Origin of the sequence: Cupriavidus oxalaticus (genome assembly GCF_038900635.1) — a bacterium.
GTDB classification, from domain to species: domain Bacteria; phylum Pseudomonadota; class Gammaproteobacteria; order Burkholderiales; family Burkholderiaceae; genus Cupriavidus; species Cupriavidus oxalaticus_B.
In genome coordinates, this window is the sequence record NZ_JAYMRX010000020.1 from 1 (window position 1) to 115,343 (window position 115,343).

Genomic DNA, 115,343 nt, shown 5'->3' on the forward strand with positions numbered 1-115,343 from the left:
ACACGCGCTTGCGCGTGCGGCGATTGCTCAGGTCCAGGCCAAGGTCAGTTTGTTTCATGCGCCCATTGTCGCTGGAAACATTCTTCATGCGTACCCGAAGTCGCATGAGTTTTGAACACCATCCTTAAGGGAATTCCCTCTACATATACCTCAGGCATTCAAGGAGTTGTTGTGCTAGCTCGGCTGCCAGACTTCGCGTTGCCGCCCCCGGTTTCGCAATACTCTTGGTGCGCCCAGGTGGCTGCTCCTGTCGCGGCAATGTATTCACAACACATGGTGCTTTCTCAAACAACTCTGGATCTGGATTGGGCTTCGATCCGTCCCCTCAATGGCTCGAAGCAGGACGCCTTCGAGGAACTTTGCACCCAGCTCGCCCGCGCATCCTGTCCACCAGGATCTCGGTTCATCCGCAAGGGACGACCTGACTCCGGCGTGGAAGCGCATGTCGTACATCTGGACGGCACGGAGTGGGCATGGCAATCGAAGTACTTCGATACCATGAAGAGCTCCCAATGGGTACAACTGGACGAGTCCGTCAAGACTGCGCTGGCCGGGCACCCGAATCTGACGCGCTTCATCGTCTGCGTGCCGCTGGATCTTCCGGATGGGCGAACCGGGCGTTCGAAATCCGCGCGACAGCACTGGAATGAGCGCGTTGCGAAGTGGTGTGGATGGGCCGCGCGCGCCGGCATGTCCGTCGAGTTCATTTGGCGGGGCAGCCATGAGATGCTGACGGAGCTTGCCACGCCACAGCACGATGGCCTAGTCCATTTTTTCTTCAGCACACGGTATCTTGATGATGCCTGGTTCCAAGCCCGACTGTCGGAAGCGCACGAAGCAGCCGGACCGCGGTACACGCCAGAGCTGAACGTCAAGCTGACTGTCAATGACTACTTCGACGCGCTTGGTCGCACGCACGAGTTCTACAACGGTGTCCGAGCCAAGGCGCGACGCATCAGGGACCGGATGCGAAGCCATGCGTTCAGCTTGACCAACGATTCAGACTCGGCCTTGATTAGCAAGCTCGAGGCGGCGGAGTTGACATGCAATCGCGTGCTCGATGAATTCAAAGTCTTATCGGAGGACCCGGTGCGCCCAGATCCAATGGGCAGCCTGCGAGATTCGCTGCGCGAAGCGCTGCGAAGCACCGGCGATCTGCTGTCGGAATATCGGCGTCAACGTGAGGCTGCGAAGGCTGCGCTGGAGAATGACTGCGCCAAGGCCGCGATGCGTCAGAATTATGACTATGATTCATACGCGCTTCGCGAGCTGTATTCAGACTTGAGTGACTCACTTTCGCATGTCAACCAGTTCCGGGCCGCCACGTCCAGCAACCTTGTCATCCTCACCGGTGATGCGGGCAGCGGGAAGACGCACCTGCTGTGCGACCTTGCCAAGCAAAGGCTTGACAAAGGCCGACCGACGGTCGTTCTCATGGGTCAGCGCTTCCTGGAAACCAGCGACCCTTGGATCCAGGCTTTGCATCAACTGGATCTTACCGGTTGGAACGCCAGAGACCTCGTCAAGGCGCTCGAAGTCGTTGCGCAGCGCGCCAACAGCAGGGTCCTCTTCGTCATCGACGCGATCAACGAAGGGGCTGGGCGGCAGCTCTGGCCTGCCCACTTGTTACCCTTCTTAGAGCGACTCAAGGCCTCGTCTTGGATCAGCACGATCATCTCGGTGCGCAGCTCCTACGCCGAGGATCTTCTGCCAGAGAGTGGCACTGCAGGCGCCGTCAGGCTGGAGCACCGTGGTTTTGAGAACGTCGAGTTTGACGCCACTCGTGCGTTTTTTGAGCACTTTGGTATCGACCTGCCTTCGACGCCGCTGTTGGCACCTGAGTTCAGCAACCCGCTGTATCTCAAGACTTTATGCCTAGGTCTGCAGGCGTCCGGGCAAAGCCGGTTACCGCGAGGTTTCCACGGCGTAGTCAAGGCATTCGGCAATTACGTCGCGGGTATCAACAAGAAGGCTGCCAGAGACCTCGACTATGCCGCCCGCATCAATCCCGTTGCTGCCGCACTGAAGGATCTTGCCAAGCGCATGGTGCAAAGTCACCGAGCATGGCTGAGCTATGCCGACGCCGAGACCATCGTCAACGCGCACCTGCCGGGCCGCGACTATTCCCGCTCGCTGATAGCTAAGCTGTTCGGCGAGGGACTGTTGATCGAAGAGAGGGTGTGGTCGGACGCTGAAAATGGATTCATGACGGTCGTCCAGATCGCCTACGAGCGACTGTCCGACTATCTTTGCGTAGAGAGTCTCCTCGACCTCCATCTAAATGCAGCCGATCCGGCGACGACATTCAAGCCTGGAGGCCCGCTGGATCTCGAAGCGCTTCGCACGACATGGTCGCGCCCCGGCTTCCATGAAGCGCTCCACATCCTGGTCGCAGAGCGTACCGGCCAAGAACTGGTAGCCCTGATGCCGGCGCTCGCCGAAGAGCATTTCACGCCGAGCATCTTCTTGAACAGCATTGTGTGGCGAGATCCTGCGGCCGTCACGCCCCAGGCTGTGACTTACCTGCGCAGTCTGAAGGCGTCGCACATCGAAGACGTCATCGACACGCTCGTGACGCTGGCGACCATTCCTGAGCACCCGTTGAACGCCAACTTCACGGACGGTCTGCTTCGCGAGAGCAGCATGGCTGAGCGAGACGCATGGTGGACCATCGGGCTGCACGGCCTCTGGGCGCGACAAAGCGCAGTCGATCGCCTTTTCCAGTGGGCGAACCGCTTGTGGCCACACACCGAGATCACAGACGAGTCCGCCAAGCTCGCGGCATACATCATCGCCTGGCTGCTGCCATCGTCGAACCGTTTCCTTCGTGATCACGCCACCAAAGCGCTCGTCCGAGTTCTTACCTGGCGACCGACTGTCATCGAACAATTGATTGAGCGTTTCTGCGATGCGGACGATGCCTACGTCGCGGAGCGCACGCTGGCAGCCGCATATGGCGCGACGATGAGGACCATGGACACGGCGGGGGTCAGCGCCGTTGCAGATCGGACGCATGCCAAGGTGTTTGCAGCCGGCCCACCTCGGCCGCACCTGCTGCTGCGCGAGTACGCGCAGGGCATCATCAAGAGAGCCGCGCACCTGCGAAAGGAGCCGAGTTCCGCCTTGTGGCCCAAGATCGAACCGCCCTACGCGAGCGATTGGCCAAAGATCCCAACCGAGAGCGAAATCGACGCTATTGCTCCCACATGGACCGCCGATACATCGAAGACCTTCTCTTGGGGTCATCATCGCATCCGCAGCTCCGTCATGGACGACGACTTCGGCCGCTATGTGATCGGCACCAACTCGTGGTCAACCAACTGGCTGTCGCTCCGCCTAGATGAACCTCAGTGGATGTCGCTCGACCTGCAAGTTGAACGCGCGGTGTCGACTCTCACCGAGGGCGAACGCGAAGGGTGGGAGCTCTTCCGGGCGGCTGCACGGTCCGTCAGCTTGGAGCGCCTCAGCCGTCGCATGGAGAAGCGCCAAGCGATCCCTGAACAGCCTGACGACAAGGCCGCTCGGTCACCCAGCAAGGCCGAGCAGATTCTGAGTATGGTTCGGAGCCTTCTGCTCGATATGTTGGGCAAGAAGAAAGGTACCGTCTTTTCACCCCTCATGGATGCGATCTCCAATGATTCCTCGATGCGGCTTCCACCTAAGTTCGATCTGAAGCTGGTGCAACGCTACGTCGTGGGACGGGTCTTCGAGTTGGGCTGGACCTCGGAACGCTTCGGACAGTTTGATCAGAACATAGAGGGCCGCGGTCGCGACGCGGCCAAACCTGAGCGCATCGGCAAGAAATACCAGTGGATCGCGTATCACGAGATGCTTGCCTTCATGGCCGATCACTACCAGTACACCGCGGAGCCGACGTCGAAAGAGATTGGGGGCGCCTACCAGGGCAGTTGGCAGGATGACGTACGCGACATCGATCCGTCGAACGTCATGCAGGCTCCAATTCATGACGAAGACGACTTGGTCTCGCCCTCCGCCTTCTGGGCTCCCACCGGTATGCGCGATTGGCATGCTGGCGTCGCGGCCAAATCCTGGGCCCAAATCACAGACGACATTCCTCGGCCCGAGGTTTTGCTTTTCAGCCGCGACGAACCCTCACACAGCGAGTGGGTCAACCTGCACACGGACATCAAGTGGATCATGCCGAGGACAGCCTATGAGGACTCCTTCGGAGATGGTCGGCGCGAAGTCTGGATGCACGCCGACGGCGCTCTGGTGAAGCATGAGGACGTCAGCAAGCTCATGAGAAAGGAAATGGCTCGCGAGATTGCTCGCCGTGGTGTTCATGGCGGCGGCCTACACGAGATCTTCCTCGGTGAAATCGGCTGGTCAGAAGCTTCGAAGTTCTTTAATAATCCGTACTATTCACACCTAGGATGGGCAGGTGATGCCGACCCGGAGGAGATCACTGCTATTGCCGTATCACAGGGCTATGCACGTGAGCGAGGTGGATTCGACTGTTCTGTGACGTCGGAAACGATCTCCCTGCGCGTGCCCACCGAAAGACTGCTGGAGCTTCTGAATGCCGAGTGGAGCGGAGTCTCAGCAACCTATATCAATAAGGCGGGCACCGTCGTGGCATTTGATCCTGCCGCCAACGTGCCTACCCCATCCGCATTCTTGGTAAGAAGGGAGGACTTGCAAAACGTGCTCCAGACACATGACTTAGCCGTCTGCTGGGCAATTCAGGGCGAGAAGACTGATGCTGAAGGATCTCCGGACTATCACCTCAATGCGAGCAGGTCATTTTATGGCCTCTTCATCTGGGACGGCGTAAGGATGATAGGTCGATACTCGTTCAATGAAATTGAGTCGTTCGACGAGGATTTTTAAGACCTCCAACTAGACACCTCGAGGGGGCGATCACTGGATCACCAGTAGTACGTCAACTTGAAGCTCAGTCGACAAATGTGAGCATCGGGGATATCATGGTGGCTCGACCAACAAGTGTTGGTTCACCATCTATGTGGGGCGCGACCCGGGCGGAAGCTTGGCTTTTCAATTCCAATCGGCTCAAGCCCCCGTTTCTTCGAGGCCCTGCGTTTTGCGGGGCTTTTTTTCTTTGTGCGGCGGATTCGTCGAGCATTGGTTAGTCAATTGACTAGCCGTGTTCTGCGCCAACTTGCTCTTGGCCGCCGCCTCCATTGCCGATGCGTGATTGGCGTCATGTTGTCGGCGTCACCCCCAAGGCTCGCGCTTGTGTGGTACCTCGGCTTTGGTCCCTTTCGGGCCGTGGTCTTTCCACACTCCGTATCCGCGTGCACTCCATGGCGTATCGCTGGTCGATTTACTCAAGGCACTGGAGACCCAATTCAAGGCTGACGTGGGTCCGCAACGTGTAGCGGCCATCATCTTCGAGCCGGTGTAGGGCGAGAGCGGTCTCAACGTGGCGCAGGCAGCGTTTATCGAGGCGCTACGCAAGGTCTGCGACCGGCATGGGATTCTGCTGATCGCTGACGAGTCGAAGACTGGATTTTGCTGCACTGACAACCTGTTCGCGATTGAGCACTAACGGGTTGCCGTCATTACTTTTGTTGCTTCTGCGAGAGCCCCTTTTTCAAACTGCCATATCGGGTATCCATCTACCTTCGGCCCCCTAACCGCTCGGAGGCGTCCCTCGGCAATCAGCTTGTACAGGCACTTCTTAGAGAGCCCCAATATCTGCCTAGCTTCGAGCAGTGTGACCAACCTTGCCTCGCGTGCAACCGCCGCGTTGACACTGTCCCTGAGAACGGCCCCCATTTTTCGCCCCTTTGCCGTGGAGAAAAACCGGCCGACGAGCTGCCCCGTCTCAACTAGCTCTTTCACTCGTGCGGTTCGCGTGCGCAAAACCCTGGCAGCCTCCTTGATAGAAATCCATTCGTGCGACTCCCGCGATGCTGCCGAAAACCTCCGGTTGCGTTTAGCCAGTTGGCCAGACCAGTGATCTCCGATGTAATCCTCGAATCCCTCACGCAGGAACGCAAACGACGGTTCTGGAAAACTCTTGTACAGGGTATGGTAAAAGCGCCCAAAGTACGCTGAAAGTTTGTTGCCGCAAGTTGCGCTGTCACTCCGAGCACCAAGCTCATCTAGCAGGAAGCGAAAACCGCTCGGCCAATTAAAAAGTGCAACGGCGGCTGCCTCAACCATGGACACAGCGTAGTCAAGGTGCATGACGCCAGAAATCTTCTGTGCCTTAGCTTTTTTCCGAATGGCATAAGCTCCCATGAACCAGGTGAGGCGAAGCAGCTGTTCGACCTTAAGCGCTCTCAGTCGCGGTGCTAATGCTTGCGTGGTCTTCGAACCGGGATACAAAGTGGAGGCTAATAGCTGCACGTAGGCGACTGCATTCTCGGTGCACGGCAACGCGGCTGCGGTTTCAAGTAGAGCCCCGCATGAACACCTTCCGAGCGGTGCGCCCGTCCATCGTATGCTTTGCCCACATTCGGGACAGTCATCGCGTAACCAAACCGCGTGTTCGTGACAAGCAACCCCAAATGTCAATCCCCAAATTGCGCGGTGATATCGTTCCTCTTGCAGGCAGATCGGACAATAGCGCTGAAAGCGCATGTTCCAGTATCTTGAACCCACATTGCCACTATCGTGCGTACTTATTGGACCGAGACCAAATATCGGCCCGCGCAACGTTGATAGCGTAGCATTGTCGTGTCCCGTGAGAACGCTCAATGACACACCCTGGCCGACTCTTTCATCGCCAGCGCTCGCGAGATGTACACACCATCGAGGATGATCGAACCCATTCAGTGAGCTCAAGCGAAGGACATAGCCTTGCCTCGACTCATAGGCCAGCGGCAATGGCCGAATCAATAGTCGCATATCTTTGCCTCCGACCAATACAATCGCTAACGCTTCGCAATAGGTCAGCGCTCGTCCATCCAGCTCGAGGTCGGCAGCACTTCCTCGTCAGCACTGACCACCGAGAGGCTGCCGACTTGGTACAGCTTGTCTCATGGAATAGCTGGTTGGGTTCATCGCTATGCTAGCGCACCACGATCGAGGCGAGCTTTGGTTCCGTTGGCCACCTCCGCCGGCGCTCCGGCTCCGCCAGCACTTCCTCCAATTTTTGCTTCACTTTAGTTGTAAATAGAGTCGTATGCTTACCCGCCGTTGTAGGTGGGGAATTGTGTCCAGCGTTTCGGGCGACCGCTGCGCCTCCGATAATCATTGGCAGCGATCTTATGTTGCTCGCAGAACTGTAGATAAGCTGATTTCACGCACCCATCCCCCATTACCTCTCTGAAATGACGGGGCAGCCGGTGTAGCGGAATGATCGTCAGTATAAGTTCGTTCTTGCTAATCAAAGCAGATTCATAATTCTCCGCTTGGGTGGTTTTCAAACACCGACGCAACTCAGCATGGAGGGCCGCCGGCCAGTCTATCAATACCTGTGACATGGTCAGGACTGTTGCCATGTCAATGCAATGACTAGAGGTAGATCGCGGCACCTCCATTTTTTCTTGGTCGCACCACCACAGAACGTAGCTTCTCGCCTGTTGAAATACCGCGATGGAATCAGCAATCAGCCTCCCCCTTGTGAAGCACGAAAACCTTACAGCGGCCTCCTCGGCGAACGGAAGTTCGCTTCTGAGTTCACCTTCCAGTGCTTTCGTAAAGAGCAATACAGCTTCAGGCGGTTCGGAATTACTCTGAATGCTGCGCGTAAGGTCATTTCCGCATCGGCATCGGAGCAAATTTTTGCGACGCCAGCTGAGCGCGCAGCCACATTTCTGACATGTATCGATCAACCAACGCCGGTGCCTTACACAGACGCAAATCAAACGAAGGTCCCAGACAGCTGGCGTCGCATCTCGCCCTCGCAAGCACTCCACGCATATCGCAGATCGCTGTTTCCGAAAGAGTGCTACCGGCACGTATGCATCCATGAACAGCAGGGTGTTCGCCATTTGAGTCGCTATCGGCCTACACGTCAGAGTGGACAGGTGCTCGGGGTCAATTCCGACCGATTCCGCGAGTAACTGAACCTTATGGTCAGGGATGGACAGCCCCGCCTCACTCAGCATCGATGAAATCCAGCGCAACGAGGTCAGACCGTTCAGCTCCCCCACCCGATGGATGTAGCCGAATAGGCTTTCACCCTTGTCCGGCCGGGGCCGGACTAGGAGCTTCGCTGGACGCGGTTCCTCAGTTGTAGCCACTGAACGGTTCACCAGTTCTGTTAAGTGTTCTGGGTACGAAGGCACTATCAAACGGATTGTTCTCCCGATCAACCTGACACCATATCGCGCTCTCGAAGGCTCGCCTTAGCACATCAATATCTATGCAGTTACGCCCCTCTTCCAGCGCAACTGATAGCGCATTACTGGTCAGCTTCATAAGATAGTCAATGAGCCCATTGGTCGCATAGAACATAAGAGGGACGACCGCTGGCTCGATGAAAGCGGATCGTCGACTGAACGGTGTTTGCGAATGAAGCGTATTAAGGAATTCCGCGAACTTGATCGCTTCCCGCCTTGTACTGATGGAGAATGCTGGCAGATTAGCTTGAGGAAGGAACCGACGGCGCAACTGTTCGTTCACCTCAAGAATCCGCTTGCAGCGAGGCAAACCGAGTAGCACGAACGGAACCCGCGTAGCGTTGATCAACTGCTTGAGCCAGTCGGCGACCTTATATTCAATCTTGCTGCCCGAGTTGTCGACGAACTGCTGGAACTCGTCCAGAATCGCGAGTTCAACGCGACACTCCCTGAACAATGTGATTATGCGTGCCGTCTTGCTCTCCGCGGACCCCTTATCCGCATAGGGATCGCCGAAGGTCATTAGTATTCTCTCGGCGACATTCTTTATTGTTGGCGCCGAAGGGAGTTCTAGCTCCAAGACACGTAGGACCGTGCGATCCTCAAGTTCCTCTTGCGGATATCGGCTCGCATATGTCTTACGCAGCGTTGATTTTCCAGCACCCGATACACCGGTAATGAGAAGGCAATCCGGCTCTTCGATCAGATGACGGCCATACAGGTGACACCTTTCAATCGCTTGTATGGCTGCCGAAAATGCTGGGTACCGGATGAGCTTCCGCCTAAACTCAAACACTGCTACATCGGCCGGTCGAAGTGACCGGGTACCACTATGGAACATATCATCACCCAATTGTCCCGGAGGTATCACGGAGGAATGCTTTGGTCGGTCGTTGCTCGCTTCTGCGATCATGGTTGCCTCCTCAGCCTTCCCTGCCTGCAACGTTGCGGGATACCACTTCGTAGCTTGACAAGCTTTGCTCGGCCAGCCACGACAGAACGTCATCGGAAATACTTGTCTCTCCGGAATGGGTCTGTTTATCCGCATCCGAGATTTCCGGCGATGCTTCAGCGTGCCGCCGTAGCGCCTCCTTGGCCGCAGCGTGGTGGCTTTTCTTACGAGACTCTGTTGGCTTACGAGTCAGCAGTAGGCCCTCGGTATATTCCCGCAGCTCGAGCTTCGCAGCGAGCATGCCGTCGTGTAGAGGCAATGCCGCATAGTTTTTCCGCGCTTTTCGAGTAATGAAGGTATTTTGCTCAATCGTGAGACCATTGGCGAGGGCCGGCCTCGTACAGCTCGCGACAACATATTCCTTGCGCTTTGGATCCAAAACATGCACAGTCCCCAGATCATCCGGGTTATATCTGACCGTGACTTCTAGCGCCACTTTGTCCCCTCGAATGCATTGAAGTGCGTCCGATGTGTACCGCAGATTATTCAATTTAACTCCATTCGAATCCAACCGTCGCCTCTCGACTTGTCCCAGATATACTTTTAGGCGCTGCGGATCAGGCGCCAGTTCAGGAGCATCCGTTTCCACACCCTCTTGCCATCGTTGTAAAGGGGCACCGTCGATACCTCTGTGGTATGTCGCACCGTACACCTCCACGATCCACTTGTGGAGGACAAGTTGAAGTTCGCTTAGGGTAAGAACAGCTTTGGCAACTGAGTCGTAGCCAAGCCGCTTTTCGTACTTTGAGTATGTCGTGCCTGGAACGAGGTGGAGGAAGTTGTAGTTGAGTGTTTTTAGGAAGCGCTCAATGACTCCCTTTAAATGAGGAGTGCGTGGCTGACAGTAGAGGAGATGTGTCCCAATATCTGCGCACGCGGCCTCTAAATCATTCGCGTGAAATTCAAGGCCGTTGTCGCATACGATTAGCTCGATCAATCCAAAGCAAGGCCAATCTGCCTTAATTTCAGGGTACTTCGCACGCATGTACGTTTTAGGGAGCATAGCGTGACGCAGACAGCGAAGTACCGATTCGACGCTGGGCTTCCGAAAGCTCACATAGAAGCCAACCACCATGCGAGAATAGTGGTCAATCATTACGGTGATCCATGGTCTCCCGAGAACAAGTCTGGTGGCTTCGTCAATAACAAGGACGTCCAAAGGAGTATTATCAACTTCGACACGCTGCAGCGGCCGCGCGCATTCCGGTCCGCTACCAAACATGCTGAGCTGCTGTGCTGCAATGCGCTCGCCATAGCGACGCTTTAGCACGTGATATCTTTCGTATTGATCAAGAAACTTGTTAATCAGTCGCATCGATACACCCCGCAACGCATCTTCAGGCGGCCTGGCCAGATTTGCCCTCTTGATTCTTCCATTTATCCAATCTCGCAGTGCCACCTTTGTCTCGCGCTGCTCATTTAAATAGACCTTCTCGATACCCTCGCTGATTAGTTCGCGAAGTGCTTCGGGGTACTCCGAGCGTGGCCGTTGTCCGCGAAGCTCCCATTTGTCTATTAGGGCCCGAATGTCCAAATGGCCAAACACCCATCGCCGGCGCCAGGCATAGAAGCTTGCAATCGCTGGCGGCCTCTTTCCTGGCTCGATCTCTTCAGCACACATGCGAATCGATTCACGCAGAGCCTTTCGACCAAGTCCGATCCGTCCGTCTGGGCAGATCGCCGTAAGGTACTTCCACTTGCGAATGGCCTTGATTCGTATCGGATCGGAAAAGTCCGCCAGACTGCGTTCGATAGAAACCGGACTGGAACGCCCGTCGCCATCCGCTGGAAAGTGCTGGAGAGCTGTGACCTTTAGACGGGAGTGCTCGTACAAGATCAGGAGTTCCTGACTCGAGTACTCGTGCAGTGCACCGTCAGTGGCAGCGCGTAGTTGCAAACGGTCACCGATGATTTCGACGATGCGATGGTAGACATCATCGATCGCGAGAATGGACCCTTGCTTAAATAAAGAGCGCGTCATCATCGGCCTCCGCAAATGCTCGAACAACAGTTTGAGCAGTTAATGGCTGGTGAAGGTCGCAGACGAGATCGCGACGGGCCAATGCCTCTACGACCTTCTCAGGGCCCCCGAGTATTTGTGCCGCATCAGCGAAGCTGGCTGCGCATCGACCTTGCCACCTCAGGCCGCGTGGGTCGTGATGCTCGGATTCGATAGGGCGCATGCGCAGGAGGTACTGAACCAACTGAGATCGATTGGAATGGCAGATCTGCTCTTCAGTGAGTGCGACAAAGCGAGTGCCAGCACTTTCAAAGTGACTGGCGATTGCAGCAAATCGCTCTGTGTTCTCCGGCGTGCTGAGCCGTTCCGCCGGCTTGACCTCAACGATCCATTCTCGACCGTCTTGCCAAAGGAACTTGAAGTCAGGCGTATAGCGCCGCCGGTGTCCATTGCACAAGTAGGAAATCGACACCGGCTGCTCGTCGAAGGCCGCGATATTGCGAGCGAACTCCGCGAGGTAGAGGCAGTGCATCTCGAGGAGACTCTCGCACCGCACCATTCGGCGCATCTTGCGCGAGGCGAATTTCCCCCTGAATCCACGCCCCGACGGTCGCACAGGGTTACGAGTGCTGTGATATGGAAGTTGGGAGGGGAAAAGATGCCTCCCCGGGATATGCGGTGTAGGCGAGCTTTGGTCTGCCATAACAGGTCCCTAATCGCTTTCTTCGAGGCGACCAGCGGCCGGCGGCACCCATGCGAGGGCATCGCCAAAAAACTCCGGCTTTTTGGGCGTAAGAACTCCCACCCTTGGGTTGTTATCCCCAAAGCGAAGCCGTAGCTAACCGATGATCGATAAATGGACGGCCTTGACCGACCGACAGCGAGGAGGGATACTTCAAGCGCCAACCAGAAGTATTGGCCTCCAAGCGAGGTCAGCGACGGGGCAAGCCGCCAAGGTTTGTCCCGTTTTTACATTTCGGCATCCTCCTTTGACCTACGTCGGCGCAAACGTGCCGGACCGTACGTAGGCTCATCCGCAAGAAGTTCATCAATCCTTACCAATTCACGTAAGGCTCGGATTTGAGCCGGATACAGGCGGTCAATCTTCGCCCAAAGCTCATGGCATAGCAGGTATGTCTCGGTTGGCACATCCGCCGGTAGGACAAATCGCCGCCTCGATTTTTCCACGGCAAGCCGCATGTCCAAGTTGTCTCGCTCATTGAGGGACAGGCTTGTGCCGAGCTTTCCCAGAAACTCATCACTAGGCGGCTTGGTGCCCAATTCGATGGCGGACACGTAGGCCTGCTCGTATCCCAGCAGCTTGGCTAGCTCATGCTGGCGCATCCCACTACGCAAACGTAAGTCACGGATAAAAGTAGTGAATGGACTACTCATGAGGTCGCATCCGGAGAAGGCACTTAGTACAACATACAGACGGTACTCCGCAGCTATTGAACTACATGTCAGGCCGTATGCCAAGTACAATTATTTTCGTAAGTCATTGATTTTTAAGCATTAACACCAAATTAACAGTTTAAGGAAGGACGGACTGGTGAAGTTTCACACCCCTCGAGCCTGCTCAACCAGCGAGACGCCAAGCGCATCGGCGGGCGTATATGGAGAACGGAATATGACTCGCGATGAGCTAATCGCCACCGCAAGGAGTGCTGACGGAACGATGACCAGAGGCCCACGCAGCCCGTGGAAAATGCGCTACTTCATCGATACCGAATTCACTGACTTCAAGAACAGTCAGCTCATCAGCGTGGCGATTGTGGGTGAGGATGGGCGCGAGTTCTACGGCGAGCGCTCGGACTTTGAGCGGCCAGTGTGCAATGACTTTGTGCGCGACGTCGTATTGCCCCAACTCGGCCAGTTTCCAGGCCGGTCATTGCCGTTCACACAGTTGCGCCGCGAGCTACTGGCGTGGCTGTTGGCGGTGCCACTCAAGCCCAAGCCTGTGCTCTGCTATGACTCCGATTGTGATTACGAGCTGCTCACCCACTTGCTCGGGGGACCATTGCCACGCGGATGGAGGCATGAGAACGTGTTTTTGAAGATCGATGCCGAACGCCTCGCGCAGTACATCGCTGTGCACGGCGGCGAGCATCACGCGCTGCACGATGCGCGCGCGAACGCCTTCGCTTTCATGTGAGGTCCCACAAGGCAGGACGCACGTTGTGCGTCCCGTCAAAATGCTGACGACTACAGGGAAACACCATGCCCGGTGGCTGTGGCCAGAACGGCAAGGCTCACGTTTCGTGAGGTCAACGAACCCTGATGCCAGGTGCCTTCCGCCCCCAAAAACCTCCTGTCGCTTTTCCCCAATTTCGTCGTTTGGCGCTCCCACTATCCGGCCCAACATTAAAAATGGCACATAAGTCTCACACGAAATATTATTGAGGCAATTTCTTGCTACACGAAAGAGTCAGGTGATACGATCCACACACGCGAAATCAAGTGGGGAGCCTGCTTTACGGTCGACGTACGCGAACATCCCGTTGCGGAGCTGCTTTTAAAGCATGTTCCCCGTGACCTCATCCTTGGCGTTGAAGATGCGCTGGTCGCCGGTGCGAAGCGAGGCTTTGCCGCGACGGAGCGGATCCGGGACGGGCATCGATCGACGGCATTGGGCCAAATGAGGCATATCCACATGAACGAGGCTTTTAGCGATGCCCTTGAAGCGGCCGGCGCAAGCCCAACGCCGATTCAGGGAAACACCGTGGTTGTCGGCAAAGCTGGCATCTTCACTTTAGGCCGTTTCAACATCTCCGCTGGCATTTGGCACAACGGCCGCTGCAGTCGAGCCCGTCGAGCGATGGCGTATGGCAATCGTGCGATTGAACCCTTGGTTCAACCGGGGCTTTTCGAGACACGGGCCCTCTTTGCTGCTTCTAACGAGATTTCCACTGACACTGCTTTTTTTGTGGCTTGCTTCAGCGGGAGCCTCAAGCATCAACCTGATGCCCCGCTGTCAGTCGACATTGCGGTGCCCGAACCCCATATGAATGGCTGGCTATTTAGAGAGCCGCTAGCGCTATTTGCCCAGAGGTACGAAGTCGTGACTCAGCAACTGGATGCTGCTGTTCCAGTGCTCAAGAGCGATGTTTTGCAGCGCCGAGAAGGAACATGAGTAGGGGTGTTACAGAATTTGAGTCGGCACGTTTGCGGCAAGCACTTGCCGCCCGCCGACTTACGCAGGCCCAACTCGCTGGGCTGGTTGGGGTTTCCCCCGCGACAATCAGTAAGTGGCGTTCAGGGTCTCAAGCGCCAGAGGCAGATGCGCTCGAAAGGCTGGCCCAGGTGATGAACGTCACGGCCGAGTGGTTCACCAGGAAGCGACTGCCCAAGAGCACAATGCCGCTGTACAGGAGCAATGCATCGGCGCACGTCGCTGCGCGAGAGATGCTGGGTGCACGGTTAGAGTGGGCTGAGGACGTTGCCTTTGCAATGACTTCCTACGTCGACTTCCCTGCTCTCCGATTGCCCACTTTCGACTTTGTCGACCTGGAAGCAATTGCTGATAGCGATATCGAGGATGCCGCAACGCGATGTCGGCATCTTTGGGGACTTGGGACAGCCGTCATCCCGGACCTCGCACTCGCAGTGGAAAGCGCAGGCATCGTGCTTGTTAGAGAGGAGACGGGGGTGGCGCAGATAGAGGGATTGTCCGCGTGGAGTGCCACGCTTGAGCGCCCTTTCGTTCTGCTCTCTGCAGATAAGGCGAATGCATTCAGAAGCAGGTTCGACCTAGCCCACGAGTTAGGACATCTTATTCTGCATCGGCACATTTGTCGCGCAGAGGAAAAGGAACGCCACACTTTGCTGGAGCGCCAAGCACACCGATTTGCGGGGGCATTCCTCTTACCTGCGGAAAGCATAGCCATGGATGTTCGCACTCCTGTCACTTTGGACAGCCTCTTACTGCTCAAGCAGAGGTGGGGTGTGTCAGTTGCAGCGATCATCATGCGACTGGTCGCGATTGGCGTGCTCTCGGAAGATGACAAACAGCTCTTGTTCAAGCGGCGCTCGGCACGCTGGGGGGTTAAGGCTGAGCCCGGCGATGAGCTTTGGAAGCCGGAGCAGCCTCGACTGCTACGTCGAACTGTCGAGCTGCTTATCTCTTCAAAATTGGTACCACGTGAATTTTTGCCCAAGCATTTCGGTTTGGGGCAGCGCGATGTCGAAATGCTCTGCGCCCTACCAGATGGATATTTTTCCCATAGCGGCGAAGTTATCCAACTGGCTCAGTTGCGAAGCGGAAAACCTACTGTTGGCACTCAGGCTGGGTCTGGAACTGTTCTGCCCTTCTCGCGTAACCTTCGGTGAACAGAAATTGGTGTGCGTCAGAGAGAAGAAATCTCTCGCAGTGGACGCATAACGGATAGCAAACGAACAAACCGCCGAACAGATGAACCATTGGCTTGATGAAATCGGTAGCGTTGTCGCATCTTCAGTCTGCCGCGATGTCGCACGCGAGTACTGGGGGCCGTCATGGAGAATGGCTGCGTCCCGACATATCGAGAGCCTGGGGGTGGCCGTGGGCACCCATCCTGGACTGCTGCGACACAGAAACGAAGATCGACACGGACTTGTGCAAGTGACAAGTCTGAATGGTGAACGGCTAACCGCTGCGATTCTTTGTGATGGAGTTGGTGGTTCCGAGATGGGGGACGCGGCCGCTTCCATTGCAATTGCGACAATCATTGGTGTCCTAGTGACATGCAGCCGAGGCATGCCAATGAAAGCCTTGTTGAGTGCGGCAATCCGTGCCTCAGATGACTCAGTTCGGTCTTTGCTGCATGGACGCGGGACCACAACTTTGAGCATCATCCTAGGATCTGCTCAGGGGCAAATCGTTGGCGCAAACGTTGGCGACAGTCGAATTTTTTCGTGGCGGTCTGGTGAGTTGACTCAACTGAGCATTGACGACACGCTCGAGAATGAGTTGAGACAATTGCCTGCGGGTGACATGTCGGCCCTGCGAGCGCGAGGCCTGATGGGAAGTCTTTCGCAAGCCATCGGCGAAGCCGGGAGGACGGCAAACGATCTGAAAATCAATTTCATCGACGGAGACCGATTTTCGAAAGGAGCTATCCTTGCTTCGGACGGCGCTTGGAAAGAGGCTCCTGACGGCTTCAAAGCCGTCTTGTCGCACGCAGAACTAGCATCCGACGCGATGCGGCGAGTCATCGCTTTGGCTACCTGGGCTGGCGGCACAGACAACATTTCACTCATCGCCATTGACGACGTGCGGAAGCTGATACGGTCAGTGGACTGGAACGATCCAGTGGAATCCCGACGAGGACGCGCGACCGTCTGGCATGGCGACACAAAACTCGTTCTTATGGAATCCAGCGAGCGAGCTATGTCGGGTGGCCCATTGCACAACGAGGGGCAAGCAAAGCCCGTGGACACGCATGAGGCACCAAAGCGCCCGTCAAAGCCGCGCAAGAACCAGCAGGCGCGAAAGAAGCCGCCGCAGCCCAAGGAAGAGGACTCGCGACAGCTCGCTTTCGATGTGAAGGCGGATGAGCGGCAAGGTAAGGAACAACACCAAGCAGCAATAAAGCCAAAGGTCGAAATTTCCACCGACCGGGATGACTGACAAACAATAATAATCGGGTCTTTATGCTTCCAGATAGATACAAGCCACTGACGGCCACGCTGATCCCAGGTGGCTTCGGAGCAGTTCAACCTGTCCACGACACATATCTCGAACGCACTGTGTTGTTTAAGTCAATGCATGACGCGGACAACAATGCGCAACTCGCTAATGAGGTCCGTGCGCTTTCGCGGGCTCGATCCCGCCACGTTGTCGAGATCTACGATGTCATTACAGATCGCGCAGGGGTCGTTCAGGGAATTATCATCGAGCTACTGGAAGGACGTGACTACGCCCAGTTCTGGCAGGAGGCGCCAGGCGATATCAATAGCTACCTCAAGGCGCTTTACCAAATTGCCCTCGCCCTATCTGACCTGCATGCGGCTGGCATTGTCCATCGCGACCTCAAGCTGGAGAATCTGAAGGACTCCGCGTCGGGCATCTTGAAGCTGTTTGACTTTGGCATCTCAACAACCGGCCCTGACTACCGGACGGTCACGAATCGAGGCACGATGGTTTATGCGGCTCCGGAGCTATACGTGGCAGGAACAGCGATCAATTCGCCGATGGATATTTATGCGTTCGGGATATGTGCTTGGGCTCTAGCTTCGTCGGCCCTGCCACCGGTACTGTTGGAGATGCCGCCTCAACAGTCAGGTGCCGCCCCGTCGATCAAATCAGCACTGCCTGATCTGCCAGAAGATGTTGCTGCATTCCTTGATACCTGCCTGGCCACTGACCCTTTGCGGCGACCGAGCGCTGCGGCCCTTTGCAGGTTGCTGGGGGCGCATCTGGTTCGATGGCAACACCGGGGAATTTTCGTGGTGGATAAGGAAATGGTCTACGAACTTTCTGACGCACAGCGAAATGCTCGAATCAAGATCGGCAATCTGGGCGTCCTCAAGGTCAGTTACGACGGACTGGTATTTCGAATAGACGAAGTGGTACCCCATGTTTTCGTCAACAACGCGCCTGCACTCGTGGGTGCAACTCTCCCAGACTCCTGCGTACTAACTTTTGGGATCGAGCGTGGCAGGCAGTGGGTTACTTTCTCGTCTTCGCATCCGGAAGTTATGCTATGAGTGGTCATCGGTTCCCCCCCGGCGTTGTGTTAGCAGAGCGCTATGAAGTGAAAAACTTCCTTGCCGCTGGCGGCATGCAAGAAGTCTACGTTTGCTTCGATCGAACTCTAGAACGAGAAGTAGTCGTAAAGACGCCGAAAGCCGGTATTAAGGATCGTAGGTTCCGCCGCGGTGCCGAAATGGGGGCACGTGTCCATCACCACAACGTCGCCGCCACATTTGACTACTATGAAGATGCGGATCTGACGTTTCTGGTCGAAGAGTACATTGTCGGTGTAGATCTCGGCCGCCGTCTAGAAACTGAGTTTGTCTTCATGGACCCGTCTCTGGCGGCACACGTTATTCACCATATCGCAAAGGCTTTACATGAGGCGCATAGCGTTGGCATCTGTCATCGTGATCTGAAGCCCAGTAACGTGATGACCTCCGCAGATGCAAGTATCAACGTCATCAAATTGACCGACTTTGGTATCGCAAAACTAGCCGAATCCGAGATCGCCGCTGAACTCGAACTGTTCGAGCAAGACCAGAGTACGTTGACCACGTCGAATACCCTGCTTGGCGCCGTTCCTTACATGGCGCCTGAATGCTGGGAAGACTGGAAGAATGCCGGACAGCCCATGGACATCTGGGCGCTTGGATGCGTAGCCTATCATCTCCTCCACGGTACGCCCCCTTTCGGCTCGGGACGCCAAGCATTCATGAACATTGCAAAGCTTCTGTCCGGCGGCCCACTACAGCTTGCTCGTCCGACCTGGTTTGGCACGCACAAGAACACGGAAGCGCTGGAGAACGGACTCTGGGGGATTATTGAGGCCTGCATCCAAGTCAACCCGGCCGCAAGACCGAAAGCGGAAGACGTGATGCGAATGTGCCAACAACTATGTTACGCCACAGCCATTCGCAAGATCGGAACCATCACCGAATATCCTGGCACATATTCCAACGGAAACCGTGGCGACTTTGGCAGGATTACCGACGATGTTGCTCGTCGACGCTGGTTTTTCCATCTTACCGAATTTTTTGGGCAAGACAGCCCCGAACAAGGCCAGCGCGTTAGTTTCAGTGTCTATCCAGGTGTACCTCACGACCGATCAGCCCCCGTATTGGGACTTCGCCGCTGACGCCTGCAATGCGCAATGGGATTAGCTCCTCCTGACTAACACTGTCTTCGCCAGCATTCCCGTCGCGCTGGGCAAGTAGCGTGAAACTGGAAAAATTCGGGGGTGAAATCTCGAAGAAGGAGCATTTTGGCATCACGATAGCAACTTCATGGATTGGTTCGCCGAGTATTTTCGTCCCTGGATATTTGGAAACGCCCACACTCATTACGGTGATATAGGGCCAAGATTTTTTGCCATAGACCTCGTTGGCAGCAGGAAGGGGGGCGTCGTCTATTGCCCCCCTGCTGCTCATAGCTCCGTCTCCGCCTTGTAGCTCGTTGCTCGTCGGCTGTGGAGATGGCCGAGCTGAATGCCGAGCCGGCGGCAAAACCGTCACCCGTACTCGTCAGCATTATTCAGAGGTTCTTTGCAAGCAACGCAGGAATCAGCGGCGCAGCAATTTCATATCCACGCAGTTGCTTCAGCCATCGCGCGGGGATACCGCCCAGCCCAAAGCGGATTCCTGCCAGTCCGCCGGCGACGCATGCAGTCGTGTCGGTGTCATTTCCGAACAGGACGGCCGTCCTGACGACGTCCTCGAACGTCGACTCTTCGAGCGCGCGCCGTGCCGACCAGATCGTGTCGAGCACATAGCCCGTGCCGCGCGGTGCGTCATGCTTTGGAAAACTTCGTAGGACGTGCAGCTCGCGGAGATATTCGCTGCCTTCGTGCGAATCGGGCCATGCCTTGTAGACCTCTTCGAGACGGCCATCTGCCGTTGCCCACGGCTCCGCAAGACCTTGCAGGTAGCCTGTAGCAACGAGGCAATAGAAGGCGCACGCAATCCGCGAGCGCGCGTGGCCATGCGTGGGGAGCGACTGCAGGTGGGCCTCGCGCACCAGTGCCGGGTCGGTTCCTCTATGCAGGAGGGCCAAGGGTAAACAACGCATCAGGCTGCCGTTGCCGTTGTCCATTACCTCGGACCCGCCTGACTCGCGCGGCGACACGCCGTCGCGCAGGTTGTCCAGCGCATCTGCCGTCTGGATACCGACATCGAAGACCTTCCCATCGACGGCCATATAGCCGCGGTCCAGCCAGCGCAGCAGCCGGTCTGCGAAATCGACCAATGAGAATCGTCCCTGCTCGAGCAGGGTGACCAGCAGACACAAGGCCTGCGCGCCGTCGTCAGACCAGGTTCCTACTGGCACCCCGGTGTGGGCGCGCGGAAATCCGGCCGGCGGCTGCATTTCGATTGCCTTGCGCGCTGGCAACTGCTGCACCGAGTGAAACTCATACGGTACGCCAAGCGCATCGCCCACCAGCAAGCCCACCAGGCCACCCAGCTTAGCGTGGCCGGGGTGCTGCTGCGCCAACCCCAGAAATCCATCATGGCTCATTCGGTACCCTCCTCGACTGTTCTACTGGGGAACATCCGCCTCACGGGCGACTGCTGCCCTGTCTTTCACACGCATGGCACAGACGCGCCCGCAGGCTTCGCAGCACTGTCGGCGCACAGGTCATCCTCTCACTGTTCCCAAGGCAGGCTGACATCCTCACGACCGAAATGGCCGTAGGCCGCGGTCGGATAGTAGATAGGGCGCAGTAGGTCCAGGGTTTCGATGATGCCCTGCGGCCGCAGGTCGAACTCGCGTGCAAGCTCCACGGCGATGTCGCGCCGTGGCTCGGCCTCAGTCCCGTACGTTTCAACTAGGAAGCTGACAGGATCCGCCTCGCCGATCGCGTAGGCGAGCTGCACCAGGGCACGCCGCGCCCAGCCGCGCGCCACCACCTGTCTGGCCAGGTAACGCGCCATGTAAGCCGCCGAGCGGTCCACCTTGGAAGGATCCTTGCCGGAGAACGCACCACCGCCGTGGGGCGCCGCGCCGCCATAGGTGTCGACGATGATCTTGCGGCCGGTCAGTCCGGCATCCCCCTTTGGGCCGCCCGTGACAAAGCGCCCGGTCGGGTTGATCAGACAGCGCAGTCCCTTGGCGCGCAAGTGCACCGGGATCACCGGCTCGATAACGTGCTCCAGCACGGCGACGCGCAGCGCCTCCAGCTCGATGCCGGCTTCATGCTGCGTCGAGAGGACCACGGCCTCGATCTGCGTGGGCCTGCCGTCGACGTAGCGGAAGCTGACTTGTGATTTCGCGTCCGGCGAAAGCCAAGGCAAGGTGCCCTGCTGCCGCAGCTCGGCCTGCCGTCGCACGAGCCGATGCGCGTAGACGATTGGCGCCGGCATCAGCTCTGGCGTCTCATCAGTGGCATACCCGAACATCAGCCCTTGGTCCCCCGCGCCCAGGATGCCGTCGGCACGATCGACCCCCTGGTGGATGTCCTGCGACTGGCCATTGAAGCGGATCTGGACTTCACAGCGCTGCGGGTCGATGCCCGTTGCAGCATCGCGGTAGCCGGTCTCGCGCAGCACAGCACGCACCAGCGCGTCGGCAGACTCGCGCACCGCCTCGAAGTCATCGCTACGCTGGGTCTTGAACTCGCCGGCGACAATCACGCACTGGTCCGCCAGAAGCGTCTCGCAAGCAACACGTGCATGGGGATCGCGCGCAAGGAAGGCATCGAGGATGCGATCGGAAATGCGGTCGGCCAATTTGTCCGGATGGCCTGCGGAAACCGATTCCGAGGAAAACAGCCCGTTGCGAATCGACATGAATCTCTCCTGTTTAGCCTCGTTTGACCAAATGTCGGGGGCGGCAAGCTGGAACAAATCCCCCCGGTCCATTCCCCCATGCGGGACGGCGGACCAGCCGTCTTTCAATCAGAGTTCGTCCGGAACTATCGCAATAGAAGTAGTTTTGGCGTGGCATCCGCTCCGGACCAGACAATAGCGTTCTGGCCGAGTTGCGTGCCGAGTGCCTTAGCGTCGTCCAAGGCGAGGCCAAGCACGAGAAAGCTCTCCTCGCCCGGCCATCCGTTCGCGGGATGCTGGCCAATACCGCCGATGAAGCGGAGGCCGCGTTGCTGAAGGGACTCCGCCAATGCCTCCTGCAGCTCAAGATTGCGGGGCGGCTCCAGCTGCTGGCTGAACGGATTACACGCTGTGAGAAAGGCGCTGCAGGCCACCCCAGCCGTCTCGTGCAGCGCGGCCAGCAATGCGTTGGCCTCGCCCACCTGCAAAGTTGTCGGCGCGCGGCCATGCACGTGGTAGTGCGTCTCCAGGTAAGCCTGGATGACATCGAAAGGAATCTCTGAATCAGAAAACACAAAACCCTCCGTTCAAGGAGGGTCGACGCGTTACCCGCTTGGTTGCCCCTAAAGGAGCCACATCCGCTTTCGCGATCCACCTTGCCCGGGGAGGCAGGTTGGCATGGGCGTCGACCCATTTCCAAATGTAGAGAAGATTAAAGCACGAGCTTCCACAATCTGTCAACCGATCTGCAATTGCAATTACAGGAGAATGGTCGGCAATTCCGGTTGTGGTGGAAGACGAAGTGGTCGGTTCTTTGAGCTATCCTTGACCGAGGTGAACGAGTCGCCACAGATAACTTCGTACTCAAGCGCGCCAGTGGTTTCTACACGGTGAGCAAGGATCCAGTTGCCGGTCCGTTTCGTGATACTGCATCAATACCTTTGCATTCAGACCTCCACGGTGCGGCGACGTTTAGCTCAGCAGAAGTAGACTGCTGCGGACAGGAATTGCGTCAATGGGTTGTACGGGCGCAGGCCGAGATCTTCATCCGGAGTGGATGATGCGCAGAGAGCGCCGAGGTGGCACCGCTGAGTGAGTTCGCTGCAGTCGGCGGACCTCGGCGTGGCGTCATTGAGTTCGACATCGCATTGCGCACTAATGGCGGACATCGATATCCGCCCATGATCGCGAACCACGATCGCCTTTTAGCGGCTGATGTCTGCCCACCGACCGTCCGGGCTAACACGGGCACGACCAAGTGCTACTAGAGTATCCAGCAGCGTAGGAAGGCGTTCGCGCCATCGACCACGTCCACTGAAGTGCGCAGCAATTTCGTCTCGATCGAGCCCAGCACCTGCTTGAGCCAAAACCTCCGCAACCGTCTTGATTTGCTCCGTGAGCCCGTTGGGCCAAGGGCGGGGAGTCGGAGCTTTGGTCTTGGACGGAAGCGTAGATTCTGCTTCTTCATCCAAGTCAGCCTCGTCATCAACCTCGATTGCAATCTGTGCAGCCACGTTGGCTTGTTGGAATTCTGGGCGCAGCCATCGCACCGTCCCTGCAGCTTCCTCGGACGCACGCTTTGCATTCAGGGTGGCGAGTCGCTCCAATAAGACCGCAGTATCGGGAGGCAATGGCAAATCAGACCAACCGTAGGCTTGCATCACAGCAATATCCAGTTCGTCATGTAAGCTCTTGAGCAGGCTGACAAGCCCATGCTCATTGACAGTCTTGTCTTTGGCAGTCAATGCTTCGCCGCTACGCAACTTCTCTAATACGTTGTAGATCGCTGTTAATTTCAGTTGCGCATGAGCAGCCTGCTGTCGCTTGCGATGGGCATCAATTTGTTCAGCGAGGCGACAAATGCGCTCCGCTAGCTGCGGCGTAAGACCTGTATCGGTATCAGGAAACGGGAACGGATCAAAACACCGGGATTTACTGTAGACGGGTCTGTCCTCCAGCGTGCCACCCGTCGCAAGAGCCCACTCGGCGTGCAACGTGCTTGATAACACACCCAAATGCAGTGCGCTGTCGCTTGCTATGGCTACCAATTTGTGGTCAGGCAATATTGCCGCCTCAAGAAAAACAAAGAGGCGGTGCTTCGCCGTTTCAACAGTAGCGATATAACGCGGTAGCCTCATCAACGCTGCACGCAGACCTTGGCGAGGTTCGCCGAAGATCCACCATTGGTCACGGAGGCGCGGGCGCCGATTTACGTCGCGCTCCGGCTTCACCCGCTCAAGAACCCATTGATAGACGCTTGGAAACTGCGCGCGAACCTCTTCCTCGGTTAAACCGTAGAGATCAATCAGCCAGTAACCTCGAGGGCGGTCCGTAAGGTCCTTTCCGCTACGAAACGGCCTAATGCGTTGGCTAAGAGCGGAAATCTCTCCCAGACCTAAAGTGCGCGCCATGGATTCACTTTTCAAGATGAAGCCTTTACCAGCCCTCATCATGCCCATAGAACTTAATCCGGAATTAGCACGCAGCTTTGCAGTGCTCGTGAGATTGGCGCCAATTTTCAGGTCCGGGTGTATTACTCCGAGTTGGGTATCAAACTGGACTTCGACTTCGCCGTTCTCCGCCTCGCACTCCTCAGTGACTGTCAACAGCCTCCCCGGACCGTTTCCTTGCACTCCCGCAGACATGGAGATGCGTACTGCCGCGCCGTCGGCACTGTCTACCCAGGGATGATCTGGCACCGCAAAGGCCAGGCTCAGTGGCGGGTTAGCGGACTGGTTCGCCTCAATCACCCGTCGATTAAATATCATTGTCAGGCTGTTGGTCGTGATGAGGCCAAAGCGCTCCGCCTTGCCAGTACGCACAGTCTCGGCAGCTTGCTGCCACCAGTACATTACGAAATCTGCGCTCTCTGGCACATCCGGCCATGCCGCACGCAAAGCATCGACGTAACCATCCCCCAACGCCGTCCTCATACGCTTGTTACCGATAAAAGGAGGGTTACCCACAATGAAGTCGGCATCTGGCCAGGAAGCCTTGCCCGGGGAAACGTAGCACCACTGCTCCACCTGCGCGGTTTCGTCAGGGACTGGCTGGCCGGTAATTGGGTGTAGCTTAGTAGTCACGCCGTCCCACCGTGTCATTGCTCGCCCATTCGCATCGACCACTGGCTCTTGCCGCTCGTAGGTCAAGACGGCATCACGGTGTTCAATATTTCCGTAATCATGCACCACCGGCTCTGCCACGCTTGCATTGCCATTGGTACGGATGTGCCACTGCAAGAAGCCAATCCAGAGCACCAGCTCTGCAAGAGTTGCAGCTCGCTCATTCAGTTCAATGCCGCGCAGCTGCCGCAAGGTCACCGTTTCACGCCCAAGATCGAGCGCGCTTTGCGTATCACCGAGCGCGGTGAGCTGGTTTAGCACTTCGCCTTCAAGACGCTTCAAGTGCTCCAGCGTAACGTAAAGAAAGTTCGCGCTGCCACAAGCGGGGTCCAGCACCCGCAGCGTGCATAAGCGGTGTAGGAAATCCTTCACCTGTTGCTGGGATTCACGCCACTTAGAACGCACGGCGGCATTATGACGGTCCAGTGCAGCAAAGTCCTTCTTAGTCTTGACTTCGGGAGGGTGGGCCTCCAGCTCCGTAGCTTCGCGTGCCAGCATCAGGGCTGCGGCCTGTGCATTTGCCCATTCGGCTCGTAAGGGTTCAATCACTGTCGGCATTACTAACCGCTCTACGTAAGCTCGTGGGGTATAGTGTGCTCCAAGTGCATGCCGCTCGGTCGGGTCGAGTGCGCGCTCCAGCAGCGTGCCGAAGATGGCTGGCTCAACTTCGCGCCAGTTGGCCCGCGCAGCCTGAATAAGTAGGTCGATTTGCTCGGTCGTCAATAGCAAACTGTATCCGTCTGCCTCGGCGCCTTTAAACAGTTTTCCGTTGAACCTAAGAACTGGCTTGACCAGGGCTGCAGAGAAGCCTCCTCGGTCCATATCGGCCCAAAGGACACGCAAAATTTGCTGCAACGTCAGCGGGTCTTCGCGGTGCTGCCGCAGTAGCGCGTGAAAGGAACGATTTGGCAGTAGTTCCACATCTTCAGCAAACATGCTGAACAGACAGCGTGATAGGTAGGCCGCGACATCGTGCGAGGCATACCCTGCTCCTTCCAGCGAACGCGCTAGAGTTGCAAGCTGCTGTGAGACCTCGCGTGTCACTTTAGCGCTAATGCGAGCCGGATTAAGGGCATCCGGATCAGTCCAAATCAAGCGCAGACACTCCAGTATCTTGGGCTTCGTCAAGTCAGCCAGGGAAATGCGATGACTGCGAGGATCTGGAAATGGTATATAAGTCCCCCCCGTACGACTGAACTCAGCATACACCTCTATTACGGTGCCCACGTCGACCACCAGCACGAAGGGTGGCCGACCATCTTCGGCCGGCAAAGCTCTTGCATAGGCCTCCGCCTGACTCCGGGCACGCAGCAGGCCGTCATCAAAGCCCTTTGTGTTTGTGCCCGCCTTCAGCTTTTTCGCCTCAAGGACGAAGTGTCCCCTCCGGTAGCAGTCAATGCGACCGGCACTTCTTGACCCATCGCCGTGCAGGAAGGTGACCGGACGCTCAAACATGTAGTCCTGTGTGGGCGTCGGGTGCGGCTTGGGCACGTCTAGCAATTCGCACAGTTCAATGACAAATGACTGCGCAGTGGCGATTTCGCTCGCGGCCACCCCTTGCCAACGTTGGATGAATGCCTGCAGCTTTGTTGTATTTTCCATGGGCCAAGATGATATCGGACGCCGAACCCAGACCCAATATTTGGCTGAGGGCAGCTGTGTCAGCTAGGATACAGCTCCGCGGCAACGATCTTGACCCCAACTTGAGTGGTACGCGACGTGAAGGAGTTCAGGCGCCGATAGCAACGATATTGTCGGCGCGGCAAATAGTGCTGAATCGACTGAGCGCCCCCATTTGTCGAACAGCGCCTCAGTTTGCAGGAATGACTCCAAAGCCTGCTGTAGTGCGTCCGGAAGTGGATCAGTAGAGGCGGCCGTCGCGAAACGGGAGTATGCCTCCCAGGGCCAAGAATAGTCTTCTTGGTACAACGCGACGCCACAGGCGCGCCTAGTGACGAGCATAGATTGGGAATCTAAGCCAACCGTTCGCCTCGTTATCAACAACCTGAGAGGCCGTAACGACGTCTCACGAGACAACGCAAACCAAAGATCCTACCAAATCAAGCGAGTTTCATAGATTTCACGGAAGATCGTGAAAACACGTAAATGGCGTTACCTGCACAAATGGAGTACTGCACCGATAGTGCCGCACTCCAGTCCAGCTATTTCCGGATTTCCAGTCCAGCAAACTGGTCTGTAGTCCAGCTAATTCCGGTTTCCTACAACAACCCACACCGATCAAACATCAATATTCCGCGCCACCAACGCATTACTCTCAATAAAGTTCCGCCGCGGCTCCACTTCATCCCCCATCAGCGTAGTAAAGATCTGGTCAGCAGCAATAGCATCCTCAATCTGCACCTTCAGCAGACGACGCTGGGTCACGTCTAGGGTGGTCTCAAACAACTGCTCAGGATTCATCTCCCCCAGCCCCTTATACCGCTGACGAGAAACCCCACGCTCCGCTTCCGAAAGCAGCCACTGCATCGCCCCATGGAAGTCATTGACAGTCTGATCCCTCAGCTTGTCCCCTTCCCCGCGCTGCACCTTGGTCCCCTCCGGCGTCAGCCCCTGGAACGTCTTGGCCGCATTGGACAGGGCCGCATAATCCGCCCCGTGGACAAAGTCCGCATCCAGATGCGACAGCCGCACATTGCCATGATGACGCCGCGCAATCATCAACCGATGCTTGTCAGTCTTCTCATCAAACTGCGCATACACATCAGCCGTGCCATCGTCGTTGACGGCAGCGCCAATCAACGTCTTGGCATGCATCTCCGCCAGCTTGGACTTCAGCGCCACCGCTGAAGCCTCCGCCGCCGCAGCGCTATCCAGGTCCAGCGTCACGCCGTCCGCAATGGCACGCAGGGCGTCGGTATCCACAACGCGCGACAAGCGGCCAATCACGCCCTCGGTCAGCTGATATTGCCGCGCCAGCTCGGTCAGCGCATCCCCACTGATCTCCGACCCATCCGGCCGCACCAGCGACGCCTTCTCCATCGCCAGCTTCAACAGATAAGCATTGAGCTCGACATCATCCTTGATATACCGCTCTTCCTTGCCGTGCTTGATCTTGTACAGCGGCGGCTGCGCGATATACACATAACCGCGCTCGATGATGTCAGGCATCTGCCGGTAGAAGAACGTCAGCAGCAGCGTGCGGATGTGGGAGCCGTCCACGTCCGCGTCGGTCATGATGATGATGCGGTGGTAGCGCAGCTTTTCCAGGTTGTAGTCGTCCTTGCCGATGCCGGTGCCCAGCGCGGTGATCAGCGTCAGCACTTCCTGGCTGGACAGCATCTTGTCGAAGCGGGCGCGCTCTACATTCAGGATCTTGCCCTTGAGCGGCAGGATGGCCTGGAACTTACGGTCGCGGCCCTGCTTGGCGGAGCCGCCTGCGGAGTCACCCTCCACCAGGAAGAGTTCGGACAGGGCGGGGTCTTTTTCCTGGCAGTCGGCCAGTTTGCCGGGCAGGCCCATGCCGTCCATCAGGCCCTTGCGCCGGGTCATTTCGCGGGCCTTGCGGGCGGCTTCGCGGGCGCGGGCGGCGTCTACGATCTTGCCGCAGATGATCTTGGCGTCGCCCGGGGTTTCCAGCAGGAAGTCGTTCAGGGCCTTACCGACGAGTTCTTCCACCGGCAGGCGCACTTCGGACGAGACCAGCTTGTCCTTGGTCTGCGAGCTGAACTTGGGCTCGGGCACCTTGACGGAGAGCACGCACGACAGGCCTTCGCGCATGTCGTCGCCGGTGGTTTCCACCTTGGCTTTCTTGGCGACTTCGTTTTCTTCGATGTACTTGTTGATGACCCGGGTCATCGCGGCGCGCAGGCCGGTCAGGTGGGTGCCGCCATCCCGCTGCGGGATGTTGTTGGTGAAGCAGAGCACCTGCTCGTTGTAGCCGTCGTTCCACTGCATGGCCACTTCCACGGCGATACCGTCTTTTTCGGTATTGGCGTAGAAGATGGTGGGGTGCAGCACGCTCTTGGAGCGGTTGATGTATTCAACAAAGCCCTTCACGCCACCGGAGAAGGCAAAGTCTTCTTCCTTGCCGGTGCGCTGGTCGACCAGCTTGATATGGACGCCGTTGTTCAGGAACGAGAGCTCGCGAATGCGCTTGGAGAGGATCTCGTAGTGGAACTCGACGTTGGTGAAGATTTCTTCGTCGGCCAGGAAGTGGACTTCGGTGCCGCGCTTGTCGGTGGCGCCGATGACCTTCATCGGGGAGACTTCAACGGGCTGGCCGTCGGGGCCGGGCACGGTCTCGACGATGCGGTTCTGCACATCGCCCTTGGCGAATTCGATCAGGTGGACCTGGCCGTCGCGGCGCACGGTCAGGCGCAGCCACTTGGAGAGCGCGTTCACGCAGGACACGCCCACGCCGTGCAGGCCGCCGGAGACCTTGTAGCTGTTCTGGTTGAACTTGCCGCCGGCGTGCAGCTCGGTCATGGCGATTTCCGCCGCGCTGCGCTTGGGTTCGTGCTTGTCGTCGAACTTGACCAGGGGCGGGATGCCGCGGCCGTTGTCGACGATGGAGATCGAGTTGTCGCTGTGGATGGTGACCTGGATCTCAGTGCAGTAGCCGGCCAGCGCTTCATCGATGGAGTTGTCCAGCACCTCGAACACGAGGTGGTGCAGGCCGGTGCCGTCCGACGTGTCGCCGATATACATGCCCGGGCGCTTGCGTACCGCCTCCAGGCCTTCCAGGATCTGGATCGAGGAGGCTCCGTAGGTGTTTTCCTGTTGCGGTTTCTGCTGTTCGGTCATGTCTTTCCTACTTGCGGCGAATGCGGAATTGGGGCCTGGCCGGCATGATTTTCACGCTGGCGGCGGGCCTCGCAGGGTCCGCATGGCGGGTTACTAAAAACGGCAAAAGGGGCGGATCGTCATTTCGATCCTGCCCCCGCTGCGGGATGGTCATCCCCAGGACGTCCCGGCCGGGCCGGGTGTCAAAGCGTGCCGTTTGCTGCTCCGGTATCTCGTGGTCTGCGTGTCCTGTTACCGGATCATCAGATGCGCATCGGCATGACGACGTACTTGAAGTTGTCGTCTTCCGGCACGGTAATCAGCGCACTCGAATTCGAGTCGCCGAGGCTGACCTGCACTTGCTCGGTCTTGAGGTTGGCAAGGACGTCGAGCAGGTAGGTCACGTTGAAGCCGATATCGAGCGCGTCGCCCGAGTAATCGAGTTCGAGCTCTTCTTGCGCCTCTTCCTGGTCGGCGTTGGTGGAGCTGATCTTGAGCATGTGCGTGTCGAGGATGCAGCGCACGCCCTTGAATTTGTCGGTGGTCAGGATCGCGGTGCGTTGCAGCGCCTGCTGCAGGCGCACGCGGTCGATCGCGAAGGCGTTCTTGTAGCCCTTGGGGATCACGCGCTGGAAGTCGGGGAACTTGCCTTCCACCAGCTTGGAGATCAGTTCGATATTGGCGAACGTGAACTTGACCTGGTTGGCGGCCAGCTGCACCGTCACCGGATCGTCGTTGTCTTCCAGCAGGCGCTGCAGTTCCAGGATGGTCTTGCGCGGGATGATGACTTCCTGGCGCGAGCCGACACCAGCGGCTTCGTTCTCCAGCTCGACGCCGCAGTAGGCCAGGCGGTGGCCGTCGGTGGCGACTGCCATGACCTTCTTGCCTTCTACCACCAGCAGCATGCCGTTCAGGTAGTAGCGGATGTCCTGCTGCGCCATGGCGAAGTGGACCATCGCCAGCAGGTGCTTGAAGGTCTTCTGCGGCAGCGTGACGCTGGCGTTGAATTCGCTGGCTTCGGCAACGGTCGGGAATTCTTCGGCGGCGAGCGTCTGCAGGGCAAAGCGGCTCTTGCCGGATTGCACGGTCATGCGCTTGTCGTTGAGCGACAGGGCCACGTCGCCGTCAGGCATGGCACGCAGGATGTCGAGCAGCTTGCGCGCGGCCACGGTGGTGGCGACGCTGTCGTTGCCGACGCCGCATTCCGCATGCGTGGTGATCTGGATTTCGATGTCGGTCGACAGGAAGGACACGTTCGACCCGGACTTGCGAATCAGCAGGTTGGCCAGGATCGGGAGGGTGTGGCGGCGCTCCACGATGCCGCTCACGATTTGCAGCGGACGCAGCAGGTTGTCTCGCGAGGTTTTGACCAATTGCATTGAATTTATCCTTCGTCGTTTGTAGTCGGCGACCGCAGAACGCAAACAACTCCAAATTCACTTAGGAATCAAGGAGTTAATGTGCCATTGTACCAAGGATAAGCCGCTGCGGTGAAGCGGGGCGGGACCGGCCGGCGGGCCAGCTGTGCACAAAAAGCCACGCTGGCACTGAACGCGCCTGCCATCCCGGCCCGACTCACCGCAAAGCCTTATCGGTGGCCACTTTCCGGACTTTTGCTCCGGCGATGCTGACGTTAATTCCCCAGGCGCCACGGGTTGTCCGTGGCGCGCACCCTACAGTATGCCAGCCCCAGGGGGCCGGCCCTTCAAAACTGACTTCCAGCCAGGACTGCGCGCATCAACCCTTGAGCGTCTGCTCCAGCACGTGCAGCTCGTGGTTGAGCTGCGCATCCTTGCTGCGTTCGTCGGCGATCTTGCGCACGGCGTGCAGCACGGTGGTGTGGTCGCGGCCGCCGAACAGCTCGCCGATCTCGGGCAGGCTCTTCTGCGTCAGCTCCTTGGCCAGGTACATCGCGATCTGGCGCGGACGGGCAATATTGGCAGGCCGCTTTTTCGAGTACATGTCAGCGACCTTGATGTTGTAGAAATCCGCGCAGGTCTTCTGGATGTTCTCCACCGAGATCTGCCGGTTCTGCACCGTCAGCAGGTCCTTCAGCGCTTCGCGCGTCACCTCGATGGTGATGTCCTTGCCGTGGAAGTTGCTGAACGCCAGGATCTTGCGCAGCGCGCCTTCCAGCTCGCGCACGTTGGAGCGCAGGTGCTTGGCGACAAAGAAGGCGACTTCTTCCGGAACGTTCACGTTCTCGGCGGCGGCCTTCTTCATCAGGATCGCCACGCGCATTTCCAGCTCGGGCGGCTCGATCGCCACGGTCAGGCCGGAGTCGAAGCGCGAGATCAGGCGGTCGTCGATGCCGGTGATTTCCTTGGGGTAGGTATCGCTGGTGATGATCACCTGCGCCCGGTTGGCGATCAGGGCCTCGAAGGCGTAGAAGAACTCTTCCTGCGTGCGGTTCTTGCCGGAGAAGAACTGGATATCGTCGATCAGCAGCAGGTCGAGCGAGTGGTAGTAGCGCTTGAACTCGTCGAACGCCTTGCGTTGGTACGCCTTCACCACGTCGGACACGTACTGCTCGGCGTGGATGTAGCGGATGCGCGCGCGCGGGTTCTCCATCAGCATGTGGTTGCCGATGGAATGGATCAGGTGGGTCTTGCCCAGGCCCACGCCGCCGTACAGGTACAGCGGGTTGTAGGACTTGCCGGGGTTGTTGGCGACCTGGATGGCGGCGGCGCGCGCCAGCTGGTTGGCCTTGCCGGTGACGAAGTTGTCGAAGGTCAGGATCGGGTTCAGGCGCGAGCGCTCGTGGACCGTGTCGCTGGGCTGGTGGCCGGGCATGCCGTTGGCGCCGCCCATCGCTTGCTGCGACGGGTGCGGCTGGTGTGGCTGCTGCGGCTGAACGCGGTAGGAGCGGGCGCTGGCTTCGGCGGGGTCCATGTGGAGCACGTCGATATCGCCCATGTCGCTGGCGTGCTGGTTGCCATGGGCACCCATCTGGCCCATCTGGCCACTGTGCTGCTGGCCCATGCCGGGCATCGGCGCACGCGCGCCGGCCGGGATTGGTGCCGCGGACGGATTGCCGTACGGCGGCTGGCCCATGCCGTAGGGAGCGGCGGCGGGATAGTCGCCATAGCCAGGCTGGCCGGAATGGCCGGATTGGCCGGATTGGCCGGCCATGGGGTAGGGCGCCTGCGCGCCCATCTGCTGGCCGCCCGGGTAGCCGCCCATCCCCGTACCCGGGGCTGCGTGGCCGTCCATGCCCGGCATGCCCATGGCGCCGCCCTGCGCATGCGCGCCCGGCCCGATGGCCGGTTGCGGCGCCTGCATATAGGCGGCGGCACGGCCGGAGGCCGCGGGATCGAGCACGAACTGGACGCTGACCTGCGCTTCCCAGTACTCGCAGGCCAGTGCGGTGATGCGCCCCGAAAACTGGCTCTTGACCCAGTCGAGCTTGAAACGGTTGGGCGCAGCAATCCGCAGCGCATGCGTTTCTTCATCGAACGCAACGGGCGCCAGCGGCTTGATCCACGTTTTGAACTGTTGCGGCGTCAGCTCGCGCTCGAGTTGCGCGGCTGCCGCCTGCCAGAAATCTTGCATTGTTTGTTGTTTAGTAGTGGCACCCGGGGATCGCGGCCCGGGCACGTCACAAGCGGCGTTTACGTTGCGTCGACCGGGTCTTGCTAGCCGAACTGGTAATCACTACCAGTTGGCGTACCCCCGCGACATGCCGTGCGCCAGCCAGCGAGCGACCGACTCGCCGCACTGTGCGCGTTTGACTCATGCGTTTTTCGCGGAGGGGGACCCGGGTTGCGCCTGCGCCACGCAGCCCGTGATGTGTTTGGACCGGGATTGTACCCCCGCCCCGGAGTTATCCACAAAGGATAAGTCTGTGGACAACTTGTGCAAATTCAGTGGATTGCTGTGCACAACCCGTGCTGCAGTGCGGGGTAGCGGGTCGTGGAAACCCGCGAAAATTCTGGGAAAACATAGACTTCGGCCTGAGTTGTCTTATATGTTGGCGGCGCGGCACGCACATAAATTTGTGCACTGGCCACTGTGGACAATGACGCACTGACAAGCTCTTCGGTATGTGGCATATGTGCCGGTGCACAACACCGTTTACCTTGACACGGTCGCTAAAACTGGATTAAATGCCGGGTTCTGCGATGCGGCAGGGGATCACGTATGCGCATCGCCGGGTCTGGCCTGTTCGTGCCGTCCGCGCCCACAGGCCCACGCCTGCACCGCGCCGCCGGCCGGCAGCAAGACAGAACCAGAATCGTCGGCAACACCGCGGCAGTTCCTTGCCAGCGGCAGCCCCATGCGAACCATACGCGGCGGCCACGGCACCCCGGCACCGGCCGGAGCCGGGCACGCCCAGATCAACCAGAGAGTGCAACATGAAACGTACCTACCAACCTTCCGTTACCCGCCGCAAGCGTACCCACGGTTTCCGCGTGCGCATGAAGACCCGTGGCGGCCGTGCCGTCATCAACGCTCGCCGCGCCAAGGGCCGCAAGCGCCTGGCCATCTGAGGCCCGGGCAACTGGCCTGACGGCGCCACCGGCGCCGTCGATGCCTCTTGCCTCGGGTCCAGGACGGCCTGCGCAGTTTGCGCCGGGTTGCCGCCGGGTCCAGCTAGTCAGTCAGCAGTATCTCTCGCCAGCCTTGCCCAGCGTGTCAGCCCATGCCTTCCCCAAAGCCGCGAGGCTAACAAAGACGGATGAGTTTTCATCCGTTTTTGCTTTGCGGCCCCGGCGGCGCAGCACGCATTTCGTGCTGTACGTGCGCGCCAACGGCCAGGCCGAAGCCCGGCTGGGCGTGGTCGTGGGCAAGAAGTTCGCGCCGCGTGCCGCCGAGCGCAACCTGGTGAAGCGGATGGCGCGCGAGCTGTTCCGCCAGCGCCGCGAGCAGTTGTCGGGGCGTGATGTGCTGTTGCGCCTGCAGGCAAAATTCCCGCGGGCGGAATTTGCCACGCGCACGGCGGTCCGACAGGCGTGCGCGGCGGAAATCGCCAGCCTGCTGGAGGTGGCGGCCAGGCCGCTGCCGCCGCCGCCCGCTGCCAACCCTGCACCGCCCGCCCCGCCGCCGGCTTCTGCCCCGCAGAGCCAGCCACCGGGCCTTCCGGCCTGACGGTCTCACCATGAAGCGAATCCTGCTAGCCCTGCTGCGTATCTACAAGATCGCCCTGAGTCCTTACCTGGGCTCGCAGTGCCGCTTCCTGCCGACCTGTTCCGACTACGCCCGCGACGCGCTCGTCCATCACGGCGCCGCGCGCGGCAGCTGGATGGCCGCCTGCCGGCTGTGCCGTTGCCATCCTTTCGCACAAGGCGGGTATGATCCCGTGCCGGGCACGGAAACCGACACGGCCAGGGCGGACTCCGCCTCGGGCCGTTCCGTCCATGCCGCGGCGGGCCATGCGCCTGCCGCAATCCGTCTGCCCAGACCCTGATTTCTCCGACCACAGCCAGACATGGATATCAAACGCACCATCCTCTGGGTCATCTTCTCGATGTCCCTCGTGCTGCTCTACGACAACTGGCAACGCTCCCAAGGCCATGCGTCGATGTTCTTCCCGAGCGCGACGCAGCAGCAGGGCGCTTCGGCGCCGGCCGCCAGCGGCGCGGCCGCGCAGGGCGACGTGCCCAAGGCCAACGTCCAGCCGGGCGCAGCCGCCCCGGCCGCCGGCGCTGCGCCGCAGGCCGCCGCCCAGCCCGCCGGCGAGAAGATCGTGGTGACCACCGACACGGTGCGCGCCGAGATCGACACCGCCGGCGGCATCGTGTCGCGCCTGGAGCTGCTCAAGGAGCTCGAGAAGGACGGCAAGCCGGTGGTGCTGTTCGAGCGTGACAACGTGCGCACCTACATGGCGCGCTCGGGCCTGATCGGCGGCGACCTGCCCAACCACACCACGGTGTTCACCGCCGCGCCGGGCCCGCGCAGCCTGGATGGCGCCGAGCAGCTGCAGGTGGTGCTGACCGGCGAGAAGAATGGCGTGAAGCTGGTGAAGACCTACACCTTCCGCAAGGGCAGCTACGTGGTCGACTCCAAGTTCGACGTGACCAACGCGGGTACCGCGCCGGTTTCGCCGACGCTGTACCTGGAACTGGCGCGTGACGGCAGCAAGGTGGAGCAGTCGCAGTTCTACAGCACCTTCACCGGCCCGGCGATCTACACCGACGCCGACAAGTACCACAAGATCAGCTTCGAAGACATCGCCAAGGGCAAGACCAGCGTGCCGGCCGCGGCCAACAATGGCTGGGTGGCGATGGTGCAGCACTACTTTGCCTCGGCCTGGATTCCGCAGACCGGCAAGGAGCACAGCTTCTACGTCCAGCAGATCGATCCGAACCTGTACCGCGTGGGCATCCAGCAGCCGCTGGGCGAAGTGGCCCCGGGCGCCACGGTGAGCACCGATGCGCGCCTGTTCGCCGGTCCGCAGGAAGAGCACATGCTCGAGAAGATCGCTCCGGGCCTGGAGCTGGTGAAGGACTACGGCTGGCTGACCATCCTGGCCAAGCCGCTGTTCTGGCTGCTGGAGAAGCTGCACGGCTTCCTGGGCAACTGGGGCTGGTCGATCATCGCGCTGACGGTGCTGATCAAGCTGGTGTTCTTCCCGCTGTCGGCGGCGAGCTACAAGTCCATGGGCAAGATGAAGGACCTGCAGCCGCGCATGACCGCGATCCGCGAGCGTTACAAGAACGACCCGCAGAAGATGAACCAGGAGATGATGGGCCTGTATCGCACCGAGAAGGTCAACCCGCTCGGCGGCTGCCTGCCGATCGTGATCCAGATCCCGGTGTTCATCGCGCTGTACTGGGTGCTGCTGTCGTCGGTTGAGATGCGCGGCGCGCCGTGGCTGGGCTGGATCCATGACCTGTCGGTGCCGGATCCGTTCTACATCCTGCCGATCGTGATGGCTGTGTCGATGTTCGTGCAGACCAAGCTGAACCCGACGCCGCCGGATCCGGTGCAGGCCAAGGTCATGACGATCATGCCGCTGGTGTTCTCGGTGATGTTCTTCTTCTTCCCGGCCGGCCTGGTGCTGTACTGGGTGGTGAACAACATTCTGTCGATTGCGCAGCAGTGGCAGATTAATCGGATGCTGGGCAAGGGCAAGGCGGCGGTTGTGGCCAAGAGCTGATTGGCTGATCGCAGCAAACCGATGCAGTAACCATGAAGCCCGGCAGTGATGCCGGGCTTTTTGTTTGTTGTGTGACTGGAGGCCGAGGGCTTTTGCTGTGCTGGCGGTTTGCTCCCCTCTCCCGCCTGGCGGGAGAGGGGCCGGGGGTGAGGGCGGGCGTTTGCCAAGCATGGCGCGTTCGACTTCGTGGAGGCTCCGGCCCTCACCCCCACCCCTCTCCCGCGCGCGGGAGAGGGGAGCCATGTTCGTGCGGTGTTGGCTGCGGCAGGCGTTATGCAGGCGTATGCTACTGGCCTGCGCCTCACTGCCTGGAGAATCCCATGAGCTGGTCCGCCCGCCAATACGTTGCCTTCGAAGACGAACGCACCCGCCCGGTCCGCGACCTCGTTGCCGCCATCCCCAACGAGATCGTGCGCAACGCGGTGGATATCGGCTGCGGGCCGGGCAACTCCACCGAGGTGCTGCTGGGCCGCTACAACGGCGCGTCGATCACCGGCCTGGACAGTTCCGACGACATGGTCGACGCCGCGCGCAAGCGCCTGCCTGATGTGCAATTCCGCGTGGCCGACATCGGCGCCTGGGACGATCCCGGCCCGTACGACGTGATCCTGGCCAACGCCGTGCTGCAATGGCTGCCCGACCATGCCAGCCTGTTTCCCAAACTCGTTTCCAAACTCTCCGAAGGCGGCACGCTGGCCGTGCAGATGCCTGACAACCTGGAAGAGCCCGCGCACCGGCTGATGCGGCAGGTGGCGGCGGAAAGCCCGTGGGCAGAGAAGCTGGCAAGCGCCAGCAAGGCGCGCGCCGAGCGCTCACCTGCGCAGTGGTACTACGAACTGCTGCGCCCGCTGTGCCAGCGCGTGGATGTCTGGCTGACCACCTACCACCATCCGCTGACCGGCGGCGCGGCGGCGGTGGTGGAGTGGTTCAAGGGCAGCGGACTGCGGCCGTTCCTGCAGCCGCTGGACGAGGCCGGGCGCCTGGCGTACCTGGCGCGCTATGAAAGCGAGATCGCGAAGGCCTACCCCGCGTTGCCCGACAAGTCGGTGCTGCTGCCGTTCCCGCGGCTGTTTATCGTGGCAACGCGCTGAACGCCAACTTCCGGATCTGCCGGATCAGGCCGGCTTGTGGCACACCGCCTCGATGTTGTGCCCGTCCGGGTCCAGCACGAAGGCGCCGTAGTAATCCGGGTGGTAATGCGCCCGGAGCCCCGGCGCGCCATTGTCCCGTCCGCCCGCCTCGATCGCGGCGCGGTAGAACTTGTCCACAAGCTCGCGGCTGCCCACGCGGAACGCCACGTGGACCGGCGGCCGGTTTGGCTCACCCCGGTGGATCCAGAAATCCGGCTTGCCCGGTGGCCCGAAGCCTGCCACGTCAGTACTGCCGGTGACGCTGGCCGGAAATTCCTTGACGAGGCCGTAGCCGATGGCGCCCAACGCGCTCAGGTAGAACGCGCGGCTCTTAATGTAATCGCTGACGCTGACGCCGGTATGGTCGATCATGCTTGCTCCTTTGCAGGGGTTGGCTCAGGCCAGGTCCAGCACGCTCATGGTGGCGTTGAAGCGGCTCACCAGTACCGTTTCGCCGTGCACGTCCGCGAACACATCCGCCTCGACCACGATGATCGAGCGGCCGGACTTGAGCACGTCGGCACGGCAGCGCAGCCGTTCGCTGCGCACGGCCCTGAGCAGGTTGATCTTGAATTCCGCGGTGACCACGTGCTGGCCCGTTTCGAGGATGGTGGTAGCCGCCGCGCCCGCGGTATGGTCGGCCATGGTGGCCTGCACGCCCGCATGGACGATACCGCCGTGCTGCAGGTGACGCGGCGTGATGGCCAGCGTCGACTCGCACCAGCCTGGCCCGCAGTCCGCCAGCGTGATGCCAACGTCATTGACGAACGCGGCCTGGCGGAAGCCGGCGTCGATGGTGTCGCGCAGCAGCAGGCGCTCCTGTTCGGTGGTCATGGCGGATCCTCTTACGGTCACTGCATCACCAGGCGGTGTGCGCATTCCAGCGCGACGGCGGGCCGCTGTCAACCGCGGCAGCGCCTGATGCGACGCACCGAGGCATTCGCGCGTGCCGTCGCCTACACTGGTGGCATCTGCGTCCCGCACCGGCGCGCCTGACCGCATGAAGACCGCCATGACTGACGCCCAGCCGCCCAAGCTGCGCCGCAAGACGCAGCCGGTCGTTGCTTTTGCCGCGCTGACACAAGCAAGTCTGGCGCGGATCGACACGTCCCTGCAGGATTTGCTGCACCGCGACGAAGCCGAGGACCTGCACCAGCTGCGCGTGGCGGTGCGCCATGCGCGCGCGGTGCTGTGGGCGCTCGGGCCAGCGCTGCCACTGCTGGAACGCGACCGCTGGAAGCGCGAACTGCGCACACTGGCGCGAGCGACCAGCGAGGTGCGCGACTGGGACGTTTTCCTGGCCGAGACCGTGGCCCCGGCGCGCAAGAAGGAACCCGAGGACCCGGTGCTGGCCGCCGTGGCCGACACGGCCGCCAGACAACGCAACACGGCTCGCGCGGCCATGCTGGCGGCACTGGTCAGCTATCGCGACGGACAGTTGCCGGTCGTGCAGCGCGATCTCGCCCACCTGGGCCACCTTGCGGAAAAGGTCGCCGCCCAAGGCAAAGCCGGACGGTGCGACCGCCTGGGCCCGTTCGCGCGCCAGCGCGTGCGCCGCGGCCGCAAGCGGCTGCGCGCGCTGATGCAGGCCGCCCGAGGCGGCGACCCGCGCGCGGTGCATGACCAACGCATCGCAGGCAAGCGGCTGCGCTACACGATCGAGGCGCTGGCACCAGTGTTGCCGTCGCGCTATACCAGGCGGCTGCAGCGCAAGCTGGTCAGGCAACAGACTCGGCTGGGGGACTTTGTCGACGCCATGGTCGCGCGTCGGCTGATGCGCGAGTGCCTGGGCGTGCCGGAGCTGCCCGACGACGTGCCGCCGCCACCGCCCGGCGCGAGCTGACGCCCCGCCTGGCATGGCGGCCGACTTACCGCGCTGTGCGGCGTTCCTGCAAGTGCAACCCACGCCACGCCAACAGCAATCGATCTGCGACAATACCGCCATGACTGCTCCCCAGGTTCCCATTGCCGCCATCGCCACCGCGCCCGGACGCGGCGGCATCGGCGTGGTGCGCGTGTCGGGCCCCGATGTCGGCCCCGTCATGCGCGCCGTCTGCGGCCAGGCACTGAAGCCGCGCCATGCCACCTACCTGCCATTCCTCGACGGCCACGGCAAGGTCATCGACCACGGCCTCGCGCTGTACTTTCCTGCGCCCAATTCGTACACCGGCGAAGAGGTGCTGGAGCTGCAGGGCCACGGCGGCCCGGTGGTGATGCAGATGCTGCTGACGCGCTGCCTGCAGGCCGGCGACGGCATCGGCCTGCGCCTGGCCGAGCCGGGCGAATTCACGCGCCGCGCCTTCCTCAACGACAAGCTCGACCTGGCGCAGGCCGAGGCGGTGGCCGACCTGATCGAAGCCAGCACCGAAGCCGCGGCACGCTCCGCGGCGCGCTCGATGGAAGGCGAGTTCTCCAATGCGATCCGCACGCTGGTGGACAAGGTGATCCACCTGCGCATGCTGGTCGAGGCCACGCTGGATTTCCCCGAGGAAGAGATCGATTTCCTGGAGCAGTCCGACGCGCGCGGCCAGCTTGCGGCGATCCGCAATGAACTCGGCGGCGTGCTGGCGCAGGCGCGGCAGGGCGCGCTGCTGCGAGAGGGCCTGTCGGTAGTGCTGGCGGGCCAGCCCAACGTAGGCAAGTCTTCGCTGCTCAACGCCCTGGCCGGCGCCGAACTCGCCATCGTCACGCCGATCGCCGGCACCACGCGCGACCGCGTGCGCGAGACCATCCAGATCGACGGCATCCCGCTGCATATCATCGACACCGCCGGCCTGCGCGAGAACGCCACCGATGAAGTCGAGCGCATCGGCATCGAGCGCACCTGGGACGCGATCCGCCGCGCCGACGTCGTGCTGCACCTGGTCGACGCCACCGACTACCTGCGCCACGGCCTGTCCGAGATCGACGACGCCATCGACGACCAGCTCAGCGGGCATCTGCCACCGGGCTCGCCGATCGTGCGTGTGGTCAACAAGATCGACAAGGCGCCGGCCGTGGGCGACACGATGTTCGGCGGCAACCGCCCGCACGTGGTCGCCGCGAACGGGCCCAACCCGACCGAGATCTGGATCTCGGCGCGCACCGGTGCCGGCATCGAACTACTGCGGCGCGAGCTGCTGCGGCTGGTGGGCTGGCAATCCGGCAATGAAGGCACCTTCCTCGCGCGTGAGCGGCATCTGACGGCACTGCGGCAGGCGCAGTCGCACCTGGATGTGGCCGCCGAGCAGAGCGAGTGCCAGGCGCAGGCGCTTGACCTCTTTGCGGAAGAGTTGCGGCTGGCGCAGGAGCACCTGAACAGCATTACCGGCGAGTTCACCAGTGATGATTTGCTGGGGACGATTTTTACGCGGTTTTGTATTGGGAAGTGAGGCGGTCGCAACCGGAACGCGCCACCTTCTTCCCCCATGCGCCTCACCCTCATCACCTTCGGCACCCAGGGCGACTGCCGCCCCATCGTAGCCCTCGGCCTTGGCCTGCGCGACGCCGGGCATGACGTGCTGATGCTCGGCGAACGCTCCGCGGCGACGCTGGCCGCCGAGCATGGCCTGCCTTTCGCGCCGATGGCCGGGGATATCCAGCAAACCCTGCAGCCCGGCGGTGCCTTGCACAAGCTGATGATCGAGGGTGGCAACGTGGCCGAGGCCACGCGCGCGTTCGGGCGTATTGCGGAGGACAACGCCGAGGCGTGGATGGCGCAGCTGGCGGAGGCGGCGCGCGATGCGGATGGCATTGTGTTTTCGGGACTGACGGCTTATGTGGCGCTGTCCGTGGGCGAGCAGCTGGGCAAGCCTGTGATCGGCGCGGGCATGTTCCCGATCTCGCCGACGCGGGATTTCCCTTCGGCCTTGCTGCCGCCGTTCCGCATGCCAGGCTGGGCCAATCGGGCCAGTCATGCGGTGATCAACTTCGTGCTGTGGCGGATGTTCCGCAATGCCACCAACGCGGCGCGCGCGAAGCTGTTCGGCGTGGCGCCGCGCCGGGCGATGTGGCGCGATTTCCCTTCGCTGTACGCGATCTCGCCGCACCTGGTGCCGCGCCCGCGCGACTGGCATGCGGACTGGCTGGTCACTGGCGCGTGGGGCATGCCGGCGCAGCCGGACTGGCAGCCGGGCGCAGCGCTGCGCGAATTCCTGGCGGCCGGCGCGCCGCCGCTGTATATCGGCTTTGGCAGCATGGCGGGCTTTGACCGGCAGAAGGTGGTCAATGCCATGGTGCGGGCCGTCGATGGCCGGCGCGCGCTGTTCTATCCGGGCTGGTCCGGCATCGATGTATCCGCGCTGCCGGCCAGTTTCCATGTGATCGGCGCCACGCCGCATGACTGGCTGCTGCCGCGCGTGGCCGCGGCGATCCACCATGGCGGCGCCGGCACCACGCATGCGGTGGCGGCGGCCGGTGTGCCGTCGATCGTGCTGCCGTTCGCGGGCGACCAGTTCTTCTGGGCGGGACGCCTGGCGGCGCTGGGCGTGGCGCCGGCGTACGTGCCGGGGCACAAGATCGATGCGGCGCGGCTGGCGTCGATGATCGCGTTCACCGAGCACGCGGAGACGCGCGACAAGGCCGCCGCGCTGGGTCGCGCCGTTGCGGCGGAGCGCGGGGTGGAACACGCGGTGGCCGCAATCGCGCGCTTCTGCGCCCGGGGTAGCGCATAATCGCGCTTTCGCCTTTTTGCATGCCGCCAGGCAGCACCGCCAGATGTTGAACCGTACCCAGCAGATCCTCATTGCCATCGTCGCCGTGGCTGTCCTTGGCATGTTGTGGCTTGCCGGCAATGAGCGGCATGAGGATGCCGCCGCACCCGCGGAATCCGCGGCACCGGCGCAGGCCAGCGCGCCCCTTGCCGCGGCCAGCGACGTGCGCGGTGTGCCGCGCGACGGCACGCTGGACCCGATCAGCATCGACCCGCAGCGCCCCGCCGACCGCCTGCCGCAATACCAGGCCAGCGCGATCCTGGACGACTACCGCAACGATCCCAAGGCCGCCGATGCGCGTTACCTGGATCGCTACGTGATCGTCGAAGGCGTCGCCAGCGGCGTGCGCCGCGAGGGCGAGCAAGTGTTTGTCGATATCCGCACCAACGATCCCGCCGCCAATGTGCGCGCCTTGCTGCTGCAGCGGCAGATCTGCGGCCCGGCGGGACGGGTCTGCGAAGTGGAGGCCCGCGCGACCATGGTGCGGCGCGGCCAGAAGGTGGCGGTGGAATGCAATGGCGCCGGGCTGGCCGATGGCGCGCCGCTGCTGCGCGACTGCCTGCTGCGCGGTGGCGCCAACTGAGCGCAAGCCTGAACCGGAGAACCTGCGATGCAATCCGTGCTGTCCGTGCTTGCGCTCATCATCCTGGCGGCGACCGCCGCCGGCCTGGCTTCGCCGCGCTGGCTCAGCGAGACCCTGCTGGGCGGCAGGCCCGTGACGCGGCTGCAGGTCGCGGTGGTAGGCCTGTGCCTGGCTGCGTTCTGCCTGATCCTGGTGGGTCGGCTGGCGCAGGGCGGGGCGGGCGGCTGACGCGCCACGCCGGCGCAGCAGCGCCGGTTTTGCGCCTCTATTCCGGGAATCGGCTGGCGCCGGCAGCGCCTACAGTGTGAAGGCACGCTGCCCGCATAGCGCGCTCGCGGCGGTGCCTCAAGCATCCAGGATTCCCATGAACAAAGCCCTGCTGGCCGCCAGCGTCGGCCTGCTGCTGTGCGGCTGCTCGACCTACCAGGCCGTGACCCCGGTCGACCACCTCGACCGTTCCGATCCCAATACCGCGTTCCAGGTGCCTGCCGGCGGCGGCCCGCGCGGCGACTACGGCGCCAACGGCATGCTGCTGTGCGTGGTGGTGAACCCCGTGAGCGGCAACAACTATGTCGAGGCCTTCCGTGCCTCGCTGGAGCAGCGCAATTTCGAGGTAAAGATGTTGCAGGCCGAGGCGGCGGCGCCGCTGGCGTGCCCGATGGTGGCGTATTACACCGCGCGCAGCGCCTGGTTCTGGACGTCATACCTGGACAGCGTGGACATCACCGTCTTCCGCCAGGGCGACCGCGTCGGCAAGGCGATCTACAGCGCCAACCGCAGCGCCGGCGGACTCAACCTGAGCAACTTTGTGGATCCGGCGTCCAAGTTGAACGAGCTGGTCGAGCAGCTGTTCCCGGGCATGCTGCCGGCGCCGGCGGCCGGCACGCCGCAGGCACCGGCGACGGGAGCCTGATCAGGCAAGAGACCTGACCCTTCCACCGCACTCGGCAAACCCGGCTCAGCGCTCCAGCCGGCCCAGCCGCACCACGGTCACGCCGGGGCGAAGCTGGCGCAGCGAAGGCATCACCAGCACGCAGTCGGGATACGGCGTCACCACCGGCTCGCCATCGCGCCAGCCGATCACCGAGCCTGCCTCGGCAAAGGTCTCCAGGCCGGTATAGGGGCCGGCGAAGCGGAAATCCATGCTGGCGGCAACCACCGGCTCGGTCACGCGTACCACCCGCTGCGCGGCGGGCAGCGGCTGCAGCCAGCCGGCGGGCAGGTCGGCGGCGTCGACCACGCCGGCGTGCAGCAGGAAGCGCGCGGTGCTGTCCTGCGCCACCGTCACGGCAGCGGGCTCCCAATGCTGGCCGCACTCGATCAGCAGCGCGTTGCGCGGGCTGGCGGGATCGCCGAAGCCGTCGTAGTCGCGCATGCGGCGGCCTTCGGGGTGGCCTTCGTCGACGATCACGTCGGCCGGCGCGCCCAGCGCGCGCGACAGAGCGATGCCCTTGTCGAGCGGGCCCGAGACGATCAGCGGGCGGCTTTTCTCATGCATCGAATGCAGGTCGAGCAGCAGGTCGACGGTGTCGATCACCGGGCGCATGGCGCGCGCGCGGCGCAGTTCGGAGGAATCGCGGCTGGTGTCGTCCAGCGTGGCGGCGGTCCATACGCGGTTGAAGTCCTGATCGACGAAGCGCGAGGCGTCGGGCCTGGTCGGGTCGAAGCTGTGGTAGGCGTCGACGTTGGCGAAGGCCAGCGTCAGGCGGCCGCGCCGCGGGCGCAGGTTGTGGTCGAGCAGCGCCTTGACGGCGATGGCGCCGCAGACCTCGTTGCCGTGGGTGAGGGCGTTGACCATCACGTGCGGGCCGGGCTGGCCGCTGTCGAAGGTGTACAGGTAGGGGATGCCGGTGTTGCCGGTGGCGTACGGGCGGATGTCGGGGAAGGCGACGTCGACGGGGTAGGCGTCGAGGTGGGTGGGGTGGGTCATGGGAATCGGTGCTATCAGGAGGTGCCCGGCAGGTCGGTGGCTGGCGGGTCGGGATTTATTTTGAGGGGGGTAGTGGTACTGGCAGGCGCCGGCCCTCACCCCCGGCCCCTCTCCCGCGAGCGGGAGAGGGGAGCAAACCGGTGGCTGGAGAACAGGCGCCAGTCATTACGCATGCTGGCTGTGGTCTCCCCTCTCCCGCCTGCGGGAGAGGGGCGGGGGTGAGGGCCGGCGCTGGCAGAAACGACCACGCCCGCGCTACCCCTCACTCACGAATCCCGGCCGCCTGCACGATCGTCCGGTAACGCCCCGTCTCGCGCTTGATAAAGCTGCCGAACTGGGAAGGATTACCAGGCGTCACTTCCACACCGGCCTCGGCCAGCTTCTTCTTCACGTCCGGCATCGCCAGCACGGCCTGCATCTCGGTGTTGAGCCGCTCGACCACCGGCTTGGACAGGTTGGCCGGCCCCATCAGGCCAAACCATACGCCCATGTCGACCCCCTTCAGCGCCGGCGTCTCGGCCAGCGCCGGCACGTTCGGCGCCACCGCGGCGCGCCTGGCGCCGGTCACGCCATAGGCCTGCACGCGGCCCGCCTGGATATGCGGCAGCGCCGACGACAGCACCATCACCGCCAGGTCGATCTGGCCGCCGAGCAGGTCGGTGGCCATGGCCGAGGCGCCCTTGTACGGCACGTGGGTGATATTGACGTTGCCCTGCTGCTTGATCAGCTCGCCGGCCAGGTTCAGCGGCGTGCCAACGCCCGACGACGCATACGACAGCTTGCCCGGCTGCGCCCTGGCCAGCGCGATCAGCTCGGCGGCGTTCTTGGCCGGCAGGCCCGGCTTGCCGACCAGCACCATCGGCTGGGTGCCGACGAAGGTCACCGGCGCCAGATCCTTCTCGCCGTCGTAGCGCACCGCGGCGTTGGTCAGGCGCGCGATCGACACCTCGCTGCCCGAGCCCATCAGCAACGTGTAGCCGTCGGCCTCGGCCTTGACCACCTTGGACGCGCCGATGGTGCCGCCGGCGCCGCCCAGGTTCTCGATGACCACGCTCTGGCCGAGGCGCTTGCCCAGCTCCGGCGCGATGGTGCGGGCGACGAGGTCGACGCTGCCGCCGGCGGTATAGCCCACCACCAGCGTGATCGGCTTGGCGGGCCAGGTGCTGGCAAAGGCGCCGCCGGTGGCAGTGGCAAGGCAGAGTGCGGCAGCGGCCGCGCGCAGGATGGTTTTCATGGTCTTGGCTCTGGGGTCCCGGAATAGATGTTGTGACCCGATGTTAGTGAGCGCGGGGCGGGCCGGGATGCGGCTTTGGCAAGGGGGGTTGCCGATTCGGCAATGGTGGCGCAAGGGCCGCAACTAGCGCGGCGCCGCCACCGCGGCGCGCCAGAACGCCTCGGCCAGCGGCCGCATCGGCGCGCGCGGGCGGTACAGGCGGATATCGAGGGCAAGGTCGCCGCCTTCGTCGGTCCCCGCGGCGGTGGCGACGATCGCCCGCACCAGCCGCCCCGCGTGCAGGTCGTCGGCAATCAGCCGCGCGGGCAGCCACGCCAGGCCCATGCGCTGGCGCACCATTTCGTGCACCGACTCGGCAAAGTCGCTGACCGCGATCACGTCCAGCCGCGGCGCCAGCTTGCGGCGCGCGATCTCCTGGTTGACCATGCGCCCCAGCGTCAGGGTCTCGGCATAGGCGATCATCGGCACCGGCTTTTCCTTCGCTGCCTTGCCGGTGCGCAGCCGGTGCAGCGGCGCGCCGTGCGCGTCGGCTGCGCTGACGCAGACCAGCCGCTCCACGCCGGCCAGGTGGAACTGGTAGCGCGCGTCGTCCAGCATCACCGGCAGGTCGGGCGGGCTGTAGCACAGCAGGAAATCGGCATCGCCCTCGGCGAACATCGCCAGCGCGTCGTGCATGGGGAAGGTCGACAGCCGCGTGCGGAAGCCCGCCGCGGCCGGGTCGCCGCGCAGCGTCTCGCGCAGGCCGGACAGCCACGCCGGCACCATCGAGCGCGCCAGCGTCTTGCCGGTGGCGATGGTCACGGTGCTGGCGTCGGCCCGATGCGCGGCGCGCAGTGCCAGCCGCGTTTCCTCCAGCGTGCGCAGCGCGCCCTGCGCGGCTTCCAGGAACAGGCGGCCCTCGGCGGTGAGGCGCACCGGGAACACGCTGCGGTCGATCAGCGGGGCGCCCGCCCACACTTCCACGGCCTGCATGCGCCGGCCGAACGCGGGCGGGGTCACGTTGCGCAGCTCGGCGGCGCGCGCCAGGCTGCCGGCCTGCGCCAGGCAGACGAAGTCTTCGAGCCAGCGGATATGCATGGAAGCGGGCGGTGGGGTTGGTCTGCCCTCATTATCGGCAAAACAAGGATGGGTTTTGCTACGCCTGCGCCACGCGCCGGCGCCAGCCGTGCGGCGTCTCGCCGGTCCAGCGTTTGAATGCATGCGTGAACGCGCTCTGCTCGGAATACCCCAGCCGCATCGCGCACTGCGCCAGGCTGACCGCGGGATCGGCCAGGTATTGCTCGGCCAGCGCACGCCGCAAGTTATCCACAAGCTGTGAATAACTGATGCCCTGCGCCTGCAGGCGTCGCTGCAATGTGCGCACCGGCAGCCGCAGGTGCGCGGCCACGTCGGCGATGGGCAGCTCGCCGTCCTGCAGGCGGGCGCTGATGTAGGCACGCGCCTGCGCCAGTTCGTCGGCGCCGGCGGGGACGCGAAGCTGCAGTTGCGAGTCGGCGATGCGCGTCATCTGCGCCTGCATGTCGGCATCGGCCTGCAGCGAAGGCAGGGCCAGCAGCGCCGGGGCGATGTGCATGGCATGGCGGCCGGTGCCGAAGGCGACCGGGCAGCCGAACACCTCGGCATGCAGGCTGGTGTCGGCTGGAGCGGGGTGCGGGAATTCAACCTGCGTGGCGATGTAGCGGTCACCGATCAGCCAGCGCGCGAACACCGTCCACGTAGCCATGTGCAGCTCATGCGCGTGGCGCGACAGCGGTCCGTGCTGCGCGGCCCAGGTCATGCACGCCGTGCCCGGCGCCTCGACCAGGCGGGTGCGGCCGATATCGTAGGCCAGCACCTCATAGCGTATGCCCTGCAGGATGGCGTCGCGCACGGTCGGCGTGGTCAGCACCACATAACCCATCTCGCCATAGTGGCGCGGCACGAAGGCGGCCCCGGCGCGCAGCCCGACATGCGGATCGCCGGTGGCGTCGCCTAGCCAGTCGAGCAGCGCGAGGTAGGCGGCACCCGGGATGCGCGTGGCGATCGGCGCACCGCTGGCGCCGAGGATGTCGGCCGCCACGCCGACGGCGCGCAGCTGGTCGGCGGCGGCAATGCCCTGGCGTTCGCCGTGGTCGAGCACGGCGCGCAGGTAAGCGAGCGACACGGTGCCAGATACCGTGGCACCGCCGGCGGGCGGGATGGCGCGTGGCATCAAATCACCTGTCATACGAAATCAAGACGGGGCACCGATCTTTATCCAAACTACAGGTAGCGTCAATGCGGGCAGATCCCGCCCTGAAACCCGCCCTGACAACAACACCGACGCACAGGAGACCACATGCCCCCGCATTCCCAACCTGCGCCGCAACGGGGCGCGGATGCCGGCGCCGAGGCGCTGCACGCGCTGTCGCGCCGCGGCTTCCTCAAGGTCGGACTCGGCTTCTCGGCCGCGCTCGCGTGTACCGCGCTGGTGCCGTCGCTGGCCGGCTGCAGCGCCGCCGATGCCGCGCCTCAGGCCGGCATGGCCTGGCTGCGGCCCGACGACGTGGCCATGTTCCGCGCGCTGCTGCCGGCCGTCGTCACCGATCTTGCCGAGGCGCCGCCGCCGCGGCGCGAGGCCCTGGTGCAGGAGACGCTGCGCAATATCGACACCAGCTGCGCCGCGATGAACGCCGGCGCGCAGGCCGAGCTGCGCAAGCTGTTCGGCCTGCTCGCCAGCACGCCGCTGCGCTGGGCGCTGGCCGGCATCCGCCAGCCGTGGGACGCCACCACGCCGGCGCAGGTCCAGGCCTTCCTGGAACGCTGGCGCGCCAGCCGGCTGGCCACGCTCAATGCCGGCGCGGTGGTGCTGGTCAAGCTCGCCAGCGTGAGCTACTACGTGCTGCCTGCCGCCTGGGCGGGCAGCGGTTATCCCGGCCCCAATGCGCCGGTCTACAAGGCGCTGCACGCCTGAAACCCGACATGGCCATCGACAATCTCTACGACGCCGGCATCGCCGCCGGCTGGAAGGTGCTGGATGCCGCCACCTTCACCACCTCCCGCACGCTCGACGCGGACGTTGTCATCGTCGGCAGCGGCGCGGGCGGCGGCATCAGCGCCGAAACGCTGAGCCGCGCCGGACTGCGCGTGGTGCTGCTGGAAGAAGGCGCGCTGCGCACCTCCGACAGCTTCCGCGACATGGACGAGAACCGCGCCTACCGCGAGCTCTACCAGGAGGCCGCGGCGCGCACCACGGCCGATGGCGCCATCGCCATCCTGCAGGGCCGCGCCGTCGGCGGCAGCACCACGGTGAACTGGTCGTCCAGCTTCCGTACGCCGCCGCAGACGCTGGCGCACTGGGCCGAGCACCACGCCGTCAGCGGCCACGGCGAAGCCGACATGGCGCCGTGGTTCGCGCAGGTCGAAGCGCGCCTGGGCATCGCGCCCTGGGCCATGGCGCCCAACCCCAACAACGACGTGCTGCGCCGCGGCTGCGAAAAGCTGGGCTGGGAGTGGCACGTCATCCCGCGCAACGTGAAGGGCTGCTGGAACTCCGGCTATTGCGGCTTCGGCTGCCCGGTCAATGCCAAGCAGTCGATGCTGGTATCGACCATCCCGGCGGCGCTGGCGGCCGGCGCGACGCTGGTGCACCGGGTGCGGGTACGCACGCTCGAACACGACGGGCAGCGCGTGCAATCGGTCATCGGCGAAGCGCTCGGTGCCGATGGCCGCACGCCCACCGGCGTGGGCGTGACCGTGCGCGCGCGCCACGTGGTCGTCGCCGGCGGCGCCATCAACACACCGGGGCTGCTGCTGCGCTCGCGCGTGCCGGACCCGCATGGACGGCTGGGCGTGCGCACATTCATCCATCCGGTGAATATCAGTATCGCCGTCATGCCGGAGCAAATCGATCCTTATTATGGCGCGCCGCAATCGGTAGCCTCCGACCACTTCCAGTGGGCCAACGGCGCCACCGGCCCGATGGGCTACAAGCTGGAGGTACCACCGCTGTTCCCCGGCATCAGCGCCGGCGTGCTCAACGGCATGGGCGACGCGCTGCGGCGCGATATCGCGCAGCTGCCCAACACCAACGCCATGCTGGCGCTGCTGCGCGACGGTTTCGTGCCGCAGAGCGAGGGCGGGCGCGTGCGGCTGGCCGCCGACGGCAGCCCGCTGCTCGACTACGAGATGAGCGACTACGCCTGGGACGGCGTGCGCCGCGCATGGCTGAGCATGGCGCAGGCGCAGTTCGCCGCGGGCGCGGTCAAGGTGCGGCCGGCCCACCTGGATGCCACCGACTACCGCAGCTGGCCCGAAGCGCGCGACGCGATCGCGAGGCTGCCGCTCAAGCCGTTCCGCACGGCGCTGTTCACCGCGCACCTGATGGGCGGCTGCGGCATGAGCGACGACCCCCGCCGCGGCGTGGTGGACAGTCATGGGCGCCACCACCAGCTGGCCAACCTGTCGGTGTTCGACGGCTCGGTCTTCCCCACCAGCGTAGGCGCCAATCCGCAGTTGTCAGTGTTCGCGCTGACGGCACAGAATGCAGAGACGCTGGCCCGACGCATCACGGCATGATGGGGTCGGCGCAGCTGCAGTGCGATAGCCCACACAGGCGCCGGATTTAGAATAGCCATTCCAATTCAGCGCTTGTGAAACGCTCGGAGCCGTGGATAGGCTTCATACAGCTGTTTCAAGCATCCGTATGCCGCCAGAGCTGGGAGCGGAACAGCGAAGATATTTGAAAGGGGTTTACGGCAGCACCGGAGAGAGACGCCCCCATGAAGACCGGCAGAAGCTCGGCAGGAGACACCAAGGCCCGGATTCTCGACGCCACGGAGAAATTGTTCATCGAGGTCGGCTACGAAGCCACCTCGCTCAGGCAAGTCACTTCACGTGCCATCGTCAACCTGGCGGCCGTGAACTATCACTTCCGCAGTAAAGACATCATGATGCACGCCGTGCTGAGCCGGCGGCTCGATCCGCTCAACGCGCGGCGCCTGGCGCTGCTCGATGCGTGCGAAGCGAGCTGGCCCGGCGCAGGCATCCGCTGCGAGCACGTAATGGGCGCGCTGTTCGTGCCCGCGCTGCAGATGGCGCGCGAACCCGCGGTGGGCGGCCCATCGTTCCTGCGGCTGCTCGGACGCGTGTATTCGGACACCTCGCCCTTTATCCGGCAGTATTTGCTGGAGCACTACGCACCGGTGTACGGGCGCTTCTTCGATGCCTTTGCGCGCGCCCTTCCCGCATTGCCGCGGAATGAGCTTGGCACGCGCCTGCAGTTCGCGCTGAAGGCACTGTCGGGCGTGCTGGCCGGCGAGGAGCTGTGCAACCTGCTGCCCGCGTTTACGCAAGGCAGGCCGATGAGCGACGCGCAGGTGCTGGCCAACCTGACGGCAATGGTCGAGGCAGTGCTGAACGTGGCGACCCCCGATGCGCAGTCGCAATCGGCCTTCCAGTCGGTGTTTGACCTCGCGGCATCGCAGCAGGCTTTACCGCCTGCCAGCGCGCAAGAGCATGACGCCGCGCTGGCGGCAACGGTGCCGGACACGGCCGCCGCAACCTCCACAACGAGCACCACAACGAGCGCCGCAGTCACCGCGGCGACCATCGGCAAGGCCCGCGAGAGCGCACGCACCGTGCGCAATGCGGGCACCAGGCCCGCCGCCGCTGCCACCGTGGCCGTGCGCGAGCGCGAGCATGCCGTGAGTTTCCCCAGCAACCCGCTGGATGACTGGATGCGAATGCGCAGCCGGACATAGCGGCCGCGGGACGCTGAAGAAGAATTTGGTTCTGAGTGCAAAAAAAACCAGTGGCTGGTGCCACTGGTTCTGTCGTTTCCTTCCCCGCTTGTTTGCTCCCTCTCCCGATTGCGCGAGAGGGGAGCAAACCGGCATTAAGCGTTACTGCGCCACCGGTTGCTGCCCCGCCGGCGCCGGCTGCTGCGCCACCGCGCTGTCCTCCTTCAACCCGCCACCCAGCGCGCGATACAGGTCGATTGCGTTGTTCAGGCGCAGCTGCCGCGCCTGGATCAGCGCCTGCTCCGCGGTGAACAGCTGGCGCTGCGCATCGAGTTCGTCCAGGTAGCTGGCCACGCCGCTGCGGAAGCGCAGGCGCGACAGCTCGTAGCGCGCGGCTTCGGCATCGCGCACCTGTTCCTGGCCGGTGACCTGGTCTTCCAGCGTGCCGCGTGCCACCAGCGCATCCGCCACTTCCGCGAAGGCCGTCTGGATGGTCTTCTCGTAGTTGGCGATCTGGATGTTCTTGCGCACGTTGGCCAGATCCAGGTTCGACATGTTGCGGCCATAGTCGAAGATCGGCAGCGTCAGCTGCGGCGCGAACGACCATGCGCGCGTGCCGGCATCGAACAGCCCGGAGAACGTCGGGCTGATGGTGCCCACGCTGGTGGTCAGCGAGATGCGCGGAAAGAACGCCGCGCGCGCCGCGCCGATATTGGCGTTGGCCGACAGCAGCTGCTGCTCGGCCTGGCGGATATCGGGACGCTGCTCCAGCAGCTCCGACGGCAGGCCCGCCGGGATATCGCTGATGATGCGCTCGTCCGACAGCCGCATCGGCTCGGGCAGGTTCTCGATGGTGCCGATGGGCTTGCCCACCAGCACTTCGAGCGCGTTCTGCGCCTGCGCGCGCTGTCGTGCCAGCTGCGCCGCGGAGACGCGTGCCTGCGCCACCAGCGACTCGTTGTCGCGCAGGTCCAGCGCCGAAGTGGCGCCCGCTTCGAAGCGTCGCTTGGCCAGCCCGTAGGTGCTTTCACGCGCCTGCAGCGTGTTGCGTGCCAGCTCGTACTGCTCGGCAAAGGAGCGCTCGGCCAGGTAGGCCTTGGCGACTTCCGACACCAGCGAGATATACGCCGAGCGGTGCGCTTCTTCGGTGGAGAAGTACTGCGCCAGCGCGGCATTGGACAGGCTGCGCACGCGCCCGAAGAAATCGAGCTCGTACGAAGAGATGCCCAGGCCGACCCGGTAGACCTCGGTCACCCCCGGCTGGCCCAGCACGGTGGCCGCCTCGGCCGGAGTGGTGCGGGCCCGGGTGTAGCCGCCTTCCACATTGATCGTGGGCAGCAGGTCGGCGCGCTGCACCTGGTAGGTGGCGCGCGCTTCCTCGATGCGCAGCGCGGCCTGGCGCAGGTCGCGGTTGTTGTCCAGCGAGGTGGCGATCAGCGCCTGCAGGCGCGGGTCGCGGAAGAACTCGCGCCAGCCGATGTCGGTCGCGCGGCGGGCCTCGCCGCTCTTCACCTCGGCCGTGGCATAGCCTTCCGGTGCCACCGGGAAGCTGCCGGCCACCGGCGGGGCGGGGCGCTCATATTTGGGCGCCAGCGTGCAGCCGCTCAGAACGCCGGCCACCAGCAGCAGTGTGGTCAGGGTCTTGGTCATGTCAGATTTCCTCTTGCGGGTCATGCCACTTCTTGTCCAGCATGCGCTGGCGCTCGCTGCCCTTGAAGCGCTTGCGCACCACGACGAAGAAGACCGGCACCAGGAAGATCGCCAGCACCGTGGCCGTGATCATCCCGCCCATCACGCCGGTACCGATGGCGCGCTGGCTGCCCGAGCCCGCGCCGGTGGCAATCGCCAGCGGCAGCACGCCCAGGATGAACGCCATCGACGTCATCAGGATCGGTCGGAAACGCAGGTGCACCGCTTCCAGCGTGGCTTCGATCAGGCCCTTGCCTTGCGCCTGCAGGTCCTTGGCGAATTCCACGATCAGGATGGCGTTTTTCGCCGACAGGCCGATCGTGGCGATCAGGCCCACCTTGAAGTACACATCGTTGGGCATGCCGCGCAGCGTCACGCCGAGCAGCGCGCCGAGCACGCCCAGCGGCACCACCAGCAGCACCGAGAACGGGATCGACCAGCTTTCATACAACGCGGCCAGGCACAGGAACACGATGATCAGCGACAGCGTGTACAGGATCGGTTCCTGCGAGCCGGCCAGGCGTTCTTCATACGACTGGCCCGACCACTCGAAGCCGAAGCCCGGCGGCAGCTTGGCGAAGTTCTCTTCCATGGCGCGCATGGCTTCACCGGTACTGCGTCCCGGCGCGGCCTGGCCCGCGATCTTCACCGCCGGCATGCCGTTGTAGCGCTCCAGGCGCGGCGAACCCATGATCCACCTGGAAGTCGCGAACGCCGCGAACGCGACCATGTCGCCGTTGCTGTTCTTCACGCGCAGCTTGGTCAGGTCGTCCGGCAGGCGGCGGTCGGCACCGTCGGCCTGCACGATCACCTTGCGCACCCGGCCTTCATAGATGAAGTCGTTGACGTAGCTGGAGCCGAACGCGATCGACAGCGTCGAGTTGATCTCGGCCACCGACACGCCCAGCGCACGCGCCTTCTCGCGGTCGATGTCGATCTGCAGCTGCGGCGCGTCTTCCTGGCCTTCGGGGCGCACGCCCATCAGCACCGGGTTCTGCGCGGCCATGCCGAGCATCATGTTGCGCGCTTCCATCAGCTTGGCGTGGCCCTGGCCGGTGCGATCCTGCAGGCGGAAGTCGAAGCCCGAGGAGTTGCCCAGCTCGGAAATCGCCGGCGGATTGAGCGGGAAGATGATCGCGTCCTTGATGAACGACAGCGCGCCGAAGGCACGGCCGACCAGCGCCTGCGCGGTTTCGCCGTCGCCGGTGCGCTCCTTCCAGTCCTTCAGCCGCACGAACGCAATACCGCCGTTCTGGCCGCGGCCGAAGAAGGAGAAGCCCGCCACCGTGATCATCTGGTCCACTACCTTGCTTTCCTTCTGCAGGTAGTAGTCCTCGATCTGCTTGAGCACGCCGATGGTACGGTCCTGCGTGGCGCCGTTGGGCAGCTGCACCACCGTGATCATGTAGCCCTGGTCTTCATCGGGCAGGAACGACGACGGCAGGCGCTTGAACAGCACCACCACGCCCGCGATGATCAGCGCGTAGATGATCAGGTAGCGGCCGGTGCGCTTGAGGATGCGCGCGACCACGCCCTGGTAGCCGGTCGACGCCGTGGCGAAGGTGCGGTTGAACCAGCCGAAGAAGCCCTTCTTCTCATGGTGATGGCCAGCTTCCACCGGCTTGAGCAGCGTCGCGCACAGCGCCGGGGTCAGCGTCAGCGCCAGCAGCGCCGAGAATGCCATCGAGGCGATCAGCGACAGCGAGAACTGGCGGTAGATGTTGCCCACCGAGCCGGAGAAGAACGCCATCGGGATGAACACCGCGGTCAGCACCAGCGTGATGCCGACGATGGCGCCGGTGATCTGGCCCATGGCCTTGCGTGTCGCTTCACGTGGCGAGAGTCCTTCCTCGCTCATGATCCGTTCGACGTTTTCCACCACCACGATGGCATCGTCCACCAGGATACCGATCGCCAGCACCATGCCGAACATGGTCAGCACGTTGATGGAGAAGCCGAACGCCAGCAGCGCGCCGAACGTGCCTAGCAGCGCGATCGGCACCACCAGCGTCGGGATGATGGTGGCGCGGAAGTTCTGCAGGAACAGGTACATCACCAGGAACACCAGCACCACGGCTTCCAGCAGCGTCTTGATCACTTCCTCGATCGAGATCTTGACGAAGGCCGAGGTGTCGTAAGGCACCGTGTACTGGTAGTCCGCCGGGAAGGTCTTCGACAGCTCTTCCATCTTGGCGCGCACCGCGGTGGCGGTGGCCAGCGCGTTGCCGGTCGGGGCCAGCTTGATGGCGATGGCCGCCGACGGCTTGCCGTTGGTGCGGGCCAGCGTCGAGTAGTCGGCGCCGCCCAGCTCCACGCGGCCCACGTCCTTGATGCGCACCGACGAACCGTCGGGGTTGGTGCGCAGCAGGATGTTAGCGAACTGCTCGGGCGTGGTCAGCCGGCTTTCGGTGGTAACGGTGGCGTTCAGCTCGGTGCCCTTGGGCGAGGGCGTGCCGCCCAGTTCGCCCACGGCGACCTGCACGTTCTGCTCGCTTACCGCGGCGGTCACGTCCAGCGGCGTCAGGTTGTAGCCGGTCAGCTTGGACGGGTCCAGCCAGATGCGCATGGCGTACTCGGTGCCGAACAGGTCGGCCTGGCCCACGCCCGGTACGCGGCGGATCGAATCGATCACCTGCGCCGAGACATAGTTGCCGAGCTGGATCGCGCTGGCCGTGCCGGACTTGGACGACACGGTCAGGAACATCATGTAGTTGTTCCCGGCCTTGTCCACGCGCACGCCCTGCTGGCGCACTTCCGCCGGCAGGCGCGCTTCCACGCGCTTGAGGCGGTTCTGCACTTCGACCGAGTTCAGGTCGACGTTGGAACCCGGCGCGAACGCGATGGTGATCGTCGCCAGGCCGGTCGATTCGCTGGTCGAGTTGTAGTAGAGCAGGTTGGGGGCGCCGTTAAGCTCCTGCTCGATCACCGAAGTGACGGAATCCTCCAGCGTCTTGGCCGACGCACCCGGATAGGTGGCGGTGACCGAGATCGTAGGCGGGGCGATGTTCGGGTATTGCGCGATCGGCAACTGCATGATCGACAATATCCCGCCCAGCACGATGATCAGCGCGAGCACCCACGCGAACACCGGCCGGTCGATAAAAAACTTGGCCATAAGACTGGCTCCCTCTTTGTCTAGCCCTGTGTGCCACGGCGGCTGGCTTCAGCTGCCGCGGCGCGGCGGTGTTCAGCCTTTCTTGCCCTCGGCCTTCGCTTCCTGCCTGGCCTCGGCCTTGGGGGCCGAGGCGGGGGCGGCGGAAGCCGAAGCCGAAGCCGGCGTGGCGGCCGGTGCCGAGGCATCCGCCTGCACGAACGGCACCGGCTTGGCCGGCGCGCCGACCTTGACCTTCTGCAGGCCCTCGACGATCACCTTCTCGCCGCCCTTCAGGCCTTCGGTCACAACCCAGCGGTCGCCGATGGCCTGCGGCGCCTTGACCGGCACCGAGGCGACATTGCCGTCGTTGCCGACCACCAGCACAGTGGCGCCCTGCGCGCCGCGGATCAGCGCCCGCTGCGGCACGGTCAGCGCGTTCTCGTCCACGCCCTGCTCGATCTTCACGCGCACGAAGGTGCCCGACAGCAGCTCGCGCTTCGGGTTGGGAAACTGCGCGCGCAGCGTGATCGCGCCGGTGGTCGGATCGACCGTCATGTCCGAGAACAGCAGCTTGCCGGTGTGCTCGTACTCGCGCCCGTCTTCCACATACAGGTGCACGTTGGCGCCGCCGTTGACGCCCTTGACCATGCCCGACTCGATGGCGCGGCGCAGGCGGGTGACTTCCGAAGCCGGCTGGGTGAAGGTGACCCACATCGGGTCGATCTGCTCCACCAGCGCCAGCTTGGTCGCCTCGCCCTTGCCCACCAGCGCGCCCTCGGTCACCAGCGCGCGGCCGGCGCGGCCGCTGATCGGCGCGGTCACGGTGGTGTAGCCCAGGTTGATCTGGGCGGTGCGCACGGCGGCCTTGGCCGATGCCACGTCGGCATTGGCCTGGCCGGCGGCGGCCACGGCGTCGTCATATTCCTGCTTGCTGACCGCGTTGACGGCCACCAGCGGCTTGTAGCGCTCGGACTTCAGGCGCGCCGACACGGCGTTGGCCTCGGCACGCTGCAGCGCGGCCTGGGCCGACGACAGCTCGGCCTGGTAGGGAGCCGGGTCGATGCGGAACATCACCTGGCCGGCCTTCACTTCGCCGCCCTCGGTGTAATTGCGCGACAGCACGATGCCTTCTACGCGAGCGCGCACTTCGGCCGTGCGCACGCCTTCCAGGCGGCCCGGCAGTTCATTGACGACGGCGACCGGCGACGGCGTCACGGTAACCACGCCGACTTCGGGCGGCGGCGGGGCGCCGCCCTCGGCCTTCTTGTCGCCGCAGGCAGTGAGCGCCAGCGCCGAGAGCGCGGCGGCTGCAAAGGTGGCAACGCAACTGATACGTTGGGACTTCCTCATCGATAACCCCATGATGGCAATTTGAGATCTGCCGCATCGCCCCGACTTGCCTTCTCAGGAAAGCGGAAAAGACGCAGCCCGCCGCAATGTTTGCGGCGGATAAAAGCGTGATGCTAGCCACAAATCGCGTCGACGCGGTGACGAATGCGACGAACGGTGGCTTTTATATGACGACTGGATTGTTGACCGGCAGGCCTGCGCAAGGAGTCGCCCAAGGTGCTGGCTATGTCACAGGGGGCGGCTGGCCGAAAGCCGAACGAGCGCGTATTATATATACATTCAAGCATGTATGTTAAGTCGATTCATCAGCAGGGGCTTTCGGGCGCACATCGCGTCGGGCGGATCCGGTGAGAACCATCGAATCCCAGCGAAAAGCCGGCAAACCTGATCCGGTATCCGGCGCAAACCGCCGACTCGGGTTAGGATGCGCGCCGTCCTGTCGGACCCAGGGCTTGCGACAACATCGCCATGTGACGACAACGACCCGCCGCGCGGCTTGCGTGGCAGCGGGGAGATTCAACACGCCGGACCGTGGCCATGGGCCGCCGGCATATGAGACAGAAATGGTCAGACGCACCAAGGAAGAGGCGCTCGAAACGCGCCACCGGATTCTCGACGCGGCCGAAACCGTGTTCCACGCCCGCGGCGTGGCACGGCCGTCGCTAGCCGACATCGCCGAGGCGGCGGGGGTCACCCGTGGCGCGATCTACTGGCACTTCAAGAACAAGAGCGATGTGTTCGCCGCCATGTGCGACCGCGTGCATCTGCCGGTGGAAGCGCTGTGCGATCCGGAGCGCATCGCGCGCCAGGAAGACCCGCTTGGCGGCGTGCGCGACATCTGCGCCTATGTCATGCGCCAGACCGTGGTGAACCCGCGCCTGCGCCGCGTCTTCGAGATCATCTTCCACAAGTGCGAGATGGTGCAGGACAACGGCGCCATCTTCGAGCGCCAGCGCCAGTCGCACAAGGAAGGCCTGGTCAAGATCCGCGAGCACCTGCGCCTGGCGCGCGAGCGCGGCCAGCTGCCGGAGGACCTGGACCTGGACCTGGCCGTCAACGCCTTCCACGCCTGCATCGGCGGCGTGCTGGCGCACTGGCTGTTCTCGCCGGAGGACTTCGACCTCGACGCCAATGCCGAGCGCATGGCGGACGCCTTCATCGATACCCTGAGATTGTCCCCCGCGCTGCGGCTCGGCTATGTGCCGCGCCCGATGGCGCAGCTCGACGACGAACTGTCGACGCTGTGCGAGCAGGCCTGCATGAAGGCCGAGAAGGCCACGGGCCTGGACACCAGCGACCTGGTGCCCTGATCCCCCGACTCCCTGATACCGGTCCGGGCGCTAGCCGCGCACCGCTTCGTGCCAGCGCGCCAGGAAGGCGCGCTTGCGCAGCGTGTCCTGCGCGGCCAGCAGGCCCGGCCCCACGCTGATCGGCTTGAGCGCGTAGCCCAGGCGCTCCGACAGCGCCGCGGCGGTATGCACGCTGTCGGTATCGGTGCGAATGGTATAGAGCTGCGTGGTCGACTTGGCCAGCAGCGCCTGGCCCTCGCGCGACAGCAGGAAGTCCAGCCACAGCCGCGCCGCATTGGGCCGCGGCGCGCGCCTGGCGATAAACGCTACCCGCGACATCACCAGCGTGTAGTCGCGCGGCGCGATCACGTCGATTGCGGCGCCGCGCTCCATCAGCGACAGCGCGTAGGAACCCAGCAGGTTGTACCCCATCACCAGCTCGCCGCTGGCGATGCGCTCCACCATCTCGGCAGTCGACGACGACAACTGCACCCGGGCACGTCCCAGCGCCTGCGCCAGGTACCAGAATTCATTGCCCATGCGTGCATCCTGCTGCGCCAGCAGGTAGCCAACGCCGGAGCGCTCCACGTCATACGTCACCACCTTGCCGCGCCAGCGCGGCGCATTTTCCTGCAGCAGCCGCGCCAGCCCGGTGCGGCTGCGCGGCGCGCGCATGCCGGCGAAGTGGTAGCGGTTGTAGACGATCACCGCCGGCTCGAAGGTGGTGCCCCAGGCTTCGTCGCGCCACACCGCCCAGGCGGGCAGGCCGGAGCGTTCGGGGGACGCGTAGCGCTGCGCGTTGCCGTCGTTGACCAGCTTGATCTGCAGGTCCATGGCGGTGCTCCACAGCACATCGGCATAGCGCGCGCCCGGCGCCGGGCGGCCGCTGCCGAGCGCGGCGGTTTCCGCCAGGAAGCGCCGGTTCAGGTCGACCGTGTTCAGGTCCTCGTAGCGCACCCGGATGCCGGGATAGCGCGTCTCGAACGCCGTGATCAGCGGCTGCGCCACCTCCAGGTCGGTCGAGGCGTAGACCACCACCTCGCCTTCGCGCTGCGCGCGGGCGATGGTGGCGTCATAGCCCGACGGGTAGCCCGGCGGCGGCGCCGGCAGCATGGACTGGGCCTGCAGCGGCAAGGACGGCGACGCCGCGGCCAGCAGCGAGGCACCAACCAGCCGGCGGCGCCGCGGAGATGCGGGTGAGGCAGGCGGTGCGGGTGATGCGTGATTGACGGGCGACCCATGCGCCGCGGGCGGCATGGAAGCGGACTGCTGGGGCGGACGCTTGGGCACGGTGGTCGGAAACTGGAGGGCGGCCCTGCAGCGGGCGCGCCGGGACAGGCGGGGCGGGGTTATTATAGGCGCCCGCGGCAGGCGCGCCATAGCGCCGGGGCCGCCTGGCACAGAACCGGCAGAGGAGGAGAACCGGCATGCGCATCCTGCTGGTGGAGGATGAAGTCGAACTGGCACGCTGGGTCGCCCGCGCACTGGAGCAGGGCGGCTTCGTGATCGAGCACGTCGCCGACGGCCTGCAGGCCGAGACACGGCTGCAGGCGGAGGAATACGACGCGGTCGTGCTCGACCTGCGCCTGCCCGGCAAGGATGGGCTGGCCGTGCTCAAGTCGATGCGCGGGCGCGACGACCGCACTCCGGTGTTGATCCTGACCGCGCAGGACACGCTCGACGAACGCGTGCGCGGCCTGAACCTAGGCGCCGACGACTACCTGGCCAAGCCCTTCGCCATTGCCGAGCTGGAAGCGCGGCTGCTGGCGCTGATCCGCCGCAGCCGCGGCCGCGCGCACCCGCGCCTGCAGTGCGGCACGCTGGTGTTCGACGGCGAGACCCGCAGCTTTACGCTCGATGGCCAGCCGCTGGCGCTGACGCCGCGCGAATCGACGCTGCTGGGCGCGCTGCTGGCGCGCAGCGGCCAGCCGCTGACCAAGGCGCAGCTGCTCGACAAGGTGTTCTCGCTCGACGCCGATGTCTCCCCGGACGCGATCGAAGTGCTGGTCTACCGGCTGCGCAAGAAGCTGGCCGGGCACGGCGTCACCATCGTCACGCTGCGCGGCTTCGGCTACCTGCTGGAGCCAGAGGCCAGGCGCTGACATGCGCTGGAAGGAAACGGGCATGCGCTGGCGCATGGGGCCGCGCCATCCCGTGCTGCTGTGGCGCCGCGGCAGCCTGCGCCGCCAGCTGCTGTTGCTGCTGGTGCCGGCGCTGGCGGCGATGATGGCGATCGACACGTGGCTCACCTACGGCACGCTGCGCGACGCCGCCAACCGGGCCTACGACCGTTCGCTGTACGGCTCGATCCGCACCATCGACAACGCCATCGGCATGGCCGGCGAGAGCGTCCAGCTCACGCTGCCCGACGCCGCCATGGAGATGTTCGAGAGCGCGGCGCAAACCCATGTGTACTACCGCGTGTCGCTGGAACGCGCCGGCAAGGTGGAAACCATTACCGGCTACGACGACCTGCCGCTGCCCGCCGGCGACCTCGTCAACAACCAGCCGCGCTTCTACGATACCGAGTACCTGGGCGACGCGGTGCGCATCGGCGTCATGGCGCGCCCCGTGTACCGGCCCGACGCGCGCATGCGCGTGATCATCCAGGTCGCCGAGACCGCCGAGCCGCGCAGCGCGCTGATCGCCACGGTGTGGCGCAGCGCGCTGGCGCGCGACCTGCTGCTGATCCTGCTGAGCGCGGCGATCCTGGTGGGCGGGGTCACTTACGTGCTGCGCCCGCTCAGGCGCGTGCGCGACGATGTCGAGGCGCGCTCGCCCGACGACCTCGCGCCGCTGGCCTTCGAGCGCGTGCCGTCCGAGGTGCGGCCGCTGGTCGATGCGGTCAACCTGCACGTGTCGCGCTCGGCGGCGATGGCGCAGTCGCAGGCGCAGTTCATCGCCGATGCCGCGCACCAGCTGCGCACGCCGCTGGCGATCCTGAAGACGCAGGCCGAATACGCCCAACGCCAGCTGCGCGATCCCGATCCGGAAGCCGCGCGCCGCGCCGCGGGCGAGGCGGTGAGCGGCATCGTCACGCAGCTGGAGCAGGCCGCGCGCCTGACCAACCAGTTGCTGGCCCTGGCGCGGGTACGCCAGCACCATGGCGAAAACGCGCAGCCGGGCGAGGCCAGCGATACCATCGACATCATCGACGCCGTCGCCGTGGCCGAGCAGGTGGCGCTCGATTACCTGCCGCTGGCGCGCGGCAAGCAGCAGGACTTCGGCTGGGAGCCGGTGCCAGGGCTGAAGCTGCCGGTGCGCGCCGATCCCGCGCTGCTGCGCGAGGCGCTGGCCAACCTGGTGCACAACGCGATCCAGTACTCGCCGCGCGGCAGCCGGATCACCCTGTCGGCACGCCGGGATGACGAAACGGCCTGCCTGATCGTGGAAGACGACGGGCCGGGCATCCCGGCCGAAGAGCGCGAAAAGGTCTTTGCGCGCTTCTATCGCCGCGTGGGCAATGCCGAGCCCGGCTCGGGGCTCGGGCTGGCGATCTCGCGCGAGATGGCGTCGCGCTTCGGCGGCACGGTGGAGCTGGGAGAAGGGCTGCAGGGCACCGGCGTGCGGGCGGTGCTGAAGCTGCCTGTCGGCGAATAACTCGGCCACGAATGCATCGCGACCGACTGTGGTCTCCCTCTCCCGCTTGCGGGAGAGGGGAGCAAACCGGCGGCAATCAGCTAACTGAACAGTTCCTCCGCCACCGTCGGATGCAGCTGCACCGTGGTCTGCAATTGCGACTCGCGCACGCCCAGGCGCAGCGCCACCGCCAGCGCCTGCACGATCTCCGGCGCGGCGTTGTCCATCAGGTGCACCCCCAGCACGCGGCCGCTGCGCGCGTTCAGCACCAGCTTGAACACGCTCTGGTACGGCGTGCCGCCGAAGCGGTTTTCCAGCGAGACAAAGCGCTTGACCACGGTGCGGATGCGCTCCGGCTTGCCGGCATCGGCAATTGCCTGCGCCTCGGTCATGCCGACCGCGCCGATGGCGGGTTCGCTGAATACCGCGGTGGGCACGAAATCGAAGTCCACACGCTCCCCGCGCCGGCCATACAGCCGGTCCGCGAGCCAGCGGCCCTGCGCGGTCGCCACCGGCGTCAGGTGCAAGCCGTCGGTGGCATCGCCGATCGCGTAGAGCTTGCGCACGCTGCTGCGGTACTGCTTGTCGACATGGATGCCGCCCTTGCCGCCAAACGCCACGCCGAGTTCTTCCAGCCCCAGCCCCTGCACATTGGAGATGCGCCCGATCGCCGCCAGCGCGGCCTGCGCACGCACCGCTTCGGTCTGGCCGGGGCGGTCGGTGGGGCGGTAGCAGACTTCCACCGCGCCGTTGGCCTGGCTGAGCAAATGCACTTGCGCATTCAGGTGCACGCGCACGCCACGCTCGGTCAGCGCAGCGGTCAGCGCAGCGCCCATCTCATGGTCGAAATGGGTCAGCAGCCGGTCGCCGGCGACGATCAGGTCGACCTTGACGCCATAGCGCGACAGGATCGATGCCTGCTCCACGCCGATATAGCCGCCGCCGATCACCGCGACCGAGGCGGGCACAGTCTGCCAGGTAAAGACATCGTCGGAGCTGGCCGCCAGCTCGCCGCCGGGCACATCCAGCGTGCGCGGGCGCGCGCCAGTGGCGATCAGGATGCGGCGCGCATGGATGGTCTCGTCGCCAATGCGGACTTCATCGGGCGCGGTGACGCGCGCGTCGCCACGCAGGATCTCCACGCCGGATTCATGCAGGCGCTGGGTGTAGCCGGCGTTCAGCCGCGCCACCTCGGCGTTGACGCGCACGATCGCGTCGCGCCAGTCTTCACGGCCGCCGGTGTGCGACAGGCAGCCCGACAGGATCGCCGCCCACGAGGCGCCATACGACAGCATCTTCTTGGGCACGCAGCCGCGGTTGACGCAGGTGCCGCCGATGGCATCGCGCTCGACCAGGATCACGCGGGCCCCGTGCGCCGCCGCGCGCCGCGCGCAGGCCACGCCGCCGGAGCCGCCGCCGATCACCACCAGGTCGGCTTCGCGCGCCTTGCCGTTGCGGCGCTTGCCTGCGCCCTGGCCGCGGGCGCGCGGGACGCGCTCCACGGGCGGCGCCGCGCTGACCTGGCGGGCACGCCGCGGTTCGTTGGTCCCCTGCGTTGCGGTGGGGGTTGTCTTGCGCTCGGTCATCCATGCCTCCTGTCGCGGCACGCGGGCCGCATCGACAATCGATCAGGCCGGTGCCAGGCCGCGAAGCTAGGCGGCCGGCCGCAGTTCGGTATTCAGGATCGACGGCCACTCGCGCAGGAAGGTTTCCCCGTCGCGGCGGCCGAGTTCGTAGGCGTGCGTCATGGCATCGGGCCGGGTGTAATCCCAGCTCGAGATCGGCACGCGCTCCGAGGGCTGCAGGTACAGGCGGCGCTGGCCGCCTTCTTCGAGAACGAAACGGCGCGGGCGCGGATAGAGCCGCGTCACCAGCACCAGCACATTGCCCGGCGCGGCATCGAGCGCATCGACCGGGACATTATCCACAAGCCCACCGTCCAGCACCGGCCGGCCCTGGCGGCGCAGCACCGGCGTGAAAGGCGGCGTCGACGCCGATTGCAGCAGCAGGTCGGCCAGCTGCTCGGGCGAGGCGCAGTCCTGCGCGCGCACGAACTCGGGCCGGAAGCCCAGCTTGCGCCCCAGCCGCGGGTGCAGCGTCTTGAGCACATGCTTGTCGATGTTGTAGGCCAGCAGGCCCGCGGCCACCGCCAGGCGCGGGCCACTCCAGCGCGGGATATGCGCCACGCCGACGCGGATCTCGGGCGCCTGCTGCAGGTGCGACAGGCGGCCGTCGGCAAAGATCGTCAGCAGCGCGGTGCGGTAGATGCCGTAGTGGGGGAACACGCGCTCGTTGCGCAGCAGGTTGCCCCAGTAGGCATTGCGGCGGTTGTTGGACAGCACCTCGCGGTAGTAGTCCATGGTCTGGTGCGAGTCGTGCGCATAGACCATGCACGCCGTGGCCGCGCCGGCGGAAATGGCCGCGATCACGCGCGGCCGCAGCTGCAGTTCGGGCGCGACCGTGTCCCACCAGCCCGCCTGCCACCAGCAGCGGTTGCCGCCGCCGGCAAAGACGACCTGGTCGAAGGGATTGGCGGGATTGGCGCCCGAGCCGGCCGGCATCAGAGCAGCGCGTAGGTGGTGGTAGCCTGCACCGCCAGCTTGCCGTCGGTACCGGTCAGCTCGATCTCGCCGAACACCACGGTCTTGCCCAGGCGCAGCACGTTGGCGCGCACCAGCACGTCGCCGTCGATCACGGGGCGCATGAAGTTGGTGGTGAGCGAGACCGTGGTCATCGGGCGGAAGCCGCCGAGCGCACTCGCGACGGCGACGATCATGGCGGTGTCGGCCGCCGACATCAGCACCTGACCGCAGACCACGCCACCCGCGTGGCGAAATGATTCGTTGAACGGCAGGCGCAGCGTTACGCCGTTTGCATCGACGGCTTCGGCCCGCAGGCCAAGCTGGCGCACCCAGGGCGCCAGCACGCGTTCCAGCATGGCGTCGATGTCGGCAAGGGCAAGTTGCGGTGATGCTTCAGACATGGCGATCCTCGTTCTTGTATCCATGTTCCATGGCCGCGCCCATAGCTGGTCCATAGCCGGCCCGTGGCGGACCGCTACGCTGTCTCCCCCGGCGCGACGCGATGCTTCAGGCAATGATACAGGGGGCCGGTGGCAAGCACCACGAAGGCCATCCGGATCACATGGAAGGCCGTCACCAGCGGCACGCCCAGCTCAAGCACCTTGGCGGTGATGCACATCTCGGCAATGCCGCCGGGCGTGGTGGCCAGGATCATCGTGGCCGGGTGCGCGCCCGACAGCGCCGCCAGCGCCCAGCCGAACAGCGCCGACACCACCAGCGCCAGCACCGTGTACAGCGCCACGCCCGACAGGAAGCGCGGCGCGGTGTGCAGGAACTCGCGCGAGAAGCGCACGCCCAGCGACACCCCGATCAGCAGCTGGCCGGCGCGGCTCATCCACGTCGGGATCGCCGACAGCTCGATGCCCGATGCCGTCAGCACCGCGGCCGCCAGCAGCGTGCCGATCACGAACGGGTTGGGCATGTTCAGGCGCCTGACCAGCAGCGCCACGCCCAGCGTGACCGCCACCAGCGCCAGCAGGCCCGGCGTGCTGACCACGCGCGGGCCAGGGATGTACGTGTCGAGCCCATGGATGCCGCCGTACTGGAAGATCGCCGGCACCGTCACCACCACCATCAGCACGCGCAGCGAATGCGCCGCCGCGACCTGGTCGATGCGGGCGCCATTGCGCTCGGCCAGGTTGGCCATCTCGGAAGCGCCGCCGATGGCTGTGGAAAAGTAGGCGGTCTTGAACGCGACGCCGGTGGTCCGGCGCAGCATCAGCGCGCCGCCCGCGCCCATCGCCAGCGCGAACAGCGAGCCGGCGACGATGTACGGCAGGAACTCCACCAGCCGCGCCACCACGTCCGGCGTGAAATACAGCCCGAGCGATGCGCCGATCACCCACTGCCCGGCATTGCGCGCCTGCGACGGCGCGCGCAGGTCGGCGCCCCACATGCGCGCCGAGGCGACAGCCAGCAGCGGACCGATCATCCACGGCAGCGGGGTATGCAGGACGGTGCAGAGCAGGGCGGCGGCCAGCCCGAGTGCCAGCGTAGGCACCGCGGACAGCCAGCGGTTGGCGGCAAGACTCATTGGTCAGCGGCCTGGCGCTTAAGGGGCGCCGGCGCTTGTTGTTTTGAGGGGTGGAAATGCAAGGGGCCCGCACGCCATGGCGCCGGGCCCCGGAGACTACCGAATGCTATCGCGCATCACGCCGCGTTGTCAGCCTGCGCATGCGCCGAGCCGCGCGCGGCATGCCAGCGCAGCAGGCGCGGGATCACCACCACCGCCACGGTCATCGCCAGGATGGTGGCCGAGATCGGCTGCCTGACGAACAGGCTCCAGTCGCCCTGGCCGATCGACAGCGCATTGCGCAGCTGCTTCTCCGCCATCGGCCCCAGGATCATGCCGACGATCACCGGCGCGGTCGGGAAGTCGAAGCGGCGCATCACCATGCCGAGCAGGCCGACCACGAACAGCAGCAGCAGGTCGAACCACGACTGGCGGATGCCATACGCACCCAGTCCCGCGAAGATCAGGATGCCGCCGTACAGCAGCGGCGTCGGCACGCGCAGCATGCGCACCCACAGGCCGATCGCCGGCAGGTTCAGCACCAGCAGCATGACGTTGCCGATATACAGCGACGCCAGCAGGCCCCACACCAGGTCGCCCGAGGTCTGGAACAGCATCGGGCCCGGCTGCAGGTTGTAGTTCTGGAACGCGGCCAGCAGGATCGCGGTGGTATTGGAGGTGGGAATGCCAAGCGTCAGCAGCGGGGCCAGCGTCGCGGTCACGGCCGAGTTGTTGGCCGCCTCCGGGCCCGCCACGCCTTCGATCGCACCGACCTTGCCGAATTCTTCCTTGTGGTCCGACAGCTTCTTCTCGGTCGCATACGACAGGAAGGTCGGGATCTCGGCGCCGCCCGCGGGGATCAGGCCGAACGGGAAGCCGATGAACGTGCCGCGGATCCACGCCGGCAACGAACGCTTCCAGTCCGACTTGTTCATATGGACCGAGCTGAGCTTGTTGAAGGTGCCGTCCGGCTGCGGGAAGAACGCGTTGAACAGCGCCTCGCCCACGGCGAACAGGCCGACCGCAACCACCACGATGTCGATGCCGTCATACAGCTCCTGCACGTTCATCGAGTAGCGCGTCTGGCCCGACAGCGAATCCATGCCGATCAGGCCGATGCCCAGGCCCAGGAACAGCGCCGTCATGCCGCGCAGCAGCGACGAGCCCAGCACCGCCGAGACCGTGGTGAAGGCCAGCAGCATGATCATGAAGTACTCGCCGGGACCGAACTGCAGCGCCACGTCGGCCGCCACCGGCGCGAACAGCGACAGCATCACGGTGGCGATGGTGCCGGCCACGAACGAGCCGATCGCCGCGGTTGCCAGCGCCGGGCCGGCGCGGCCGTTCTTGGCCATCAGGTTGCCTTCCATGGCCGTGACCATGGTGGAAGACTCGCCCGGCGTGTTCATCAGGATCGACGTGGTCGAGCCGCCGTACATCGCGCCGTAGTAGATGCCGGCGAACATGATCAGCGCAGCGGTGGGTTCGACCTTGGCGGTCAGCGGCAGCAGCATCGCCACCGTCAGGGCGGGGCCGATGCCCGGCAGCACACCGATGGCGGTGCCGAGGAAGCAGCCTACCAGCGCCCACATCAGGTTGATCGGTGTGATCGCGACGGCAAAGCCGTGCATCAGCATGTTCAGGGTTTCCATTCGAAGACTCCTTGCTGGACGGGCGGGCTCAGAAGCCGGCGATGGGGAGCAGCGGCAGGTTGATGCCGAGCAGGAATTCAAACAGCGCCCACATCGGCACCGTGATGCACAGGCCCACGATCACGTCGCGCACGATGCGGCGGCTGCCGTAGCCGCGCGCCACGCACACCATCAGCAGCGTGGAAGAAAACACGAAGCCGAGCGTGCCGATCAGCGCCATGTTCAGCACCAGGCCCGCGGCCACCCACAGGAAGCCCTTGAAATTGTGCGGCGCGTTCGGCAGCTCGGCATCTTCCTCCGGCATATTGGTGAAGCCGCCGCGCACGCCCTGCCAAGTCAGCAGCGCGCCGCACACGGCCAGCCCGACGGCCACCAGCGTGGGCACGAAGCGCGGCGACAGGCCGGCATAGCCTTCCTCGCCGGTGATGCCGGTCAGGCCGACAAAGAAAAACAGCGAAAGCGCCAGGACGGCAACGCCGATGGCAACGTGCGAGGGTTTCATGGAGACTCCTTGGCCTTTGTCGCCAGCAAGGGGGGCTGGCGTCCGCGACGCTGGCTTAGCTGACTTAGCTGACCTTGCGGCCCGCGCGGCAATGAGGCCCGGCGACATATGGTTGTTGTCTTCGGTATCGCAGGTGGACACCGGGCCCCATGCCGTTTTCCTGCCGCCGGGATCAGCCGGCGGTGTTGGCAGGCACGACAGGTAAAGCGGTTGATGCGGTAATACAGGGTGTTTCACAGGCCGCGCCGGGTTGGCGCGGCAGCGGGCTTTACTTGGCGACGCCCAGCTCGCGCAGCGTGCCGCCCAGGCGGGTGGATTCGCTGTCTACGAACTTGCCGAACTCGTCGCCGGTCAGCAGGAACGGCGTCCAGTCGTTCTTCTGCAGCGTGTCCTTCCAGGCCTTGCTCTCGGTGGCCTTGACCACCGCGTCGATCATGGCCTTGCGCTGCTCGGGCGTGGTGCCGGGCGCGCCATACACGCCGCGCCAGTTGTAGATCTCGACGTTGACGCCTTGCTCCTTCAGCGTCGGGATATCGGCGGTACGGTCCTTGGAGGTCACCGCCAGCGCGCGCATCTTGCCGCTCTTGATGAAGGGCAGGAATTCCGACACGCCGGCGATGCCCACCGTCACGTGGCCGCCCATGATCGAGGCCGAGGCTTCGCCGCCGCCCTGGAACGGCACATAGTTGATCTTCTTGGGATCGACGCCGCTTTCCTTGGCGACCAGGCCGGCCAGGATATGGTCGATCGAACCCTTGGAGCCGCCGCCCCAGCTGACGCTGCCCGGATTGGCCTTGAGCTGCGTGGTCAGGTCCTTGATCGACTTGATCGGCGAACTGGCCGGCACGGTGATGACCATGGTGTCGGCGAACAGGCGCGCGATCGGCGTGGCGTTCTTCAGCGTGACCGGCGGCTTGTTGGTCTCGATCGCGCCGACCATCACGGCGCCCACCACCATCAGCGCGTTGGGATTGCCCTTGTCGGTGTTGACGAACTGCGTCAGCGCGATGGTGCCGCCGGCGCCGCCCTTGTTGTCGTACGAAGCGGTCTTGGCCTGGCCGGCGGCAATCATCGCGGCGCCCAGCGAGCGGCCGGTCTGGTCATAGCCACCGCCGGGGTTGGCGCCGATCATGACCTTGACGCTGTCGAGCGCGTAGGCGGGCGCGGCAACGACGGTGGCGGCAACGGCGGCCGATGCCAGCGCGGCATGGGCAAAACGGGAAATCGAACGGCGCATAGCGGTCTCCTTGGTTGTACCGGTGATCGCTTGCCAGTCACTGGCGGCCGCGATCCGACCCGGGGGTTCCGGCGGCGGCCTGCGTTGCTGGGGACGGGGACACGGCTTGCCGGCGGCGCGCGCGGCGCTGCCGGGGTTGTCTCCTGTCCGGCGCGGCGGGCGTGGCCGGGACTGTTCTTGGATTATTGGTGAACATCAGGCCGGGGTTAGCGGCCATGGGGCGGATTCTAGGCGGGGGAAACTGTCAAAAGGCTGTCAAAAGGGGCGGGAAGGGGTTGGGGTTTACGTGGATGGTGGGGGATTGGCGTGTGGGCGGGCGGGACCTCGTGGAGGCTCCGGCCCTCTCCCCCACCCCTCTCCCGCGCGCGGGAGAAGGGAGCGATTGCCAGCGGTGTCAGCAAGCTCTCAAGCCTTCGTGCCGACTGCTTGCGACCTTCTCCCGCTGCGGAGCGGGGAGCGATTGCCAGACGTGTCAGCAAGCTCTCATGCCTTCGCATAGCGACAGCTTGCTCCCCTCTCCCGCCTGCGGGAGAGGGGTTGGGGGAGAGGGCCAGCGCATCCAGGAACTGCAGCCCTGCAATAGCCAGATAGCGCTCACCCCGCTGGCTTCGCCTGCAAGCAAGGATCCTTGCGCGCCACCGCCGGCACCACCACCGCCAGATCGAACTCGCCGTCTGCAGGCGCGCTTTCCACATAGCCCACGCTGACCACCTTCCCTGCCTCGCCAGCAAGCCAGCGCGGCACCCCCACATCGCGCCGCACATGCCCGTTGCCGGCAATCAGCACCGCCCCACGCTGCGCGTACGGCCGCAACGCCTGCGCCATCACCGCGTCGCGCGCGGCCTGTGCCGCCAGCATGCCGGGCAGCATCGCCTTGGGGAAATTGCCGCAGTGGCCGCGATCGAGCACCGCGGTCTGCGCCGCCACCAGGTCAGGCGGCAACTCGCCGGTCAGGCCGAGCTTCTGCCGCTCGTCGGCAGCGAACAGCCCATCGAGCCCGCCGCGCACGATCTTGCCGGCATCCGCGCGTGACAGGTTGGCCGCGACCAGCGGCAGGTCGTACTGCAGCGCCAGCGCCACCACCGGGCGGTACAGCGGCCACTGCCAGGCGCCGCCGCCGGCCTGCGCGATCAGGTAATCGGCATCCTTCGGCCGCTCGCGGCGGGCGCGGTCGATATCGGCCTGCCGTTCCCGGTCGAACTGCTCCATGGCGATGGCCGGGCGCCAGCCTTGCTCCACCGCACGCGTGAGCGCGTCCAGCCGCTGCTGCTGGCCGGCAGCATTGTCATGGACCTCGCCCAGCAGCACGTAGGGCTTGCCGGCAAAGCCGGCGCTAATGGTAGCGGGAGAGGGCCCGGAGGCCGCACAGCCGGCGGTCAGCAAGGCAACCGTTGCGGCCAGCATGCTCGGAACGCGCAAGAGGAATGACATCACGCGGATTCTTTATCTTGTTTCGCGCTTCGGGACGGACCCGGCTAACGCCTTCAGTGCTGCCGCACCGTCTCGCCAGGCACCTTCTCCGGCAGCTTGTTGCCTTCCGAGTCGATCTGCAGCGGCCCCGTGCCCGAGAACTTGTCCAGCGCCAGGTAGATCACCGGCGTGATGAACAGCGTGATCACCTGCGAGAACAGCAGCCCGCCGACCACCGCCAGGCCCAGCGGCTGGCGCAGCTCGGCACCGGCGCCGAGGCCCAGCGCCAGTGGCAGCGCGCCCATCACCGCGGCGAAGGTGGTCATCATGATCGGACGGAAGCGCAGCAGGCATGCCTGCCGGATTGCCCTGGCCGGCGTCATGCCTTGCTCGCGCTGCGCCGCCAGCGCGAAGTCGATCATCATGATCGCGTTCTTCTTGACGATGCCGATCAGCATCAGCACGCCGATGACAGCAATCAGCGACAGCTCGACATTGAAGACAAACAAGGTCAGCAGCGCGCCGACCGCCGCCGAAGGCAGCCCCGCCAGGATGGTCAGCGGGTGGATGTAGCTCTCGTACAGCACGCCCAGCAGCGTGTAGATCACCGCGATGGCCGCCACCAGCAGCACGATCTGCGTGGCCTGCGATGACTGGAACACCGCCGCGTCGCCACCCCAGTTGGTAAAGATGGAGGTCGGCATCGCGATCTCCTGCTTGTAGCGGTCGATGCGCGCCGACGCGTCGCCCAGCGCCGCGCCCGGTGCGAGGTTGAACGACACCGTCACCGACGGCAGCTGCCCCTGGTGGTTGACCGCGATCGGGCCGACGCGGCGCTCGGTGGTGGCAAAGGCTGACAGCGGCACCATCTGGCCGGTCTTGCTGCGCACGTAAAGCTTGGCGAACGCGGTCTCGTCGACGCGGTCGATGTCGGCCGCCTGCAGGATCACGTAGTAGTTGTCGATCGGCGTGTAGATGGTCGACACCTGCCGCTCGCCGAACGCCGAATACAGCGCGGTGCGCACGTCCTGCATCTGCACGCCGAGCGCGTTGGCCTTGTCGCGGTCGATCGACAGGTGCGCCTCCAGGCCCGACTGCTGCGAGTCGCTGGTGACGTCGCGGAACAGGCTGTCGGCGCGCATCTTGGCCATCAGCTGGTCGGAGTAGTCCTGCAGCTGGCCGGCCTTCACGCTCTGCAGCGTGTACTGGTAGCGGCTCTTGCTCTGGCGCCCGCCGAGCTGCAGGTTCTGCACCGGCGAGAAATACACCGCCAGGCCGGGCACGCCGGCCACGTCGCGGCGCAGGGACTCGATCACCCTGGGCATGGCGTCGCGCTCGCCGCGCGGCTTGAGCTCGACGAACATGCGGCCGGTGTTGATGGCCGGCGACGGGCCGCCGCCGATGGCCACCACGATGCTCTTGACGGCGGGGTTGGCGCGCATGCGCTCGGCCGCATCGCGCAGCCGCTCGGACATGGCGTCAAAGGAGATGTCCTGCGGACCTTCGGCATTGACGCGGATCTGGCCGATGTCTTCCTCGGGGAAGAAGCCCTTGGGGATCGTGATGAACAGCACCGCGGTCAGCACGAAAGTCAGACCCGCTACCGCCAGCACGGTGCGCCGGTGCGCCAGGCACCAGTCCAGCCCACGCGCATAGCGGTGCAGCGTGAACTCGAACAGGTTCTCGAACCACTGCGTGGAGCGCATGCCCAGGGTCCGCTTCTGTGGCACGGCAGGCTGCGCGAGCGCGTGGTCGCCATAGGCGTGGTGCGACTCATCGACCGGCACGTTCTCGGCCGACAGGAAACGCGCGCACAGCATCGGGATCAGCGTCAGCGACACCAATGCCGACACCAGGATCGACAGCGACACCACCGCGGCAAACTCGTGGAACAGCAGCCCGATCACGCCGGGCATGAAGAAGATCGGGATGAACACCGCCACCAGCGAGATCGAGATCGACAGGATGGTGAAGCCCATCTCGCGCGACCCCACCAGCGCGGCCTTCAGCGGCGGCACGCCTTCCTCGATATGGCGCACGATGTTCTCGAGCATGACGATGGCATCGTCCACCACCAGCCCCACCGCCAGCGTGATGGCCAGCAGCGAGACGTTGTCCAGGCTGTAGCCGAATGCCTTCATCAGCGCCACCGTGCCGATCAGCGAGATCGGCAGCGACACGGTCGGGATCAGCGTGGCGGCGGCGCGGCGCAGGAACAGGAAGATCACCATCACCACCAGCGCCACCGTCAGCGCCAGCGTGAACTGCACGTCGTGGATCGATTCGCGGATCGAGTTGGAGCGGTCGTTGACCACTGCCACGTTGACCGAGCCCGGCATCTGCGCGATCAGGCGGGGCAGGGCGGCCTTGATCGCATCGACCACCGCCACGGTGTTGGCGTCGGGCTGGCGCAGCACGGCCAGCACGATCGAGCGCTCGTTGTTGAGCCAGCTGCCGGTCTTGATGGTCTCGACGCTGTCCTCGACCTCGGCCACGTCGGACAGCCGCACCAGCGCGCCGTTGGGCTGGCTGGCGACGATGATATTGCGGAAGGCATCCGCATTGGTCATCTGCCGGTTGGCCTGGATGGTCAGGGTCTGGCGCGCGCTGTCGAGCGTGCCCACCGGGGTGTTGGCGTTGGCGCGGTTCAGCGCGGTGGCCAGTTCGTCCAGCGTCAGGCCGCGCGCGGCCAGCGCGTCGGGGTGCGCACGCACGCGTACAGCAAAGCGCTTCTGCCCGTAGATCTGCACCTGCGCCACGCCCGGCAGCGTGGCCAGCGTGGGCGAGATCAGGTTGTCGCCGAAGGCATTCAGGTCCGCCAGGCTCATTGCCGGCGAGTTGATCGCCAGCAATAGCACCGGCGCGTCGGCCGGGTTGACCTTGCGGTACGACGGCGGCGTCGTCATCTCGATCGGCAACGAACGCTGCGCGCGGAACAGGGCCGCCTGCACGTCCACGGCCGCGTCGTCGATGTTGCGGTCGTTGTTGAACTCGATGGTGATGCTGGAGTTGCCGAGCGTGTTCGACGAACTGATCACCGACACGCCGGGGATGGTCGCGAACTGCTTTTCCAGCTGCGTCGCCACCGATGCCGCCATGGTTTCCGGGCTCGCGCCCGGCAGCGTCGCGGTGACCTGGATCACCGGCGAGTTGAAGCTGGGCAGCGCTGCGATCGGGATGGTCGGGTACAGCACGATGCCGGTGACGATCACGGCCAGGCACAGCAGCACCGTCATCACCGGACGGCGGATGCAGAGTTCGGACAGCGTCATGTCTCAGTGCCCCGCGGCGGCGTTGCCTGCATTGCCTGGCCGTGCGACGGCCGCACCGGAGGCGGCGCCGGCCGGCGCCTCGCGCACCAGCGCGCCCGGGCGCAGGTTCTGCGTGCCTTCGACGACGACACGGGCGCCGGGCTGCACGCCTTCCACCACGGCCGCGGCGGCGGTGGTGGTAATCACCTGCACCGGCACGCGCGCGACCTTGCTGTCGGGCTGCACCACATAGACAAAGCGGCCTTCGGGGCCGGTCACCACCGCCTGCGGCGGCACCGACAGCGCGCCCTTGAGCGTCTGCACCACCGCGCTGACGTTGGCGTAGGTGCCCGGCCACAGCCGCTGCTCTTCGTTGCCGAACTGGGCCTTGACGCGAATGGTGCCGTACTGCGGATCGACCGTGTTGTCCACGAAGGTGATCTTGCCGGTCACCGGGGTCTTGCTGCCGTCGTTGGGGTGGGCGGTGACCTGTACCGGGCCGGCCTGCAGCGCCTCGCGCAGCGCCGCCAGCTGGCGCTCGGGCAGGCTGAAGGTGACTGCAATCGGCTGCACCTGCGCGATGGTAACCATCGGCACGGCGCCGCCGGGCAGCACCAGAGAGCCCGGGAAGGCGTTAATCACGCCCGTGCGGCCGCTGATGGTGGCGCGGATCGAGCCATAGCTGATTGCCACGCGGCTGGCCTCGATCGCGGCCTGGTCGGCGCGCACGGTGGCTTCGGAGCCATCGACCCTGGCCTGCGCGGTATCGACCGCGCTCCTGGAAATGAAGTTGCGCTCGAGCAGTTCCTGGCTGCGCGCCAGCGTGCGGTGGGCGTCGGCCAGGTCGGCCCGGTCCTTCAGCAGCTGCGCCTGGGCCTTGGCCAGGTTGGCCTCGTCCATGCGCGTGTCGAGCGAGAACAGCAGGTCGCCCGGCTTGACCGTCTGGCCTTCCTTGATATGGACCGTGCGCACCGTGCTCGACACCTGCGGCCGCACCTCGAGCGTGGATAGCGCGGTGACGTTGCCATTGGCGGTGACCCGCAGCGGCACGTCACCCTGCTGCACCAGCGCGGTGGTCACCACCACCGCGGCGGGCGGCTTCGGCGCCGGCTTGGGCGCCAGCCACGTGCGCCAGGCAAACCAGCCCAGCCCGGCCAGCAGCAGCACTGCCGTGACCAATACCCACGGCGATACCCGGCCGCGCCCGGTCCCGGCGGCCGCACTCCAGTTGCTGTCGACGAACCCCTTGGGCTGGTCGATCCTGTCAGTTTTCATGTTGTGTGGACCCTCTGCACCGCGTCTTGCGCCACTCCCCGTGATCCGCGCCGGCTTGTTGTGATCGAATGTCGCCGGCGCGTGTTGCGCAAAGACTCTACTAGTACAGCGCTTCGCCCGCCGGAGCCAGCGTCGCGTATTACAGTCCATTACATGGGTGTAAGAGTCTCGTGACGGCAGGCGCTGGCACTCGCGCTCCGGGCCACGGAAAAAGCCGGATGTGAATTAGGCGGGGCGCTTGTATTGTTAGACAAACATTATCAGAAAAGCTGCCGCCTGCTGTCACGACGCCACTGGTTGACGCTGTCGACCGACAGCTCACGTGGCCCCGGCTGCACAATGACAGCGTCGCCGGCGCGGACCTGGCCGGTCACCAGCACGCTCAGGTAGACGCCCGAATAGCCACTCTGCACCATGTCTCGCACCGCGTGGCGGTAGCCGAGCGCGGCATTGAACTTGTAGCAGGGCCGGCGCGGCGCCTCCACCCGCAGCAGCGCCGTCCCGGCGCGCACCAGGTCGCCGATCCACAGGTCGGACTCCAGCAGGCCTTCCATGCTCAGGTTCTCGCCCAGGGCGCCGAACGGCAGCGGCTGTGCCGATTCGGGCTGCCCGCAGGCGCGCCGGCGCGCATTCCACCAGGGGTAATGCTCGGACGGATAGGCGTAGACCGCCTTGTCCCGGCCGCCGTGGACGGTCAGGTCGGCCTGCTCGTCGCCGGCCAGGCCCAGCGGCCGCACCTGCACCGAGAGCGGATGCAGCAGGGTGCTGACGGGATGCTTGCGGATGCCGGACAGCACCACCGCCTCGGTGCCGGCGCCGGCCACGACCAGCGGGATCGCCTTGCCAAGGCTCACGGCCAGCACGCGTGCATTGCCTTGCCAGCGTCCGGAATCGCTCACACGCGCCCCCGCTTGGTGGTTGTGGAAAGGAATGTGGATAAGCTGCGGATATCCCTGAGGATAAGGGGGCGGATAAGGCTGTGGACAAGTGCTTGGTGCGGTGCCTCACAAGACGCCGTGAGCACGGCGATGCAGGCGCGCCGCCGGCGGATATGATCCCCCGGGGCGTGGCTTCAGCCGGCGTTGGGCGCCTGCTGCGGGGCCTGCGGGCGCTGCCACCGGCAGCCCAGCGAGCGGGCGCGCTGAGACACCGCCAGCGCCGCCAGCATCAGCGCCGCGGCGCCCCAGTGCAGCGAATCGGCTCCGGCCAGGGTATAGATGCCGGCCCCGGCCATCGCGCCGGCCGCCTGCCCGAGATAGATCGACGAAGAGTTCAGCGAGATCGAGGCCGAGGCCCGCTCCGGCGCCAGCAGCACCAGCCGCGCCTGCTGCGCGCTGTTGGTGGCAAAGCCGCCCAGCCCCCACATCATGAACAGCAGCACCAGCGCCACGCCGCCCAGGCCCGCCAGCGGCCACAGCACCATGGCGGCCACAGAGGTCAGCAGGGCAACCTGCACGATCCGGCTCGGGGTGACCTTGTCCATGCGCGACGCGGCCAGCGCATTGCCGAGCACGCCACACGCGCCATAGGCCAGGAACATCAGGCTGAGCGCGCCGCCGCTGATGCCGTAGACATCGCGCATCAGCGGCGCGACATAGGTAAACATGGTGAACATGCCGGCCGACGACACCATGGTGGTCAGCACCACCAGCATGACCGGCTTATGACGCAGCACCGCGGCCCAGGCCTCGCGCCCGACCGGCTCCACGTACAGTCCGCGCGGCAGCGCCCGCCAGACCGCGGCCGACACCAGCAGCGCCAGCCCGCCCACCAGGCCCATGCTGACGCGCCAGCCCAGCGTGGTCGAGATCCAGGTGCCCAGCGGCACGCCCACCACGCTGGCGACGCTCCAGCCCAGGAAGACGAAGCTGATGGCACGGCCGCGTGTCTGTGCATTGACCAGCAGCGGCAGCGTCGCCGCGGTCTGCGGCGTGTAGATGGCGGCGCCGATCGCCGTCAGGAAGCGGATGACCATCAGCGCCGCGAAGCTGGGCGCAAAGGCGGCCGCCAGGTGCATCACCGCATAGACCAGTAGCGAGCCCGCCAGCAGCAGCCGCCGGTCGATGCGCGAACCCAGCGTGGCGAACAGCGGCGCGCCGACGCAGGTGGCCAGCGCGAACACCGAAATCAGCTGCCCGGCACTGGCCGCACCCAACCCGAAATCCCCGGCAATATCGTTCAACATGCCGGTTACGATCATCGCGCCGGTGCCGATGACGAAATTGCCGACGCAGAGCGTCACGAGCCTGGGATCCATGCCGGCCTTGGGGAAAAGGGGGTGCGCGCGGGCGCCTGTTGTTGTCGGGGCCGCCGCCAGGGCCATTGCGGCCGGCGGCTAGGGAAGTCCCGAGTGTAGCGGGATTGGGGAATTCGCGTTGACGAGGCAATCGCGCCCGCCGCAGCCAGCCAACACGGTACGAACCGGACCCCACTCCCGCCGGCGGGAGTGGGGTGGGGAGCAAACCGGACGCTTCAGCGCGACAGCGCCGGCGTCAACGCCTTGGGATTGACGATGCAGTCGTGATTGCCGCCCAGCACGTCCAGGATGTTCTGGAATGCCGTGCGGAAGTACAGCTCATAGCTGTCGCGCTCGACATAGCCCAGGTGCGGCGTGCAGATGCAGTTTTCCATGCGCAGCAGCGCGTGCCCCTGCAGGATCGGCTCGGATTCGAACACGTCGACCGCCGCCATGCCCGGGCGGCCGCGGTTGAGCGCGGTGACCAGCGCGTTCTCTTCCAGCAGCTCGGCGCGGCTGGTATTGACGAACAGCGCGGTGGGCTTCATTCGCGTCAGGTCGGTCATTTTGACGATGCCGCGGGTGTCGTCGTTGAGCCGCAGGTGCAGCGACAGAACGTCGCTGTCGGCAAAAAACTGGTCCTTGGAAGAGGCCACGTCCAGCCCGTCGGCGCGCGCCGCCTCAAGCGAAGCCTCGCGGCCCCAAACCATCACCCGCATGCCGAAGGCCTTGCCATAGCCGGCCAGCAGGCGGCCGATCTTGCCGTAGCCCCAGATGCCCAGCGTCTGGCCGCGCAGCACCTGGCCCAGCCCGAAGTTGGGCGGCATGGTGGTCGATTTCAGCCCCGATTGCTGCCACGCGCCGTGCTTGAGGCTGGCCACGTACTGCGGAATGCGCCGCTGCGCGGCCATGATCAGCGCCCAGGTCAGCTCGGCCGGCGCCACCGGCGAGCCGACGCCTTCCAGCACCGCCACGCCGCGGTCGGTGGCGGCATCCAGGTCGATATGGCTGCCCGGACCGGCGCCGACCTTGCCGGTCTGGCTGATCAGCTTCAGTTTCGGCAGTTTTTCCAGCAGTTGCCGGGTGATTCGGGTGCGTTCGCGGATCAGCACCACGGCTTCCACGTCCGACAGGCGCGCCGCCAGCTGGCCCACGCCCTTGACGGTGTTGTTGAACACTTTGACGTCGTGTCCCTCCAGCAGGCTGAAGCACGGCAGCTTGCGCACGGCGTCCTGGTAATCGTCGAGTACGGCAATCTTCATCGGTAACTCTGGTTTGTCTTTCGGCGCCTGTGCCGGTTGGTGCGCGCGGCAACCGAGCCGCGCGCCGCCCAACAGTATTGTGGATAACCCAGCGTCGGCGCCAGCATGTCGGACCGCCGCGAGGTGGAACATCTCTTGCGAAACAATGGTGTCAATTGTTGCGCAGCAAAAAACAGGGGGGTGCGCCAGTGGTATCCTTGCCCGCTCCGGTGCCGCCGCGGATTGTCGGTGGAGCCTTGCTCCCGACACGCGAACGCCACCGGACAAAGCCCGCCCGGCGCGCGCAGCTACCCCTGCGCGGGCGAAGCGCAACTTTAGCGCAGCCGCAGGGACCGCCGCGACCTTTTGCACAACACGGGCCGCCGCGGAGTTGTAACGGGATGTGACGATCGGGACATGACGATCCCCATGCCGCGATCCCGCGATTCTGTCCACCGCGCGAGCAGCGGATCGACCGCCCGCCGGCCAGGCTTTGCAAGGTTTCCCTTCCCTTCCTTCCCTTTACAAACCTGGAGTTGCAGTATGAACCACCCCACCATGCAAGGCACGGCGCCAGTGAATGCCCCGGCCTGGGTCAAGCACCCCAAGCTGGTTGCCTGGGTCGCCGGAATCGCCGCGCTGACCAAGCCCGACCATATCTACTGGTGCGACGGGTCGCAGGAAGAATACGACCGCCTGTGCGAGCAGATGGTCGCCGCCGGCACCATGAAGCGGCTGAACCCGGCCAAGCGCAAGAATTCGTTCCTGGCCCTGTCGGATCCGTCGGACGTGGCACGTGTTGAAGACCGGACCTTTATCTGCTCGGAACGGCAGGAAGACGCCGGTCCCACCAACAACTGGACCGCCCCGGCCGAAATGCGCCAGACGCTGAACGGCCTGTTCGAAGGCTGCATGCGCGGCCGCACGCTGTACGTGGTGCCATTCTCGATGGGCCCGCTGGGCTCGCCGATCGCGCATATCGGCGTGGAACTGTCCGATTCGCCGTACGTGGCGGTCAATATGCGCATCATGACGCGCATGGGCCGCGCGGTGTATGACGTGCTCGGCACCGACGGCGAGTTCGTGCCGTGCGTGCACACCGTCGGCAAACCGCTCGCCGCCGGCGAGAAGGACGTGCCGTGGCCGTGCAACCCGACCAAGTACATCGTCCATTTCCCGGAAACGCGCGAAATCTGGTCGTTCGGCTCGGGCTACGGCGGCAATGCGCTGCTGGGCAAGAAGTGCTTCGCCCTGCGCATTGCTTCGACCATGGGCCGCGACGAAGGCTGGCTGGCCGAGCACATGCTGATCCTTGGCGTGACCTCGCCGGAAGGCAAGAAGTACCACGTCGCCGCGGCGTTCCCGTCGGCCTGCGGCAAGACCAACTTCGCGATGCTGATCCCGCCCAAGGGTTTCGAGGGCTGGAAGGTCACCACCATCGGCGACGACATTGCCTGGATCAAGCCGGGCAAGGATGGCCGCCTGTACGCGATCAACCCGGAAGCCGGCTACTTCGGCGTTGCGCCGGGCACCAGCGAGAAGACCAATTACAACGCGATGGCGACGCTCAAGGAGAACGTCATCTTCACCAACGTGGCGCTGACCGATGACGGCGACGTGTGGTGGGAAGGCATGACCAAGGAAGCCCCCGCGCACCTGGTCGACTGGCAGGGCAAGGACTGGACGCCGGAAATCGCCAAGGCTACCGGCGCCAAGGCGGCGCACCCGAATGCGCGCTTCACGGCCCCGGCGTCGCAGTGCCCGTCGATCGACGAGAACTGGGACAACCCGGCGGGCGTACCCATTGATGCGTTCATTTTTGGCGGCCGCCGTTCGACCACCGTGCCGCTGGTGACCGAGGCGCGCGACTGGACCGAAGGCGTCTATATGGCCGCCACCATGGGTTCGGAAACCACTGCCGCGGCCGCCGGCCAGCAGGGCGTGGTACGCCGCGACCCGTTCGCCATGCTGCCGTTCTGCGGCTACAACATGAGCGACTACTTCGGCCACTGGCTGGAGCTGGGCAAGAAGCTCGAAGCCTCGGGCGCCACGCTGCCGAAGATCTACTGCGTCAACTGGTTCCGCAAGGACGCCGACGGCAACTTCGTATGGCCGGGGTTTGGCGAGAACATGCGGGTGCTGTCGTGGATGATCGATCGCGTGGAAGGCAAGGGGCAGGGCGCCGAGCACGTGTTTGGCACGACGCCGCGTTATGAGGATCTGAACTGGAATGGGGTGGAGTTCTCGCCGGCGCAATTTGCGCAGGTGACCTCGATTGATCGCGATGCCTGGCAGAAGGAGCTGGCGCTGCATGATGAGTTGTTCACGCAGTTGAAGCATCATTTGCCGCAGGCGCTGGCGGAAACGCGGGCGGCGTTGGGGAAGCGGCTTGAGGGGTGATTTTTTTGTTTTTATCGCTGTGGCGGTATTAGGTAATAGTTAGTTCTATTGCTCTATTGTCTTATGATTTAAAACGCTCGCCTTTGGAATGGGGCGAGCGTTTTTTTATTTGAGCTTTTTTAATATTGGGTTTTGCTTCGGGCCGGGATTTGGTGGATATGGGAATCTGGTGGATATTTGATATGCCCGGTTCCGCCCTGAAGGGCGGGTAACTTTTTGTCCGAGCGACAAAAAGTCACCAAAAAGCGCGTTTACGCGCCCTGCGGGCGGCCACTCTTATCGTAGCGTGCGGAAGCTTTCGTACGGGGCTTGGCTTCGTTGCAGGGCAGGGCTGCCTGACGCCCTGGTGCGCCACGGGTATCGGGATTGACATGATTATTGAACGAGCCCAGAGCTGTGGGTGGACCCCTGCTGCGGGCGGCAACGTAGGAACGCCTACGGCTGGCTGCGCTGCGCGCCGGCAGCATCTAAGGTCGGGCGCCCTGGCATAGGCCGCGTCGCTGCGCTCGCTTGGCGCTATCGCAGGTGACCCCGGAAGCCTTTCCCTGCCGCTTTTCTCCCATCTCTCCCGCTTGCGGGAGGGGGCCGGGGGTGAGGGCCGGAGGTTCTACGAAGTTAAGCCAGCCAAATTGCCGGCGCTACGCCAAGACCTTCGTATTGCGCCAGCCACGTTAGGGCCGGCGCGCAGCGCAGCCGAAGGCGTCCCTAAGTTGACGCCCGCAGCAGGGGTCCACCCACAGCTCTGGGCTCGTTCAATCACCACGTCAATCCCAGCCACCGTGGCGCACCAAGGCGTCAGGCAGTCCTGCTTTGTGAGGAAGCGAAGCCCCGTACGAAAGCCCCCGCCCACTACGATAAGAGTGGCCGCCCGCAGGGCCGTAAACGCGCTTTTTGGTGACTTTTTGTCGCTCGGACAAAAAGTTACCCGCCCTTCAGGGCGGAACCGGGCATATCAAATATCCACCAGATCCCAACCGCAGGGACCAAATCAATAATCCCCCTCAAATCAATACCCCCCTTTATCCCCCCTCAACCTCCCCCAACACCTCAACCGCATATTTCACCAACCCCGCCCGCCCCTCAATCCCCAGCTTCCGCTTGAGATTAAGCCGATGCGTCTCCACCGTCCTCACGGAGACCCCTAACTGCGCAGCAATTTCCTTATTCGCCATCCCCCGACCAATACACCCCAGAATATCCCTCTCACGCCGCGTCAACGCATCAAGCGGCCCCGGGTTTTGCTCCGCCATGCCACGGGCAATCCGCGCGCTATAAAACACCCGCCCGGCCAGCACCGCCTGAATCGCGGCAATCAATTCATCCGCCGGCGCATCCTTCAAAACATAACCCCGCGCCCCAGCCCGAACCGCCTGCCGCACATATTCCAGGTTGTCGTGCATCGAAACGATCAACACCGCCAGTTCCGGGTAGCGGTCATGCAGCGCCGCCGCCAGCGCGATTCCTCCCATGCCGCGCATGCCGATATCGGTAATCACCAGATCCGGCGTGTCGGCCTCGCCGGCACGCCCCAGCCAGGCAAGCGCCGCCTCGCCATCGTCGGCTTCCCAGACGACCCGCAAACCCGGCTGCAACGCCAGATGCATGCGCATTCCGTCGCGCACCAGCGCATGGTCGTCGATCAGCAAGACACGCGCCGGCGCCTCGGCATGGGTGGGTTCAAACGAAATATTCATGACTGCGTAGGTCCAGCGGAAACAGGATCTTGCGAAACGGCGGCAACGCGGGGCACCGCCTTGGTCAGCGGCAAGGCAGCCACCAGCTCCGTACCACCGACGCCGGAAACAATCCCGAACTCTCCACACAGCGCAGCAATGCGCTCGCCCAGATTGCGCAGTCCGATGCCGCGCTGCGGATCGACCTGCATGCGGGCCACGTCGAAGCCGCTGCCATCGTCGCGCACGGTCAGCCGGGTAGCGTCAGCGTCGAAGGCCAGCGACACGCTGACGTGCCGGGCGTTCGCATGGCGCTCCACGTTGGTCAGGGCCTCCTGGGCGATGCGGAACAACGCTGTGGCCTGCTCGTCGGTCAATTCGCGCGGCGTGCCTGTCTGACTCACGGAAATCTGGAGGCCGCTGCCGCCTTGCATCTCGCGCGCCAGGTGCTGGAGCGCGGCAAAGAGGCCCAGGTCATCCAGCAGTGCCGGGCGCAGGTTGCGCGCCACGCGCCGCACTTCGTTGAAAACCGTGTCGAGCCGGTTGAGCGCCATGCCCAGTACCGGCGCCACCGCGGCGCCTTCGGTCGGGGCCAGCCGCAGCCGGTTGGTGGCGGTCTCCAGCACCAGCTTGACCGACACCAGCAGCTGGCTGATGCCGTCGTGCAATTCGCGCGACAGCCGCGCGCGTTCCTCTTCCTGCGACTGCACCACGCGCTGCGCCAGCTGGCGCAGCTTGGCGTCGGCCTCGCGGTGCTCGCTGACATTGAGCGCGAGGCCGCTGGCCGCCACCAGCAGGATGCTGATCGCGGCGATCACGCCGATCCATGCCATGGTCTCGCGGATATCGGTCTCGGCGCGGGCGTCGAGCTGGCGCAGGGTGCTTTCCACATCGTCCAGGTAAATGCCGGTGCCCAGCATCCAGCCCCATTCCGGCACCGCCACCACATAGCCAAGCTTGGGGGCCAGTTGCTGCGACGATGGTTTTCTCCACTGGTAGCGCACCGAACCGCCGCCAGCCTTGGCCGCCGCGATCAGCTGCTGGATCGGCAGCGCGCCTTGCGGGTCGCGCAGCGTCCACAGGTCCTTGCCGACCAGCTCGGGCTGGCGCGGATGCATCAGGTTGCGGCCCTGCAGGTCGTACAGGAAGAAGTAGCCATCCGGACCGTAGTCGAGCCGGGCAAGCGCCTCCATTGCCGCCCGTCGCGTGGCAGCGTCGTTGCGGCCGGAACGCACCATTGGCGCGATCGCGCTCTGCGCCAGTTCTACGTAGTGGCGCAGCTCCATTTCCTTGCTTTGCAGGTAAGCGGCCTCGACCAGCGCGCGCTCATGCTGCGCGAGCTGGGTGGCCTGGTAGCGCACGGCAAGCGCGATGCCCAGCATGGCCACCGCCAGGGGGGCCACCGCGAGCAACAGGATCTTCTGGCGGAGTTTCATACAGGAGCGGGGGTAAACACCGATGCCGCGCGGGCGGCATGCCACCGTCGATTTGCGTAGTACTACGCAGAAGTGCTGCGTAGTTACGCGCTTGTGCGGGGTTTGGCGGGTGTCAATACTACACGCCGGACACGCAAGCCGCCCCAACATGCGGCGCGCGTCCACGCAGCTGGTGCACCGGCCTACCCGGATGGTGCACCGCCTGCCTGCAAGACGAGATCCGGAAACGACACGAACCGGGCGAGCAGCAGCCAGATCCCAGGAGACACCTTCACCGCCGGATTGCCCAGCTGCCCGCCCAGGCGCGCCCGCCGCCGACCCAGACGTTGCCAGTTACCAGTCCTTCGCCGACGCAGGCTTTCCAAATCCCGGTCTGAGGAGACCCTTCACTATGAATCGCATCGGAGAACACCTGGTGTGGCTGGCCGTCGCCGTGCTTGGCGCGTTTGCCTTCGGCACCGTCGCGCTGGCGCGCGGCGAGGCCGTCAGCGCGCTGTGGATCGTGGTCGCCGCGCTCTGCATTTACCTGATCGCCTACCGCTACTACAGCCGCTTTATCGCCGACAAGGTGATGCAGCTCGACCCGAAACGCATGACGCCGGCCTGGCGTCACAACGATGGTCTGGACTATGTGCCGACCAACAAGGCGGTCCTGTTCGGCCACCACTTCGCCGCGATTGCCGGCGCCGGCCCGCTGGTCGGCCCGGTGCTGGCCGCGCAGATGGGCTACATGCCGGGCATGCTGTGGCTGCTGGCCGGCGTGGTGTTCGCCGGCGCGGTGCAGGATTTCATGGTGCTGTTCATCTCCACGCGCCGCGATGGCCGCTCGCTGGGCGACCTGGTCAAGTCCGAGATGGGCACGGTGCCGGGCATGATCGCGCTGTTCGGCTGCTTCATGATCATGATCATCATCCTGGCGGTGCTGGCCCTGATCGTGGTGAAGGCGCTGGCCGACTCGCCGTGGGGCACCTTTACCGTGGCGGTGACCATTCCCATCGCCATCTTCATGGGCATCTACACCCGCTACATTCGCCCTGGCCGCATCGGTGAAGTGTCGGTGATCGGCTTCGTGCTGCTGATGCTGGCCATCATTGGCGGCCAGTATGTGCATGAAAGCGCGACGCTGGCGCCGCTGTTCACCTACGACGGCAAGGCGCTGACCTGGATGCTGATCATCTACGGCTTCATCGCCGCCGTGCTGCCGGTGTGGCTGCTGCTGGCCCCGCGCGACTACCTGTCGACCTTCCTGAAGATCGGCACCATCATCGCGCTGGCGGTGGGCATCCTGATCGTGGCGCCGGAGCTGAAGATGCCGGCCTTCACGCAGTTCGCCCAAGGCGGCGGCCCGGTGTGGTCGGGCAACCTGTTCCCGTTCCTGTTCATCACCATCGCCTGCGGCGCGGTATCGGGCTTCCACGCGCTGATCTCGTCGGGCACCACGCCCAAGCTGCTGGAGAACGAGACCCACGCGCGCTTTATCGGCTACGGCGCGATGCTGGCCGAGTCGTTCGTCGCCATCATGGCGCTGGTGGCCGCCGCGGTGATCGAGCCGGGCGTGTACTTCGCCATGAACAGCCCGGCCGCCGTGATCGGCACCACGCCGGAAGCCGTGGCGCAGGCGGTATCGACCTGGGGCTTTGTCATCACGCCTGACGTGCTGGTGCAGACCGCCAAGGACGTCGGCGAGAACACTATCATCTCGCGCGCCGGCGGCGCCCCAACGCTGGCCGTAGGCATCGCCCACATCCTGCACCAGGTGGTGGGCGGCCAGGCCATGATGGCGTTCTGGTACCACTTCGCCATCCTGTTCGAGGCGCTGTTCATCCTGACCGCCGTCGACGCGGGCACCCGCGCCGGCCGCTTCATGCTGCAGGACCTGCTGGGCAGCTTCGTGCCGTCGCTCAAGCGCACCGACTCGCTGCCGGCCAACCTGATCGCCACCGCGCTGACCGTGGCGGCCTGGGGCTACTTCCTGTACCAGGGCGTGGTCGATCCGCTGGGCGGCATCAACACGCTGTGGCCGCTGTTCGGCATTTCCAACCAGATGCTGGCCGCGGTGGCGCTGGTGCTGGGCACCTGCGTGCTGGTCAAGATGAAGCGCGGCCAGTATGCCTGGGTCACGCTGGTGCCGACCGTCTGGCTGCTGATCTGCACGCTGACCGCCGGCTGGCAGAAGCTGTTCCATGCCGATCCGAAGGTCAGCTTCCTGACCCACGCAGCCAAGTTCAGCGCCGCCATCGCCGAAGGCAAGGTGCTGGCCCCGGCCAAGTCGATGGAGCAGATGCACCGCATCGTCTTCAACGACTACCTGGACGCCGGCCTGTGCGCGCTGTTCATGGTGGTGGTTCTGTCGATCGTGTTCTACGGCTTCAAGACCGCGATGCAGGCCCGCGCGGTGAACCGCCCGACCGACAAGGAAACGCCGTTCGAGGCGCTGCCGGGCACGGCTTCGGCCCAGTCCTGATCCTGACTTCGACAAGGAGCCCGCCATGCTGGAACAACTGGGTACGATGGGGCGTTATCTCGGGCAGTCACTGCGGCTGATGGTCGGACTGCCCGACTACCAGAACTACGTGGCGCACATGGAGAGCACGCACCCGGACCGCGCACCGATGAGCTACGAAGAGTTCTTCCGCGAGCGCCAGGAAGCGCGATACGGCGGCGGGCAAGGCAAGTGCTGCTGAAAGCACCGTAGTGGCACCGGGCTGTTGCCCGCGTGCTGACAATGCAGACAGGCGATCACTCGATCGCCTGTCTTTTTATTAAGTGTTGTATTTTCACCGCGTTTTTATTGCCCGGTTACGCCGTTTCTGTGGGGGGTTACAGGGCTTTACAGGTAGTTACAGCAAGGGTAGGGCTGCTTCTCTACACTTGCGACACATCATGGCAATTCAAAGGACAAAACAGATGACTCGCCATCCCGTTCGCAATCTGACCATTGCCCTCGCCCTGGCGGCCTGCGCGCTGCCGGCCGTCGCGAGCGACATGAACAATGCCCTGGGCGGCGCACTCGGCGGCGTCGCCGGTGCCGCGGTGGGCGGCGCGCTCGGCGGCAGCACCGGCGCGGTGATCGGTGGTGCGGTGGGTGGTGGCGCAGGTGGCGCCGTGACGTCCAACCGCCGCGAGCGCACGGGCGCCATCATCGGCGGCGCGCTCGGCGGCGGTGCGGGTACCGCGGCGGGCAACGCCATGGGCGGCCGTACCGGCGGCCTGATCGGCGCGGGCCTGGGCGGTGGTGCCGGTGCGGCGCTGGGCGGCAATATCTCGCGCAGCAACTCGTATGACGATGACCGTCGTTATTACAAGAGCAGCTACAAGCGCAAGAAGCACAGGCATCATCATCATCACCACCACGACGACTGAACTGCCGTGGTCAGGCAAAAACGGGCCCTTGCGGCCCGTTTTTATTTGCGTGGCCTGTCATAATCGATTCAGTATGGCCTCGGGGTCGCCGCACGCAGAAACAAAGAAGCCCGCAGCCGGACGTGCCGGTTGCGGGCTTCTTCCCCGATCAGGCAGGGGAGAGCGTTTGACTCCCTCCCAAAGCCGGTCGGAGACCAGGCAGAAACAGAAGGGGCCGCTCTGGGGAGGAGCGGCCCCGAATCGCGCTTGCAGGCGCCTTGTTGCGTTAGCGGCCCCGGAGGGACGGGTCGCTTACAGCGGCGCGCGATCGGTACCGGTTTCGTACCTGGCGCCGTCGGTAAAGGCGTCGAACTTGCCGGCGCGGGCGCCATCGGTGAAGGCGTCGAACTTGCCGGCCTTCGCCCCATCGGTGAACACGTCGAACTTGCCGTTCTTGGCGCCGTCCGTGTAGACGTCGAACTTGGCCACCTTGGCGCCATCGGCGAAGACGTCGAACTTGCCGGCCTTGGCAAAGGCGGGCGCGGCAGTCAGGGCGGCGGCGATGGTGGCGACAGCGACGAGGGCGGAGCGGTATTTCATGATTCAGGCCTTCTGTATAGCTTGGATGCCTCAGCCGGCACTTCGGCGAAAGTTGGTTGTTGCATTGCGGCATCCGATGGCTAGATATTAGGCATTTCCCTCATATCAATAAATATCAGGATCCACAATGATTAGTTCTGATTCCAACAATAAAACGGCCTGATCACGTAAGGATTCAGCGCAGAATCGGGAGACTATGTCATGGATCGCCTGCAATCGATGCGTGTGTTTTCCAAGGTGGTGGAACTGGGAAGCTTCGCGCGTGCAGCGCAACAGCTGGAAATGTCCAACGCCGTGGTCACCCGCTACGTCGCCGACCTGGAAAGCCACCTCGGCACCCGGCTGCTGAACCGCACCACCCGCAGCCTGTCGCTGACCGACGCCGGCGAAACCTACCTGCAGCGCTGCCAACAGATCCTGGAGGATGTGGAAGAGGCCGAAAGCGTGGTCGCCGCGCGCAGCCAGTCGCTGTCGGGCACGCTGCGGCTGGTGACGCCGGTGATGTTCGGCCTGCACCTGCTGCCCCAACTGCTGGCGCGCTTCCAGCAGCTTTATCCGGATGTGGTGTTCGACGTGCTGCTGTCAGACCGCAACGTCGACATCGTCGAGGAAGGCCGCGACGTGGCCGTGATGCTGTCGGACCTGGGCCTGGGTTCGCACCTGGTGGCACGCCCGCTGATATCGGCCGAGGTGGTCCTGTGCGCGTCGCCCGGCTACGTGGCCGCGCATGCACCGCTGCGCCATGCGCATGAACTCAGCCACCATCGCTGCATCGCGATGCGGCTGCCCAACGCCGAACACGAATGGACGCTGCTGGGGCCCGAAGGCGAGGTGACCGTTCCGATCCGCCCCGGCCTGCTGTGCAGCAACGCCGAGCTGGCGCACCAGGCTGCTCTGGCCAATATGGGCGTGGCCATGCTGTCTTCCTACCTGGCCCGGCCCAATATCGAATCCGGCAAGCTGGTCCACGTGTTGCCGCAGTACCAGTTGCCACGGCGTGACGTCAGCGTGGTCTACCCAAGCCGGAAGTTCCTGCCGACCAAGGTCCGTGCGTTCATCGATTTCCTGCTGGAGGAAGGGCAGGTGAAGGGCAAGGCGGAGGGCGCCGAGCCGCGGCAACCGGCGCATAGCGTCAGCACGTAAGGCTCCGTAAGGCCCCATAAGGCCCGGAATGGCCAGGGCTGATACCGGATTGCACAAGGGGCCCTTGCGGGCCCCTTTGCTTTTACGGTGTCACTCGCCGGCTTCGACAGCGGTCTTGCGCGCCGCGCTCTTGGCGGGCGCCTTTTTGGCCGCGGTCTTGGTGGCGGTCTTCTTCACCGCCGCTTTCGTGGCCGTCTTTGTGGCCGTCTTCGTGGCCGCGGTCTTGGCCGTCGCCTTGCCGGCAGCTGCCGCCGCAGGCTCGGCATCGGCAGGCTTGGCCGCGCCGCGCGATGCCGTCTTGGCCGCGGTCTTGGCGCCAGGCTTGGGCTCGCGCGCCTCGAACTCGAAGCCGATCTTGCCGTCCGGCTGCTTGACCAGGAAGGCCTTGAAATTGCGGCCGGTGCGCGACGACTTGAAGCCGGTCAGCAGGTCGGTCTTGCCGTCGTTGAGCAACTTGCCGATCTGCTCGCGGCTGATCTCCTGCTGCAGGATGATCTTGCCGGTGGTGAAGTCGCAGCTCTTGGGGCTGGCCACGCTGTTCTCGCAGACATACTTCATGCCGTGCTCGAACACCGCGCCGCCGCACTTGGGGCAGGTGCCGACCGGCTCCTGGCCGCTGAAGTCGACGGGCTCGCCGTCGCCCTCGTCATCGTTCTGGCCGAAGTCGAATTCCATCTTGAAATGGCCTTCGTCGTCCTTGCCCAGCTTGAGGATGGCGGCAAACGGGCGGCCCATCTTGCTGCGGAAGCCCTGCAGCGGGCCGATTTCCTTCTTCAGCAGCAGTTCCTCGACCTCTTCGATTTCGAACTGGCGCCCGCCAGGGATCTTGCTGATCGAGAACTCGCACGCGGTGCAGGCGAAGCGGCGATAGTTCTCCTTGACCTGTCCGCCGCACTGCGGGCAGGGCGTGTCCAGCGTGGCGTAGTCGCCAGGGATGGTGTCGCTGTCGTATTCCTTGGCGCGCTTGACGATCTGTTGCGTCATCTGCGCGATCTCGAGCATGAACTCGTCGCGCTTCAGGCGCCCGCGCTCGATCTGCGAGAGCTTGTGCTCCCACTCGCCGGTCAGTTCGGCCTGCGTCAGTTCCTGCACGCCCAGGCCGCGCAGCAGCGTCATCAGCTGGAACGCCTTGGCGGTCGGGATCAGTTCACGGCCTTCGCGCACCAGGTACTTCTCGGTCAGCAGGCCTTCGATGATGGCCGCGCGCGTGGCCGGGGTACCCAGGCCCTTGCCGGCCATGGCTTCGCGCAGCGCGTCGTCGTCCACCAGCTTGCCGGCGCCTTCCATGGCGGACAGCAGCGTGGCTTCGTTGTAGCGCGCGGGCGGCTTGGTGGTCAGGCCGACGCTCTCGACCTTGTCGGTCTTGACCTTTTCGTCCTTGGCCACGGGCACCAGGTTGGCGGCATCCTTGTCGCCTTGCGCCTCGCGGCCATAGATCACCAGCCAGCCCGGGTTGACCAGCACCTTGCCTTCGGTCTTGAAGTGGTGGCCGGCAACTTCCGTGATGCGGGTCGTGACCTGGAACTCCGCCGCCGGGAAGAACACCGCCAGGAAGCGGCGCACCACCAGGTCATACAGCTTCTGCTCCGGCTCCGACAGGTTCTTGGGCGCCTGCAGCGTCGGAATGATGGCGAAGTGGTCGCTGATCTTGCTGTTGTCGAAGATCTTCTTGTTCGGCTTGACCCAGCCCTGCGACAGGATCTTCTTGGCGTGCGGCAGGTAGTTGGGCGAGCTGTCGGAGAGCATGGTCATGGTCTGCTTGACCGTTTCCATGTAGTCCTCGGGCAGCGCGCGCGCATCGGTACGCGGGTAGGTCAGGACCTTGTGCTTCTCATACAGCGCCTGGGCCAGGCCCAGCGTGTTCTTGGCCGAGAAGCCGAAGCGCGAGTTGGCCTCGCGCTGCAGCGTGGTCAGGTCGAACAGTGCCGGCGACTGCTGCGTCGACGGCTTGGATTCCTCGGTGACGGTGCCCGGCTTGTCGCGGCAGGCGGCAACGATGCTCTTGGCCTCGGCCTCGCTCCACAGGCGCGACTCGCGCGCCTCGGGATCGAATTCGCTCTTCTTGAACTTGGGGTCGAACCAGCGGCCTTCGTACAGGCCCGCGGCCGCGATGAACTCGGCGCGCACTTCCCAGTAGTCGCGCGGGACGAAGTGCTTGATCTTCTCTTCGCGCTCGACCACGATCGACAGCGTTGGCGTCTGCACGCGGCCCACGGTGGTCAGGAAGAAGCCGCCGCCCTTGCTGTTGAAGGCGGTCATCGCGCGCGTGCCGTTGATGCCGACCAGCCAGTCGGCCTCGGAGCGGCAGCGCGCGGCGTCGGCCAGCGGCAGCATGTCCTCGTCCTCGCGCAGGCTGGCAAAGCCGTCGCGGATGGCCTGCGGCGTCATCGACTGCAGCCACAGGCGGCGGATCGGCTGTTTGGCCTTGGCCTGCTGCGCGATCAGGCGGAAGATCAGTTCCCCCTCGCGCCCCGCGTCGCAGGCGTTGATCAGCCCGGTCACGTCCTTGCGCTTGATCAGGCGGTTCAGCACCTTCAGGCGCGACTCGGTCTTGGCGATCGGGCGCAGGTCAAAATGCGGCGGGATCACCGGCAGGTTGGCAAAACTCCATTTGCCGCGCTTGACCTCGTATTCGTCGGGGGCGGCAATCTCGACCAGGTGGCCGACTGCCGAAGACAGCACGTAGTCGTCGCTCTCGAAATACTCGTCGTGCTTGGTAAACCCCCCGAGGGCACGGGCGATATCCGCCGCGACCGACGGCTTTTCCGCGATGATGAGGGCTTTTGACATGGGAAAGGGTCCTTGCGAGCCGCTTCCGGCAACCCGCTATTGCACTGCAAACGTAGTAATCAGAACGCCGGGAGGCTATGAGGCGCCAATAATAAGCGCGGTTTCGACGGCGGTGCAAGCAAGCACCGCTGCCGTCGCCGGCGCCGCCTAGGCGGCGCCATGGCCCCCGGCAAGTAACCATTCCAGCACCTGTGGCACGTCATCGGTGCTTGCCGGCATCGCGCCACCGCGCGTCAGCATGCGTTCCAGCACCTCGACATGCGGCAGCAGCGTGCCATAGAACTGCGGCGTGCCGCCCGACGCCGGCTGTACCAGCAGCGTCGGGAAGTTCTCAATGTCGATATCGCCGAGCGCGTCGGCATGGGTCTCGATATCGATCCAGACGAAACAATCCTGCGGATGGCGCCCGGCCAGATCCTCCAGCGCCTTCAGGTAATCCCGGCAGGTGCCGCACCACTGCGCGCACAGGCAAGCCACCAGGCGGCCCTGCGGCCGCGCGGCCAGGCATTCGGCAATGGCGGCAGAGTCACGCTCGGGAAAGTAAACGGTCATGGCATCGGAATCATGAGGCGCCCGCGGCATGCGGACGCCGGCGATTGTATCGGTATCGGGGCTGCGCCCCTCTTGCTGCACCTGATCAGCCCAGGCGCCGGAACAGATTTCCCGGTAGACGTTCGGCCACGCCGGCCAGTTCCAGCTCGAGCAGGCGCGCCGCGACCGTCTCCGGTGGCTGGCCGCTGCGCTCGCACAGCGCGTCCAGCGTAACCGGATCGTAGCCGAGTGCCGGCAACAGGGTATCAGCCGGTTCTGAAAGTCGGACCTTGCCGGTGGCATCGGGGTCCGGGGCCGCGCTGGCGCGGGGTGGGGCGGGGGCGCCGAGTTCGTCGAGCACATCCTGTACCGACTCCACCAGCTTCGCCCCCTGGCCGATCAGCAGGTGGCAGCCCCGCGACAGCGGCGCGTGGATCGAACCCGGGATGGCGAATACCTCGCGCCCGAGGTCCGCCGCCAGCCGCGCCGTGATCAGCGAGCCCGAGCGCGCTGCCGCCTCGACCACCAGCACGCCGCGCGCCAGCGCTGCAATGATGCGGTTGCGCCGCGGAAAATTGGCCGCCAGCCCGCGCATGCCGAGGGGGAACTCGGTGACGATGGCGCCGCGCTGCCCCACCTCGCGCGCCAATGAAAGATTCTGCGCGGGATAGACGCGATCGGCCCCGGTGCCGGTGACCGCCACGGTGCCGCCGCAGCCGCGCAGGCCGCCCGCATGGGCGGCCGCGTCGATGCCGAGCGCCAGGCCCGACACCACGGTCAGGCCCGACTCGGACAAGCCTTGCCCGAACGTCAGCGCGTCGCGCGTGCCCTGCGCGGTGGCCGAGCGAGCGCCGACGATGGCCACGGCGGGGCGGGCGAGCAAGGCGGGATCGCCCTGGATATATAACAGCGGCGGCGGGTCGGCGAGGTCGAACAGGCGCCGGGGATAGGCGTCGTCGGCAAGCGTGACGAGGTGGTTGCCGCGCGTGTCGAGCCAGCGCAGCGTTTGTCCGGCCAGCGCCGACACCGCGGCGCCGGGGGCGGCCAGCACGGCGCGCGCCAGCCTGGCCGGCACCACGGCCGACAGTGCCGTCGCGCTCTGCGCCAGCACCTGCTGCGGCAGCCCGAATGCCGCCAGCAGGCGCCGCACCGCCACAGGGCCGACGCCGGGTGCGTTGGCCAGCCGCAGCCATGCGAGCACGTCCGCAGGCTCGCGCGTGGTGTCCTGCCGGGTCACGCCGGCCAGGGGCAATGCCTTCACGCCATCCCCCAGGGCCGGTTCAGCGCGGCGAGGTGGCGCGGTCGCCGACCGCGATCACGTTGGAGGCGTCGGTCACCAGCGCGTACGACACGCCGGGGAACACGCGGAAGACAAAGGCGAGTCCGTAACGCTCGTCGGGCAGGCGGATGCTGCGGTTCTGATCGGTCCGGTCGTGCACGGTCTCACCGGCGCGCGACAGCGCCAGCACTTGCCCGGGCTCGAGCCCGGCCTTGCTGCCGACGTTGAGCACCACCACCTGCTTGGCACCGCCGAATTCGACGCCGCCATAGACCTTGGCAACGCGGCCGTCGACCTCGGCATCGGGCGCGCGCGGCACATAGCGCACCGCTTCGCGCGCCGGCTGCGGCATCAGCAGCGTGCCCACGCCCATCTCTTGCTGGGCCTGCGTGACCTGCAGCGTAGAGACCGCGTCGGGCCCCTGCGCGCCGCGCGCCAGGCGGACGTTGCCTTCGTATTCGGCCTCATAGCCCAGTACGGCGTTGGTGACCGGATCGCGCACCGGCGTGACCGGCCGATAGGCTTGCCAGTCGCTGCCGGCCGGCGCATCGGCGGCAATGCCGCGCGCGTAGGCGCTGTCGTCGCGGCCCAGGTACACCCGCGATTCGGGCACCGCGACGATCCGTGCCGAGGTTGCGAGCGTGCCTTCATCGACCACCAGCGGGCGGATCAGGAACGGCTCGATATCGCTGGCGGAAATACTGAGGATGGCGGCGCCGTCCGCGTCGCCGCCGCGCATGCGAGGCGACAACTGCACGGTGCCGTTGCCGGCGGGGGTGGTCGACAGCCAGGCGCGGCCGTCGCGCTGGATCAGGTACAGGATCTGGCCGGGGTAGATCAGGTGCGGGTTGCGGATCTGCTGCTGGTTCATGCCCCACAGCTCGGGCCAGCGCCACGGCTGGCGCAGGTATCGGCCCGAAATGCCCCACAGCGTATCGCCATTGCGCACGGTGTACTGCGAGGGCGCATTGGGGGCGAGATCGGCGATCGGGATACCCTGGCGGGCGGTCCGCTGGGCCTCGGCCTGCTGCGCCGCCGTGACCACCAGGTCAGCGGCCCGGACAGGCACGCTTGCCGTGGCAGTGATGCCGGCAGCACTCAGCAATGTGAGGGTGAACGCGTGCAGCCTGCGGCCCGACGCCGCCTGGTGTTCTTTGGTAAGATCGCGCATTTTCCTGAACCGGCCGGTGGTTCGGCCGGATTGACCCTGGAGAGCGTGCCTGCTTCGGCGCGCCTTGATTTTTTGTACTGGCGCCCCGATTCTGCATGTAAAGTCCCGACGCCGCAACGCGGCCGGGCCGCTCGCACAAGCGGGCGTTGCGCCCTAGCATCATGGCAAAACTCGACATCCTGACCTACCCCGATCCCCGACTGCACACTGTCGCGAAACCTGTCGCGGCCGTGGACGACCGCATCCGCCAGCTGGTGAAGGACATGGCCGAGACCATGTACGAAGCACCGGGCATCGGCCTGGCCGCGACCCAGGTGAACGTCCATGAGCAGGTGGTGGTGATCGACGTTTCCGAAACGCGCGACCAGCTCCAGGTCTTCATCAATCCGGAAATCGTCTGGGCCAGCGACAACCGCAAGGTATGGGAAGAGGGCTGCCTGTCGGTGCCCGAGATCTATGACCGCGTCGAGCGCCCCGACCGCGTGCGCGTGCGCGCGCTCAACGAAAAGGGCGAGACCTTCGAGCTGGACGCCGACGACCTGATGGCCGTATGTATCCAGCACGAGATCGACCACCTGCGCGGCAAGGTCTTCGTCGAGTACCTGTCGCCGCTGAAGCTGAACCGCATCAAGAGCAAGCTGCAGAAGCGCGAACGCACGCGCATGTAAGTCGCGCGCGGCGTCCGCGCGAGGATGTAACAGCACGGCGGAATCCGCCGCCTGCGCTCGACACGCGCGCGGGGTCTGTTATCTTTATGACTTCCGAAGAACAAACGTACCGGCCGCGATAGCGGCCGGTTGCGCTTTCAGCCCGCGCTTTCAGCCAGTATTCACCTCGGAACCTGCCATGTCCCAAGCCCAACCCCTGCGTGTCGCCTTTGCCGGCACGCCCGAGTTCGCGCGCGTCGCGCTTGAAGCCATCCACACCGCCGGCTTTCCCGTGGTGGCCGTCCTGACGCAGCCGGACCGCCCCGCGGGCCGCGGCATGCAGCTGCAGGCAAGCCCGGTCAAGCAGTACGCGGTGGCCAACGGGCTCGGCCCGGTCCTTCAGCCCCGTTCGCTGCGCCGGCAGGGCAAGTATCCGGAAGAGGCCGCGGCGGCCGTGGACGCGCTGGCGGAGCTCGCCCCGGACGTGATGGTGGTCGCCGCCTACGGCCTGATCCTGCCTGCCGAGGTGCTGGAGTTGCCGCGCCTGGGCTGCCTCAATATCCACGGCTCGCTGCTGCCGCGCTGGCGCGGCGCGGCGCCGATCCACCGCGCCATCGAGGCCGGCGATGCCGAGACCGGCATCACGCTGATGCAGATGGACGAAGGCCTGGACACCGGCGACATGCTCACGCGCGAGGCCGTGCCGATCGGCGCCGACGACACCACCGGCACGCTGCACGACAAGCTGGCCGCGCTGGGCGCACGCATGACCGTCGCCGCGCTGCAGGAACTGGCGGCGGGCCGGGCGCTGACGGCGACGAAGCAGCCCGAAGCCGGCGTCACCTACGCCGAGAAGATCGCCAAGGACGAGGCGCCGCTGGACCTGCGCCGCCCGGCCACGGCGCTGGCCAGCCAGGTACGCGCCTTCAACCCGTTCCCCGGCGCCACCGTGCAGGTCGGCGATACCGTCATCAAGTGCTGGCAGGCACTGCCGCTGGCCGCGGCCAGCAGCCTGCCGCACGCGCCCGGCACGGTGCTGGCGGCCGATGCCGGCGGCATCATCATCGCCTGCGGCGACGGCAGCGCCCTGCAGGTTACCGAGTTGCAGAAGCCCGGCGGGCGCCGCCAGCCCGCGCAGCAGTTCCTGCAGGCCATGCCGCTGCCAGCGGGCACGCGCTGCGCGGTCCCCGGCAATGGAGCGACGCAGGCATAATCAGTCAGATCAGCGCGGCAACCGCTTCGTGTGCGTCATGCGCCATGGTGCGGCGGCTGGGTAGCATCGCTGCGCAAGCAGTTGAATTTTCTGGTGTTGGCCCCTATCTAACGGTCATCGCGCCGGCATGTTTTGCAAAGTCTTGCAGCGGCCGGCACGGTCCACTACATGGAGATCACCGCAATGTTCAACTGGGTCAAGACCTTCATGCTGATGGCGGCCATCACGGCGCTGTTCATCGTCATCGGCGGCATGATCGGCGGACGCAGCGGCATGATGATGGCGCTGCTGCTCGCGCTCGGCATGAACTTCTTTTCCTACTGGTTCTCGGACAAGATGGTCCTACGCATGTACAACGCGCAGGAAGTCGACGCCAGTACCGCGCCGCAGTTCTACGGCATGGTGCAGGAGCTGGCGCAGCGCGCCAACCTGCCGATGCCGCGCGTCTACCTGATCAATGAAGACGCGCCGAACGCCTTCGCCACCGGCCGCAACCCGGAGCACGCCGCGGTGGCCGCGACCACCGGCATCCTGCGCGTGCTGTCCGAGCGCGAGCTGCGCGGCGTGATGGCGCATGAGCTGGCGCACGTGCGCCATCGCGACATCCTGACCTCGACCATCGCCGCAACCATGGCCGGTGCCATTTCCGCACTGGCCAACATGGCGATGTTCTTCGGCGGCCGCGACGAGAACGGCAACCGCACCAATCCCATCGCCAGCATCGCGGTGGCGATCCTGGCGCCGCTGGCGGCCTCGCTGATCCAGATGGCGATCTCGCGCGCGCGCGAGTTCGAGGCCGACCGCGGCGGCGCCGAGATCAGCGGCGACCCGCAGGCGCTGGCCAGCGCGCTGGACAAGATCCACCGCTATGCGCAGGGCATCCCGTTCCAGGCGGCCGAGGAGCACCCGGCCACGGCGCAGATGATGATCATGAACCCGCTCTCCGGCGGCGCCATCGCCAACCTGTTCTCGACCCACCCTGCGACCGAGGAGCGCATCTCGCGCCTGATGCAGATGGCGCAGACCGGGACCTATCCCGCCTGACCGGGCGGGAGTTCGCGGGGCACCGAGGGAGCCGTTGCGGCAGCAATTCCGGAGCGCGGCTCCCACACAAGGTAAACTGCCCGCTGGTTTAAACATGGACCAGCGGGCATTTTTCTTGCCCTCGCCCGGCTGCCCACCCGATTCACGACTTACCTGCCGCCTCACCCGCTGCCTGACCGATATGCGCCTGCCTCCCGATTCGCTTGCCTTCCAGATGCTTGGCGCCGCCGCCGCAGTACGCGCCGTCAGCGAAGGCACCGCCTTGCCGCAGGCGATCGAGGACGCCGCCGCGCAGCTGCGCCTGGACCGCGTGCGCGACGCCGCCACGCGCGGCGCGCTGCAGGACATCGCTTACCGCACCATGCGCCAGTTCGGCACCGCGCGTGCGCTGGTGACCAGGCTGGTCACGCGCCCGCCCGGCGCGCAGGTGGACTCGCTGCTGGCGGTGGCGCTGGCGCTGCTGCTCGAGCAGGCACCGGGCCAGCGGCAGGACAAGGACAGCCAGGACTCGGCACCGGGCGCGCCCGGCCGCGCGGGCTACAGCAGCTTCACGGTGGTCGACCAGGCGGTCAGCGCTGCCGCGTCGGAACCCAAGACCGCGCACGCGCGCGGCCTGGTCAACGCGGTGCTGCGCCGTTTCCTGCGCGAGCGCAAGGCGCTGCTGGCCGATGTCAACCGCGACGAGCAGGCGCGCTGGAACCTGCCGCCGTGGTGGCTGCGCATGCTGCGCGAGGCGTACCCGGAGCAGTGGACCGATCTCGCCGCGAGCGTCAACGTGCGCCCGCCGATGACGCTGCGCGTCAACACCGCGCGGGTCAGCGTGAAGCAATACCAGACCGACCTCGCCAATGCCGGCCTCGCCGGCACCGTGGTCGGCCCGCAGGCCGTGCGCCTGGTGCGCGCGGTGCCGGTGACGCAATTGCCGGGCTTCGCCGAAGGCGTGGTGTCGGTGCAGGACGCCGGCGCGCAACTGGCCGCTCCGCTGCTCGAGGTGGCCGACGGCATGCGCGTGCTCGATGCCTGCGCCGCGCCCGGCGGCAAGACTGGCCACCTGCTGGAGCTTGCCGACATCGACGTGACCGCGGTGGAAAGCGACCCGCAGCGCGCCACGCGCATCAACGAGAACCTCGCGCGACTCGGCAAGCAGGCCCGCATCGTGGTGGGCGATGCCAGCCGTCCCGCCGACTGGTGGGACGGCCAGCCCTTCGACCGCATCCTGGCCGACGTGCCGTGCTCGGCCTCGGGCATCGTGCGGCGCCATCCCGATATCCGCTGGCTGCGCCGTGAAACCGATATCGCCAAGCTGATCACCGAGCAGCGCCGCATCGTGTCGCAGCTGTGGCCGCTGCTCAAGCCGGGCGGCATCCTGGTCTACGTCACGTGTTCTATTTTCCCAACGGAAGGCGAGGAGCAGGCGCGCTGGTTTGGTGCACAACTGGCAGATGCGATACGATTGCAGGCGCCGGGGCAGTTGCTGCCCGGCACCCGTACGACAGCACCCTCGGCCGGCGAACAAGGTGAAAAGGACCCCGGCCACGCCAGCCTGCCATCGGATCACGATGGCTTCTTCTACGCCCGCTTCCAGAAACGCGCCTGATCTGATCCGATGCTGAGCACGCCGCGCCCGTCAGACTGCCGCGTTACCGTGGATTTCCCCACGGGAATGACGCAACTGCGGACGCAACTGCAAACGCAATCGCAAACGCAACCGCACCCGCGGTCGCACCTGCCGGCGTGCATGCGGCTGGTGCTGATGCTCGCGCTGGCGCTGCTGCTGTGGCTGCCGCCCGCCGCCAATGCGCAGGCGATCGAGGCCACCGAGGCCCGCATCGAATACCAGGACGGCGGCTTCGATCTGGCCGCGAGCTTCGAGTTCGACCTGACGCCCGCGCTGGAAGACGCCCTGCACAAGGGCATTTCGCTTTATTTCGTGGTCGATTTCGAGCTGACGCGGCCGCGCTGGTACTGGTTCGACGACAAGCCGGTCAACACCAGCCGCAGCGTGCGCTTGTCCTACCAGCCGCTGACGCGGCAATACCGCATTTCCACCGGCGGCCTGCAGTTGCCGTTCTCGCGGCTGAAGAACGCGCTGCAGTTTGTCCAGCGGGTACGCGGCTGGCGCGTGTTCGAGCGCAACGCGGTCAAGCCCGGCGAGAGCTATCACGCGCAGGTGCGCATGCGGCTGGACCTGTCGCAACTGCCCAAGCCGTTCCAGATCAATGCGGTCAATACGCGCGACTGGAACCTGGCTTCCGACTGGCGGCGCTTTATCTACACCGTGCCGACGGACCTGAACGCGGTGCCCACGCCGGTGCCCGTGCCCGCGATTCCGGCGCCGCCGCCGGCCTCGCCGCCGCTGCCAGCTTCACCTGCAGCGCCGATGCCCATGCCTGCGCCCGCCTCTGCGCCGGGCGCACCTGCGGCTGCGGCGGACCCGCGCAACACCCTGTTCGTGCAGGCGGTATCGACCGCGCTGTCGCCCGCGCTGCTGGCGCAGCCGACGCTGTCCGCCTCGAGCCAGCCATGAACACTTCGCTGTGGGACAGCCGTTTCCGGCGCGTGCTGTATCGCGTCGTGGCAGGCATCATCGTGTTCCTGGCACTGGTGCTGGTCGGCCTGCTGGCCGGGGCGTCGGCCAATACCGAATTCTTCGATCGCTATTTCACGCTGCTGTTCAAGGTGAACCTGGTGATCGGCGCGCTGCTGGTGCTGACCATCGGCGCACTCGCGGTGACGCTGTGGCTGCGCTACCGCCGCGGCAAGTTCGGCACGCGGCTGATGACCAAGCTCGCGGTGTTCTTCGGCGTGGTGGGCGTGCTGCCGGGCGTGCTGATCTACCTGGTGTCGCTGCAGTTCGTTTCGCGCAGCATCGAGTCCTGGTTCGACGTGCGCGTGGAAACCGCGCTCGAAGCCGGCCTCAACCTGGGCCGCTCCACCATCGACAGCGCGCTGGCCGACCTGCAGGGCAAGGCGCGGCTGATGGCCGAGCAACTCGCCGGTTCATCGGGCGTGTCCACGTCGCTGCAGCTGAGCCGGCTGCGCGAGCAGTATGGCGTGCAGGAGGCGGCAATCTTCACCGGCAGCGGCCGCGTGCTGGCGACCGCATCGAGCAACTACGCTGCGCTGGTGCCCGACCTGCCTTCGGGCGTGCTGGCCGAGCAGGCGCGGCTGGCGGGCGGCTACGCCGCGGTCGAAGGCGGCACCGATCCGGCACAGGACGGCCAGAGCGCCGAGCGCGCCGACGGCAACCCCCTGTACCGGCTGCGCGTGATCATCCCGCTGGGCGCGGCGCCGACCACCGCGCAGGAGCAGGTGGCCGCGAGCACGCCGCGCGCGACACCGCGCTCGCGCTGGGCCGGGTCGGGCCTGTCGGTGGAACGCCGTCCCGAAGAGTCGCCGTCGAGCGGCTTCGGCCTGGTCGGGGAGACCGTGCGCGAGGAGCGCTACCTGCAGGTGCTGCACCCGGTGCCGGCCGTGCTGGCGCGCAATGCCGACGAAGTGCAGCGCGCCTACCAGGAATACCAGGAGAAAGCGCTTGGCCGCACCGGCCTGCGCAAGATGTATATCGGGACGCTGACCCTGACGCTGTTCCTCGCGGTCTTTATCGCGGTGATGCTGGCCCTGCTGCTCGGCGGCCAGCTGGCGCGGCCGCTGCTGATGCTGCTGCAGGGGACCAAGGAAGTGGCCGAGGGCGACCTCTCGCCCAAGCGCGAACTGAAGAGCCGCGATGAGCTTGGCATGCTGACGCAGCAGTTCAACCAGATGACGCGGCAGCTGGCCGAGGCGCGCCTGGCGGTCGAAGAAAACCGCACGGCGCTGGAGCAGTCCAAGGCCTACCTCGAAAGCGTGCTGCAAAACCTGACCGCGGGCGTGCTGGTTTTCGACCGGCGCTTCGTGCTGATCACCGCCAACCCAGGCGCCGAGCGCATCTTCCGCCAGCCGTTCGGCGCCGTGCTGGGACTGCCGGTGGAACAGATCCCGGGGATGGGCCCGTTCGGCGAGATCGTGCGCCAGGCGTTCTCGGACCAGAACACCAGCGAGGTGCTGGGCGGCGCCGAGCATTGGCAGAAGCAGATCGAGCTGCCGCAGGGCCACGGCGGCATGGACGAACAGCCGCTGACGCTGTTGGTGCGCGGCGCGCGGCTGCCCGGCGGCGAGCGCGACGAGCCCGGCTACGTCATCGTCTTCGACGATATTTCCGATGTGATTTCCGCTCAACGCTCGGTGGCCTGGGGCGAAGTGGCCCGGCGACTCGCGCACGAGATCAAGAACCCGCTGACGCCGATCCAGCTGTCGGCCGAGCGGCTGCAGATGAAGCTCTCGCCCAAGCTGGCAGGCACCGACGTCGATGTGCTCAAGCGCGGCGCGGCCACCATCGTCAACCAGGTGGCGGCGATGAAGCGCATGGTCGACGATTTCCGCGACTACGCGCGCACGCCGCCCGCGGTGCTGCACCCGCTGCAGCTCAACAGCCTGGTGTCAGAGGTGCTGCATCTGTATGGCATCGACGATCCCGCGTTGCACGAGCATCCGGTGATCCATCCGGCGCTGGGCATTGCGCTGCCCGAGATCAAGGGCGATCCTACGCAACTGCGGCAGGTCATCCACAACCTGCTGCAAAACGCGCAGGATGCGGCCGCCGAGAACGTCGCGGCGGGTAGGGCGGCGCCCCATATCACTCTGAACACCGAGACTGTAGAATACAAAGATTCTGCCGGCGAAAACCGGCAGGCCGTCAAGCTCACCATTGCGGACAATGGTCCCGGCTTTGCACCACGGATCCTTAGCCGTGCGTTCGAGCCCTATGTGACCACCAAAGCCAAGGGCACGGGTCTCGGGCTTGCAATGGTAAAGAAGATCATTGACGAACACGGTGCGCGCATCGAGCTGCGCAATCGCATGGAAGGTGCGGAGGTCGTCGGTGCACAGATCTCGATCCTGTTCGTTAAACTGGCATAGTCAACTTTTGGCGCTCCGGTCCCGGAACGCTGCGGTGGGGTTAAGAGGGGAAGTATGGCAACCATCCTCGTAGTCGATGACGAAATGGGAATCCGGGAGCTGCTCTCGGAGATCCTCAGCGACGAAGGCCACGTGGTCGAACTCGCGGAAAACGCGCAGCAGGCGCGCGAATACCGCGCGGCCGGCACGCCTGATCTCGTGCTGCTCGATATCTGGATGCCCGATACCGATGGCGTCAGCCTGCTCAAGGAATGGTCCGCGCAGGGCCAGTTGACCATGCCCGTCATCATGATGTCGGGCCATGCCACCATCGACACCGCGGTCGAGGCCACCAAGATCGGCGCACTGAATTTCCTGGAAAAGCCGATCGCACTGCAGAAGCTGCTGTCCGCGGTAGAGCAGGGCCTGGCACGCGGCATCGAACGCCCGCGCAGCGCTCCCGCCACCGCCGCCGCGCCGGCAAGCGTCCCTTCGGCCGAGTCCGCCAGCACCACCGCTGCACCGGAAGCCGCGGCCGAGACCGCCGCCAACGGCAGCCCCGCGCGCGTGCCCGAGGCCGAGATGCAGTTTTCGTTCGACATGCCGCTGCGCGAAGCGCGTGACCTGTTCGAGCGCGCCTATTTCGAGTACCACCTGCTGCGTGAACACGGCAGCATGACCCGCGTGGCCGAGAAGACAGGGCTGGAGCGTACCCACCTGTACCGCAAGCTCAAGCAGCTCGGCGTCGAACTGGGCCGCAACAAGCCTGAACCGGCCGAGCAGTGAACCAGTGATGCAGATGTCGCTTGACGGCGACAAAAACAACCGTTATAGTTTTGCTTCTTTGGCCCGGTAGCTCAGTCGGTAGAGCAGAGGATTGAAAATCCTTGTGTCGGCGGTTCGATTCCGTCCCAGGCCACCAGAATAAGAAAGCCCGGCTCTTGCAGCCGGGCTTTTTGCTTTGGGAAGCCGTGTCGATTTGCTCGTCTGGATCATTCGTCCGGACCGCTGACATCAAGGCCACTTTCTTTGCCAGCCACGCAACACCGAATCCAGAAGTAAATATCTTCTACTTGGCACCCGTTATAGGTATCTCTAGGATTGCCTGACGCCCTGCCACCTGGCAGCGCGTCGCGCGCCGGCGAAACCGCACTCGGCTGCAGAACAATGCGGTACCCGGCCCAGGGGAGTCCTTTCTACCGGGGGTCAGATGGATACGTTGATAGGGGCGGCAGGCGAGCGTGGCCTGTGGAAGAGCACCATGGCAGCCGCGGCGAGCCAGGCGCTGGGCGCGGCCGGCAAGGTGCAGCAGGCGGTGACGCAGACGCTGAAACTGCAGCGCAAGATCCGCGAGTTGCGCGACGCCTTGCACCAGGCCGAGGCGGAACGCGACGTCTATCGCGAACTCCATGCCCGCACCGTCGATGAACTGCACCAGGCGGTGGACCGCAGTCCGGCCGAGATGCGGCGGCTGCGTGCCGAGGCCGAGGCCATGCAGGTGCGCCATCGCGCCTACAAGCTGCTGGTGCAGCACTACATGCGCCTGGGTTCGCCGATCGATCCGGCGGTCTTCGCCGAGCAGCGCAGCCGCGTGCAGCAGCACATCCTGTTCCAGCGCCGCAAGGGTATCCCGGTGTCGCAGATCGGCGTCGACGATATCGCGTTCCTGTTGCGCTGATGCGAACTCAGGTGCGAACTCAGGTACGAACTCAGGTCGACCGCTCCGATAAATCCGCTTCGCCCGCATGCAGCCCGTCGTCGCAGACGACGCGGTTGCGCCCGTGCGTCTTGGCATCGTAGAGGCGCCGGTCGGCAATGGCGAGCAGCGCGTCCAGCGCGAGCGGAGCGTCGGCCGGCGATTCGGCCACGCCGATCGAGATGGTGAAGCGGATCACGCGCTCGGGGCCCGCGGCTCCCGCGTCTCCGGGATGGAGCGCGGGATCGGACTCGGGCTCGGCTTCCGGCTCGGCCGCCACCGCGCAGCCGGCGATCGCCTCGCGCAGCCGCTCCGCGATCCGCACCGCATCGGCCAGGCCGGTCTGCGGCAACATCACGGCGAACTCTTCGCCGCCAAGGCGCGCGGGCAGGTCGAACACGCGCAGCGTGCCGCGCAGGGCCTGCGCCAGCGCGCCCAGCACGCGGTCGCCGCTGGCGTGGCCCCAGCGGTCGTTGACCTTCTTGAAGAAATCGATATCGATCATCAGCAGCGACAGTGCGGTACCGCCGCGTTGCTGGCGCCTGGCCTCGCGCCCGAAGCTGGCGCGGAAATGCCTGCGGTTTGCCAGGCCCGTAAGGGGATCCTGCTGCGCCAATTCCTGCAGCTTCTCGCCCAGCGCGAGGTAGTGATCGAACAGTTGCGTGACCACGCGCATCGTGACCCACAGCAGCAGCGGCAACAACAGCCAGACGATCAGCAGGGGTCCGCTCAATCGCCTGAACATCGCCGCTGCCAGCGCAGACAGCGGCAGCACGTCGACCACCAGCCACGGGCTTTGCCCCGCGCGCTGGAAGAACAGCAGGTCGCCGTTGTGGCTGAGCATGCCGGTGCCCCGTGCGAACAGTTCCGACACGCCATGTCCGGACCAGTCTCCCGGTACGGCTTGGGGCCACTTCTGCAGGCTGGCGAATCCGCTGCCGGATGACGACACCACGTCGCCGTGCACATTGACCATGTAGTGCACCGTGCCCGGCACGCTGGCGGCACCCAGCAGCTCGTGCAGGCGCTGCTGCGCGACGTCGACGGCGATCACGCCGCGGAACTGGCTGCCGGCATAGACCGGGATGCTGATCGTGGTCAGCACGCGCGCGCCCTCGAACTCGGTATAGAGCGGCGCCCAATGGATCGTGCGGGCCGGATTCTGCGCCGGCATGTGGCCGCGGTAGTAGTCCATGCTGTCGAATCGCTGCATCAGCCGGACAGCCTTGGCAGGATCCTGCGGCGGATAGATGGCGAAGAAGCCATTGGCCGAGATAAACAGTGCATTGCCCTGGATCAGGTCGCCGCGCAGCCCCAGCCCGAGCAGCTGGCTCAGCGTGCGGCCGACCATCAGGTCGGCCTTCAGGTCGGCATCGCGGCGGGCAAAGCCCTGCAGGCCGGCAAGGCTGTGGGGACTGACGCCGATCAGTGGCGCATCGCCACGCGGCAGCGGCAACTGCCAGACCTCGTCGTTGCGCGCGGCATAGGCGCGCTCGATAGCTTCATCGGCCGTGCCGACATTGGCGTACAGCGCGAACAGGTGCTCGGAGAAGTCGCGCAGAAAAAACAGGCGGCGGCGTTCGGCGGACAGGATCGCGTCGACGCCCAGCGCGCGCAGCACCAGCGCATGCTGGCGCTCGCCGATGACGCGCTCGCGCACCAGGTACAGCTCGCGCGCGGCGACCACCAGCGTGATCAGGAACACCGCGCCGAAGCAAGCCAGCACGACCCGCTGCGGGCGCATGACGGCAAGGCGGGGCAGCCAGCGCGGCTGCGGCAGCAAACGTCGCCACATGGGGCGGGCTCCTGTCGGTGCGGTCACGGTTCGGGCCTGGCCTGCCGGCGCAGGCGGGCGATATCGATGTGCGGGCCGTGCAGACTGGCTTAGTGTAGACGAGAGCCAGTCCGCGGTGTCGATTCGATACCCGGCGTCAACACACAACAAAGCCGCCGCGCATTGACGCTCCGGGGCGCCGGCGGAACACTGTCGCGTCCGCGCGGGACCTCGCATCGCGCACGGAAATCCCCGCCGAATGCCACCGTATGAGGCGTCGTCTCAGGCGACGTTGCCGACCTTGCCGCTGCAAATTTTCCCCGTCCGTCCCGCACCAATGGCCGCCACCCCGCGCTTGCCTGCCGGCCACTGCGTCGGCATCGGAGCGCAGCGATGAGTACGCCCGCCCGCCGCCTCGTGGCCGAAGGGCTGGGCACCGCGCTGCTGGTGGCGATCGTGATCGGCTCGGGCATCCGTGCCGAGCGCCTTGCCGCCGGCGATACCGCGCTGGCGCTGCTGGCCAATTCGCTGGCCACCGGCGCCGGGCTGGTGGCGCTGCTGGTCTCGCTGGGGCCGGTGTCTGGCGGGCACTTCAACCCCGTGGTGAGCCTGTCCGCGCTGGTGCAGGGCACGCTGTCGCCGCGCGATGCGCTGCGCTACGTGGCGGTGCAACTAGCGGGCGCCGTGTGCGGCGTGCTGGCCGCGCATGCGATGTTCGGCGAACCGGCGCTCGCGTGGTCGGGCCAGGCGCGTACCGGTGCGTCGATGTGGTGGAGCGAATGCGTGGCGACCTTCGGGCTGGTCGGCGTGGGCATCGGCACGCTGCGCAGCCGGCCGCAGCTGGTGCCATTCGTGGTGGCGGGCTATATCACGGCCGGCTACTGGTTCACGTCATCGACGTCGTTCGCGAATCCGGCGCTGACCCTTGCCTGCGCGCTGACCGATACCTTCACCGGGATCCGGCCGGTCGATGTGCCGGGCTTCGTGCTGGCGCAGCTCGGCGGCGGCCTGACGGCGACGCTGCTGTTCCACTGGCTGTGCCGCAAGCCGGCACCTGCCGAGGGCGTGGCGCCTGTATCAAACCCGGCCAGGGCCGACAGCGCAACCACCATCGCTTCCACGCGGCGCGGCTGGCAGGCTGGCGCTACCAGCGCCGATTGAGCTGCACGCCGAAGATCGAACCACTGGCCTGCGAGGCCCACGCATCGGCGGGCGCGGTATAGCCGATGCCGTCCACGTCGCTGGCGCGGCTGTAGGTGTAGAACGCGCGCAGGTTGGCGTTGCCGGCCGACTTGCCCAGCGTCAGCGTGGGCGCCACCGTCAGCGCGGTGCGCTGGCCGCTGACGCCGAAGCCCGACGAAATCTGGTCGTGCGACACCTCGAAGTTCAGGCGGAACTGGTCGCTCGCCACATAGGCGGGGCGTACCCGCGTGGTGGTCCACTGCAGCGTGCCGACCGGCGACCGATCGAACTGCAGGCTCTGTTCCACCGCGCCGCCCAGCCCCGAGCGGCCCTTCCATTCGATCGATTCGGCCACGCGCATGCGCGACAGCGACGGCCCCATGCCGGTGTAGCCGGTCATGGCGTTGCGCGAGCCTGAGCCGAACTGCATGCCCAGCCGATTGGTGCCGTACAGCACGCCTTTCTGCTCGTGCAGGGCCGAGGCCCACCATGCGCCGCCGGTGTCGTCCAGCATCGGCTGGGCTTCGACGCGGGTGAAGCCCAGCTGCACAGAGCCCTTGTCGTTGGTCGGGATGGGCGCGGTGCGCAGCGAGTGGTAGCTCGGCAGGTTCTGGCCGTTCTGGTCCGCGCGCGCGGTGTACTGGTAGCTCAGGCCGATGTCGCCGATCACCCTGGCGTTGTCGACGCCGAAGCGCATTGCCGTGGAATTGGGCGGCAGCAGGCCGGACGACATCAGGAACGGGGCATTGTCGCGCCGGCCGGCCCACATGGTGGCGCCGTCCAGCACAGCCAGGCCGCTGACGGCGGTATAGAACTGCGGCACCAGCGCGTAGGGATCGATCGCGGCGGGGCGGCCGTTGACGGTGGTGGCGTCGGTTCCGCGAGCCTGGGCGATCAGCATCACCTGCGCACCGCCATCGAGGTCGAGCACCGACTCGCGGATTTTCACTTCGCCGGTGCTGCGGCAGGCCAGACCGCTGCCGATGCCGGTCGACAGCGCGCCGCCGGGGCAGGCGCGCATGGTCGCGGGGCGGTCTTCGACGGCGGCGCGGCCGCTGTAGCCCAGGCGCCACACCGAGTCGCCAGCGGGATCGTCGGCGGGAAGTTGCGAGCGCAGCACAGGCGGCGCTTCCGAAGGCGCCTCGGCAGACGCTTGCGCCGTGGTGGCGGCATCGCCAGCGGCCTCCGCGGAAGTCTCGGCTCGGGCCGGGCGCGCGGCAGGCGGATCTGCCTGGAACTCACCCAGACGCGGCGGGAACAGCACGAGCGGCGGCGGTGCCGGCGGCTCCGGCGGTCCTGCGAAAGCGGGATCCGTAGCGCCGGTAGGGGCAATGGCCGCGGGGGCGCTGCCTTCGGACGGCGCGGCAGGTGAGGTCCCAGCCGCCGCTGCAGGCGCTGCAGGTGCTGCAGGTGCTGCAGGGGCTACAGCGGGGACGGTCACGCTGGGTACCGGAGACGGATCGCCAGCGATCAGCGCCGCCAGCGGGTCGTCCTGTGCTGCGGTGGCTGCCGGTGCGGCGTTCGCGGCGCCCTGCTCGACAGGCGCGGCAGGCGAGGCCAGCACCACCGGCGGCACTGCCGGCCGCTGTGCAATGCGCGGCGGCTGCGTGCCGTCGCCGGGGGCGACAGCCAATGGCGCGACCGTCTGCGCGCACGCCGCCAGGCCCCAGGCTGCCAGCACGGCAAAGCCGAGGCGGCGCACGGGCACGCGGCCCTGCCCGGCGACAGCGCGCAGGCAGGGCGGTTCGGCGGCAAGCCGGCAGGAGGAGGTCAGCAAGACGGACAGCACGGCAGACAACAAGGCAACGACGATTCCAGCGGGCTGGTCCCTCGGCTGGAGCAAACAAAACCCGCCGAAGGCGGGGACTGTTTTTTATCAGCCGGTCCATTTGACCGCAAGCCGGGTTACAAAATCCATCACAGTGTTGCCCGTCTCACAATGCGAAAATCACACGTTGCCTGTCGCAATCGACTAGCGAAAACCCGCATTGGCGCGATGCTCCGTGCCGAAAGGGCCGCCGCTATAATCGGCAAGCTTGTCTTTCGGGTAAGACAGCCCTCGCCGCGCGACGCAAGTCCCGGCCAAGCAGGGCACGCCGCCGTGCCCGTTCGCAACAGGCACAGCGTGCGCAGGCCGCCTATCGACACGATCGCCGGCGGCATGTGCGTCACGGTCCGGCGCCGGCACCAAGCGAGCCGCGCGCTTGCATCCGAACCAAAATCTATAAGAGGAGAAGTAGAGATGGAACGTCGTTCCTTTCTGTTGAAGGCGTCGGCCGTGGCCGCCACCGGGGCACTGGCCGCGTGCGGCAAGGGTGAAGAGAAGGCGGCGCCTGCCGCCGCCAGCGGTCCGGCAGCACCGGCCGTGGTCGGCAGCAACCCGGCCGTGGAATGGCGCCTGGCATCGAGCTTCCCCAAGTCGCTCGACACCATTTTCGGCGCTTCCGAACTGCTGTCGGCGCGCGTGAAGGAACTGACCGACGGCAAGTTCAACATCAAGGTCTTCGCGGCAGGCGAGATCGTGCCGGGCCTGCAGGTGCTTGACTCGGTGCAGAACAACACCGTGCAGATCGGCCACACCGCCGGCTACTACTACTTCGGCAAGAACCCGACGCTGTGCTTCGACACCACCGTGCCGTTCGGGCTGACCGCGCGCCAGCAGAACGCCTGGATGCTGCAAGGCAACGGCATGAAGCTGATGCGCGAGTTCTTCAAGGAATACAACGTCGTCAACTTCCTGGGCGGCAACACCAACGCACAGATGGGCGGCTGGTTCCGCAAGGAAATCAAGACCGTGGCCGACCTGCAGGGCCTGAAGTACCGTATCGCCGGTTTCGCCGGCGTGGTGCTGTCGCGCCTGGGCGTGGTGCCGCAGCAGATCGCCGGCGGTGACATCTACCCGGCGCTGGAAAAGGGCACCATCGATGCGGCCGAGTGGGTTGGTCCGTACGATGACGAGAAGCTGGGCTTCTACAAGGTGGCGCCGTACTACTACTACCCGGGCTGGTGGGAAGGCAGCGCGCAGCTGTCGTTCTACGCCTCGGCCAGCGAGTTCGAGAAGCTGCCGGCGCTGTACAAGCGCGCGCTGGAAACGGCGACCATCGAGGCCCACACTACCATGATGGCCAAGTACGACACGGTCAACCCGCAGGCACTGGCCCGCCTGCTGGAAAACGGCGTCAAGCTGCGTCCCTTCTCCAAGGAGATCATGGAAGCGTGCTTCAAGGCGACCCAGGAAGCCTACGCCGACGAAACCGCCAAGAACCCGTCGTTCAAGAAGATCTACGACGACTGGCGCGTATTCCGCAACAACGAGGCGGCATGGTTCAACGTGGCCGAGCAGGCTTACTCGCAGTTCAGCTTCGCGCGCAAGCTCTAAGCACATTCCGGCCGGTGCCGGGCACAAACCCCATGTCTGTCCGCGGGCATGGGGTTTTTTGTTGCCCGACGAGCTTTCCCCGGCGCCGGTAGAATCGCCGGCATCGACCGGAATTCCCTATGCAAATCGGCATCCTTTACGCGCTCCTGGCTTATGTCGCCTGGGGGTTGCTCCCGCTCTATATCAAATCGCTGCCCGGCATTGCGCCGACGGAGATCCTGCTGCACCGGATGGTTTGGTCGCTGGTGTTCCTGGGGCTGGTCCTGGCCTGGCGGCGCCAGTGGTCCTGGCTGGGGCAGTTGTGGGACCGGCGCCTGCTGCTGTCGTTCGGCGCCAGCGCGGCGCTGCTGTGCGCCAACTGGTTCCTATATATCTGGGCGGTGTCGGCCAACCGCGTGGTCGATGCCAGCCTGGGCTACTTCATCAATCCGCTGTTCAGCGTGCTGCTGGGGGTGGTCTTCCTGCACGAGCGGCTGCGCCCGGTGCAATGGCTGTCGATCGTGGTGGCCGCGGCCGGGGTGGCATGGCTGACGGTGGCGGCGGGCCAGTTGCCCTGGATCGCGCTGGGGCTGGCGGCCAGCTTCGGCGGCTATGGGCTGTTGCGCAAGACGGGGGCACTGGGGGCGCTCGAAGGACTGTCGCTGGAGACGCTGCTGCTGTTTCCATTTGCCGCGGCGATGCTGGCCTACCTGTTCGCCACGGGGCAGGATGGCTTCACCCACGCAGCACCTGGTACGCAACTGCTGCTGCTGATGGCCGGGCCGGTGACGGCGGTACCGCTGCTGTTCTTCGCCGCCGGCGCGCGGCGCATCCCGCTGTCGCTGCTGGGCCTGCTGCAATACACGGGGCCGACGCTGCAGCTGCTGCTGGGCGTGTGGCTGTGGCATGAACCGTTCCCCGCGCAGAAGCAGGTTGGCTATGCGCTGATCTGGATTTCACTGGCGCTGTATGCAGTGGAAGGGTTGTGGGTGAACAGCCGGCAAAAGGCGGAATCCATCCGGGCGACTAATGAATCGACTTAAACCAACGGGTCGCTTATTCTTCATGTAGATAAATCTGGTGCCTGGCCATGTCCGCGCCGCCTGATGCCACGCCCCCGGTCCAGCGCAAGATCATCCATTGCGACTGCGATTGCTTCTATGCCTCGGTCGAGATGCGCGACGACCCGTCGCTGCGCGGCCGGCCGATGGCCGTGGGCGGCTCGCCCGACCGGCGCGGGGTGATCGCCACCTGCAACTACGAAGCGCGTGCGTTCGGCGTGCGCTCGGCCATGGCGTCGGCGCAAGCGGTCAAGCGCTGCCCGGATCTGCTGATCCTGCGCCCGGCCATGGACAAATATCGCGAGGTCTCGCGTCAGATCTTTGCGATCTATCGCGAATACACCGAGCTGGTCGAACCGCTGTCCCTGGACGAGGCCTATCTCGACGTCAGCCTGTGCACGCGCCACGCGGGCAGCGCCACCCGCATTGCCGAAGAAATCCGCCAGCGCGTGCGCGACCAGGTCGGCGTGACCGTTTCGGCGGGCGTGGGGCCAAGCAAATTCGTCGCCAAGATCGCCAGCGACTGGAACAAGCCCGACGGGCTGTTCGTGGTGCGCCCGGCGGCGGTCGATGCCTTTGTCGCCGCGCTGCCGGTCGATCGCATCCACGGGGTCGGCAAGGTCACCGCTGCCAAGCTGCGGCGGCTGGGTGCGGAGACCTGCGCTGACCTGCGGCCGTGGTCACCGGACCGGCTGCACCGCGAATTCGGCGCGTTCGGGACGCGGCTCTACAAGCTGTGCCGCGGCGTGGACGAGCGCGAGGTGACGCCGGAGCGGGAACGCAAGTCGATCAGCGTGGAAGAGACCTATGCCGACGACCTGCCCGACCTGCTGGCATGCCTGGCCGAACTGGAGCCGCTGATCGACATGCTCGAGGCGCGCATTGCCCGCGCGCAGGCACACGGCACCATCGACAAGCTGACGGTCAAGCTGCGTTTTTCGGACTTTCGCCAGACCACGGTGGAATGCCGCGGCCATGCGCCCGACCGCACGGTCTATGCGCGCCTGCTGGCAGAGGGCCACGCCCGGCGCGGGCTGCCGGTGCGGCTGCTGGGGGTAGGGGTGGCGACCAGCGACCGGGATCAGTCGCAGCTCGAACTGTTCGAGTAGCGCGTGGATTATTCGCGCGAATAATCAACAAGCGGTATTTCTACATTAAATAATTATTCGCACTGATTGATTAACCGCCTATTTCATCGCCTATTGCAGGTTGCTCCGCATCACCAGCACCCAGGGCATATGCGAATTGGTCACGCCATCGATCCGCCCCGAATCGCCCAGTTCGATTTCCTCCATCGATACCGATTGCTGGACATTGCCGCCGATGGCACGCACCACCCGCCCCGCCGGATCGACTGCCACCACGATGTCGCAATGCATCGGCGTGGTGCCGAAGCCGATCTCGGCCACATCCTCGAGGTAGCGGTCGCGTCCGCGCCCGGAACAGACGATATCGCCCGGGCGGGGCATGGCCGGTACGGGTTCGATGCGGAAGGCGGGACGGGCCAGGATGCCGTCGCGTGCATCGACCACGTACATCGAATGTGACTGGCCGGTCAGGAACTGTTGCTCGTCCAGCCCCGCCTTGCGCAATACCCAGGAGATAAACACCGCCGACCAGGCCCACGCGCCTTGCGTGACCTGCCCGCAGTTGGGGGTTTCGCCGACGATGCCCCAGTAGCGCCGGGCCAGCGTGCAGCCCACCGGCGTGGCCTCCATGCCGGTGCCGTCCGGAAAGGTCATGCAATCGGAGCGAGGCCACTTGACGCTGTTGCTGTCGGTGTCGGCGCTGGTGCCGCTGGCAGGCGCTCCGGGACCGGCCTTGTCGTCGGGTTGCACCTCCGGCGGTTCAGGCAGGGCCGGGGGCAGTTCTGGCGCCGGCACCGGGCTGTAGGTAACGCAGGCGCTGTCGTCGCGGCCCAGGCGCACCACCTGCCCGCCCCAGCGCGACCATTCCTGCGTGGCGATTTCGACGATGCGCTCGCGCGCCGTGGCGCCGGGCGTGGTGACGGGCCGCTCGTTGTCGGGCAGCGGGCGCGCCTGCGGACGCGCGGGTTCGCTGACCGTGGTGCAGGCGCTCAGCAGCGCCAGCGCCGCGGCGGCGCAAATGGCTTGTGGAGAAACCTGTGGAATCCGCTGTGGAAAGCGCTGTGCATAACACTGTGGAGATCTGCGGCGCGATGAACGGGCGAACATGGAAGCCCCACATGGCTCGGCGCCCCGTCCGGCCCTGCATCGGCCTTGCCTGGACGCCTGTTGGAAGACCTGGCGCGCAACCGCTTCGGCAATGGCTTCAGCGATGCGGCGGAT

87 protein-coding genes, 1 tRNA gene, 2 pseudogenes and 1 riboswitch are annotated in these 115,343 nt (G+C 65.0%); of the genes and pseudogenes, 43 read left to right on the plus strand and 47 right to left on the minus strand.

Annotated features, from left to right (window positions below):
• Positions 1-237: 237 nt before the first annotated feature.
• Both avs2 and VSR71_RS25605 read left to right on the plus strand, forming a co-directional pair.
• Positions 238-4,851, plus strand: coding sequence for an AVAST type 2 anti-phage system protein Avs2 (avs2, locus tag VSR71_RS25600; protein WP_342916586.1), 4,614 nt, complete (start codon positions 238-240; stop codon positions 4,849-4,851).
• A gap of 375 nt (positions 4,852-5,226) precedes the next feature.
• Positions 5,227-5,527: pseudogene (locus VSR71_RS25605) on the plus strand (aminotransferase class III-fold pyridoxal phosphate-dependent enzyme); the annotation flags it as partial.
• On the opposite strand, the gene VSR71_RS25610 reads toward VSR71_RS25605, so the two are convergent.
• The 7 genes and pseudogenes from VSR71_RS25610 to VSR71_RS25630 form a co-directional block, all read right to left on the minus strand.
• Positions 5,527-6,336, minus strand: a complete 810-nt coding sequence (locus VSR71_RS25610; protein WP_342916587.1) for a hypothetical protein — start codon at positions 6,334-6,336, stop codon at positions 5,527-5,529. The pseudogene VSR71_RS25605 and the gene VSR71_RS25610 sit on opposite strands and share 1 nt — an antisense overlap.
• Before the next feature lie 144 nt (positions 6,337-6,480).
• Positions 6,481-6,837 (minus strand): annotated as a pseudogene (locus VSR71_RS35335) (TniQ family protein); the annotation flags it as partial.
• Positions 6,838-7,118: 281 nt separating this feature from the next.
• The gene (locus tag VSR71_RS35340; protein WP_428979462.1) at positions 7,119-8,222 is read right to left on the minus strand and encodes a TniQ family protein; all 1,104 of its coding nucleotides are present in this window, start codon (positions 8,220-8,222) and stop codon (positions 7,119-7,121) included.
• On the minus strand, positions 8,164-9,189 hold the full coding sequence (locus VSR71_RS25615; RefSeq protein WP_342916588.1) for a TniB family NTP-binding protein: 1,026 nt from the start codon (positions 9,187-9,189) through the stop codon (positions 8,164-8,166). The genes VSR71_RS35340 and VSR71_RS25615 overlap by 59 nt, the downstream gene beginning before the upstream one ends.
• Positions 9,190-9,199: 10 nt before the next feature.
• Positions 9,200-11,212, minus strand: coding sequence for a transposase family protein (locus VSR71_RS25620; protein ID WP_342916589.1), 2,013 nt, complete (start codon positions 11,210-11,212; stop codon positions 9,200-9,202).
• The gene (locus tag VSR71_RS25625; RefSeq protein ID WP_342916590.1) at positions 11,190-11,720 is read right to left on the minus strand and encodes a TnsA endonuclease N-terminal domain-containing protein; all 531 of its coding nucleotides are present in this window, start codon (positions 11,718-11,720) and stop codon (positions 11,190-11,192) included. Before VSR71_RS25625 ends, VSR71_RS25620 begins: the two co-directional genes overlap by 23 nt.
• Before the next feature lie 437 nt (positions 11,721-12,157).
• Positions 12,158-12,583 (minus strand): helix-turn-helix transcriptional regulator, encoded by a 426-nt coding sequence (locus tag VSR71_RS25630; protein WP_342916591.1) that lies wholly within the window; start codon positions 12,581-12,583, stop codon positions 12,158-12,160.
• 313 nt (positions 12,584-12,896) lie between these two features.
• On the opposite strand from VSR71_RS25630, the gene VSR71_RS25635 reads away from it, so the two are divergent.
• The 6 genes from VSR71_RS25635 to VSR71_RS25660 all read left to right on the plus strand — a co-directional run bounded on the left by VSR71_RS25635 (position 12,897) and on the right by VSR71_RS25660 (position 18,999).
• Positions 12,897-13,343: a hypothetical protein gene (locus tag VSR71_RS25635; protein ID WP_342916592.1), complete on the plus strand. Its 447-nt coding sequence runs from the start codon at positions 12,897-12,899 to the stop codon at positions 13,341-13,343.
• Positions 13,344-13,841: 498 nt separating this feature from the next.
• A complete protein-coding gene (locus tag VSR71_RS25640) occupies positions 13,842-14,321 on the plus strand; it encodes an alpha/beta hydrolase (protein WP_342916593.1) in 480 nt (159 codons plus the stop codon).
• On the plus strand, positions 14,318-15,517 hold the full coding sequence (locus tag VSR71_RS25645) for an XRE family transcriptional regulator (RefSeq protein WP_342916594.1): 1,200 nt from the start codon (positions 14,318-14,320) through the stop codon (positions 15,515-15,517). Before VSR71_RS25640 ends, VSR71_RS25645 begins: the two co-directional genes overlap by 4 nt.
• Positions 15,518-15,923: 406 nt before the next feature.
• Complete coding sequence (locus tag VSR71_RS25650; protein ID WP_342916595.1) at positions 15,924-16,796, plus strand: hypothetical protein; 873 nt, start codon at positions 15,924-15,926, stop codon at positions 16,794-16,796.
• 23 nt (positions 16,797-16,819) lie between these two features.
• Positions 16,820-17,875: a protein kinase domain-containing protein gene (locus tag VSR71_RS25655; RefSeq protein WP_342916596.1), complete on the plus strand. Its 1,056-nt coding sequence runs from the start codon at positions 16,820-16,822 to the stop codon at positions 17,873-17,875.
• A gap of 47 nt (positions 17,876-17,922) precedes the next feature.
• Positions 17,923-18,999, plus strand: a complete 1,077-nt coding sequence (locus tag VSR71_RS25660) for a serine/threonine-protein kinase (protein WP_342916597.1) — start codon at positions 17,923-17,925, stop codon at positions 18,997-18,999.
• Positions 19,000-19,394: 395 nt separating this feature from the next.
• Here the strand turns inward: VSR71_RS25660 and VSR71_RS25665 are convergent, their stop codons facing one another.
• The 7 genes from VSR71_RS25665 to dnaA all read right to left on the minus strand — a co-directional run bounded on the left by VSR71_RS25665 (position 19,395) and on the right by dnaA (position 33,042).
• Positions 19,395-20,375, minus strand: coding sequence for an ADP-ribosylglycohydrolase family protein (locus VSR71_RS25665; protein WP_342916598.1), 981 nt, complete (start codon positions 20,373-20,375; stop codon positions 19,395-19,397).
• A 128-nt stretch (positions 20,376-20,503) separates the two neighbouring features.
• Positions 20,504-21,646, minus strand: a complete 1,143-nt coding sequence (gene metK / locus VSR71_RS25670) for a methionine adenosyltransferase (RefSeq protein WP_342916599.1) — start codon at positions 21,644-21,646, stop codon at positions 20,504-20,506.
• A gap of 125 nt (positions 21,647-21,771) precedes the next feature.
• Positions 21,772-22,200 carry a DUF3293 domain-containing protein gene (locus VSR71_RS25675; RefSeq protein ID WP_342916600.1) on the minus strand — a complete coding sequence of 143 codons (429 nt, stop codon included), beginning with the start codon at positions 22,198-22,200 and terminating at the stop codon, positions 21,772-21,774.
• Between the two features lie 28 nt (positions 22,201-22,228).
• Positions 22,229-22,334: riboswitch (SAM-I-IV-variant riboswitch) on the minus strand.
• Positions 22,335-22,830: 496 nt separating this feature from the next.
• Positions 22,831-26,349 (minus strand): class I SAM-dependent DNA methyltransferase, encoded by a 3,519-nt coding sequence (locus VSR71_RS25680; protein ID WP_342916601.1) that lies wholly within the window; start codon positions 26,347-26,349, stop codon positions 22,831-22,833.
• Positions 26,350-26,985: 636 nt separating this feature from the next.
• Positions 26,986-29,511, minus strand: coding sequence for a DNA topoisomerase (ATP-hydrolyzing) subunit B (gene gyrB, locus VSR71_RS25685; protein ID WP_342916602.1), 2,526 nt, complete (start codon positions 29,509-29,511; stop codon positions 26,986-26,988).
• Positions 29,512-29,753: 242 nt separating this feature from the next.
• Entirely contained in the window at positions 29,754-30,869 is a 1,116-nt protein-coding gene (dnaN, locus tag VSR71_RS25690) for a DNA polymerase III subunit beta (protein ID WP_115663442.1), read from the minus strand.
• A 358-nt stretch (positions 30,870-31,227) separates the two neighbouring features.
• Complete coding sequence (gene dnaA / locus VSR71_RS25695) at positions 31,228-33,042, minus strand: chromosomal replication initiator protein DnaA (RefSeq protein WP_342916603.1); 1,815 nt, start codon at positions 33,040-33,042, stop codon at positions 31,228-31,230.
• Positions 33,043-33,845: 803 nt separating this feature from the next.
• On the opposite strand from dnaA, the gene rpmH reads away from it, so the two are divergent.
• From rpmH to tam, 5 genes are all read left to right on the plus strand, one after another.
• A complete protein-coding gene (rpmH, locus tag VSR71_RS25700) occupies positions 33,846-33,980 on the plus strand; it encodes a 50S ribosomal protein L34 (RefSeq protein WP_008650850.1) in 135 nt (44 codons plus the stop codon).
• A gap of 142 nt (positions 33,981-34,122) precedes the next feature.
• Positions 34,123-34,578 (plus strand): ribonuclease P protein component, encoded by a 456-nt coding sequence (rnpA, locus tag VSR71_RS25705; RefSeq protein WP_156914340.1) that lies wholly within the window; start codon positions 34,123-34,125, stop codon positions 34,576-34,578.
• 10 nt (positions 34,579-34,588) lie between these two features.
• Positions 34,589-34,897: a membrane protein insertion efficiency factor YidD gene (yidD, locus tag VSR71_RS25710; protein ID WP_342916604.1), complete on the plus strand. Its 309-nt coding sequence runs from the start codon at positions 34,589-34,591 to the stop codon at positions 34,895-34,897.
• 21 nt (positions 34,898-34,918) lie between these two features.
• On the plus strand, positions 34,919-36,589 hold the full coding sequence (gene yidC / locus VSR71_RS25715) for a membrane protein insertase YidC (RefSeq protein ID WP_342916605.1): 1,671 nt from the start codon (positions 34,919-34,921) through the stop codon (positions 36,587-36,589).
• A gap of 320 nt (positions 36,590-36,909) precedes the next feature.
• Entirely contained in the window at positions 36,910-37,680 is a 771-nt protein-coding gene (gene tam / locus VSR71_RS25720) for a trans-aconitate 2-methyltransferase (protein ID WP_342916606.1), read from the plus strand.
• A 24-nt stretch (positions 37,681-37,704) separates the two neighbouring features.
• Here tam and VSR71_RS25725 read toward each other — a convergent pair whose 3' ends face one another.
• Together VSR71_RS25725 and VSR71_RS25730 are read right to left on the minus strand one after the other, a co-directional pair.
• Positions 37,705-38,091 (minus strand): VOC family protein, encoded by a 387-nt coding sequence (locus VSR71_RS25725; RefSeq protein ID WP_342916607.1) that lies wholly within the window; start codon positions 38,089-38,091, stop codon positions 37,705-37,707.
• Between the two features lie 24 nt (positions 38,092-38,115).
• The gene (locus VSR71_RS25730; protein WP_342916608.1) at positions 38,116-38,553 is read right to left on the minus strand and encodes a PaaI family thioesterase; all 438 of its coding nucleotides are present in this window, start codon (positions 38,551-38,553) and stop codon (positions 38,116-38,118) included.
• A gap of 178 nt (positions 38,554-38,731) precedes the next feature.
• Between VSR71_RS25730 and VSR71_RS25735 the strand changes: the two genes are divergently transcribed.
• From VSR71_RS25735 to VSR71_RS25760, 6 genes are all read left to right on the plus strand, one after another.
• Positions 38,732-39,562: a CHAD domain-containing protein gene (locus tag VSR71_RS25735; protein ID WP_342916609.1), complete on the plus strand. Its 831-nt coding sequence runs from the start codon at positions 38,732-38,734 to the stop codon at positions 39,560-39,562.
• A gap of 100 nt (positions 39,563-39,662) precedes the next feature.
• A complete protein-coding gene (gene mnmE, locus VSR71_RS25740; protein ID WP_342916610.1) occupies positions 39,663-41,090 on the plus strand; it encodes a tRNA uridine-5-carboxymethylaminomethyl(34) synthesis GTPase MnmE in 1,428 nt (475 codons plus the stop codon).
• A gap of 36 nt (positions 41,091-41,126) precedes the next feature.
• Positions 41,127-42,371, plus strand: a complete 1,245-nt coding sequence (locus tag VSR71_RS25745) for a glycosyltransferase (RefSeq protein WP_342916611.1) — start codon at positions 41,127-41,129, stop codon at positions 42,369-42,371.
• A gap of 43 nt (positions 42,372-42,414) precedes the next feature.
• Positions 42,415-42,993, plus strand: a complete 579-nt coding sequence (locus tag VSR71_RS25750; RefSeq protein WP_342916612.1) for an OB-fold putative lipoprotein — start codon at positions 42,415-42,417, stop codon at positions 42,991-42,993.
• A gap of 27 nt (positions 42,994-43,020) precedes the next feature.
• On the plus strand, positions 43,021-43,221 hold the full coding sequence (locus VSR71_RS25755; protein WP_029046432.1) for a hypothetical protein: 201 nt from the start codon (positions 43,021-43,023) through the stop codon (positions 43,219-43,221).
• A 136-nt stretch (positions 43,222-43,357) separates the two neighbouring features.
• On the plus strand, positions 43,358-43,906 hold the full coding sequence (locus VSR71_RS25760; RefSeq protein WP_342916613.1) for an Sbal_3080 family lipoprotein: 549 nt from the start codon (positions 43,358-43,360) through the stop codon (positions 43,904-43,906).
• Between the two features lie 45 nt (positions 43,907-43,951).
• Here VSR71_RS25760 and VSR71_RS25765 read toward each other — a convergent pair whose 3' ends face one another.
• The 4 genes from VSR71_RS25765 to VSR71_RS25780 all read right to left on the minus strand — a co-directional run bounded on the left by VSR71_RS25765 (position 43,952) and on the right by VSR71_RS25780 (position 48,348).
• Positions 43,952-44,923: a M14 family metallopeptidase gene (locus VSR71_RS25765; RefSeq protein ID WP_342916614.1), complete on the minus strand. Its 972-nt coding sequence runs from the start codon at positions 44,921-44,923 to the stop codon at positions 43,952-43,954.
• A 262-nt stretch (positions 44,924-45,185) separates the two neighbouring features.
• Positions 45,186-46,157 (minus strand): tripartite tricarboxylate transporter substrate binding protein, encoded by a 972-nt coding sequence (locus VSR71_RS25770; RefSeq protein WP_342916615.1) that lies wholly within the window; start codon positions 46,155-46,157, stop codon positions 45,186-45,188.
• A 123-nt stretch (positions 46,158-46,280) separates the two neighbouring features.
• Positions 46,281-47,234, minus strand: a complete 954-nt coding sequence (locus VSR71_RS25775) for a LysR substrate-binding domain-containing protein (protein ID WP_342916616.1) — start codon at positions 47,232-47,234, stop codon at positions 46,281-46,283.
• A 58-nt stretch (positions 47,235-47,292) separates the two neighbouring features.
• On the minus strand, positions 47,293-48,348 hold the full coding sequence (locus VSR71_RS25780; protein ID WP_342916617.1) for an AraC family transcriptional regulator: 1,056 nt from the start codon (positions 48,346-48,348) through the stop codon (positions 47,293-47,295).
• A 126-nt stretch (positions 48,349-48,474) separates the two neighbouring features.
• Here VSR71_RS25780 and VSR71_RS25785 point away from each other — a divergent pair, with 126 nt between their 5' ends.
• From VSR71_RS25785 to VSR71_RS25795, 3 genes are all read left to right on the plus strand, one after another.
• Positions 48,475-49,089, plus strand: a complete 615-nt coding sequence (locus tag VSR71_RS25785) for a hypothetical protein (RefSeq protein WP_342916618.1) — start codon at positions 48,475-48,477, stop codon at positions 49,087-49,089.
• 8 nt (positions 49,090-49,097) lie between these two features.
• Entirely contained in the window at positions 49,098-50,693 is a 1,596-nt protein-coding gene (locus VSR71_RS25790; protein WP_342916619.1) for a GMC family oxidoreductase, read from the plus strand.
• A 203-nt stretch (positions 50,694-50,896) separates the two neighbouring features.
• Positions 50,897-51,877, plus strand: a complete 981-nt coding sequence (locus VSR71_RS25795; RefSeq protein WP_342916620.1) for a TetR/AcrR family transcriptional regulator — start codon at positions 50,897-50,899, stop codon at positions 51,875-51,877.
• Positions 51,878-52,018: 141 nt separating this feature from the next.
• Here VSR71_RS25795 and VSR71_RS25800 read toward each other — a convergent pair whose 3' ends face one another.
• From VSR71_RS25800 to VSR71_RS25810, 3 genes are all read right to left on the minus strand, one after another.
• Positions 52,019-53,506 carry an efflux transporter outer membrane subunit gene (locus tag VSR71_RS25800; protein ID WP_342916621.1) on the minus strand — a complete coding sequence of 496 codons (1,488 nt, stop codon included), beginning with the start codon at positions 53,504-53,506 and terminating at the stop codon, positions 52,019-52,021.
• Between the two features lies 1 nt (position 53,507).
• Complete coding sequence (locus tag VSR71_RS25805) at positions 53,508-56,660, minus strand: efflux RND transporter permease subunit (protein WP_342916622.1); 3,153 nt, start codon at positions 56,658-56,660, stop codon at positions 53,508-53,510.
• 72 nt (positions 56,661-56,732) lie between these two features.
• Positions 56,733-57,989, minus strand: a complete 1,257-nt coding sequence (locus tag VSR71_RS25810; RefSeq protein ID WP_342916623.1) for an efflux RND transporter periplasmic adaptor subunit — start codon at positions 57,987-57,989, stop codon at positions 56,733-56,735.
• A 563-nt stretch (positions 57,990-58,552) separates the two neighbouring features.
• Between VSR71_RS25810 and VSR71_RS25815 the strand changes: the two genes are divergently transcribed.
• A complete protein-coding gene (locus tag VSR71_RS25815; protein WP_342916624.1) occupies positions 58,553-59,299 on the plus strand; it encodes a TetR family transcriptional regulator in 747 nt (248 codons plus the stop codon).
• Positions 59,300-59,329: 30 nt separating this feature from the next.
• On the opposite strand, the gene VSR71_RS25820 is transcribed toward VSR71_RS25815, so the two are convergent.
• Complete coding sequence (locus VSR71_RS25820) at positions 59,330-60,391, minus strand: ABC transporter substrate-binding protein (RefSeq protein WP_342916677.1); 1,062 nt, start codon at positions 60,389-60,391, stop codon at positions 59,330-59,332.
• Between the two features lie 314 nt (positions 60,392-60,705).
• Between VSR71_RS25820 and VSR71_RS25825 the strand changes: the two genes are divergently transcribed.
• Positions 60,706-61,380 (plus strand): response regulator, encoded by a 675-nt coding sequence (locus VSR71_RS25825; RefSeq protein ID WP_342916625.1) that lies wholly within the window; start codon positions 60,706-60,708, stop codon positions 61,378-61,380.
• A gap of 34 nt (positions 61,381-61,414) precedes the next feature.
• Positions 61,415-62,878, plus strand: coding sequence for a sensor histidine kinase (locus tag VSR71_RS25830; RefSeq protein WP_342916678.1), 1,464 nt, complete (start codon positions 61,415-61,417; stop codon positions 62,876-62,878).
• Between the two features lie 80 nt (positions 62,879-62,958).
• Here the strand turns inward: VSR71_RS25830 and VSR71_RS25835 are convergent, their stop codons facing one another.
• The 13 genes from VSR71_RS25835 to VSR71_RS25895 form a co-directional block, all read right to left on the minus strand.
• The gene (locus tag VSR71_RS25835; RefSeq protein WP_342916626.1) at positions 62,959-64,443 is read right to left on the minus strand and encodes a dihydrolipoyl dehydrogenase family protein; all 1,485 of its coding nucleotides are present in this window, start codon (positions 64,441-64,443) and stop codon (positions 62,959-62,961) included.
• Between the two features lie 66 nt (positions 64,444-64,509).
• Positions 64,510-65,418, minus strand: a complete 909-nt coding sequence (locus tag VSR71_RS25840) for a patatin-like phospholipase family protein (protein WP_342916627.1) — start codon at positions 65,416-65,418, stop codon at positions 64,510-64,512.
• Complete coding sequence (locus tag VSR71_RS25845; RefSeq protein WP_342916628.1) at positions 65,418-65,840, minus strand: PaaI family thioesterase; 423 nt, start codon at positions 65,838-65,840, stop codon at positions 65,418-65,420. The genes VSR71_RS25840 and VSR71_RS25845 overlap by 1 nt, the downstream gene beginning before the upstream one ends.
• A 74-nt stretch (positions 65,841-65,914) precedes the next feature.
• On the minus strand, positions 65,915-66,973 hold the full coding sequence (locus VSR71_RS25850; protein WP_342916629.1) for an AbrB family transcriptional regulator: 1,059 nt from the start codon (positions 66,971-66,973) through the stop codon (positions 65,915-65,917).
• 116 nt (positions 66,974-67,089) lie between these two features.
• Positions 67,090-68,604, minus strand: a complete 1,515-nt coding sequence (locus tag VSR71_RS25855) for a tripartite tricarboxylate transporter permease (protein ID WP_342916630.1) — start codon at positions 68,602-68,604, stop codon at positions 67,090-67,092.
• A gap of 28 nt (positions 68,605-68,632) precedes the next feature.
• Positions 68,633-69,106: a tripartite tricarboxylate transporter TctB family protein gene (locus VSR71_RS25860; protein WP_342916631.1), complete on the minus strand. Its 474-nt coding sequence runs from the start codon at positions 69,104-69,106 to the stop codon at positions 68,633-68,635.
• A 268-nt stretch (positions 69,107-69,374) separates the two neighbouring features.
• Positions 69,375-70,343: a Bug family tripartite tricarboxylate transporter substrate binding protein gene (locus VSR71_RS25865; RefSeq protein WP_029046453.1), complete on the minus strand. Its 969-nt coding sequence runs from the start codon at positions 70,341-70,343 to the stop codon at positions 69,375-69,377.
• Positions 70,344-70,937: 594 nt separating this feature from the next.
• Positions 70,938-71,774, minus strand: a complete 837-nt coding sequence (locus tag VSR71_RS25870) for a ChaN family lipoprotein (RefSeq protein WP_342916632.1) — start codon at positions 71,772-71,774, stop codon at positions 70,938-70,940.
• A gap of 53 nt (positions 71,775-71,827) precedes the next feature.
• Positions 71,828-75,025 carry an efflux RND transporter permease subunit gene (locus VSR71_RS25875; protein ID WP_342916633.1) on the minus strand — a complete coding sequence of 1,066 codons (3,198 nt, stop codon included), beginning with the start codon at positions 75,023-75,025 and terminating at the stop codon, positions 71,828-71,830.
• Between the two features lie 3 nt (positions 75,026-75,028).
• Positions 75,029-76,279 (minus strand): efflux RND transporter periplasmic adaptor subunit, encoded by a 1,251-nt coding sequence (locus VSR71_RS25880; protein ID WP_342916634.1) that lies wholly within the window; start codon positions 76,277-76,279, stop codon positions 75,029-75,031.
• Between the two features lie 260 nt (positions 76,280-76,539).
• On the minus strand, positions 76,540-77,178 hold the full coding sequence (locus VSR71_RS25885) for an MOSC domain-containing protein (protein ID WP_342916635.1): 639 nt from the start codon (positions 77,176-77,178) through the stop codon (positions 76,540-76,542).
• A gap of 173 nt (positions 77,179-77,351) precedes the next feature.
• Positions 77,352-78,536: an MFS transporter gene (locus tag VSR71_RS25890; RefSeq protein WP_342916636.1), complete on the minus strand. Its 1,185-nt coding sequence runs from the start codon at positions 78,534-78,536 to the stop codon at positions 77,352-77,354.
• Between the two features lie 215 nt (positions 78,537-78,751).
• A complete protein-coding gene (locus VSR71_RS25895; protein WP_342916637.1) occupies positions 78,752-79,777 on the minus strand; it encodes a D-2-hydroxyacid dehydrogenase family protein in 1,026 nt (341 codons plus the stop codon).
• Between the two features lie 522 nt (positions 79,778-80,299).
• On the opposite strand from VSR71_RS25895, the gene VSR71_RS25900 reads away from it, so the two are divergent.
• On the plus strand, positions 80,300-82,156 hold the full coding sequence (locus VSR71_RS25900) for a phosphoenolpyruvate carboxykinase (GTP) (protein WP_342916638.1): 1,857 nt from the start codon (positions 80,300-80,302) through the stop codon (positions 82,154-82,156).
• Positions 82,157-83,175: 1,019 nt separating this feature from the next.
• Here VSR71_RS25900 and VSR71_RS25905 read toward each other — a convergent pair.
• Positions 83,176-83,850: a response regulator transcription factor gene (locus VSR71_RS25905; protein ID WP_342916639.1), complete on the minus strand. Its 675-nt coding sequence runs from the start codon at positions 83,848-83,850 to the stop codon at positions 83,176-83,178.
• Entirely contained in the window at positions 83,847-85,265 is a 1,419-nt protein-coding gene (locus tag VSR71_RS25910; RefSeq protein WP_342916640.1) for a cache domain-containing protein, read from the minus strand. Before VSR71_RS25910 ends, VSR71_RS25905 begins: the two co-directional genes overlap by 4 nt.
• Before the next feature lie 391 nt (positions 85,266-85,656).
• Here VSR71_RS25910 and VSR71_RS25915 point away from each other — a divergent pair, with 391 nt between their 5' ends.
• The 3 genes from VSR71_RS25915 to VSR71_RS25925 all read left to right on the plus strand — a co-directional run bounded on the left by VSR71_RS25915 (position 85,657) and on the right by VSR71_RS25925 (position 88,628).
• On the plus strand, positions 85,657-87,729 hold the full coding sequence (locus VSR71_RS25915; RefSeq protein ID WP_342916641.1) for a carbon starvation CstA family protein: 2,073 nt from the start codon (positions 85,657-85,659) through the stop codon (positions 87,727-87,729).
• Positions 87,730-87,754: 25 nt separating this feature from the next.
• The gene (locus VSR71_RS25920; protein WP_342916642.1) at positions 87,755-87,949 is read left to right on the plus strand and encodes a YbdD/YjiX family protein; all 195 of its coding nucleotides are present in this window, start codon (positions 87,755-87,757) and stop codon (positions 87,947-87,949) included.
• Between the two features lie 223 nt (positions 87,950-88,172).
• Positions 88,173-88,628, plus strand: coding sequence for a hypothetical protein (locus VSR71_RS25925; protein WP_342916643.1), 456 nt, complete (start codon positions 88,173-88,175; stop codon positions 88,626-88,628).
• Between the two features lie 291 nt (positions 88,629-88,919).
• Here the strand turns inward: VSR71_RS25925 and VSR71_RS25930 are convergent, their stop codons facing one another.
• Positions 88,920-89,207 (minus strand): hypothetical protein, encoded by a 288-nt coding sequence (locus tag VSR71_RS25930; protein ID WP_342916644.1) that lies wholly within the window; start codon positions 89,205-89,207, stop codon positions 88,920-88,922.
• 201 nt (positions 89,208-89,408) lie between these two features.
• Between VSR71_RS25930 and VSR71_RS25935 the strand changes: the two genes are divergently transcribed.
• Positions 89,409-90,350 (plus strand): LysR family transcriptional regulator, encoded by a 942-nt coding sequence (locus VSR71_RS25935; RefSeq protein WP_342916645.1) that lies wholly within the window; start codon positions 89,409-89,411, stop codon positions 90,348-90,350.
• A 90-nt stretch (positions 90,351-90,440) separates the two neighbouring features.
• Here VSR71_RS25935 and VSR71_RS25940 read toward each other — a convergent pair whose 3' ends face one another.
• The 4 genes from VSR71_RS25940 to VSR71_RS25955 form a co-directional block, all read right to left on the minus strand.
• Positions 90,441-93,140: a DNA topoisomerase III gene (locus VSR71_RS25940; protein ID WP_342916646.1), complete on the minus strand. Its 2,700-nt coding sequence runs from the start codon at positions 93,138-93,140 to the stop codon at positions 90,441-90,443.
• Between the two features lie 147 nt (positions 93,141-93,287).
• On the minus strand, positions 93,288-93,692 hold the full coding sequence (locus tag VSR71_RS25945) for a thioredoxin family protein (RefSeq protein ID WP_342916647.1): 405 nt from the start codon (positions 93,690-93,692) through the stop codon (positions 93,288-93,290).
• 85 nt (positions 93,693-93,777) lie between these two features.
• Positions 93,778-94,932, minus strand: coding sequence for a DNA-processing protein DprA (gene dprA, locus VSR71_RS25950; RefSeq protein ID WP_342916648.1), 1,155 nt, complete (start codon positions 94,930-94,932; stop codon positions 93,778-93,780).
• A 19-nt stretch (positions 94,933-94,951) separates the two neighbouring features.
• Positions 94,952-96,121: a LysM peptidoglycan-binding domain-containing protein gene (locus VSR71_RS25955; RefSeq protein ID WP_342916649.1), complete on the minus strand. Its 1,170-nt coding sequence runs from the start codon at positions 96,119-96,121 to the stop codon at positions 94,952-94,954.
• A gap of 161 nt (positions 96,122-96,282) precedes the next feature.
• Between VSR71_RS25955 and def the strand changes: the two genes are divergently transcribed.
• The 9 genes from def (at position 96,283) to VSR71_RS26000 (ending at position 105,641) form a co-directional block, all read left to right on the plus strand.
• Positions 96,283-96,789 (plus strand): peptide deformylase, encoded by a 507-nt coding sequence (gene def / locus VSR71_RS25960; RefSeq protein ID WP_342916650.1) that lies wholly within the window; start codon positions 96,283-96,285, stop codon positions 96,787-96,789.
• A 178-nt stretch (positions 96,790-96,967) separates the two neighbouring features.
• Positions 96,968-97,981: a methionyl-tRNA formyltransferase gene (gene fmt, locus VSR71_RS25965; protein ID WP_342916651.1), complete on the plus strand. Its 1,014-nt coding sequence runs from the start codon at positions 96,968-96,970 to the stop codon at positions 97,979-97,981.
• Positions 97,982-98,164: 183 nt separating this feature from the next.
• On the plus strand, positions 98,165-99,025 hold the full coding sequence (gene htpX / locus VSR71_RS25970) for a zinc metalloprotease HtpX (protein WP_342916679.1): 861 nt from the start codon (positions 98,165-98,167) through the stop codon (positions 99,023-99,025).
• 181 nt (positions 99,026-99,206) lie between these two features.
• The gene (gene rsmB / locus VSR71_RS25975; protein ID WP_342916652.1) at positions 99,207-100,622 is read left to right on the plus strand and encodes a 16S rRNA (cytosine(967)-C(5))-methyltransferase RsmB; all 1,416 of its coding nucleotides are present in this window, start codon (positions 99,207-99,209) and stop codon (positions 100,620-100,622) included.
• A gap of 9 nt (positions 100,623-100,631) precedes the next feature.
• Positions 100,632-101,552, plus strand: a complete 921-nt coding sequence (locus VSR71_RS25980) for a DUF4390 domain-containing protein (RefSeq protein WP_342916653.1) — start codon at positions 100,632-100,634, stop codon at positions 101,550-101,552.
• The gene (locus tag VSR71_RS25985) at positions 101,549-103,984 is read left to right on the plus strand and encodes a PAS domain-containing sensor histidine kinase (protein WP_342916654.1); all 2,436 of its coding nucleotides are present in this window, start codon (positions 101,549-101,551) and stop codon (positions 103,982-103,984) included. Before VSR71_RS25980 ends, VSR71_RS25985 begins: the two co-directional genes overlap by 4 nt.
• Positions 103,985-104,038: 54 nt before the next feature.
• Positions 104,039-104,749: a response regulator gene (locus VSR71_RS25990; RefSeq protein ID WP_342916655.1), complete on the plus strand. Its 711-nt coding sequence runs from the start codon at positions 104,039-104,041 to the stop codon at positions 104,747-104,749.
• Positions 104,750-104,809: 60 nt separating this feature from the next.
• A tRNA-Phe gene (locus VSR71_RS25995) sits at positions 104,810-104,885 on the plus strand.
• 288 nt (positions 104,886-105,173) lie between these two features.
• A complete protein-coding gene (locus tag VSR71_RS26000) occupies positions 105,174-105,641 on the plus strand; it encodes a hypothetical protein (RefSeq protein WP_342916656.1) in 468 nt (155 codons plus the stop codon).
• A gap of 31 nt (positions 105,642-105,672) precedes the next feature.
• Here VSR71_RS26000 and VSR71_RS26005 read toward each other — a convergent pair whose 3' ends face one another.
• Positions 105,673-107,454, minus strand: coding sequence for a diguanylate cyclase (locus VSR71_RS26005; RefSeq protein WP_342916657.1), 1,782 nt, complete (start codon positions 107,452-107,454; stop codon positions 105,673-105,675).
• 372 nt (positions 107,455-107,826) lie between these two features.
• Here VSR71_RS26005 and VSR71_RS26010 point away from each other — a divergent pair, with 372 nt between their 5' ends.
• Positions 107,827-108,594, plus strand: a complete 768-nt coding sequence (locus VSR71_RS26010) for an MIP/aquaporin family protein (protein ID WP_342916658.1) — start codon at positions 107,827-107,829, stop codon at positions 108,592-108,594.
• On the opposite strand, the gene VSR71_RS26015 is transcribed toward VSR71_RS26010, so the two are convergent.
• On the minus strand, positions 108,578-110,350 hold the full coding sequence (locus VSR71_RS26015) for a carbohydrate porin (RefSeq protein WP_428979463.1): 1,773 nt from the start codon (positions 110,348-110,350) through the stop codon (positions 108,578-108,580). The genes VSR71_RS26010 and VSR71_RS26015 overlap by 17 nt on opposite strands.
• Positions 110,351-110,857: 507 nt before the next feature.
• On the opposite strand from VSR71_RS26015, the gene VSR71_RS26020 reads away from it, so the two are divergent.
• The 3 genes from VSR71_RS26020 to dinB all read left to right on the plus strand — a co-directional run bounded on the left by VSR71_RS26020 (position 110,858) and on the right by dinB (position 114,143).
• The gene (locus tag VSR71_RS26020; RefSeq protein WP_342916659.1) at positions 110,858-111,994 is read left to right on the plus strand and encodes a TRAP transporter substrate-binding protein; all 1,137 of its coding nucleotides are present in this window, start codon (positions 110,858-110,860) and stop codon (positions 111,992-111,994) included.
• Positions 111,995-112,113: 119 nt separating this feature from the next.
• Positions 112,114-113,016 (plus strand): EamA family transporter RarD, encoded by a 903-nt coding sequence (rarD, locus tag VSR71_RS26025; protein ID WP_342916660.1) that lies wholly within the window; start codon positions 112,114-112,116, stop codon positions 113,014-113,016.
• A 47-nt stretch (positions 113,017-113,063) separates the two neighbouring features.
• Positions 113,064-114,143 carry a DNA polymerase IV gene (gene dinB, locus VSR71_RS26030; RefSeq protein ID WP_342916661.1) on the plus strand — a complete coding sequence of 360 codons (1,080 nt, stop codon included), beginning with the start codon at positions 113,064-113,066 and terminating at the stop codon, positions 114,141-114,143.
• A gap of 90 nt (positions 114,144-114,233) precedes the next feature.
• Here dinB and VSR71_RS26035 read toward each other — a convergent pair whose 3' ends face one another.
• Positions 114,234-115,229 (minus strand): DUF2272 domain-containing protein, encoded by a 996-nt coding sequence (locus VSR71_RS26035; RefSeq protein ID WP_342916662.1) that lies wholly within the window; start codon positions 115,227-115,229, stop codon positions 114,234-114,236.
• Positions 115,230-115,343: the final 114 nt, after the last annotated feature.

What these genes read in the sequence shown, in the direction of transcription:
- VSR71_RS25615 (WP_342916588.1), bottom strand. Translation starts at nt 9,189, where the DNA reads ATGATCGCAGAAGCGAGCAACGACCGACCAAAGCATTCCTCCGTGATA.
- VSR71_RS25620 (WP_342916589.1), bottom strand. Translation starts at nt 11,212, where the DNA reads ATGATGACGCGCTCTTTATTTAAGCAAGGGTCCATTCTCGCGATCGAT.
- VSR71_RS25625 (WP_342916590.1), bottom strand. Translation starts at nt 11,720, where the DNA reads ATGCACTGCCTCTACCTCGCGGAGTTCGCTCGCAATATCGCGGCCTTC.
- VSR71_RS25630 (WP_342916591.1), bottom strand. Translation starts at nt 12,583, where the DNA reads ATGAGTAGTCCATTCACTACTTTTATCCGTGACTTACGTTTGCGTAGT.
- VSR71_RS25635 (WP_342916592.1), top strand. Translation starts at nt 12,897, where the DNA reads ATGCGCTACTTCATCGATACCGAATTCACTGACTTCAAGAACAGTCAG.
- VSR71_RS25640 (WP_342916593.1), top strand. Translation starts at nt 13,842, where the DNA reads ATGAACGAGGCTTTTAGCGATGCCCTTGAAGCGGCCGGCGCAAGCCCA.
- VSR71_RS25645 (WP_342916594.1), top strand. Translation starts at nt 14,318, where the DNA reads ATGAGTAGGGGTGTTACAGAATTTGAGTCGGCACGTTTGCGGCAAGCA.
- VSR71_RS25650 (WP_342916595.1), top strand. Translation starts at nt 15,924, where the DNA reads ATGCCAATGAAAGCCTTGTTGAGTGCGGCAATCCGTGCCTCAGATGAC.
- VSR71_RS25655 (WP_342916596.1), top strand. Translation starts at nt 16,820, where the DNA reads ATGCTTCCAGATAGATACAAGCCACTGACGGCCACGCTGATCCCAGGT.
- VSR71_RS25665 (WP_342916598.1), bottom strand. Translation starts at nt 20,375, where the DNA reads ATGAGCCATGATGGATTTCTGGGGTTGGCGCAGCAGCACCCCGGCCAC.
- metK (WP_342916599.1), bottom strand. Translation starts at nt 21,646, where the DNA reads ATGTCGATTCGCAACGGGCTGTTTTCCTCGGAATCGGTTTCCGCAGGC.
- VSR71_RS25680 (WP_342916601.1), bottom strand. Translation starts at nt 26,349, where the DNA reads ATGGAAAATACAACAAAGCTGCAGGCATTCATCCAACGTTGGCAAGGG.
- gyrB (WP_342916602.1), bottom strand. Translation starts at nt 29,511, where the DNA reads ATGACCGAACAGCAGAAACCGCAACAGGAAAACACCTACGGAGCCTCC.
- dnaN (WP_115663442.1), bottom strand. Translation starts at nt 30,869, where the DNA reads ATGCAATTGGTCAAAACCTCGCGAGACAACCTGCTGCGTCCGCTGCAA.
- dnaA (WP_342916603.1), bottom strand. Translation starts at nt 33,042, where the DNA reads ATGCAAGATTTCTGGCAGGCGGCAGCCGCGCAACTCGAGCGCGAGCTG.
- rpmH (WP_008650850.1), top strand. Translation starts at nt 33,846, where the DNA reads ATGAAACGTACCTACCAACCTTCCGTTACCCGCCGCAAGCGTACCCAC.
- yidD (WP_342916604.1), top strand. Translation starts at nt 34,589, where the DNA reads ATGAAGCGAATCCTGCTAGCCCTGCTGCGTATCTACAAGATCGCCCTG.
- yidC (WP_342916605.1), top strand. Translation starts at nt 34,919, where the DNA reads ATGGATATCAAACGCACCATCCTCTGGGTCATCTTCTCGATGTCCCTC.
- tam (WP_342916606.1), top strand. Translation starts at nt 36,910, where the DNA reads ATGAGCTGGTCCGCCCGCCAATACGTTGCCTTCGAAGACGAACGCACC.
- VSR71_RS25725 (WP_342916607.1), bottom strand. Translation starts at nt 38,091, where the DNA reads ATGATCGACCATACCGGCGTCAGCGTCAGCGATTACATTAAGAGCCGC.
- VSR71_RS25730 (WP_342916608.1), bottom strand. Translation starts at nt 38,553, where the DNA reads ATGACCACCGAACAGGAGCGCCTGCTGCTGCGCGACACCATCGACGCC.
- VSR71_RS25735 (WP_342916609.1), top strand. Translation starts at nt 38,732, where the DNA reads ATGACTGACGCCCAGCCGCCCAAGCTGCGCCGCAAGACGCAGCCGGTC.
- mnmE (WP_342916610.1), top strand. Translation starts at nt 39,663, where the DNA reads ATGACTGCTCCCCAGGTTCCCATTGCCGCCATCGCCACCGCGCCCGGA.
- VSR71_RS25745 (WP_342916611.1), top strand. Translation starts at nt 41,127, where the DNA reads ATGCGCCTCACCCTCATCACCTTCGGCACCCAGGGCGACTGCCGCCCC.
- VSR71_RS25750 (WP_342916612.1), top strand. Translation starts at nt 42,415, where the DNA reads ATGTTGAACCGTACCCAGCAGATCCTCATTGCCATCGTCGCCGTGGCT.
- VSR71_RS25755 (WP_029046432.1), top strand. Translation starts at nt 43,021, where the DNA reads ATGCAATCCGTGCTGTCCGTGCTTGCGCTCATCATCCTGGCGGCGACC.
- VSR71_RS25760 (WP_342916613.1), top strand. Translation starts at nt 43,358, where the DNA reads ATGAACAAAGCCCTGCTGGCCGCCAGCGTCGGCCTGCTGCTGTGCGGC.
- VSR71_RS25765 (WP_342916614.1), bottom strand. Translation starts at nt 44,923, where the DNA reads ATGACCCACCCCACCCACCTCGACGCCTACCCCGTCGACGTCGCCTTC.
- VSR71_RS25770 (WP_342916615.1), bottom strand. Translation starts at nt 46,157, where the DNA reads ATGAAAACCATCCTGCGCGCGGCCGCTGCCGCACTCTGCCTTGCCACT.
- VSR71_RS25775 (WP_342916616.1), bottom strand. Translation starts at nt 47,234, where the DNA reads ATGCATATCCGCTGGCTCGAAGACTTCGTCTGCCTGGCGCAGGCCGGC.
- VSR71_RS25780 (WP_342916617.1), bottom strand. Translation starts at nt 48,348, where the DNA reads ATGCCACGCGCCATCCCGCCCGCCGGCGGTGCCACGGTATCTGGCACC.
- VSR71_RS25785 (WP_342916618.1), top strand. Translation starts at nt 48,475, where the DNA reads ATGCCCCCGCATTCCCAACCTGCGCCGCAACGGGGCGCGGATGCCGGC.
- VSR71_RS25790 (WP_342916619.1), top strand. Translation starts at nt 49,098, where the DNA reads ATGGCCATCGACAATCTCTACGACGCCGGCATCGCCGCCGGCTGGAAG.
- VSR71_RS25795 (WP_342916620.1), top strand. Translation starts at nt 50,897, where the DNA reads ATGAAGACCGGCAGAAGCTCGGCAGGAGACACCAAGGCCCGGATTCTC.
- VSR71_RS25800 (WP_342916621.1), bottom strand. Translation starts at nt 53,506, where the DNA reads ATGACCAAGACCCTGACCACACTGCTGCTGGTGGCCGGCGTTCTGAGC.
- VSR71_RS25805 (WP_342916622.1), bottom strand. Translation starts at nt 56,660, where the DNA reads ATGGCCAAGTTTTTTATCGACCGGCCGGTGTTCGCGTGGGTGCTCGCG.
- VSR71_RS25810 (WP_342916623.1), bottom strand. Translation starts at nt 57,989, where the DNA reads ATGAGGAAGTCCCAACGTATCAGTTGCGTTGCCACCTTTGCAGCCGCC.
- VSR71_RS25815 (WP_342916624.1), top strand. Translation starts at nt 58,553, where the DNA reads ATGGTCAGACGCACCAAGGAAGAGGCGCTCGAAACGCGCCACCGGATT.
- VSR71_RS25820 (WP_342916677.1), bottom strand. Translation starts at nt 60,391, where the DNA reads ATGCTGCCGGCGCCGCCGCCGGGCTACCCGTCGGGCTATGACGCCACC.
- VSR71_RS25825 (WP_342916625.1), top strand. Translation starts at nt 60,706, where the DNA reads ATGCGCATCCTGCTGGTGGAGGATGAAGTCGAACTGGCACGCTGGGTC.
- VSR71_RS25830 (WP_342916678.1), top strand. Translation starts at nt 61,415, where the DNA reads ATGGGGCCGCGCCATCCCGTGCTGCTGTGGCGCCGCGGCAGCCTGCGC.
- VSR71_RS25835 (WP_342916626.1), bottom strand. Translation starts at nt 64,443, where the DNA reads ATGACCGAGCGCAAGACAACCCCCACCGCAACGCAGGGGACCAACGAA.
- VSR71_RS25840 (WP_342916627.1), bottom strand. Translation starts at nt 65,418, where the DNA reads ATGCCGGCCGGCTCGGGCGCCAATCCCGCCAATCCCTTCGACCAGGTC.
- VSR71_RS25845 (WP_342916628.1), bottom strand. Translation starts at nt 65,840, where the DNA reads ATGTCTGAAGCATCACCGCAACTTGCCCTTGCCGACATCGACGCCATG.
- VSR71_RS25850 (WP_342916629.1), bottom strand. Translation starts at nt 66,973, where the DNA reads ATGAGTCTTGCCGCCAACCGCTGGCTGTCCGCGGTGCCTACGCTGGCA.
- VSR71_RS25855 (WP_342916630.1), bottom strand. Translation starts at nt 68,604, where the DNA reads ATGGAAACCCTGAACATGCTGATGCACGGCTTTGCCGTCGCGATCACA.
- VSR71_RS25860 (WP_342916631.1), bottom strand. Translation starts at nt 69,106, where the DNA reads ATGAAACCCTCGCACGTTGCCATCGGCGTTGCCGTCCTGGCGCTTTCG.
- VSR71_RS25865 (WP_029046453.1), bottom strand. Translation starts at nt 70,343, where the DNA reads ATGCGCCGTTCGATTTCCCGTTTTGCCCATGCCGCGCTGGCATCGGCC.
- VSR71_RS25870 (WP_342916632.1), bottom strand. Translation starts at nt 71,774, where the DNA reads ATGTCATTCCTCTTGCGCGTTCCGAGCATGCTGGCCGCAACGGTTGCC.
- VSR71_RS25875 (WP_342916633.1), bottom strand. Translation starts at nt 75,025, where the DNA reads ATGACGCTGTCCGAACTCTGCATCCGCCGTCCGGTGATGACGGTGCTG.
- VSR71_RS25880 (WP_342916634.1), bottom strand. Translation starts at nt 76,279, where the DNA reads ATGAAAACTGACAGGATCGACCAGCCCAAGGGGTTCGTCGACAGCAAC.
- VSR71_RS25890 (WP_342916636.1), bottom strand. Translation starts at nt 78,536, where the DNA reads ATGGATCCCAGGCTCGTGACGCTCTGCGTCGGCAATTTCGTCATCGGC.
- VSR71_RS25895 (WP_342916637.1), bottom strand. Translation starts at nt 79,777, where the DNA reads ATGAAGATTGCCGTACTCGACGATTACCAGGACGCCGTGCGCAAGCTG.
- VSR71_RS25900 (WP_342916638.1), top strand. Translation starts at nt 80,300, where the DNA reads ATGAACCACCCCACCATGCAAGGCACGGCGCCAGTGAATGCCCCGGCC.
- VSR71_RS25905 (WP_342916639.1), bottom strand. Translation starts at nt 83,850, where the DNA reads ATGAATATTTCGTTTGAACCCACCCATGCCGAGGCGCCGGCGCGTGTC.
- VSR71_RS25910 (WP_342916640.1), bottom strand. Translation starts at nt 85,265, where the DNA reads ATGAAACTCCGCCAGAAGATCCTGTTGCTCGCGGTGGCCCCCCTGGCG.
- VSR71_RS25915 (WP_342916641.1), top strand. Translation starts at nt 85,657, where the DNA reads ATGAATCGCATCGGAGAACACCTGGTGTGGCTGGCCGTCGCCGTGCTT.
- VSR71_RS25920 (WP_342916642.1), top strand. Translation starts at nt 87,755, where the DNA reads ATGCTGGAACAACTGGGTACGATGGGGCGTTATCTCGGGCAGTCACTG.
- VSR71_RS25925 (WP_342916643.1), top strand. Translation starts at nt 88,173, where the DNA reads ATGACTCGCCATCCCGTTCGCAATCTGACCATTGCCCTCGCCCTGGCG.
- VSR71_RS25930 (WP_342916644.1), bottom strand. Translation starts at nt 89,207, where the DNA reads ATGAAATACCGCTCCGCCCTCGTCGCTGTCGCCACCATCGCCGCCGCC.
- VSR71_RS25935 (WP_342916645.1), top strand. Translation starts at nt 89,409, where the DNA reads ATGGATCGCCTGCAATCGATGCGTGTGTTTTCCAAGGTGGTGGAACTG.
- VSR71_RS25940 (WP_342916646.1), bottom strand. Translation starts at nt 93,140, where the DNA reads ATGTCAAAAGCCCTCATCATCGCGGAAAAGCCGTCGGTCGCGGCGGAT.
- VSR71_RS25945 (WP_342916647.1), bottom strand. Translation starts at nt 93,692, where the DNA reads ATGACCGTTTACTTTCCCGAGCGTGACTCTGCCGCCATTGCCGAATGC.
- VSR71_RS25955 (WP_342916649.1), bottom strand. Translation starts at nt 96,121, where the DNA reads ATGCGCGATCTTACCAAAGAACACCAGGCGGCGTCGGGCCGCAGGCTG.
- def (WP_342916650.1), top strand. Translation starts at nt 96,283, where the DNA reads ATGGCAAAACTCGACATCCTGACCTACCCCGATCCCCGACTGCACACT.
- fmt (WP_342916651.1), top strand. Translation starts at nt 96,968, where the DNA reads ATGTCCCAAGCCCAACCCCTGCGTGTCGCCTTTGCCGGCACGCCCGAG.
- htpX (WP_342916679.1), top strand. Translation starts at nt 98,165, where the DNA reads ATGTTCAACTGGGTCAAGACCTTCATGCTGATGGCGGCCATCACGGCG.
- rsmB (WP_342916652.1), top strand. Translation starts at nt 99,207, where the DNA reads ATGCGCCTGCCTCCCGATTCGCTTGCCTTCCAGATGCTTGGCGCCGCC.
- VSR71_RS25980 (WP_342916653.1), top strand. Translation starts at nt 100,632, where the DNA reads ATGCTGAGCACGCCGCGCCCGTCAGACTGCCGCGTTACCGTGGATTTC.
- VSR71_RS25985 (WP_342916654.1), top strand. Translation starts at nt 101,549, where the DNA reads ATGAACACTTCGCTGTGGGACAGCCGTTTCCGGCGCGTGCTGTATCGC.
- VSR71_RS25990 (WP_342916655.1), top strand. Translation starts at nt 104,039, where the DNA reads ATGGCAACCATCCTCGTAGTCGATGACGAAATGGGAATCCGGGAGCTG.
- VSR71_RS26000 (WP_342916656.1), top strand. Translation starts at nt 105,174, where the DNA reads ATGGATACGTTGATAGGGGCGGCAGGCGAGCGTGGCCTGTGGAAGAGC.
- VSR71_RS26005 (WP_342916657.1), bottom strand. Translation starts at nt 107,454, where the DNA reads ATGTGGCGACGTTTGCTGCCGCAGCCGCGCTGGCTGCCCCGCCTTGCC.
- VSR71_RS26010 (WP_342916658.1), top strand. Translation starts at nt 107,827, where the DNA reads ATGAGTACGCCCGCCCGCCGCCTCGTGGCCGAAGGGCTGGGCACCGCG.
- VSR71_RS26020 (WP_342916659.1), top strand. Translation starts at nt 110,858, where the DNA reads ATGGAACGTCGTTCCTTTCTGTTGAAGGCGTCGGCCGTGGCCGCCACC.
- rarD (WP_342916660.1), top strand. Translation starts at nt 112,114, where the DNA reads ATGCAAATCGGCATCCTTTACGCGCTCCTGGCTTATGTCGCCTGGGGG.
- dinB (WP_342916661.1), top strand. Translation starts at nt 113,064, where the DNA reads ATGTCCGCGCCGCCTGATGCCACGCCCCCGGTCCAGCGCAAGATCATC.
- VSR71_RS26035 (WP_342916662.1), bottom strand. Translation starts at nt 115,229, where the DNA reads ATGTTCGCCCGTTCATCGCGCCGCAGATCTCCACAGTGTTATGCACAG.